The 115,343-nt window shown below is 56.2% G+C and carries 101 protein-coding genes and 1 pseudogene (1 of these 102 only partly in view); 69 read left to right on the top strand and 33 right to left on the bottom strand.

Features of this window, described 5'->3' with window-relative positions; translation table 11 throughout:
* Positions 1-8 precede the first annotated feature (8 nt).
* Positions 9-123: pseudogene (locus ACTJI7_RS05015) on the top strand (regulator); the annotation flags it as partial.
* A 165-nt stretch (positions 124-288) separates the two neighbouring features.
* On the opposite strand, the gene ACTJI7_RS05010 reads toward ACTJI7_RS05015, so the two are convergent.
* Positions 289-870, bottom strand: a complete 582-nt coding sequence (locus tag ACTJI7_RS05010) for a GIY-YIG nuclease family protein (protein ID WP_192978649.1) — start codon at positions 868-870, stop codon at positions 289-291.
* Between the two features lie 123 nt (positions 871-993).
* Between ACTJI7_RS05010 and ACTJI7_RS05005 the strand changes: the two genes are divergently transcribed.
* Positions 994-1,248: a hypothetical protein gene (locus tag ACTJI7_RS05005; RefSeq protein ID WP_131641656.1), complete on the top strand. Its 255-nt coding sequence runs from the start codon at positions 994-996 to the stop codon at positions 1,246-1,248.
* 204 nt (positions 1,249-1,452) lie between these two features.
* On the opposite strand, the gene ACTJI7_RS05000 is transcribed toward ACTJI7_RS05005, so the two are convergent.
* Entirely contained in the window at positions 1,453-3,138 is a 1,686-nt protein-coding gene (locus ACTJI7_RS05000) for an aspartate:alanine antiporter (protein ID WP_014169303.1), read from the bottom strand.
* Between the two features lie 279 nt (positions 3,139-3,417).
* On the opposite strand from ACTJI7_RS05000, the gene ACTJI7_RS04995 reads away from it, so the two are divergent.
* Positions 3,418-3,786 carry an inner membrane protein YbjM gene (locus ACTJI7_RS04995; RefSeq protein ID WP_080339193.1) on the top strand — a complete coding sequence of 123 codons (369 nt, stop codon included), beginning with the start codon at positions 3,418-3,420 and terminating at the stop codon, positions 3,784-3,786.
* Positions 3,787-3,816: 30 nt separating this feature from the next.
* On the opposite strand, the gene ACTJI7_RS04990 is transcribed toward ACTJI7_RS04995, so the two are convergent.
* Positions 3,817-4,086 (bottom strand): GrxA family glutaredoxin, encoded by a 270-nt coding sequence (locus ACTJI7_RS04990; RefSeq protein ID WP_028012502.1) that lies wholly within the window; start codon positions 4,084-4,086, stop codon positions 3,817-3,819.
* 185 nt (positions 4,087-4,271) lie between these two features.
* On the opposite strand from ACTJI7_RS04990, the gene nfsA reads away from it, so the two are divergent.
* The 11 genes from nfsA (at position 4,272) to ACTJI7_RS04935 (ending at position 14,991) form a co-directional block, all read left to right on the top strand.
* Complete coding sequence (nfsA, locus tag ACTJI7_RS04985; RefSeq protein ID WP_028012503.1) at positions 4,272-4,994, top strand: nitroreductase NfsA; 723 nt, start codon at positions 4,272-4,274, stop codon at positions 4,992-4,994.
* 69 nt (positions 4,995-5,063) lie between these two features.
* Positions 5,064-5,966, top strand: coding sequence for a 30S ribosomal protein S6--L-glutamate ligase (gene rimK / locus ACTJI7_RS04980; protein ID WP_028012504.1), 903 nt, complete (start codon positions 5,064-5,066; stop codon positions 5,964-5,966).
* Positions 5,967-6,029: 63 nt separating this feature from the next.
* The gene (locus ACTJI7_RS04975; RefSeq protein ID WP_003858385.1) at positions 6,030-6,506 is read left to right on the top strand and encodes a YbjN domain-containing protein; all 477 of its coding nucleotides are present in this window, start codon (positions 6,030-6,032) and stop codon (positions 6,504-6,506) included.
* Positions 6,507-6,856: 350 nt separating this feature from the next.
* Entirely contained in the window at positions 6,857-7,969 is a 1,113-nt protein-coding gene (gene potF, locus ACTJI7_RS04970) for a spermidine/putrescine ABC transporter substrate-binding protein PotF (protein ID WP_041910676.1), read from the top strand.
* A gap of 143 nt (positions 7,970-8,112) precedes the next feature.
* Positions 8,113-9,246 carry a putrescine ABC transporter ATP-binding subunit PotG gene (gene potG, locus ACTJI7_RS04965; RefSeq protein WP_045630953.1) on the top strand — a complete coding sequence of 378 codons (1,134 nt, stop codon included), beginning with the start codon at positions 8,113-8,115 and terminating at the stop codon, positions 9,244-9,246.
* A 9-nt stretch (positions 9,247-9,255) separates the two neighbouring features.
* On the top strand, positions 9,256-10,209 hold the full coding sequence (gene potH / locus ACTJI7_RS04960; protein ID WP_192978653.1) for a putrescine ABC transporter permease PotH: 954 nt from the start codon (positions 9,256-9,258) through the stop codon (positions 10,207-10,209).
* Positions 10,206-11,051 carry a putrescine ABC transporter permease PotI gene (gene potI, locus ACTJI7_RS04955; protein ID WP_192978654.1) on the top strand — a complete coding sequence of 282 codons (846 nt, stop codon included), beginning with the start codon at positions 10,206-10,208 and terminating at the stop codon, positions 11,049-11,051. Before potH ends, potI begins: the two co-directional genes overlap by 4 nt.
* A 65-nt stretch (positions 11,052-11,116) precedes the next feature.
* Positions 11,117-11,590 carry a YbjO family protein gene (locus tag ACTJI7_RS04950; protein WP_028012509.1) on the top strand — a complete coding sequence of 158 codons (474 nt, stop codon included), beginning with the start codon at positions 11,117-11,119 and terminating at the stop codon, positions 11,588-11,590.
* Positions 11,591-11,630: 40 nt separating this feature from the next.
* Positions 11,631-12,758, top strand: coding sequence for a 23S rRNA (uracil(747)-C(5))-methyltransferase RlmC (rlmC, locus tag ACTJI7_RS04945; RefSeq protein WP_192978656.1), 1,128 nt, complete (start codon positions 11,631-11,633; stop codon positions 12,756-12,758).
* A 72-nt stretch (positions 12,759-12,830) separates the two neighbouring features.
* Entirely contained in the window at positions 12,831-13,538 is a 708-nt protein-coding gene (locus ACTJI7_RS04940) for a response regulator transcription factor (protein ID WP_041912037.1), read from the top strand.
* Positions 13,522-14,991, top strand: a complete 1,470-nt coding sequence (locus tag ACTJI7_RS04935; RefSeq protein ID WP_192978658.1) for a sensor histidine kinase — start codon at positions 13,522-13,524, stop codon at positions 14,989-14,991. The genes ACTJI7_RS04940 and ACTJI7_RS04935 overlap by 17 nt, the downstream gene beginning before the upstream one ends.
* Before the next feature lie 75 nt (positions 14,992-15,066).
* On the opposite strand, the gene artJ is transcribed toward ACTJI7_RS04935, so the two are convergent.
* From artJ to ACTJI7_RS04905, 6 genes are all read right to left on the bottom strand, one after another.
* The gene (artJ, locus tag ACTJI7_RS04930) at positions 15,067-15,798 is read right to left on the bottom strand and encodes an arginine ABC transporter substrate-binding protein ArtJ (protein ID WP_015571008.1); all 732 of its coding nucleotides are present in this window, start codon (positions 15,796-15,798) and stop codon (positions 15,067-15,069) included.
* Positions 15,799-15,977: 179 nt separating this feature from the next.
* A complete protein-coding gene (gene artM, locus ACTJI7_RS04925) occupies positions 15,978-16,646 on the bottom strand; it encodes an arginine ABC transporter permease ArtM (RefSeq protein WP_028012513.1) in 669 nt (222 codons plus the stop codon).
* Positions 16,646-17,362 carry an arginine ABC transporter permease ArtQ gene (gene artQ, locus ACTJI7_RS04920; RefSeq protein WP_028012514.1) on the bottom strand — a complete coding sequence of 239 codons (717 nt, stop codon included), beginning with the start codon at positions 17,360-17,362 and terminating at the stop codon, positions 16,646-16,648. Before artQ ends, artM begins: the two co-directional genes overlap by 1 nt.
* A 6-nt stretch (positions 17,363-17,368) precedes the next feature.
* Positions 17,369-18,100 carry an arginine ABC transporter substrate-binding protein ArtI gene (gene artI, locus ACTJI7_RS04915; RefSeq protein WP_008500032.1) on the bottom strand — a complete coding sequence of 244 codons (732 nt, stop codon included), beginning with the start codon at positions 18,098-18,100 and terminating at the stop codon, positions 17,369-17,371.
* 19 nt (positions 18,101-18,119) lie between these two features.
* Positions 18,120-18,848, bottom strand: coding sequence for an arginine ABC transporter ATP-binding protein ArtP (artP, locus tag ACTJI7_RS04910; RefSeq protein ID WP_008500030.1), 729 nt, complete (start codon positions 18,846-18,848; stop codon positions 18,120-18,122).
* Positions 18,849-19,074: 226 nt separating this feature from the next.
* Positions 19,075-19,593 (bottom strand): lipoprotein, encoded by a 519-nt coding sequence (locus ACTJI7_RS04905; RefSeq protein WP_192978660.1) that lies wholly within the window; start codon positions 19,591-19,593, stop codon positions 19,075-19,077.
* 97 nt (positions 19,594-19,690) lie between these two features.
* Between ACTJI7_RS04905 and ACTJI7_RS04900 the strand changes: the two genes are divergently transcribed.
* From ACTJI7_RS04900 to ACTJI7_RS04890, 3 genes are all read left to right on the top strand, one after another.
* Entirely contained in the window at positions 19,691-20,014 is a 324-nt protein-coding gene (locus ACTJI7_RS04900) for a heavy metal-binding domain-containing protein (protein WP_028012516.1), read from the top strand.
* Positions 20,011-20,841: an N-acetylmuramoyl-L-alanine amidase gene (locus tag ACTJI7_RS04895; protein ID WP_192978662.1), complete on the top strand. Its 831-nt coding sequence runs from the start codon at positions 20,011-20,013 to the stop codon at positions 20,839-20,841. The genes ACTJI7_RS04900 and ACTJI7_RS04895 overlap by 4 nt, the downstream gene beginning before the upstream one ends.
* A 272-nt stretch (positions 20,842-21,113) precedes the next feature.
* Positions 21,114-21,737, top strand: coding sequence for a helix-turn-helix domain-containing protein (locus tag ACTJI7_RS04890; RefSeq protein WP_028012518.1), 624 nt, complete (start codon positions 21,114-21,116; stop codon positions 21,735-21,737).
* Here the strand turns inward: ACTJI7_RS04890 and ACTJI7_RS04885 are convergent, their stop codons facing one another.
* Both ACTJI7_RS04885 and ACTJI7_RS04880 read right to left on the bottom strand, forming a co-directional pair.
* The gene (locus ACTJI7_RS04885) at positions 21,738-22,376 is read right to left on the bottom strand and encodes a hypothetical protein (RefSeq protein ID WP_192978664.1); all 639 of its coding nucleotides are present in this window, start codon (positions 22,374-22,376) and stop codon (positions 21,738-21,740) included.
* Positions 22,376-23,941, bottom strand: coding sequence for an ExeA family protein (locus ACTJI7_RS04880; RefSeq protein ID WP_069732569.1), 1,566 nt, complete (start codon positions 23,939-23,941; stop codon positions 22,376-22,378). Before ACTJI7_RS04880 ends, ACTJI7_RS04885 begins: the two co-directional genes overlap by 1 nt.
* A gap of 301 nt (positions 23,942-24,242) precedes the next feature.
* Between ACTJI7_RS04880 and gspC the strand changes: the two genes are divergently transcribed.
* From gspC to ACTJI7_RS04805, 15 genes are all read left to right on the top strand, one after another.
* A complete protein-coding gene (gspC, locus tag ACTJI7_RS04875; RefSeq protein WP_041910664.1) occupies positions 24,243-24,974 on the top strand; it encodes a type II secretion system protein GspC in 732 nt (243 codons plus the stop codon).
* Positions 24,975-24,987: 13 nt separating this feature from the next.
* On the top strand, positions 24,988-26,922 hold the full coding sequence (gspD, locus tag ACTJI7_RS04870; protein ID WP_048959671.1) for a type II secretion system secretin GspD: 1,935 nt from the start codon (positions 24,988-24,990) through the stop codon (positions 26,920-26,922).
* Between the two features lie 14 nt (positions 26,923-26,936).
* Positions 26,937-28,415 (top strand): type II secretion system ATPase GspE, encoded by a 1,479-nt coding sequence (gene gspE / locus ACTJI7_RS04865; RefSeq protein WP_440669789.1) that lies wholly within the window; start codon positions 26,937-26,939, stop codon positions 28,413-28,415.
* Positions 28,415-29,623, top strand: coding sequence for a type II secretion system inner membrane protein GspF (gene gspF, locus ACTJI7_RS04860; protein WP_150143174.1), 1,209 nt, complete (start codon positions 28,415-28,417; stop codon positions 29,621-29,623). The genes gspE and gspF overlap by 1 nt, the downstream gene beginning before the upstream one ends.
* A 3-nt stretch (positions 29,624-29,626) precedes the next feature.
* Entirely contained in the window at positions 29,627-30,076 is a 450-nt protein-coding gene (gene gspG, locus ACTJI7_RS04855) for a type II secretion system major pseudopilin GspG (RefSeq protein ID WP_028012525.1), read from the top strand.
* Positions 30,076-30,561 carry a type II secretion system minor pseudopilin GspH gene (gspH, locus tag ACTJI7_RS04850; protein ID WP_136486261.1) on the top strand — a complete coding sequence of 162 codons (486 nt, stop codon included), beginning with the start codon at positions 30,076-30,078 and terminating at the stop codon, positions 30,559-30,561. The genes gspG and gspH overlap by 1 nt, the downstream gene beginning before the upstream one ends.
* Positions 30,554-30,931 carry a type II secretion system minor pseudopilin GspI gene (gene gspI, locus ACTJI7_RS04845; RefSeq protein WP_028012527.1) on the top strand — a complete coding sequence of 126 codons (378 nt, stop codon included), beginning with the start codon at positions 30,554-30,556 and terminating at the stop codon, positions 30,929-30,931. The genes gspH and gspI overlap by 8 nt, the downstream gene beginning before the upstream one ends.
* Positions 30,928-31,563, top strand: a complete 636-nt coding sequence (gene gspJ, locus ACTJI7_RS04840; protein ID WP_045630964.1) for a type II secretion system minor pseudopilin GspJ — start codon at positions 30,928-30,930, stop codon at positions 31,561-31,563. The genes gspI and gspJ overlap by 4 nt, the downstream gene beginning before the upstream one ends.
* Positions 31,560-32,570 carry a type II secretion system minor pseudopilin GspK gene (gspK, locus tag ACTJI7_RS04835; RefSeq protein ID WP_150143176.1) on the top strand — a complete coding sequence of 337 codons (1,011 nt, stop codon included), beginning with the start codon at positions 31,560-31,562 and terminating at the stop codon, positions 32,568-32,570. The genes gspJ and gspK overlap by 4 nt, the downstream gene beginning before the upstream one ends.
* 15 nt (positions 32,571-32,585) lie before the next feature.
* Positions 32,586-33,719, top strand: a complete 1,134-nt coding sequence (gene gspL, locus ACTJI7_RS04830; protein WP_063942887.1) for a type II secretion system protein GspL — start codon at positions 32,586-32,588, stop codon at positions 33,717-33,719.
* On the top strand, positions 33,716-34,201 hold the full coding sequence (gspM, locus tag ACTJI7_RS04825) for a type II secretion system protein GspM (RefSeq protein ID WP_045261799.1): 486 nt from the start codon (positions 33,716-33,718) through the stop codon (positions 34,199-34,201). The genes gspL and gspM overlap by 4 nt, the downstream gene beginning before the upstream one ends.
* Positions 34,198-34,995 carry a prepilin peptidase gene (locus tag ACTJI7_RS04820; protein ID WP_047362778.1) on the top strand — a complete coding sequence of 266 codons (798 nt, stop codon included), beginning with the start codon at positions 34,198-34,200 and terminating at the stop codon, positions 34,993-34,995. The genes gspM and ACTJI7_RS04820 overlap by 4 nt, the downstream gene beginning before the upstream one ends.
* 255 nt (positions 34,996-35,250) lie before the next feature.
* The gene (locus ACTJI7_RS04815; protein WP_048959678.1) at positions 35,251-37,977 is read left to right on the top strand and encodes a glycosyl hydrolase family 18 protein; all 2,727 of its coding nucleotides are present in this window, start codon (positions 35,251-35,253) and stop codon (positions 37,975-37,977) included.
* 102 nt (positions 37,978-38,079) lie between these two features.
* Positions 38,080-38,520 (top strand): type III secretion system invasion protein IagB, encoded by a 441-nt coding sequence (gene iagB / locus ACTJI7_RS04810; protein WP_045261797.1) that lies wholly within the window; start codon positions 38,080-38,082, stop codon positions 38,518-38,520.
* 133 nt (positions 38,521-38,653) lie between these two features.
* Positions 38,654-40,486, top strand: a complete 1,833-nt coding sequence (locus tag ACTJI7_RS04805; RefSeq protein WP_150143180.1) for a chitinase — start codon at positions 38,654-38,656, stop codon at positions 40,484-40,486.
* A gap of 123 nt (positions 40,487-40,609) precedes the next feature.
* Here the strand turns inward: ACTJI7_RS04805 and ACTJI7_RS04800 are convergent, their stop codons facing one another.
* The 4 genes from ACTJI7_RS04800 to poxB all read right to left on the bottom strand — a co-directional run bounded on the left by ACTJI7_RS04800 (position 40,610) and on the right by poxB (position 45,920).
* Positions 40,610-41,623, bottom strand: coding sequence for an NAD-dependent epimerase/dehydratase family protein (locus ACTJI7_RS04800; protein WP_028012536.1), 1,014 nt, complete (start codon positions 41,621-41,623; stop codon positions 40,610-40,612).
* A gap of 91 nt (positions 41,624-41,714) precedes the next feature.
* The gene (locus tag ACTJI7_RS04795) at positions 41,715-43,151 is read right to left on the bottom strand and encodes an SDR family oxidoreductase (protein ID WP_126345184.1); all 1,437 of its coding nucleotides are present in this window, start codon (positions 43,149-43,151) and stop codon (positions 41,715-41,717) included.
* A gap of 10 nt (positions 43,152-43,161) precedes the next feature.
* Entirely contained in the window at positions 43,162-44,163 is a 1,002-nt protein-coding gene (gene ltaE / locus ACTJI7_RS04790) for a low-specificity L-threonine aldolase (protein ID WP_049136617.1), read from the bottom strand.
* Positions 44,164-44,201: 38 nt separating this feature from the next.
* Complete coding sequence (gene poxB / locus ACTJI7_RS04785; RefSeq protein WP_041910648.1) at positions 44,202-45,920, bottom strand: ubiquinone-dependent pyruvate dehydrogenase; 1,719 nt, start codon at positions 45,918-45,920, stop codon at positions 44,202-44,204.
* A 151-nt stretch (positions 45,921-46,071) separates the two neighbouring features.
* Here poxB and ACTJI7_RS04780 point away from each other — a divergent pair, with 151 nt between their 5' ends.
* Positions 46,072-46,506 carry a DoxX family protein gene (locus tag ACTJI7_RS04780; RefSeq protein ID WP_126345185.1) on the top strand — a complete coding sequence of 145 codons (435 nt, stop codon included), beginning with the start codon at positions 46,072-46,074 and terminating at the stop codon, positions 46,504-46,506.
* Positions 46,507-46,780: 274 nt separating this feature from the next.
* Here the strand turns inward: ACTJI7_RS04780 and hcr are convergent, their stop codons facing one another.
* The 4 genes from hcr to aqpZ form a co-directional block, all read right to left on the bottom strand.
* Positions 46,781-47,749: an NADH oxidoreductase gene (hcr, locus tag ACTJI7_RS04775; protein WP_100170538.1), complete on the bottom strand. Its 969-nt coding sequence runs from the start codon at positions 47,747-47,749 to the stop codon at positions 46,781-46,783.
* Between the two features lie 10 nt (positions 47,750-47,759).
* Positions 47,760-49,412, bottom strand: coding sequence for a hydroxylamine reductase (gene hcp, locus ACTJI7_RS04770; RefSeq protein ID WP_088204926.1), 1,653 nt, complete (start codon positions 49,410-49,412; stop codon positions 47,760-47,762).
* 144 nt (positions 49,413-49,556) lie between these two features.
* Positions 49,557-50,456: a lysine exporter LysO family protein gene (locus tag ACTJI7_RS04765; RefSeq protein WP_028012543.1), complete on the bottom strand. Its 900-nt coding sequence runs from the start codon at positions 50,454-50,456 to the stop codon at positions 49,557-49,559.
* Positions 50,457-50,637: 181 nt separating this feature from the next.
* Entirely contained in the window at positions 50,638-51,333 is a 696-nt protein-coding gene (gene aqpZ / locus ACTJI7_RS04760) for an aquaporin Z (protein ID WP_252028249.1), read from the bottom strand.
* 291 nt (positions 51,334-51,624) lie between these two features.
* Between aqpZ and ACTJI7_RS04755 the strand changes: the two genes are divergently transcribed.
* Positions 51,625-53,283 (top strand): ATP-dependent endonuclease, encoded by a 1,659-nt coding sequence (locus ACTJI7_RS04755; RefSeq protein WP_440669782.1) that lies wholly within the window; start codon positions 51,625-51,627, stop codon positions 53,281-53,283.
* Here the strand turns inward: ACTJI7_RS04755 and ACTJI7_RS04750 are convergent.
* Positions 53,280-54,236 carry a VirK/YbjX family protein gene (locus ACTJI7_RS04750; protein ID WP_192979178.1) on the bottom strand — a complete coding sequence of 319 codons (957 nt, stop codon included), beginning with the start codon at positions 54,234-54,236 and terminating at the stop codon, positions 53,280-53,282. The genes ACTJI7_RS04755 and ACTJI7_RS04750 overlap by 4 nt on opposite strands.
* 159 nt (positions 54,237-54,395) lie before the next feature.
* On the opposite strand from ACTJI7_RS04750, the gene macA reads away from it, so the two are divergent.
* Together macA and macB are read left to right on the top strand one after the other, a co-directional pair.
* Positions 54,396-55,511, top strand: a complete 1,116-nt coding sequence (gene macA / locus ACTJI7_RS04745; RefSeq protein WP_041910641.1) for a macrolide transporter subunit MacA — start codon at positions 54,396-54,398, stop codon at positions 55,509-55,511.
* A complete protein-coding gene (gene macB / locus ACTJI7_RS04740; protein WP_049136608.1) occupies positions 55,508-57,448 on the top strand; it encodes a macrolide ABC transporter ATP-binding protein/permease MacB in 1,941 nt (646 codons plus the stop codon). The genes macA and macB overlap by 4 nt, the downstream gene beginning before the upstream one ends.
* Positions 57,449-57,518: 70 nt before the next feature.
* On the opposite strand, the gene cspD is transcribed toward macB, so the two are convergent.
* A complete protein-coding gene (gene cspD / locus ACTJI7_RS04735; protein WP_006809408.1) occupies positions 57,519-57,740 on the bottom strand; it encodes a cold shock-like protein CspD in 222 nt (73 codons plus the stop codon).
* 267 nt (positions 57,741-58,007) lie between these two features.
* On the opposite strand from cspD, the gene clpS reads away from it, so the two are divergent.
* The 3 genes from clpS to ACTJI7_RS04720 all read left to right on the top strand — a co-directional run bounded on the left by clpS (position 58,008) and on the right by ACTJI7_RS04720 (position 61,388).
* Positions 58,008-58,328, top strand: a complete 321-nt coding sequence (gene clpS, locus ACTJI7_RS04730; protein WP_006174393.1) for an ATP-dependent Clp protease adapter ClpS — start codon at positions 58,008-58,010, stop codon at positions 58,326-58,328.
* A 27-nt stretch (positions 58,329-58,355) separates the two neighbouring features.
* Positions 58,356-60,635, top strand: a complete 2,280-nt coding sequence (clpA, locus tag ACTJI7_RS04725; RefSeq protein ID WP_063154585.1) for an ATP-dependent Clp protease ATP-binding subunit ClpA — start codon at positions 58,356-58,358, stop codon at positions 60,633-60,635.
* A 303-nt stretch (positions 60,636-60,938) separates the two neighbouring features.
* Complete coding sequence (locus tag ACTJI7_RS04720) at positions 60,939-61,388, top strand: hypothetical protein (RefSeq protein WP_063154583.1); 450 nt, start codon at positions 60,939-60,941, stop codon at positions 61,386-61,388.
* Between the two features lie 70 nt (positions 61,389-61,458).
* On the opposite strand, the gene infA is transcribed toward ACTJI7_RS04720, so the two are convergent.
* The 5 genes from infA to trxB all read right to left on the bottom strand — a co-directional run bounded on the left by infA (position 61,459) and on the right by trxB (position 67,282).
* Positions 61,459-61,677: a translation initiation factor IF-1 gene (gene infA / locus ACTJI7_RS04715; protein WP_002211347.1), complete on the bottom strand. Its 219-nt coding sequence runs from the start codon at positions 61,675-61,677 to the stop codon at positions 61,459-61,461.
* A 284-nt stretch (positions 61,678-61,961) separates the two neighbouring features.
* Positions 61,962-62,666: a leucyl/phenylalanyl-tRNA--protein transferase gene (gene aat / locus ACTJI7_RS04710; RefSeq protein ID WP_041910636.1), complete on the bottom strand. Its 705-nt coding sequence runs from the start codon at positions 62,664-62,666 to the stop codon at positions 61,962-61,964.
* Positions 62,667-62,711: 45 nt separating this feature from the next.
* Entirely contained in the window at positions 62,712-64,433 is a 1,722-nt protein-coding gene (gene cydC / locus ACTJI7_RS04705; RefSeq protein ID WP_063154581.1) for a heme ABC transporter ATP-binding protein/permease CydC, read from the bottom strand.
* Positions 64,433-66,199: a heme ABC transporter permease/ATP-binding protein CydD gene (cydD, locus tag ACTJI7_RS04700; protein WP_049136502.1), complete on the bottom strand. Its 1,767-nt coding sequence runs from the start codon at positions 66,197-66,199 to the stop codon at positions 64,433-64,435. Before cydD ends, cydC begins: the two co-directional genes overlap by 1 nt.
* Positions 66,200-66,313: 114 nt before the next feature.
* A complete protein-coding gene (gene trxB, locus ACTJI7_RS04695) occupies positions 66,314-67,282 on the bottom strand; it encodes a thioredoxin-disulfide reductase (protein WP_063154579.1) in 969 nt (322 codons plus the stop codon).
* Between the two features lie 544 nt (positions 67,283-67,826).
* Here trxB and lrp point away from each other — a divergent pair.
* From lrp to ACTJI7_RS04650, 9 genes are all read left to right on the top strand, one after another.
* A complete protein-coding gene (gene lrp, locus ACTJI7_RS04690; protein WP_000228469.1) occupies positions 67,827-68,321 on the top strand; it encodes a leucine-responsive transcriptional regulator Lrp in 495 nt (164 codons plus the stop codon).
* A gap of 135 nt (positions 68,322-68,456) precedes the next feature.
* Positions 68,457-72,152 carry a DNA translocase FtsK 4TM domain-containing protein gene (locus tag ACTJI7_RS04685; RefSeq protein WP_063154577.1) on the top strand — a complete coding sequence of 1,232 codons (3,696 nt, stop codon included), beginning with the start codon at positions 68,457-68,459 and terminating at the stop codon, positions 72,150-72,152.
* A 127-nt stretch (positions 72,153-72,279) separates the two neighbouring features.
* Entirely contained in the window at positions 72,280-72,894 is a 615-nt protein-coding gene (gene lolA, locus ACTJI7_RS04680; RefSeq protein WP_028012557.1) for an outer membrane lipoprotein chaperone LolA, read from the top strand.
* A 9-nt stretch (positions 72,895-72,903) separates the two neighbouring features.
* On the top strand, positions 72,904-74,247 hold the full coding sequence (gene rarA, locus ACTJI7_RS04675; protein WP_028012558.1) for a replication-associated recombination protein RarA: 1,344 nt from the start codon (positions 72,904-72,906) through the stop codon (positions 74,245-74,247).
* A 92-nt stretch (positions 74,248-74,339) separates the two neighbouring features.
* The gene (gene serS, locus ACTJI7_RS04670) at positions 74,340-75,632 is read left to right on the top strand and encodes a serine--tRNA ligase (RefSeq protein WP_063154575.1); all 1,293 of its coding nucleotides are present in this window, start codon (positions 74,340-74,342) and stop codon (positions 75,630-75,632) included.
* Between the two features lie 211 nt (positions 75,633-75,843).
* A complete protein-coding gene (dmsA, locus tag ACTJI7_RS04665) occupies positions 75,844-78,288 on the top strand; it encodes a dimethylsulfoxide reductase subunit A (RefSeq protein WP_063154573.1) in 2,445 nt (814 codons plus the stop codon).
* A 10-nt stretch (positions 78,289-78,298) separates the two neighbouring features.
* Entirely contained in the window at positions 78,299-78,916 is a 618-nt protein-coding gene (locus ACTJI7_RS04660; RefSeq protein WP_014883208.1) for a DMSO/selenate family reductase complex B subunit, read from the top strand.
* 1 nt (position 78,917) lies between these two features.
* Positions 78,918-79,781: a dimethyl sulfoxide reductase anchor subunit family protein gene (locus ACTJI7_RS04655; protein ID WP_047368208.1), complete on the top strand. Its 864-nt coding sequence runs from the start codon at positions 78,918-78,920 to the stop codon at positions 79,779-79,781.
* Positions 79,782-80,056: 275 nt separating this feature from the next.
* Complete coding sequence (locus ACTJI7_RS04650) at positions 80,057-81,205, top strand: MFS transporter (protein ID WP_045261768.1); 1,149 nt, start codon at positions 80,057-80,059, stop codon at positions 81,203-81,205.
* A 55-nt stretch (positions 81,206-81,260) separates the two neighbouring features.
* Here the strand turns inward: ACTJI7_RS04650 and ACTJI7_RS04645 are convergent, their stop codons facing one another.
* Positions 81,261-81,401, bottom strand: coding sequence for a hypothetical protein (locus ACTJI7_RS04645; RefSeq protein WP_223824769.1), 141 nt, complete (start codon positions 81,399-81,401; stop codon positions 81,261-81,263).
* Between ACTJI7_RS04645 and ACTJI7_RS04640 the strand changes: the two genes are divergently transcribed.
* Positions 81,400-81,858: an anti-virulence regulator CigR family protein gene (locus tag ACTJI7_RS04640; protein ID WP_269837742.1), complete on the top strand. Its 459-nt coding sequence runs from the start codon at positions 81,400-81,402 to the stop codon at positions 81,856-81,858. The genes ACTJI7_RS04645 and ACTJI7_RS04640 overlap by 2 nt on opposite strands.
* Positions 81,859-81,894: 36 nt before the next feature.
* Here the strand turns inward: ACTJI7_RS04640 and pflA are convergent, their stop codons facing one another.
* The 4 genes from pflA to ycaO all read right to left on the bottom strand — a co-directional run bounded on the left by pflA (position 81,895) and on the right by ycaO (position 88,197).
* Positions 81,895-82,635 (bottom strand): pyruvate formate lyase 1-activating protein, encoded by a 741-nt coding sequence (pflA, locus tag ACTJI7_RS04635; RefSeq protein WP_028012563.1) that lies wholly within the window; start codon positions 82,633-82,635, stop codon positions 81,895-81,897.
* A 203-nt stretch (positions 82,636-82,838) separates the two neighbouring features.
* Positions 82,839-85,121: a formate C-acetyltransferase gene (pflB, locus tag ACTJI7_RS04630; protein ID WP_023338210.1), complete on the bottom strand. Its 2,283-nt coding sequence runs from the start codon at positions 85,119-85,121 to the stop codon at positions 82,839-82,841.
* A gap of 51 nt (positions 85,122-85,172) precedes the next feature.
* Entirely contained in the window at positions 85,173-86,030 is an 858-nt protein-coding gene (gene focA, locus ACTJI7_RS04625; protein WP_028012564.1) for a formate transporter FocA, read from the bottom strand.
* Between the two features lie 406 nt (positions 86,031-86,436).
* Entirely contained in the window at positions 86,437-88,197 is a 1,761-nt protein-coding gene (ycaO, locus tag ACTJI7_RS04620; protein ID WP_162269367.1) for a 30S ribosomal protein S12 methylthiotransferase accessory factor YcaO, read from the bottom strand.
* A gap of 127 nt (positions 88,198-88,324) precedes the next feature.
* Between ycaO and ACTJI7_RS04615 the strand changes: the two genes are divergently transcribed.
* The 13 genes from ACTJI7_RS04615 to ACTJI7_RS04555 all read left to right on the top strand — a co-directional run bounded on the left by ACTJI7_RS04615 (position 88,325) and on the right by ACTJI7_RS04555 (position 103,251).
* Complete coding sequence (locus tag ACTJI7_RS04615) at positions 88,325-89,017, top strand: DUF421 domain-containing protein (RefSeq protein WP_028012566.1); 693 nt, start codon at positions 88,325-88,327, stop codon at positions 89,015-89,017.
* A gap of 162 nt (positions 89,018-89,179) precedes the next feature.
* Positions 89,180-90,268 carry a 3-phosphoserine/phosphohydroxythreonine transaminase gene (gene serC / locus ACTJI7_RS04610; RefSeq protein ID WP_047368210.1) on the top strand — a complete coding sequence of 363 codons (1,089 nt, stop codon included), beginning with the start codon at positions 89,180-89,182 and terminating at the stop codon, positions 90,266-90,268.
* A 69-nt stretch (positions 90,269-90,337) separates the two neighbouring features.
* The gene (gene aroA, locus ACTJI7_RS04605) at positions 90,338-91,621 is read left to right on the top strand and encodes a 3-phosphoshikimate 1-carboxyvinyltransferase (RefSeq protein WP_063154566.1); all 1,284 of its coding nucleotides are present in this window, start codon (positions 90,338-90,340) and stop codon (positions 91,619-91,621) included.
* A gap of 185 nt (positions 91,622-91,806) precedes the next feature.
* Positions 91,807-92,490: a (d)CMP kinase gene (gene cmk, locus ACTJI7_RS04600; RefSeq protein ID WP_013097305.1), complete on the top strand. Its 684-nt coding sequence runs from the start codon at positions 91,807-91,809 to the stop codon at positions 92,488-92,490.
* 111 nt (positions 92,491-92,601) lie between these two features.
* Complete coding sequence (gene rpsA, locus ACTJI7_RS04595; RefSeq protein ID WP_008499966.1) at positions 92,602-94,275, top strand: 30S ribosomal protein S1; 1,674 nt, start codon at positions 92,602-92,604, stop codon at positions 94,273-94,275.
* A gap of 170 nt (positions 94,276-94,445) precedes the next feature.
* A complete protein-coding gene (gene ihfB, locus ACTJI7_RS04590) occupies positions 94,446-94,733 on the top strand; it encodes an integration host factor subunit beta (protein WP_008499965.1) in 288 nt (95 codons plus the stop codon).
* 214 nt (positions 94,734-94,947) lie between these two features.
* The gene (locus tag ACTJI7_RS04585; protein WP_192979176.1) at positions 94,948-97,212 is read left to right on the top strand and encodes a ComEC family protein; all 2,265 of its coding nucleotides are present in this window, start codon (positions 94,948-94,950) and stop codon (positions 97,210-97,212) included.
* A gap of 36 nt (positions 97,213-97,248) precedes the next feature.
* Positions 97,249-98,997, top strand: a complete 1,749-nt coding sequence (msbA, locus tag ACTJI7_RS04580) for a lipid A ABC transporter ATP-binding protein/permease MsbA (protein ID WP_028012570.1) — start codon at positions 97,249-97,251, stop codon at positions 98,995-98,997.
* Entirely contained in the window at positions 98,994-99,971 is a 978-nt protein-coding gene (gene lpxK, locus ACTJI7_RS04575) for a tetraacyldisaccharide 4'-kinase (protein WP_063437608.1), read from the top strand. The genes msbA and lpxK overlap by 4 nt, the downstream gene beginning before the upstream one ends.
* Before the next feature lie 44 nt (positions 99,972-100,015).
* Positions 100,016-101,245 carry a winged helix-turn-helix domain-containing protein gene (locus ACTJI7_RS04570; protein WP_126345197.1) on the top strand — a complete coding sequence of 410 codons (1,230 nt, stop codon included), beginning with the start codon at positions 100,016-100,018 and terminating at the stop codon, positions 101,243-101,245.
* A 45-nt stretch (positions 101,246-101,290) separates the two neighbouring features.
* Positions 101,291-101,473 (top strand): protein YcaR, encoded by a 183-nt coding sequence (gene ycaR, locus ACTJI7_RS04565; RefSeq protein WP_006174474.1) that lies wholly within the window; start codon positions 101,291-101,293, stop codon positions 101,471-101,473.
* Complete coding sequence (kdsB, locus tag ACTJI7_RS04560) at positions 101,470-102,216, top strand: 3-deoxy-manno-octulosonate cytidylyltransferase (RefSeq protein ID WP_126345198.1); 747 nt, start codon at positions 101,470-101,472, stop codon at positions 102,214-102,216. Before ycaR ends, kdsB begins: the two co-directional genes overlap by 4 nt.
* Positions 102,217-102,357: 141 nt before the next feature.
* On the top strand, positions 102,358-103,251 hold the full coding sequence (locus tag ACTJI7_RS04555) for a YcbJ family phosphotransferase (protein ID WP_126345199.1): 894 nt from the start codon (positions 102,358-102,360) through the stop codon (positions 103,249-103,251).
* Here the strand turns inward: ACTJI7_RS04555 and elyC are convergent.
* Positions 103,228-104,007, bottom strand: coding sequence for an envelope biogenesis factor ElyC (elyC, locus tag ACTJI7_RS04550; protein ID WP_028012575.1), 780 nt, complete (start codon positions 104,005-104,007; stop codon positions 103,228-103,230). The genes ACTJI7_RS04555 and elyC overlap by 24 nt on opposite strands.
* A gap of 124 nt (positions 104,008-104,131) precedes the next feature.
* Between elyC and cmoM the strand changes: the two genes are divergently transcribed.
* The 7 genes from cmoM to ACTJI7_RS04515 all read left to right on the top strand — a co-directional run bounded on the left by cmoM (position 104,132) and on the right by ACTJI7_RS04515 (position 114,769).
* The gene (cmoM, locus tag ACTJI7_RS04545) at positions 104,132-104,911 is read left to right on the top strand and encodes a tRNA uridine 5-oxyacetic acid(34) methyltransferase CmoM (RefSeq protein WP_047368216.1); all 780 of its coding nucleotides are present in this window, start codon (positions 104,132-104,134) and stop codon (positions 104,909-104,911) included.
* A gap of 3 nt (positions 104,912-104,914) precedes the next feature.
* Entirely contained in the window at positions 104,915-106,237 is a 1,323-nt protein-coding gene (gene mukF / locus ACTJI7_RS04540; RefSeq protein WP_126345200.1) for a chromosome partition protein MukF, read from the top strand.
* A complete protein-coding gene (gene mukE / locus ACTJI7_RS04535) occupies positions 106,218-106,922 on the top strand; it encodes a chromosome partition protein MukE (protein ID WP_008499954.1) in 705 nt (234 codons plus the stop codon). The genes mukF and mukE overlap by 20 nt, the downstream gene beginning before the upstream one ends.
* Positions 106,922-111,373 carry a chromosome partition protein MukB gene (mukB, locus tag ACTJI7_RS04530; protein ID WP_192979175.1) on the top strand — a complete coding sequence of 1,484 codons (4,452 nt, stop codon included), beginning with the start codon at positions 106,922-106,924 and terminating at the stop codon, positions 111,371-111,373. Before mukE ends, mukB begins: the two co-directional genes overlap by 1 nt.
* A 178-nt stretch (positions 111,374-111,551) precedes the next feature.
* The gene (gene ldtD, locus ACTJI7_RS04525) at positions 111,552-113,375 is read left to right on the top strand and encodes a L,D-transpeptidase (RefSeq protein ID WP_440669771.1); all 1,824 of its coding nucleotides are present in this window, start codon (positions 111,552-111,554) and stop codon (positions 113,373-113,375) included.
* 174 nt (positions 113,376-113,549) lie between these two features.
* Positions 113,550-114,101 carry a YcbK family protein gene (locus tag ACTJI7_RS04520; protein WP_048999377.1) on the top strand — a complete coding sequence of 184 codons (552 nt, stop codon included), beginning with the start codon at positions 113,550-113,552 and terminating at the stop codon, positions 114,099-114,101.
* A gap of 20 nt (positions 114,102-114,121) precedes the next feature.
* Positions 114,122-114,769, top strand: coding sequence for an MBL fold metallo-hydrolase (locus tag ACTJI7_RS04515; protein ID WP_049136519.1), 648 nt, complete (start codon positions 114,122-114,124; stop codon positions 114,767-114,769).
* 48 nt (positions 114,770-114,817) lie between these two features.
* On the opposite strand, the gene ACTJI7_RS04510 is transcribed toward ACTJI7_RS04515, so the two are convergent.
* A protein-coding gene (locus ACTJI7_RS04510) for an amino acid aminotransferase (RefSeq protein ID WP_126345203.1) crosses the window boundary here: on the bottom strand, positions 114,818-115,343 show its end. Its footprint extends 665 nt past the window's final position; only the last 526 of its 1,191 coding nucleotides appear in the window; its start codon lies beyond the right edge, outside the window; the stop codon is at positions 114,818-114,820.

The raw sequence follows: 115,343 nt of genomic DNA, 5'->3' as shown, positions 1-115,343 counted from the left end.
GTTGCATCATGAAGCCTAATTTTTCAATCACTCTGAATACACCGTACGTCACAAGTGAACGCTATAGCGAGCGACATCCTAAACGACATGCCAGCAGATGGTCGGTTGCCTCGTCATCGTTTGCATTAAGATAATGAGAGATGTTGCCTTTGGTAAATCTGTACGGCTTTGTGGTCATACCTTAATCCACATACTCGAAAGGGATGCCTGAACAGTTAACGTAAGGCTCCTAGTTCGCTGCTTGCGCTGTGCCTTTCATTTGCCTCAACTGCGTGCTTCATGAGCCGATTATTTTACCCTCACAGCTTGCTCAACAATCTCCACCACCTGGCGTCTGCTAAATCCTGTTTCGTTCGCGATCTCCATCAGTTTGGCTTCTGCCATAGCTTTGCTGCGCATTGCTGAGAGCGTTGGCTTAAAAGGATGAGTGTTACCTTGAATGTTTAATGGGAGCGGAATACTTCTTATCAGCGTTTCTTCCAGCACCCAAGGTTCTTCGTCTGCTACCCAGTATACTTTTGCATTCTGTTCCATCCAAAGATCGAGCCATTGTTCCCCAGCATGGGTAAATGTCGTTCTGTTTCCCCTTCCAACACGACGGAGGGGATAATTGCTTACTGCCGCAAGCAAAACACCTAGCGTTCGTCTCAGCGTAGAGCCTTCGGCATTTCCGCTGTAGTGAGTTTTGATGCGTGTTTTGAGATTGGCTCGACTATTAGGTTTCCCTTTTTTGTCGGGAGAAATACCCACATAAAGCAGAGTTAGCCCATCATGAGTTAGGCAACCTTCTGTTGGAACGCCCGGCGGGATTTCTTTGAACCACCAAAAATAGACTCCGTTGATGGCGGGAACGGGTGTTGGTCGACTCATAACTTCCGTTCTGTTAAATGTCTTGTCAGGATAAAAATTGAACACTGATATTCTCCGCGCTGATTTATCCGGGTATTTTATGGGATCATCAACTGGGATTGCTTGATTTACTAAGGGGAAGATATGAGTTTAAAAGTGACGACACAGCAGGTGGATACCTGGAAGAAACGTATTCAAAGAGATGGGTTGAAAGGTTCGACCTACTTTTGTCAGCAGAGCGGTGCTGTGTGGGTATCTGCATCCGTTGACCACCAGGCAATATGTCAGCGCGTTTTAGGGCAAGATTCGGGAACAAGCTCTCTGTCGAGTTACCTGCGCTGGGATGATGTGAGTGCGGTTGATCTGGTTGAACTGCTGTATGCGATTGAAACGGCGTAGAAAGGCTTTGCCTATGGCTATTTGCCACAAGGACACGAACTTCAGACAACAAAAAACCCATCAACCTTGAACCAAAACGGCGGGGTTGATGGGCTCCACAAATTGGGGACATCAAAGAAAAGCAGTGGCACTAGTTATGACTGCCCCCTGCTAAAAAAGTTCTGCGCGTTACAAAAATTTTTTCATTACGCGCAAACTTAGGAGTTATCCGAGTCCCGGCCAGATGATGATAATCAGCGTACCCGCCAGCGTCAGCAGTACGTTCGCGATAGCATAGGTGCCTGCATACCCCAGCGCCGGGATGTTGCTGCGCGCGGTATCGCTGATGATTTCCATCGCCGGCGCGCAGGTACGGGCCCCCATCATTGCCCCGAACAGCAGGGCGCGGTTCATACGCAGCACGTAGGCGCCGAACAGGAAGCAGATCACCACCGGCACCAGGCTGACGATAAGGCCGGAAACCAGCATCTGCCAGCCGACGGCGCCCAGGCTGTGGCCGATGCCGCTGCCCGCGCTCAGGCCGACGCCCGCCATAAACACCATCAGACCGAACTCTTTCACCATGTTCAGCGCGCCCTGCGGAATGTAGCCGAAGGTCGGATGGTTGGCTCGCAGGAAGCCCAGCATGATCCCGGCGAACAGCAGACCGGCAGCGTTACCGATGCCGAAGCTAAAGTTGCTGAACTGGAAGGTGATCATCCCGATCATCAGGCCAACAATGAAGAAGGCGCAGAAGGCCAGCAGGTCGGTGACCTGGCTGTGAATCGAGATAAAGCCGATGCGGTCGGCAACGGTTTTTACGCGTCGCGCGTCGCCGCTGACCTGCAGCACGTCGCCTTTGTTGAGCACAACGTTGTCGTCGATAGGCATCTCAATCTGGCTGCGGATCACGCGGTTGAGGAAGCAGCCGTGGTCGGTCAGCTTCAGCTGCGCCAGACGGCGGCCCACGGCGTTATGGTTTTTCACCACGATCTCTTCGGTGACGATGCGCATGTCGAGCAGGTCGCGGTCGAACACCTCTTTGCCGTTACGGAAGCTCGGGTCGAGACGGGCGTGGGCGTCCGGGTAACCCACCAGCGCGATGTCGTCGCCCATCTGCAGCACCGCGTCGCCGTCCGGGTTCGCCAGAATGCCGTTGCGGCGGATACGTTCGATGTAGCAGCCCGTCTGGCGGTAAATCCCCAGTTCGCGAAGATTTTTGCCGTCTGCCCATGCCACCAGCTCCGGCCCGACGCGGTAGGCGCGGATAACCGGGAGATAGACTTTACGTTTGGAATCGGTATCCAGGCCGCGCTCGCGGGCGATTTGCTGAGCGCTGGTCTGCAGATCCTGATGCTGCAGTTTTGGCAGGTAGCGCGCGCCAACGATCAGGCTCACCAGACCAATCAGATAGGTCAGGGCGTAGCCCAGGCTCAGATGGTCGAGGGCGGTAGAGAGCTGCGCACCCGCCATGCCGGAATGGCGCAGGGTATCACCGGCGCCCACGAGCACGGGGGTGGAGGTCATGGAGCCGGCCAGCATACCGGCCGTAAGCCCGATATCCCAGCCAAACAGTTTGCCCAGCCCTAACGCGATCAGCAGCGCGCTGCCGACCATCACCAGCGCCAGCATCAGATAATTTTTGCCGTCGCGGAAGAAAATTGAAAAAAAGTTAGGTCCCGCTTCTACGCCAACGCAAAAAATAAACAGCATAAAACCTAAGTTCAGCGCGTCCGTGTTAATGCTGAAGTGCTGCTGGCCTAATAATAAGGAGACGACTAAAACGCCAATGGAATTACCGAGTTGAACCGAACCCAGACGCAATTTACCCAGGCAAAGACCCAGCGCCAGTACCACAAATAATAACAGGATGTAATTCCCATTTAACAAGTCTGCGACGTTTATATTCACGGAGGCTAACTTCTTGTTTACCAGTAAGTTGTTGAATGAAAGGACTTTTTGGGCTACTGTTTTCTGGATCAGGGAAAAGCGCTAACGCTCCCTGTTTCCTGCTTTATTCCCTAAAACATTAGCTGGCGTGTAGTTTAATCGCATTAGCTACTGACAGCTACTGATTATCGCATCACCCTGTGCGTACTTTGGCATGGATTGCCGCACTGCTTTATCTGACTGGGCGTCTATCCGACGAATGTGTATTTGATAGAGATAAGTCAGGAGGATAGTTTGAATATGAAACGAAACTGGGCGGGGGTGATCAGCTGTTTTTTGCTGTTCACGGTCGTGTGCATGTCGCTCGCATTTAATGTAAAGGGCGCGTTCAGGGCGTCCGGGCATCCTGAGCTAGGGTTGCTCTTCTTCACGTTGCCGGGGGCTGCCGCCAGTTTTCTCTCCCGTCAAGGGGAGGTGGTGAAACCGCTGCTCGGCGCCATGCTCGCTGCACCGCTGTGTCTGCTGATGATGCGCTTGATGTATATTTCAACGCGGAGTTTCTGGCAGGAGCTGGCGTGGTTGCTGAGCGGCGTATTCTGGTGCGCGCTTGGCGCGCTGTGCTATCTGTTTGTGCGCAGCCTGGTTCAGCACCGACGGCACCGCAAATAAAAACGCCCTCAGGGTGAGGGCGTCTCTTCATTACTGCTCGGCAAACAGGCCCAGATGCTCTTTAGCGTAGGCCTCAAAGTCGGTGCAACCGCCGATGTGTTTCTGATCGAGGAAGATCTGCGGCACGGTTTCAACCGGCTTACCGACGGTTTTTTCCAGGTCGGCTTTGGTGATGCCTTCCGCGTGGATGTCCACATAGCGGAAGTTGAAGTCATCGCGCTCTTCGGTCAGTTTCTCAGCCAGCTCTTTCGCGCGCACACAGTAAGGGCACCCTGGACGACCAAAAATTACTGCAAACATTTCTCTCTCCTCAAAAAACAAGCCTGACGGCGAATGACACGTATAGTGCCCCATAACCCGCCGTCATTAAAGAAGGTTTCGCCTGTCGTTATAATATCTATGAGCTATGTTTCGCCAATTACACCGCGCACATCATTGCCTATACTGGCTGCCATACGTATTAAGCAAGACTAAAGAGAGACAAGATGACGCCAACCATAGACCTGCTCCAGTCCCACCGCTCCATTCGCCACTTTACCGATGAGCCGATTACCGAGGCACAGCGTAATGCGATTATCGACAGCGCAAGAGCCACCTCCAGCTCCAGCTTTTTGCAGTGCAGCTCGATTATCCGTATTACTGATAAGGCCATGCGTGAACAGCTGGTGACGCTCACCGGCGGGCAGAAGCATGTGGCTCAGGCAGCCGAGTTCTGGGTGTTCTGCGCCGACTTTAACCGCCACCTGCAGATCTGCCCTGAGGCGGAACTTGGGCTGGCCGAACAGCTGCTGCTGGGCGTGGTGGATACCGCGCTGATGGCGCAAAACGCCTTTACGGCCGCGGAATCGCTGGGGTTAGGCGGTGTCTATATCGGCGGGCTGCGTAACAACATTCAAAGCGTGACCGACCTGCTGAAGCTGCCAAAACACGTGCTGCCGCTGTTTGGCCTCTGCCTCGGCTGGCCGGCGGACAACCCGGATCTCAAGCCGCGCATTCCTGCCGCGATGCTGGTGCATGAAAACCATTACCAGCCGGTCGATCAGGATGTCCTGAATCAATACGACGAAGAGCTGGCGAACTACTACATGACGCGCGGCAGCAATAACCGTCGCGACACCTGGACGGACCATATTCGCCGCACCATCATCAAAGAAAACCGCCCGTTTATTCTTGAGTATCTGCACAAGCAGGGCTGGGCAACGCGATAGTCCATTCCTCCTGCGCCTGCCTGCGTATATGATATGCAGGCTTTTTCCATGTCTTCAGAGAGGTGCAGGGTGAAAATTGCCATATTGTCCCGGGACGGAACGCTCTATTCATGTAAGCGCCTGCGAGAAGCGGCGGCGAAACGCGGGCATCAGGTTGAGATCCTCGACCCGATGTCCTGCTATATGAACATCGACCCCGCCGCCTCGTCGATTCACTACAAAGGCCGCAAGCTGCCGCACTTCGATGCGGTGATCCCCCGCATCGGCTCCCAGATTACCTACTACGGCACCGCCGCGCTGCGCCAGTTCGAGATGCTGGGCAGCTATCCGCTCAACGAATCCGTCGCCATTTCCCGCGCCCGCGACAAGCTGCGCTCTCTACAGCTGCTCGCACGACAGGGGATCGATCTTCCGGTCACGGGCATTGCTCATTCACCGGACGACACCAGCGATCTGATCGATATGGTGGGCGGCGCGCCTTTAGTGATCAAGCTGGTGGAAGGCACGCAGGGTATTGGCGTGGTGTTAGCGGAAACGCGTCAGGCGGCGGAGAGCGTGATCGACGCCTTTCGCGGGCTGAATGCGCACATTCTGGTGCAGGAGTACATTGAAGAGGCGAAAGGGCGCGACATTCGCTGTTTCGTGGTGGGGAACGAGGTCGTGGCGGCCATCGAGCGCCAGGCCAAAGAGGGCGACTTCCGCTCTAACCTTCACCGCGGCGGCGTAGCGCGGGTAGCCGATATTAGCGAACGCGAACGGGAAATAGCCGTGAAAGCGGCGCAAACCCTGGGGCTGGACGTAGCGGGCGTGGACCTTCTTCGGGCGACGCGCGGGCCGCTGGTGATGGAGGTGAACGCCTCCCCGGGGCTGGAAGGTGTGGAAAAAACCACAGGGGTCGATATTGCAGGTAAAATGATCTCATGGATCGAGCGTCATGCCACGCCGGGTTACTGTCTGAAAACGGGCGGTTAAATGGATTACCGGGCGCTTTTTGAGTACCCTATGCGAAGTTTTTACTAAAGAGGCTGCACAGCGATGGATTTACAGGTCGTACCTACACTGGATACGTTACGTCAATGGCTTGATGATGCCGGGATCACGTTCTTCGAATGTGATTCCTGCCAGGCGCTGCATCTGCCTCATATGCAGAATTTCGACGGCATTTTCGATGCCAAAATCGATCTGATTAACGACGTGATCCTTTTTTCCGCGCTGGCCGAAGTGAAGCCTTCTGCGCTGCTGGCGCTGGCCTCCGATCTCTCGGCTATCAACGCCAGTTCTTTGACGGTGAAAGCATTTCTCGATATACAGGACGATAATCTGCCAAAACTGGTCGTTTGCCAGTCTTTATTCTCCGGGGCAGGGCTGTCGTTCAAGCAGTTCGCCTGGTTTATGCGCCTGAGCGAAGAGCAAATTTCCATGGTTATGATGGAAGCCAATGCACATCATCTGCTGTATAGCGCGGAAGACGATGCTGAGAATAATGATGCATCTCCCAATTTTCTTCACTAAGCCTGTCTGACTTTTGCGCAGTCGCTGCCATAGCGGCTGCAGAAGGCCATTTTTTCTGCTGCCTTTAACCTTTCTTTAAAGAATTTTTCACCTCCCTCAAGGCCATTTCGGCTTATCACGTAGACTTAACCTGCATAAAAAATTGATAAAAGGCGTTTTTTCGTCTGGGCTATAGCCGGAGACACGGGCTACAGTTATTCTTGCGATGCTTAAAAAAGCGAGCGGATCCTGCCGGGTAAAGAGGTTTCTTTTTATTTTGAGCAGAGCGACAAACTATGCATGATTTTTGCATATATCCAGATTGCACAGTTTAGTTCGTTTGTTAACGAGCTTTCAGAAGGAATAACACTATGATCGCCTTGAATAAAAAATGGTTATCGGGTCTGGTTGCGGGTGCTCTGATGGCCGTCTCTGCCGGCACGCTCGCTGCGGAACAAAAAACGCTGCACGTATACAACTGGTCTGACTATATTGCGCCGGACACGGTCGCTAATTTTGAAAAAGAGACCGGCATTAAAGTGGTCTATGACGTTTTCGATTCCAACGAAGTGCTGGAAGGAAAGCTGATGGCAGGCAGCACCGGTTTTGACCTGGTCGTACCTTCCGCAAGCTTCCTGGAGCGTCAGCTGACGGCGGGCGTCTTCCAGCCGCTGGACAAGAGCAAGTTATCGAACTGGAAAAACCTCGATCCGGAAGTGCTGAAGCTGGTGGCGAAGCACGACCCGGACAACAAATACGCCATGCCTTACCTGTGGGCGACCACCGGTATCGGCTATAACGTGGATAAAGTCAAAGCCGCGCTGGGCCCGGACGTTAAGCTGGACAGCTGGGACGTGGTGCTGAAGCCGGAAAATCTTGAGAAGCTGAAAAGCTGCGGCGTCTCCTTCCTCGATGCGCCGGAAGAGATTTTCGCCACCGTGCTGAACTACCTGGGCAAAGACCCGAACAGCAATAAAGCCGATGATTACACCGGCCCGGCGACCGATCTGCTGCTGAAGCTGCGTCCAAACATTCGCTACTTCCACTCGTCCCAGTACATCAACGACCTGGCGAACGGCGACATCTGCGTGGCAATCGGCTGGGCTGGGGACGTGTGGCAGGCGGCGAACCGCGCGAAAGAGGCGAAAAACGGCGTGAATGTGTCCTACTTTATTCCGAAAGAGGGGGCGCTGGCCTTCTTTGACGTCTTCGCCATGCCGGCTGACGCGAAAAACAAAGACGAAGCCTACCAGTTCCTTAACTACCTGATGCGTCCTGAGGTGATTGCCCACATCAGCGATCACGTTTACTACGCCAACGGTAACAAGGCCTCCGTGCCGCTGGTGAGCGAAGCGATCCGCAGTAATCCGGCAATCTATCCGCCAGCGGACGTGTTCGCCAAGCTGTTCACCCTGAAGGTTCAGGATCCAAAAATTGACCGCGTGCGTACCCGCGCGTGGACCAAGGTGAAAAGCGGTAAATAACGGCGTTAGGTAACGTTGCCCGGTGGCGCTATCGCTTACCGGGCCTACACAACCCGTAGGCCGGGCAAGCGTTCGCGCCGCCCGGCGATGCGCACCCAGACGGTGCGTTTGCACCAGTATTGATCTATGCCGGAGAGCACCCCGTGAATGACGCGATCCCCCGCCCGCAGGCGAAAGTCCGTAAAGCGCTGACCCCGCTTCTTGAAATTCGTAACCTCACCAAATCTTTCGATGGCCAGCATGCCGTGGACGACGTCAGCCTGACTATCTATAAAGGCGAAATATTCGCGCTACTGGGCGCATCGGGCTGCGGTAAATCGACCCTGCTGCGTATGCTGGCCGGTTTTGAACAGCCTACCGCCGGGCAAATTATGCTCGATGGCGTGGATCTCTCCAGCGTGCCGCCGTATCAGCGCCCGATTAACATGATGTTCCAGTCCTACGCGCTGTTTCCGCACATGACGGTGGAGCAAAACATCGCCTTTGGCCTGAAGCAGGACAAGCTGCCTAAAGCCGAAATCACCGCGCGCGTGGCCGAAATGCTGAGCCTGGTGCATATGCAGGAGTTCGCGAAGCGTAAGCCGCACCAGCTTTCCGGCGGTCAGCGTCAGCGCGTGGCGCTGGCGAGAAGCCTGGCGAAACGCCCGAAACTGCTGCTGCTCGACGAGCCGATGGGCGCGCTGGATAAAAAGCTGCGCGACCGTATGCAGCTCGAAGTGGTCGATATCCTCGAGCGCGTGGGGGTGACCTGCGTGATGGTCACCCATGACCAGGAAGAGGCCATGACCATGGCCGGGCGTATCGCGATCATGAACCGCGGGAAGTTCGTGCAGATTGGCGAGCCGGAAGAGATTTACGAGCATCCGACCACCCGCTACAGCGCGGAGTTCATCGGATCGGTTAACGTCTTCGAAGGGCTGCTGAAGGATCGTCAGGAGGATGGTCTGGTCATCGAATCACCGGGGCTGCAGCATCCGCTTAAGGTCGATCCTGACAGCTCGGTGGTGGATAACGTGCCGGTCTACGTGGCGCTGCGCCCGGAGAAGATCATGCTCTGTGACGATCCGCCTGCCGATGGCTATAACTTTGCCGTCGGGGAAGTGGTGCACATTGCCTATCTGGGCGATCTCTCCATTTACCACGTGCGTCTGAAAAGCGGACAGATGCTCAGCGCGCAGCTACAGAACGAACATCGCTACCGCAAGGGGCAGCCGACCTGGGGCGACGAAGTGCGCCTGTGCTGGGACGCGGACAGCTGCGTCGTGCTGACGGTATAAGGAGCGATCATGAGCACACTTGAACCTCCAGCCCGCGTCAAAAAACCGGGCGGCTTTGCCTACTGGCTGACGCGCCTTAAGATGAACCACGGGCGCAAGCTGGTAATCGCCATGCCTTACGTGTGGCTGATCCTGCTGTTCCTGCTGCCGTTCCTGATCGTCTTTAAGATCAGCCTGGCGGAGATGGCGCGGGCGATCCCGCCGTATACCGATCTGTGGGAGTGGGCCGACGGGCAGCTGACGCTGACGCTGAATCTGGGCAACTTCCTCCAGCTCACCGAGGATCCGCTCTATTTCGAAGCCTATCTGCAGTCTCTGCAGGTGGCGGCGATCTCGACGCTCTGCTGTCTGGTGATGGGCTACCCGCTGGCGTGGGCCGTGGCGCACAGTAAGCCGTCAACGCGCAACATCCTGCTGCTGCTGGTGATCCTGCCATCGTGGACCTCGTTTCTGATACGCGTTTACGCGTGGATGGGGATCCTGAAAAACAACGGGGTGCTGAATAATTTTCTGATGTGGCTTGGGGTTATCGATCAGCCGCTGACCATCCTGCACACCAACCTTGCGGTCTATATAGGCATTGTGTATGCCTATCTGCCGTTTATGGTGCTGCCGATTTACACCGCCCTGACGCGGATTGACTACTCGCTGGTGGAAGCCTCGCTCGATCTCGGCGCGCGTCCGCTGAAGACCTTCTTCAGCGTGATTGTCCCGCTGACCAAAGGCGGAATCATTGCCGGGTCGATGCTGGTGTTTATTCCGGCGGTCGGGGAGTTTGTGATCCCGGAACTGCTCGGCGGGCCGGACAGCATCATGATTGGCCGCGTGCTGTGGCAGGAGTTCTTCAATAACCGCGACTGGCCGGTGGCGTCGGCGGTGGCGATTATCATGCTCCTTCTGCTGATCGTCCCGATCATGTGGTTCCATAAGCATCAGCAGAAACAGATGGGAGATCGCGGATGAACAACTTACCGGTAGTACGCTCCCCGTGGCGCATTCTGATCCTCGTTCTCGGCTTCACCTTCCTGTATGCGCCGATGCTGATGCTGGTGATCTACTCGTTCAACAGCTCTAAGCTGGTGACGGTCTGGGCGGGCTGGTCGACGCGCTGGTACAGCGAGCTGTTCCACGACGACGCGATGATGAGCGCGGTGGGGCTGAGCCTGACCATTGCCGCGCTGGCGGCCACGATGGCCTGCGTTCTGGGCACCATCGCCGCGCTGGTGATGGTGCGCTTCGGGCGTTTTCGCGGCTCAAACGGTTTCGCCTTTATGATCACTGCCCCGCTGGTGATGCCGGACGTCATTACCGGCCTGTCGCTGCTGCTGCTGTTCGTGGCCCTGGCGCACGCCATCGGCTGGCCGGCGGATCGCGGCATGCTCACCATCTGGCTGGCGCACGTCACCTTCTGTACCGCGTATGTGGCGGTGGTGATCTCCTCGCGCCTGCGCGAGCTGGACCGCTCCATTGAAGAGGCGGCGATGGATCTCGGCGCCACGCCGCTAAAGGTCTTTTTCATCATTACCCTGCCAATGATTATGCCGGCGGTGATCTCCGGCTGGCTGCTGGCGTTCACGCTCTCCCTCGACGATCTGGTTATCGCCAGCTTTGTCTCAGGGCCGGGCGCGACGACGCTGCCGATGCTGGTCTTCTCCAGCGTGCGCATGGGGGTGAACCCGGAGATCAATGCTCTGGCCTCTATCATCCTCGGCGTGGTCGGAATTGTCGGATTTATCGCCTGGTATTTGATGGCGCGCGCGGAAAAACAGCGCGTGCGCGATATCCAGCGTGCAAGACGCGGCTGAAGGATTTAAAATTTCCGGTGATGTGCCGCGCATGACGCGGCACTGTTTTTCAGGGAAGTAAAACATTGGGATTAGTAAAAAAATCACGTATTACGCACGCCCGTCCTAACGTTCCTGCGCTGGTTCAGGTGGCGGCGCTCGCCATTATTATGATCCGCTGCCTGGACGTGCTGATGATTTTGAATACGCTGGGCGTGCGCGGCATCGGGGAATTCATTCACCGCAGCGTGCAGACGTGGAATCTGACGCTGGTCTTTTTAAGCAGCCTGGTGCTGGTGTTTATCGAGATCTACTGCGCGTTTTCGCTGGTCAAAGGGCGAAACTGGGCGCGCTGGGTCTATCTGCTCACGCAGGTGACCGCCGCCAGCTATCTGTGGGCCGCCTCGCTGGGCTATGGCTATCCTGAGCTGTTCAGCATTCCGGGCGAGTCGCGACGTGAGATTTTCCATGCGCTGGTCATGCAAAAACTGCCGGATATGCTGGTGCTCTGCCTGCTTTTCGTTCCGGCGTCCAGTCGGCGGTTCTTCCGCCTGCAATAATGTGTATAATCGCAGCCCTCGTTTTCCTTAAGGTTTTCATATGCAGTGCGCACTCTATGACGCCGGACGCTGCCGCTCCTGTCAGTGGATAGAACAGCCGGTTTCTCAACAGCTCACCGCCAAAATGGCCGACCTGCAACAGCTGCTGACAGCGCGCGCGGTGGGCGAGTGGTGCGCACCCGTCAGCGGCCCGGAGCAGGGCTTTCGTAACAAAGCCAAAATGGTGGTCAGCGGCAGCGTTGAAAAACCGCTGCTGGGGATGCTGCACCGCGACGGCACGCCGGAAGACTTAACCGACTGCCCGCTCTATCCCGCCTCGTTTGAGCCGGTCTTTGCCGCACTGAAACCGTTTATCGCTCGCGCGGGGTTAACGCCTTACAACGTTGCCCGCAGGCGCGGCGAGCTGAAGTACCTTCTCCTGACGGAAAGCCAGATCGACGGCGGCATGATGCTGCGCTTCGTGCTGCGCTCGGAAGCCAAGCTGGCGCAGCTGCGCGCGGCGCTGCCGTGGCTGCAGGAACAGCTTCCTCAGTTAAAGGTGATTACCGCAAACATTCAGCCGGTGCATATGGCGATCATGGAAGGGGAGAAAGAGGTTTTCTTCACCGACCAGCACGCGCTGGCAGAGAGCTTCAACGGCGTGCCGCTGTGGATCCGCCCGCAAAGCTTCTTCCAGACCAACCCGACCGTGGCAAGCAGCCTGTACGCCACCGCCCGCGACTGGGTGCGCGCGTTAAACATCCATCATATGTGGGACCTGTTCTGCGGCGTGGGCGGTTTTGGCCTGCACTGCGCCACGCCTGAGATGCAGCTCACCGGTATTGAGATCTCCGCTGAAGCGATTGCCTGCGCAAAGCAGTCCGCCGCTGAGCTGGGGTTAACCAATCTGCACTTCCAGGCGCTGGATTCCACGCAGTTCGCGACCGGTCAGGGCAACGTGCCGGAGCTGGTGCTGGTTAATCCGCCGCGTCGTGGGATTGGCAAATCCCTGTGCGACTACCTGAGCCAGATGGCGCCGGAATACATCGTCTATTCAAGCTGTAACGCACAGACCATGGCGAAAGATATCGCTAATCTGCCGGGCTACCGCATTGAACGCGTGCAGCTTTTCGATATGTTCCCGCATACCGCGCATTATGAAGTCCTGACGTTGCTCGTGAAATCTTAAACAAAATGTGAACTCTGCCCGCCCATAAAATCAGGTAAGCTTACGTCATAAGAGATGAATAAAGGCTTACCCATGAAGCAGATCCTGCTGGTGGAAGACGACCACGATATCGCGGCGCTTCTGCGGCTCAACTTAGAAGACGAAGGCTACGCCATCACCCACGAGCCCGACGGGGGCAACGCCCTGCAGCGCCTTGAAAAACAGCCGTGGGATGCGGTGATCCTCGACCTGATGCTGCCCAACGTTGACGGCCTGGAGATCTGCCGCCGCATCCGCCAGATGACCCGCTACCTGCCGGTGATCATCATCAGCGCCCGCAGCAGCGAAACCGACCGCATCACCGGGCTGGAAACCGGCGCCGATGATTATCTGGCAAAACCCTTTTCAGTGCAGGAACTGATTGCCCGCATCAAAGCGCTGTTCCGCCGCCAGCAGGCGATGGGGCAGGCGCAGGCTGACGGGCAAATTCAGGCCCACGGCCTGACGATCGATCCCCTGGCGCGCAGCGTGCTGCTTCACGGCCAGGTGGTGGATCTCACCCCGCGCGAATTCGAACTGCTGTACTTCTTCGCCCGCCATCCTGGCGAGGTGTTTTCCCGTCTGGCACTGCTGGAGCAGGTGTGGGGCTATCAGCACGAGGGCTATGAGCACACCGTCAACACCCATATCAACCGCCTGCGCATCAAGATTGAGAAGGACGCCGCCGAGCCGGAGATAATTCGCACCGTCTGGGGCAAGGGTTATAAATTTGCGGAGCCAAACCATGATGCGCCGCTTTAGCCTGAGCCAGCGCCTGACGCTGCTGTTTGTCCTGCTGATGATGCTCTGTGCTACCGTCGCCTGCGCGGTACAGCTCTACAGCAGTATGCAGTACGGCAACGCGATGGTGCAGCGGTTGTCGGGCGGCCTGGCGCAGCAGATCGTCCAGCGGGAACCGATTCTGGACGCGCAGGGCAGGGTTGACCGCACAGCGCTGAAGCCGCTGTTCGACCGGCTGATGACCTTCAACCCGAGCGTTGAACTGTACGTTATCTCGCCGGACGGCGGAATCCTGGCCGATGCCGCACCGCCGGGCCATATTCAGCGGCAAAAAATCGACCTGGCACCGGTTCAGACCTTCCTGAGCGGTACCGCCATACCGGTACTGGGCGACGATCCGCGCAGTCAAAATAAAAAAGTGTTCAGCGCCACGCCGCTGCGGCAGGACGGCGAGCTTAAGGGCTACCTGTACATCATTTTGCAGGGCGAGGAGTCGAACGCGCTGGCGGAAATGGCCTGGCATAAGGCGCTCTGGAGCACGGTGCTCTGGTCATTGCTGTGGGTCGCTCTGTTTGGCCTGCTGGCGGGACTGCTGGTCTGGTACTGGGTGACGCGTCCGGTTAAGCGCCTGACGGAAGAGGTCACCGGCCTGGAGCAGGACAGCATTAGCGCAATCAGTCTGCTCGCAGCACAGCCGCCGGATGCCGCAGCCAATGACGAAGTGGCGCTCCTGCGCAACAGTTTCATCGAGCTGGCGCGGAAAATTACCCGCCAGTGGGACCAGCTGGCCGACAGCGATCGCCAGCGCCGGGAGTTTATCGCCAACATTTCGCACGATCTTCGCACGCCGCTGACCTCGCTGCTGGGCTATCTTGAAACCCTGTCGCTCAAATCCGCCACCCTGACGCCGCAGGAGCACCAGCAGTATCTCGCCACCGCGCTGCGTCAGGGACAAAAGGTACGACATCTTTCCCAGCAGCTTTTCGAGCTGGCGCGCCTTGAGCATGGCGGCATTAAGCCGCAGCGCGAGCGTTTCGCGATGGGAGAGCTGATTTCCGACGTGGCGCAGAAGTTTGAGCTTACCGCCCGCACGCGCGAGGTGAATCTGCATATTGACGTGCCGGGCCCCTTGCCGCTGGTCAATGCCGATGTGTCGATGATCGAGCGCGTGGTGACCAACCTGCTCGATAACGCGATGCGTCATACGCCCACTGGCGGGGAAATTCGTCTGGCGGTCTGGCAGGAGAATGAACGGCTTCAGGTCGAAGTGGCAGACTCCGGAACGGGTGTGGATGCCTCGCTGCGCGACGATCTGTTCCAGCGGCCTTCGGCGCTGAATACCCAGGCATCGCGGGAGAACCGCGGCGGGTTAGGGCTGTTAATCGTTAAGCGAATGCTGGAGCTGCACGGCGGCGGGATCAGGCTGATGGAGTCCGTGAGCGGGGCGCGGTTCAGGTTCTTTGTGCCGCTGTGAGAAACTGCCGGGTGGCGCTGCGCTTACCCGGCCTACAGACCACCCCCGTAGGCCAGACCACCCGGCAAAAAGAGATTACTGCGGGAACCACTGCTCGCTGATTTTCTGGTACGTGCCGTCTGCTTTAATCGCCTTCAGCGCGCCGTTCAGTTTTTCCAGCAGGGCTTTGTTATCCGGGCGTACCGCGATGCCGAGGCCCGTGCCGAAGTACTGCGGATCGGTCACTTTTTCCGTTGCGGTGCCCAGCTGCGGGTTGGTTTTCAGCCATTCGTTTACCACGGCGGTGTCGCCGAATACGCCGTCGATACGGCCGTTTTTCAGGTCGATAATCGCGTTCTGGTAGCTGTCATAGGCCACGGTTTTCACTTCAGGATGTTTGTCCTGCAGGTATTTCTGGTGCGTGGTGCCATTTTCCATCCCGATGCGTTTGCCTTTCAGCTCGTCAAAGGATTTATAAGCCCCTTTCTTCGCAATTACCACCGCCGAGTTGGCGTAGTACGGGTCGGTGAACGCGACCTGCTTGCTACGCTCCGGCGTGATGTCCATCCCGGAGATCACCGCATCGTATTTCTTGAATTTCAGCGACGGGATCAGACTGTCGAAGGCATGGTTGGTAAAGGTGCAGTCGGCCTGCATCTGCTTGCACAGGGCTTTCGCCAGGTCGATATCGAAACCGACGATCTGATTGCTGGCGTCCAGCGATTCAAACGGCGGATAGGTGGCCGAAACGCCAAAATTGATTTTATCAGCAGCGGATGCGCCAGCGGCGAAGGTGGCGAGTAGTGCGGCCAGAACTAACTTTTTCATTGTAATGCTCCCGTCTGTCTATCTTGTCATTATGCGCCGTGTCTGCGGCATGGATGTACAATGCCAGCTAATGAATTTATATGCAATAAATATGATTAAATATTATGTGGAGTATAAAAAAAAGCGGATAAGCCATTGGGTTATCCGCTCTGGTAATTACGTTTTATGCACCCGCGTGATTAATTTCTGCGCTCAAACGCTAACGCTTTACGCTCAATCAGTCGCATCATCAATGTCAGCAGACCGTTCACCACCAGATAGACCACGCCAGCCGCACCGAACACCATCACGTCATAGGTGCGCCCGTACAGCAACTGCCCGTGACCCATCACTTCCATCAGGGTGATGGTGTAGGCCAGAGAAGTACTCTTAAACACCAGCACCACTTCGTTGGAGTAAGAGGAGAGCGCGCGCTTGAAGGCGTACGGCAGCAGGATCGCCAGCGTGTCTTTTTTGCTCATGCCCAGCGCACCGCAGGACTGCCATTGTCCTTCCGGGATGGCACGGATCGCCCCGTAAAACAGCTGGGTGGTATAGGCCGCGCTGTTCAGCGAAAGGGCAATCAGAGCGCAGAGCCACGGCTCAGAGAGCAGGTGCCAGATAACCGGATACGCCTGCAGCGACGGGAACTGGCCCGGACCGTAGTAAATCAGGAAGATCTGCACCAGCAGCGGCGTACCGGTAAACAGGGTGATGTAGCCGCGCACGATCCACACCAGCACCGGCGTTTTCAGCGTCAGGATGATGGTGAAGATGAGCGCCAGGATCAGCGCCACAATGATGGACGCCACGGTCAGCGTCAGGCTGGTGTGCAGCCCTTTCATCAGCTCCGGGAAATATTCAAGCATCAGCCTGGTCTCCGTTCAAAGCGCGTCGCACGCAGGTCAATACGCTTGAGGATGTACTGACTGAGCAGCGTGATTACCAGGTAGATAGCCGCCGCCACGATGTACCAGGTAAATGGCTCCTGAGTACGGGTGGCGATGCTTTTGGTTTGCAGCATCAAATCGTTCACGCTGATCAGACTCACCAGCGCGGTATCTTTCAGCAATACCAGCCACTGGTTGCCCAGGCCCGGCAGGGCGTGGCGCCACATCTGCGGCATCACCAGACGGAAGAAGATCGCTGCTTTCGACATGCCCAGCGCCTGACCGGATTCCCACTGCCCCTGCGGTACCGCTTTCAGCGCACCGCGCAGGGTTTGCGACGCGTACGCGGAGTAGAGCAGGGAGAGGGCAATCACGCCGCAGAGGAACGGGCTGACGTCAAAGTTGTCAATCTGCATCTGCACCGGTATCTGCGCAAAGCCGAGATTGATCGTGAAGCCGTCCGACAGCGTGAGCAGCAGCTGTGAGGAGCCGAAATAGATGAACAGGACCACCAGAATTTCCGGTAGCCCACGCAGTACGGTGACCAGCGCGGAGCCCGCCCAGGCGACGGGGAACCATTTTGCTGATTCCCACACCGCAAAGAACATCGCCAGCACCAGGCCGATAATCAGTGCGCAAACGGCAAGGCCGACGGTCATCCCGGCGGCGCTTGCTAAAGGAAAAATTTCATTCATCAGGAATTACTTCTGGAACCATTTTTTGTAGATGGTTTCGTAGGTGCCGTCTTTCTTCACTTTTTCCAGCGCAGCGTTGAATTTCTGCTGCAGCTCGGTGTTGCCCTGACGAACGGCAATCCCCAGACCGGTACCGAAGTAATCTTTATCGGTCACTTTGTCGCCCACTGGCGCCAGTTTGTCGTTGGCTTTCAGCCACTCGGTCACGACAGCGGTATCACCAAATACCCCGTCGATACGGCCATTCTGCAGATCCAGCTTCGCGTTCTGGTAGCTGTCGTACGGAACGGTGGTGATTTCCGGATGTTTATCCATGATGAACTTCTGGTGCGTGGTGCCGTTCTGCACGCCGACTTTCTTGCCTTTCAGCTGATCGACAGAGGTGAATTTACCTTTCTGACCAATAAACAGGGCGGAGTTGTCGTAGTAAGGGGTGGTGAACAGCACCTGCTTTTCGCGCTCAGGAGTGATGTCCATACCGGCCATGACGGCGTCAATACGGCGGAACTTCAGGCTTGGGATCAGGCTGTCGAACGCCTGATTGCTGAAGGTACAGGTTGCGTCGATCTCTTTACACAGGGCGTTTGCCAGGTCTACGTCGAAGCCAACAATTTTGTTGTTCGCATCAATGGACTCAAACGGAGGGTAGGAGGCTTCCGTGGCGAAACGAATGGTCTGGGCTGCGGTAGCGGAAAGGGTAACGCCAGCAAGCAGCACGGCAAGTAATACTTTTTTCATTATATTTCCCCTGACACAATCAATGAGATAAATAGTTTTTGAAGGCATCGGTTTGCGGGTTCGCGAAGCAGCTCGCGTCACCTTGCTCAACGATATACCCGTTTTCCATGTAGACCACACGGCTGGCGGTTTTACGCGCCACTTCCACTTCGTGGGTAACAATGACCTGCGTAATATTGGTTTCCGCCAGCTCGCGAATGATGCTGACGATCTGGGCGGTGATTTCCGGGTCCAGCGCCGCGGTAGGCTCATCAAACAGCAGTACCGCGGGTTCCATCATCAGCGCGCGGGCAATCGCCACGCGCTGCTGCTGACCCCCTGAGAGGTGCAGCGGATAGCGGTCGCTGTAGGGCTTAAGGCGCAGACGCTCCAGCAGCTTTTCAGCACGCGCGATGGCCTGATCTTTGCTTAACCCCAGCACGCGGCACGGGGCTTCAATCAGGTTTTGCAGCACCGTCAGGTGCGGCCAGAGATTGTATTGCTGGAAGACCATGCCGACGTTTTGACGCAGTTCGCGTATAGCTTTATCTGACGGGGTTTTCGCGAAATCAAAATGGTTACCGGCGATAGCCAGCGTACCGGAACGGGGCATTTCAAGCAGATTAAGGACGCGCAGAAGGGAGCTTTTGCCTGCACCGCTTGGGCCAAGTAAAACCAGCGTTTCGCCTTCCGGGCAGTTCAGCGTGATGTCAAACAGCGCCTGGTGTGCGCCGTAGAAGCAGTTAATGCCGTTTAGTTTAATACTCATCGGGGCAGTCTTTACTCATCCAGGCAATCTATAGCAATTGAGGCCGCAGATAGTACCGTTGACAGAATAGTTATGCAATATTTCTGCGTTAAAAGTTAAATATAACCCGCATTTCCTCTTAAACATAGCACAAAATAGCGAACGGCAAGGTCGGCGAGTATAAATGTCGGCATTCCGCGTGAAATGCCGGACATTTTACGGGGGTAACATTTTTATCACTAATGATCTAGCGGTTCTCAATCGACTGGCGCAGCGTGCCGGCCGGGGCATGAACGCTGCCGCCGATATAGCGCACATCGTCCACCGCCCAGCACTGGCCTTCACGGATCATCAGCACTTCGTCCTGCCAGGTTTGGGTTCCCTGGGTCAGCTTCACGCGCAGCGGAATGTTCCGCGCATCGGTGTTCGGGATGGTTGACGCGCTGGCCACCTCGGCGCTGTCCGGCAGCGTGGTGCGGCTGGAGAACGGATCGGATTTCAGCAGGGCGTTATGCTGCGGATCGCGAGTGGCATCGTTGAGCAGTTTTGCAAGATTATCGCTCAGGTACGGTCGCAGGGCGGTGAGATCATTTCCGCGATGCTGAATGCGGTAATCATAGAACTGTTGCGCCACGGTATCCGGGCCGCCGTCTATGCAGGGGCCGCTGCGGGTACCGATATCCTTAAAGGCTGGCGTGACCATGGTAGTACAGGCGCTGAGCACCAGCGCGCAGGGCACTAAAAGTGTTAAAGCAGAGTAGCGCATGTTGATTTCCTTATTTATTAACTATCCTTTCAATCATAGCGTAACGAACCGATAATGCTGTTGCTAACGCATTGAACGCTAAAGAAGGAGAGAAAGTATGCAGTTTTCAACAACGCCAACCCTGGAAGGACAGACCATTACCGAGTATTGCGGCGTGGTCACCGGCGAAGCGATTCTGGGCGCGAACATTTTCCGGGATTTCTTTGCCGGGATTCGTGACATCGTCGGTGGACGCTCCGGCGCGTACGAAAAAGAGCTGCGTAAAGCGCGCGAAATTGCGTTTAAGGAGCTGGGCGAGCAGGCCAAAGCGCTGGGCGCAGATGCCGTTGTAGGAATCGATATTGATTATGAAACCGTCGGCAAAGATTCGAGCATGCTGATGGTGAGCGTAAGCGGCACGGCGGTGAAAACCCGTCGATGAAGCGCTCGCTTTCAACGCTCCTGCTGGCGATGTTGCTGGCAGGATGCGCCCAGGAAAAAGGCATTGTTGATAAAGGTGCCTACGAGCTGGATACCCACCATCAGGCGCAGGCGGCCTACCCGCGCATAAAGGTGCTGGTGATCCACTACACCGCCGACGACTTCGACACCTCGCTGGCCACGCTGACGGACAAAAACGTCAGCTCCCACTATCTCATCCCTGCGAAGCCGCCTGCACCCGACGGCAAACCGCGCATCTGGCAGCTGGTGCCGGAGAGTGAGCTGGCCTGGCATGCGGGCATCAGCTTCTGGCGCGGCACCAACCGGATCAATGACACGTCTGTCGGCATTGAGCTGGAGAACCGCGGCTGGCAGAAGCGCGACGGTGTGAAAGTTTTCGCCCCGTTTGAGCCCGCGCAAATCGCGGCGCTTATCCCGCTCGCGAAAGACATTATCGCCCGGTACGACATCAAACCGCAGAACGTGGTGGCGCATGCTGATATCGCGCCCCAGCGTAAGGACGATCCCGGCCCGCTGTTTCCCTGGCAGGCGCTGGCGAAGCAGGGGATTGGGGCCTGGCCCGATGCCGGGCGCGTGAACTTCTATATCAATGGTCGTCCGCGCTATCAGGAGGTAGATCGTGCTGCCCTGCTCGATCTGCTGATGCGCTATGGCTATGAGGTGCCGGACAACGCCACGGATCAGCAGCAGCAACGCGTTATCACCGCCTTCCAGATGCACTATCGCCCGCAGTTATGGAACGGCGTCGCGGATGTGGAAACGATGGCCATTGCAGAAGCCCTTTTAGAGAAATACGGGCAGGGGTAAACCTTCGGTTTGCGCCCGAATGCGCGTTTTCCCCTTATTTGTGCTTGAGATTAATCTTAAGTACAAACTCAATTCATTTTTAGTAAATTGACTTAAAATTATCCGGATTTAAGATAGACACATAGCTTGCTAAGTAAATCAAAAAAATATTGCTGGCGGCAGGCGTTCTTATTTTCTCCTTGAGCCTTTCATCAGGAAAAGATTGTTGGTTTTCGGTTTTAATGCCGCGGCCATGCTATGTCTAATAAATCTAATCTTAAATGGGTATAACAATGTTAAGCATTTACGGTAAAAAATTACGTCCACAACCTGAAATGGAAGCCATTATTTCTGCCACGGAAGGTTTTGAAGAGAAAACCTTAAAGAAATGGCAGAAAATTTCCACGGCTGACTCTCAGTATATTCATATTATCGTCAGCGGCGAAGTCGAATTCCGTCGTGAATCAGACGAACTCTGCATGTTTACCGTCACCGGACAGTGCGTGTTTGGCCTGTCCGCTATTTTCTATCAGTCAGCCCATATGTACGGTCTGGTCCGCGCAAATACCGTGGTACGCAGCATCAAAAAAGAGGCCTTCGCGCAGCTTATGACCGAGAAAAATCTGTGGCCTGAATTGACCAAAGTGCTCTCCTGGTACATCTGCCTGCTGAGCAAACGCGATGATGTTCTGGTCGCCCGTAGCGCCTATTCTGTGGTCCGCGAATTCCTCTACGAAATTAATGAGCTGATTGTTCACCAACAGCGCGATATTAATATCTATGACTATATTCAGGAATATACCAACCTGGCCCGCAGTACCATTATTAAAATCCTCTCTGACCTGAAAAAAGGTCAATATATTGTGGTGGAGAAAGGTCGTCTGCTTAACCTCACCACGCTGCCTGAAAAATATTAACTACTCCAGCCGGTCTCCTTTTTTACTCAAAGGAGACTGGACGTTATCGTTATGCAACAAACTGCTTTGCGATTGATCCTGCGTTTCGTCAACCGGCGGCGCGGGAATTTTGCCTTGAGAATAATCCTGCTCTTGTTCTTTTAACGCCTGCTTAAACAATTCGGCTAACGAAGCATCTTCACTTCCCGACGACGCGGTGGCGTTTTCGTGCGCCTCGGTTCCCGGCAGGGTATCACGCGAGGTATCGTGCCCGGCATCCTGCGGCACGGTGCTGTCAGGGGCCTGCTGCCAGTCAGCATCATCGGTGCTTATCGGCAGATCCTGCATGGGCGGCATCTCTTCCCGTACCGGCGCCGGTTTAGGATGCGGATGCGGGAACGGTTTACTCACGTACACATAATGCATATCGGAAAGCTGCGTTTCCGGTTTAGCGACGCTCGCTTTTACCGGTTCAGGGGCCGGGTGGCGCAAATTCCAGTAAATATGCGCGTACAGCCCTGCCATGACCAGGGCGCACAAACCTAATACCCATAAAAAGGTATGACCCCAAATTTTTCTCAGGCTGGGGAGGCGGTACGAAAACCAGACCGCCTCTCCGGTGGTGTAGCTGCGCTGAGCCGCAAGACAGATGGTAGACATTAGGAATGCTTCTCCTGCGTGTTGGCGTCCGGTGTGGCATGCGTGGCCTGAATCAACACGCTCGGCGTGGTATGGGTTTCACGCATTAACTGCATCAGCGTATCTTCCCCTGGAATACCATCCACATGCAGATGCATTTTTTGCTGGAACTCGCGGGTGCGTTTCATCATCTCAGCCGTCCAGGTCTGAGCATGGGTTTCAGGCTGGCCAAGAGCCAGACTCAGCGCCTGATCCAGCCAGCCCATGTCTTTCGCATCGCTGGCGGCGCTGATGGCATCTTTGCCTTCCGGCGTCAGGCGATGCAGCTGGGTAAAGTTACCGGTGGCATGCTGGTTAAACCAGCTGCGGCTCACCTGCCAGGTGCGGTTATTCATCAGCAGATCCATCGAGTCATCGCCTACGCGGGCGACAACAGCGTAGTTAAGATGGTTACCGGTTTTGAGTTCACTGACCCACGGATAACCCTCCTGTGCCAGCGTATCCGGTGACGCGTTGCCCTGTTTACACATCAGATTGACCTTCCCGGCGTTCTGACACAGCGCATCATCCGCGGAAGCGTCATACCCCCACATCAGGTACAGCTGGTGCATCGCATCCGGCTGATTAACCACTTCATTGTCGATAACCGGCACGACAGGCGCGTCGGCTTTTGGCTTCTGCTGTTTCCAGCTCGCCGGTACGGGAAGCTGAATCGGCAGTTTTGCATTGATTGAGGCGGTTAAATACCATCCGCAGGCGGCGAACAGAACCGAGGCGAACAATCCCACGGTCGCCAGGCGCTTACCGTGTTTTTTTGCCGGGAGGATCTCGCCTGCCGCCAGGCGTAAATGACGCGGGCTGACCTGCGCTGCACGTTCGGTCCAGGCCGCGAGCATTGACAGGTGCGCCAGTTCATTCAGTTTGCTGATGTTGCCTTTGGTCAGCGCGTGCATCTTGCGCACGCGCGCCGGGGTTAGCGGCGAATTCTCGCACCCGTGCTCTTCACACTGCGCCTGCACATAGCTGAGAAATTCCCGGCAGGTCAGGGGACGCAATGTATGACGGGTATGGGCATATTCGCGAAGTTCAGATGGGTGTAAGAGGGCGGCTTCCTGATCCGCGCTGCCCATCAGCACGATGGACAGACGGAACTCCAGCTCCTGAGCACGCGTAAGCAACATCCCCAGCACCTCACGGCAGGTCTCCTTCATCGCTTCCGCGTGACGGATGACCAGGGTTTTGCTGCGGTTTTTTCCGCCCTGCCACTGATGCAGCACGGCATCCACCGCCTGAATGCGACTCTTGCTCTCTTTCGTTCCCGGGTTGAGCTTGTACAGCAGGCTACTGGCACTCAGCTTAGGAAACGCGTTGATGGCAATGGCGCCAGGAAGGCTGGCCTTCAGCGCATCGCTGAAGTGGCCCAGCAGCGGTGCGTCGTTGCAAAAGAGCCCGATAATTCCCGCCACCTGGCTTTTCTCTTTCAGCAGGTTGAATACGTCCTGATGATAAGGCACCAGAAAATCGCCGGAGAAACCCGTGATTGTTCTGAATGGCGGTTGTTTAAATTTAAAGTGGCTCTGATACATAACGACTTACCGTCTCTGATTAGGAATAGCAACAGGACGAGAAAGTAAAGCAACGCCACAGGGTGGTCAATTTGCGCACAGGGTAAAAATATCCAGTTGCAATGACCTAACATCCCGATTTTATTTGGTCAATAGTTTTTTTTATTAAAGTTAATGGCGAAGTCGATGGTCGTATTTACGGCAGTTAATTACTATTTTTCACACATATTGGCGCAGCCCGACGCTGCTTATTTCCGCTTTGTTAAAGGCCAGATGAAAAATGAGGTTCTCATTTCTGTCACGGTGGATAACGCCTTGTATTATGTTTGTGCTGTTAATTTTTTGCGGCCAGCAAGGCTATCTGACGTTTAAAGATTATAAAAAAGTTACGAATAAGTTGGCTAAATCTGATGAACAGCCGCTGAAAAATCGTCGTGAAGAAAAGACATTTACTCTGTTCACGGCTGCGGTGCGTCAGGATAACTTACCGGCTGCCGCGAAAGCCCCGCTGGCAGCGGAAATTGAAGGAATTGTCAGCAGTGACGATGCCTGGCTCTCCTTTGCGGTGATTAAAACCCCGGCAGGCCAGCGCAGCTATCGCGAAGGCGAGCCGCTGACCGGTTTTAACGATGCCTTTATTCAGGAAATTAACAAAGACAATGTGGTGGTTAATTATGAAGGTGCTACGCAGGTACTGGCGTTAAATAAGCCTGACTATTTTAAGGGCGGCGTTGACAGCGGCCCGGTAACCAAATCGACGAAAGATGCAGGCGCGGAAAGCGTGCATCTGGATGATTATCTGGTGTTAAAACCAGTAATCGAAAAAGGCCAACTGGAAGGCTACAACATCAATCCAAGGAATGCCTCAGCGTTCTTCAGCCATTCCGGGCTGGAAAAGGGCGACGTGGCTGTGAAAGTCAACTCTGTCGATATGACCGATGAAGCAAAGGCAAAAAGTATTATTGCCAACTGGTCGAAAATGAAAGAAGCGGAGGTCGTCGTCAGACGTCACGCTCACCTTGAAAATATTCGGGTTAATGTTCTAAACAATTAACAAGTGTACAGACATGAAGAAATTTCCTTGGGCGTGCGTGGCGCTGACCGCATTGTCGTTATATTCCAGTTCGCTGCTTGCAGCTAACTTTAGCGCGAGCTTTAAAAATACCGATATCCGCGAGTTTATCGATACGGTAGGCCGCAATCTTAACAAAACCATTCTCGTCGACCCGTCCGTTCAGGGCACGGTGTCGGTCAGAACCTATAACGTGCTGACGGAAGATGAGTATTACCAGTTCTTCCTGAGCGTGCTGGACCTGTACGGTCTGTCGGTGATCCCGATGGACAACGGCATGGTCAAAGTGGTGCGCTCAAGCGTAGCCCGCACCGCCGGGGCCCCGCTGGCAGACAGCAAAAATCCGGGCAAAGGCGATGAGATCATCACCCGCGTCGTGCGCATGGAAAACGTGCCGGTGCGTGAGCTGGCGCCGCTGCTGCGCCAACTGAACGATGCCACCGGTATCGGTAACGTGGTGCATTTTGAGCCGTCGAACGTCCTGCTGTTAACCGGGAAAGCCTCGGTGGTGAACCGCCTGGTGGATCTGGTGCAGCGCGTCGACAGAGACGGCATTCAGCGTCGCGAAATCGTGCCGCTGCGCTTTGCGTCCGCCAAAGAGCTCTCCGACATGTTGAACAACCTCAACAACGAAGAGCAGAAGGGGCAGAACGCGCCGCAGCTCGCCACCAAGGTGGTAGCGGATGACGAGACCAACAGCCTGGTGATCAGCGGTTCGGAAGATGCGCGCATGCGCACCCGTTCCCTGATCCATCAGCTGGATCGCGAGCAGAACAACGAGGGGAATACCCGCGTCTTCTACCTCAAATACGCCAGCGCCACCAAAGTGGTTCCGGTGCTGACCGGTATTGGCGAGCAGCTGAAAGACAAGGCGGGTGCGCCGAAGTCGAAAACCGCCACGGCGGCCAGCGATCTGAATATTAGCGCCGACGAGTCAACGAACTCGCTGGTGATCACCGCGCAGCCTAACGTGATGAACTCCCTGGAGAAGGTGATCGACAAGCTCGACATTCGCCGTCCACAGGTGCTGGTGGAAGCGATCATTGCTGAAGTGCAGGACGGTAACGGCCTGGATCTCGGCGTGCAGTGGACCAGCAAGCACGGCGGCGTGCAGTTCGGCTCAACCGGCCTGCCTATCAGCCAGATTAAAAACGGCACCATGAAGGGGGCAAGCTTCACCGGCCTGGCGACCGGTTTCTTCAACGGCGACTTCGGCGCCCTGATGACCGCGCTCTCCACCGACGGTAAAAACGACATTCTCTCCACGCCGAGCGTGGTCACGCTGGATAACAAAGAAGCGTCGTTTAACGTGGGCCAGGACGTGCCGGTCCTTGCCGGTTCGCAGACCACCAGCGGCGACAACGTCTTTAACTCCGTTGAGCGTAAGACCGTCGGTACCAAGCTGAAAATTGTGCCGCAGATTAACGACGGTGACATGATCCACCTGAAGATTGAGCAGGAAGTTTCCAGCGTTGACAACAGCGCGACGGAAGACGCCAGCCTCGGCCCAACCTTCAACACTCGCACCATTAATAACGAAGTGATGGTCCACAGTGGCCAGACGGTGGTGCTCGGCGGCCTGATGGAAAACGTCACCAAGCAGTCGGTTTCCAAAGTGCCGCTGCTCGGCGATATCCCGCTGGTGGGCCAGCTGTTCCGCTACACCTCGCAGGACACATCGAAACGCAACCTGATGGTGTTTATCCATACCACCGTCCTGCGTGACGACGACAACTACAGCGCCGCGTCGAAAGAGAAATATGACCAGATCCGCGTTCGCCAGATGCAGCGCGTGGAGGAGAAAAAGCTCGGCATTATTGAGCCAGCGGATAACGCCATTCTGCCCGCGTTTCCGTCTGCCGACACTAAGACTGCCACCCATGCCGCACCGGTGAAAACCAGCGCGACACGCAATCCGTTTAAAGAGTAAGGCGGAGGGGCAACGTGGACGAACTGAGTAAAACACTGTGTAGCAGCAGCTACGCAAAAGATAACGGCGTTTTATTTTATAACAATGACGTCTATATCCGTGATGACACCCCGGCATTTGCACTGCTGGAAGTGCGCCGGGTGCTGGGACGCGCGTTCGTCCCGGTCACCCTCACGCCGGAAGCGTTTGACGAGATGCTGGCCAAAATCTGGCAGCAGAGCAGCGGCGTCTCGCAGCAGCTGGTGGACGATATGGACGCGGATATCGACCTGATGGCGTTAACCGAGGAGATCCCGGATAACGAAGATCTGCTCGATAACGACGAAAACTCGCCGGTAATCCGCCTGATCAACGCCATTCTCGGCGAGGCGGTGAAGGACGGCGCGTCGGATATTCATATCGAAACCTTCGAGCGCACGCTGAGCATTCGCTTCCGCGTTGACGGCGTGCTGCGCCCGGTGCTGCAGCCTGCGCGCAAGCTCGCGCCGCTGCTGGTATCGCGCATCAAGGTCATGTCAAAACTCGACATCGCCGAGAAGCGCCTGCCGCAGGATGGCCGTATCTCCCTGCGCATTGGTCGCAAGGCGATCGACGTGCGCGTCTCGACCATTCCGTCCCAGTACGGCGAGCGCGTGGTGATGCGTCTGCTCGATAAAAGCAATCTTAAGCCTGACATCAACAAGCTGGGCCTGATTGATGAAGAGCTGGAGAAGCTGAAAGGGCTGATTGACCGCCCGCACGGCATTATCCTGGTCACCGGGCCGACAGGCTCCGGTAAAAGTACCACCCTGTACGCCATTCTTTCGGCGCTGAACGGTCACGAACGCAACATTCTGACCGTTGAAGACCCGATTGAATACAAGCTGGAAGGGGTGGGGCAGACGCAGGTTAACCCGCGCGTGGACATGACCTTTGCCCGCGGGCTGCGCGCCATTCTGCGTCAGGACCCGGACGTGGTGATGATCGGGGAAATTCGTGACGGTGAGACCGCGCAAATTGCGGTGCAGGCGTCGCTTACCGGTCACCTGGTCATGTCTACGCTGCACACCAACAGCGCCGCAGGGGCGATAACCCGCCTGCGGGATATGGGGCTGGAATCCTTTTTAATCGGTTCATCGTTGCTCGGTGTCATTGCCCAGCGTCTGGTGCGTCGGCTGTGTACGCACTGCCGGACCACCAGTCCGCTGGATGCCAATGAAAAAGCGCTGTTCAGCTTTATGGACGCGCCGCCAAAAGCAATCTACCGCGCGGTGGGCTGTGAACACTGCCGCCAGAGCGGCTATCAGGGCCGGGCCGGTATTCATGAGTTCCTGGTGGTGGACAGCACCATGCGCCGCGCCATTCATGAAGATAAGGACGAAATGTCCATCGAGACGCAGCTCTTTAAGCAGGCTTACAGCCTGCGTGAAAACGGGCTGCTGAAGGTGATTAGCGGCGTGACCTCGCTGGAAGAGGTGATGCGCGTCACCGCCGAGCGTGGGGGGGATGCGTAATGGCCTTCTACGCCTGGACCGCAACGGACGGCGCGGGGAAAACCCAGCGCGGCACGCTGCAGGCCGAGGGGCAAAAGCAGGTTCGCCAGTGGCTTCGCGAGCAAAAGCTGATGCCCGTCAGCATCAACGAAACCCGCGAGGCGGCGGCGCCCGGTAAAGCGAAAACCGGCGCAAAGCTCTCCACGCCGGTGCTGTCGATGTTTACCCGCCAGCTTTCGACGCTGGTCAACGCCGCGCTGCCGCTGGAAAGCGCCCTGAAGGCTATCTCGAAGCAGACGGAGGACAAAAAGCTGGCGGCGATGGTGGTGGAGATCCGCGAGAAAGTAGTGGAAGGCCACACGCTGTTCGACGCCTTCAGCCAGTTTCCGCGCACCTTCGACAAGCTCTACTGCACCCTGGTGATGGCCGGCGAAAAAACCGGCCACCTGGGCGACGTGCTGGAGAAGCTGGCGGAGTACAACGAGCAGCGCCAGAAGATGAAAAGCAAGCTGACGCAGGCGATGGTCTACCCGATTACCCTGACCGTGGTCGCCATCGCGGTCATCAGTATTCTGCTGGTGGCGGTGGTGCCGCAGGTGATCGAGCAGTTCACCCACATGAAGCAGCAGCTGCCGATCACTACCCGCACGCTGATTGCGGTGAGTGATTTTCTGCAGGCGTACGGGATCTACATCGTGGGGATCCTCGGCGGCGGGTTTGTCGGCTTTAAGACCTGGCTGAGAAACGCCAAAAACCGTTTTCGCTGGCACAGCTGGCTGGTGAACGGCTCGCCGATCAAAAAGCTGGTATGCGCCATCAACAGCGCCCGCTATATCCGCACCCTGAGCATTTTGCAGGCCAGCAGCGTGCCGCTGCTGGAGGGGATGTATATCGCGATGGACGGTATCGAAAACCTCTATGCCCGGCAGGTGCTGGAGCAGGCGGCGGATACCGTTCGCCAGGGGGCATCGCTCTATGCCGCGCTGGAACAGGCGAAATTATTCCCGCCAACCATGCTGTATATGATTGCCTCCGGCGAAGAGAGCGGGGAATTAGGCAATTTAATGGACCGCGCGGCGGAAAACCAGGAATCGGCATTGCAGCATCGAATTACATTAACGCTGTCGGTATTTGAACCGGCGCTGGTGGTATCCATGGCGACGATTGTTTTATTCATCGTGCTGTCAATATTACAACCGCTTCTGCAACTTAATAATATGGTAGGTTAAATCATGGCTTTAAAACGTAAAAACCTGGCGCGTCAGGCGGGTTTCACCTTGCTCGAATTAATGGTGGTCATTGTTATTCTCGGCGTACTGGCGAGCATGGTGGTGCCAAACTTAATGGGCAATAAAGAAAAAGCAGATACGCAAAAAGCAACCAGCGATATTGTCGCGCTCGAAGGTTCGCTGGATATGTATAAGCTGGATAACCACCGCTACCCGACAACCGAGCAGGGTTTACAGGCGCTGGTAACCAAGCCTGAAATCGCGCCAATCCCGAACGGCTACCGTGCTGATGGCTATATCCGTCGCCTGCCGCAGGACCCTTGGGGCGGAGATTATATTCTGGTTAGCCCGGGCGAACACGGCGCGGTCGACGTCTTCTCCGCCGGTCCGGACGGTGAAGCCAATACCGCCGATGATATTACGAACTGGTCTCTGGATAAGAAAGAGAAATAATGAATAAACAACGCGGCTTTACGTTGCTGGAAATTATTCTGGCGCTGGTGATATTTGCCAGCTGCGCCATGATGGTGGTGTCAACAATACCTTCACGCAGCGGTGCGGATATATTTGGCCAGCAATTAAAAGCCCTCGTTGATTATGGTTCAGACCGTGCGGTGATGGACGGAAATATCGTCGGGCTGGTCATCACGACGGATAATTATCAGCTGGTAACGCTCGAGGATAAAAACGGCGAACGTCACTGGGTGCCGTTATCCGCCGGGCGTATTACCACAAAAGGCAATTTCCCGGAAGAGATGCACGTTTCGCTTTCGCCCCAGCGCCTTGCCGCCACGGTAAGCGCCGATCCGCAGGTGCTCTTTTTACCGGACGGCGAAATCAGCCGCTTCACGCTGACGCTGCAAAGCTATGACAAACAGCACCATTTCCGCGTGGTGTCGCAAGGCGCTGCGCCTGTATCGGTAGAGAACGATGGCTAACGGCAAAAAGCAAAAGGGGATGACGCTGCTGGAGGTGATGGTCGCGCTGGTGATCTTCTCCACCGCCGCGCTGGCGCTGATGAACTCCGTCTCCCTGAACGTGCGTTTCACTCACGGCCTGGCCGACACGCTGCAGGCCAGCTGGGTGGCGGAAAATCAGCTGGCGGAAGCGCAGCTCACGAAAACCGACTTCCCGGACGCCGAAGCGCAGGGGACGGAAATCATGGGCGGGCGCAGCTGGAACTGGCGCAAGCAGCGGGTGAAAACCGCCGACAACGGCTGGGCGAACGCCATTCGCGTCTACGCGGAAGGGGACGACAGCCAGCCGGTTATCGCTTTGCAGATCGTTCCGCCGGGAGAGAGCAAGTGAAAAAAACGCGACGCCAGCGCGGGTTTACCCTGCTGGAGATCATGATTGCCCTGACCATTTTCGCGGTGATCAGCACCCTGGCCTGGCAAATTTTGGACGGCGCAATGCGCACCAGTTCGGCAACCGACGCCAGCGCCGCGAAGCTCAATCAGCTGCAACGGGCCTGGAATCTGATGGAGCGCGATTTCTACCAGCTGCAGGCGCGCGCCCCGCGTAACGAGCCGGATCTGTTTCGTCAGGTGGATGATGCGCTTGAGCTGACCACGCTGAATGGCGTGAGCGGAACGATCCAGCTGGAGCGTGTGCGCTGGCGCCTGGAAGAGGGGCGTCTGTATCGCGACGTCTGGCCGGTGATTGATGGCCCGGTGGACGCGAAGCCCGATGAAGTGCCGATTGTCAGCGAGGTGAAATCCCTGCAGTGGCGTTTTTATCGTCAGGGCTGGCAGAAAAGCTGGAGCGACCCGGCGCATCTGCCGGACGGCGTGGAGCTGATGCTGACCATGGAAAACGGCGATACCTGGCGCTGGGTCTTTACGACCCCGGGCGATATGCCTGAAGCGGCGGCGCCAGCGCCCGCCGCTGCGCCAGAGACCGCGCCTGCGCCGTTGCCGGCACCGGAAGCAAAATCATGAGTGCATTACGTAAACAGAAAGGGGTAGCGCTGCTGGTTGTGCTGATCCTGCTGGTCATGATGTCGGCGCTGGCCGCCAAAATTAGCCAGCAGTTCTGTCGCAATCTGCAGAAAACCCATTATCAGGTCAGCCAGCAGCAGTTGCGCTGGGCGATGCAGGCGCAGGAGAAGGTGGTGAAGGACCGCCTGCAGACCGACGCCACCGGTGAAAACAAGGCTCTGAACCTTGACGGCGACTGGCACCAGCCGCTGGAGACGCGGGGCGAAGATTACACGGTGGTCAGCCAGGTGGAAGACGCGCAGGACTGCTTTAACGTCAATAACCTGCTGGCCGCAGAGAAAATACCACAGGGGCAAAACGCGCCCGCCGTGCCGGAAAAACCGCGCAACGAGCAGATTGTTGAACAGATCCTGACGGAAAGCGGCATCAGCCACACTACGGCAGAAGAGGTGTATCAACAGCTGGTGGACTATCTCGATGGCGACGCGACGACGGCCAAAGACGGTGCAGAGAGCGATGCCTGGGCGGGCGTCTTGCCCGCCCGACAGCCCGCGAACCAGATGATGCGCACCATTGCCGAGATCAAGCTGCTGCCCGCGTTTCCGGCGGCGGCATACCCGAAGGTGAGCAAACTGCTGTGCGCGCTGCCAGACACCGCCAGCAAGGTGGATGTGAACACCCTGAAGCCGGAACAGGCCGCCTTACTGGCCGCCCTGTTCCCGGGAAAACTGACGGAAGATGACGCGGTTCGCCTGATTGATTCGCGTCCTGAAACGGGCTGGGAAAATATGGAAACCTTCAGCAAAGCGCTGGAGCAGACCTTCCCGCAGTTGAAAGACGACCTCCCGCAGGTGGCTGAGTTTCTCTCCATCAGCAGCCGGTATTTCCGCGTGAATTATACCGGCAATACCGATGAATTAACGCTTCGCGTGGTTAGCCAGCTTCAGGTGAATAACGAAGCCGGTGAGATCGTGACGTGGCAACGTCGTTACCGAATGATTGAATAAGAAAAGTAGATCGCTATGAAACAGGTACTTTTTGTTCGTCCCGATAACCGCGAGGGCGGGAAAATAATGGGGTGTGTCTCCGGCAGCCAGCAGGTTGAGACGCTGGAGAGCCTGGACGCGCTGGCGGACCACCCACTGGCGGCCCGTGTTTGTCTGCTGCTGCCCGCCAGCAGCATGATCTTCCGCCATTTTACGCTGCCGAAGAAAGTCGCCTCTCAGGCGACGGCATTCTCCTGGATGGCGGAAGAGACGCTGATTGGCGAGGTGGATAATCTCCACTGGACGGTGCTGAACAAAAAAGGCGCTGAGGTTGATGCGGTGGCGATAGACGCCGATCTGCTGCGCGGGTGGTTAAGCCGCTGTCAGGAGGCGGGGTTAAAAGTGATCCAGGTGCTGCCGGATGCCTGGCTGCTGCCCGTGACGGCTGGCGGAAGTACTCTTGTCGCTCAGGACGACGGCTACTGGCTACGTTTATCACCGCATGTTGCCAGCGAAATGGAAGCGAGCCTGCTGCCGCTTCTGATGCAGAAGGCCGGAGAGGGGGAGGTGTGCTGTTACGGCGAAGCGCCTGCTGGTGTGGACGTCGACATCGCCCAGCCCTGGCAGCATCCGCTGGTGCTGATCCAGCCGCAGTGGCAGGCCTGTCGCGTGAATCTGCTTCACGGTGAATTCAGCCTTAAGGCCGGTAACGGGCGTGTCGTGAAAAGCATGAAAGCCGCAGTGGCGATTGCGGGCCTGCTGTCCGTTGGCCTGCTGCTGGGGCCGCGCATTGCGATGGCCTGGATGTTGGTGCAGCAGGAAAACCAGATACAGGAGGAGATCCTCCAGGTGTATAAGCACCATTTCCCCAGCATGCGTCACCAGACCAATATCAAATATCACTTTGGTCAGAACGTCAAAAAACAGAGTAAGGGGATCTTCCTTCAGCTGGACGAGCTGGCGGCCGCCCGGCAGTCAGTGCCTGCGATGGAAATCGATCTGCTGGAATACGATGCGCAGCAAAACACGCTGACGCTGAGCGTCAGCGCGCAAAACCAGCCCGCGTTGCAGGCGTTTGTTAATCAGACCCGTGAGAATTTCGATTTTACCTTACAGCCTGTTTCAACCACCAAACCCTATACCGCCATGATCGCAGGGAAACATAAATGAAAGAGCGAATCGCGCAACTGAAATCACGCTACCAGAACTACAGCGCCCGGGAGAAAGTTATTTTAAAACTCTGCATCGTTGCCCTGCTTGGGGCTGCGGTGTATTACGCAGGAGTCATCCCTTTGGATAATATGATTCAAAATAGTAAATCGACGCTTAAAAGACAAAAAGAGACGCTTAACTGGATGCGCAATGAAATTGATAAAAATCATCTTCAGGTTCAGTTAGTCAAAACGGATAATCCACGCACGGTGGTCGAGAAAAGCGCCAATGAAATTAACCTGTCGCTGACGGACGTGCGCCAGGAGGGACAAACTTTATCGTTCGTGGTTAATCGGGTAAATGTTTATGAATTAAAAAACTGGCTGCGCGAAATTAATCAGACCTCCGGCGTCAGATTGCAAAAAATAAACCTCACGCCGGTTGACCATCTCAGCGATGTAAAAGCGCAGGTGCAGCTCACCTGGGCAAAAAACGCATGAATACCTTCTCGCTGATCCGGGAGGCCTGCCCGGTTAGTTTTCCGATAATGAGTGCGATCCTGGGCGGGATTATGGGCAGTTTTCTTGGCGTTGTTGCCGAGCGCCTGCCGGGAATTGTGATGGATGAAGAGGGAAGCGGCAATCTGCTCTTTCCTGCCTCGCACTGTCCGGTGTGCCAGCACACGCTTGCTGCATGGGAAAATATTCCCCTGGTCAGCTGGCTGTTATTACGGGGACGCTGCCACCAGTGCGGCACGACCATCCCGCTGCGGTTATTTTTGATCGAATTTTTCTCGGCGCTGTTTTTTGGCGTTACGGCCTGGTGCATGCCGGACGTTCAGGGGTTGTTTTCGCTGTGGTTACTCGCGCTGTTTTTACTGCCACTGGCGATGATCGACTGGCAGCATCAGCTTCTCCCGGACTGCCTGACCCAGCCGCTGTTGTGGGCAGGTCTCTTACTCCATGCATTTGACCACAGATTGCCGTTGCAGGACGCGCTGTTCGGTGCGGTAGCAGGCTATCTGTCGCTCTGGCTGCTCTACTGGGCCTTTCGCCTGCTGACCGGGCGGGAAGGACTGGGCTACGGCGATTTTAAGCTGCTGGCGGCCTTAGGCGCCTGGTGCGGTTGGCAGGCGCTGCCTTCAATTGAACTTGCCGCAGCGTTGAGCGGTATCGCGGGCTATTTCGCGTTAAATAATTTAAATAAAAATAACCTCACTATTTCTTTCGGACCCTATCTGTCATTTGCTGGAATAGTCGTGTTTATTGGACAGCAGTTTGCTTTCATATTTTAAATATACAGGTCAAGTTTTTTTATAAGTTTTTTTGACGGTGGAAGAGAAGGATGTCTCTTTGCGCTCAGTGTATCGTAAAAGATATAAGCTACACGGAATTTGGACTTGTATCTTTTTATGGAGGAATACAACGCAGCAAGACGTTTTTTGTCACGGTTTTCAGGTTGGTTAAATACGCATTACGCAAATAGACTCCATGCTCTCAAGGAAGACATGGATTATTACGTTACGAATAAATTTATCAGGAAATAAAAAATGAAATTTATGAAGCCTAAATATCTGGCGCTTTTTGTTGCAGCCGCAACAAGCTCAGTATTTGCAGCGGCGCCGGGTACACCGTCAATTACATCAGGCAATGATAAGTTTGCGCTGGTAGAGGTGGATCAGGCGGCACAGGACTACAACAACCTCATCAAAGTGCATAAAGATGGCGTTGACGTGAAGGTGGAGTGGAACGTCTGGAGCGGCGATGCCCCAACGTCTGCAAAAGTTTTGCTGGACGGCAAGACCGTCTGGACCGGTGCGGGTAGTGCCGCAGGCTCTGCGACCTTTAAAGTGAAGAAAGGCGGACGCTATCAGGAGCAGGTCGAGCTGTGTAACGACAGCGGCTGCACCAAGAGCGCCAGCAAGCTGATCATCGTGGCGGACACCGACGGTAGCCACCTGCTTCCTCTGAACACCCCGCTGCTGGAAAACAACAAAGCGTTCGCGCAGCACACCGATAAAGTGGTTGGCGCTTACTTCCCTGAGTGGGGCGTGTACGACCGTAACTTCTCGGCAGACAAAATTCCTGTCGCGAACATTAACCACCTGCTGTACGGCTTCATTCCAATCTGTGGCGGCGACGGCATTAACGACAGCGCCAAATCCTCCGGCGCGCTGGAGTCTCTGAAACGCGCCTGTCAGGGCCGCCAGGACTACACCGTGGCGATCCACGATCCGTGGGCTGCGCTGCAAAAACCTCAGCAGGGCGTAAGCAACTGGGACGACCCGTACAAAGGCAACTACGGCCAGCTGATGGCGATGAAAAAAGCCCATCCTGATCTGAAAATCCTGCCATCCGTAGGCGGCTGGACTCTGTCTGACCCGTTCTATCAGATGGATAACAAAGTGCTGCGTGACCGCTTCGTTGCGTCCGTTAAAGACTTCCTGACCACCTGGAAAGTGTTCGACGGTGTGGATATCGACTGGGAATTCCCGGGCGGCGGCGGTGAGAACGCCAAGCTGGGTAACCCGCAGACCGACAAAGCGACTTACACCGCGCTGATGCATGACCTGCGTCAGATGCTGAACGAGCTGTCTGCGGAAACTGGCCGTACCTACGAGCTGACCACGGCAATCGGTGCAGGTAAAGATAAGATCGAAGACGTGGACTACAACACCGCGCAGCAGTACATCGACCATATCTTCCTGATGAGCTACGACTTCTACGGTGCGTGGAGTAATACCGATTTGGGTCACCAGACCGCGCTGTACGGTGCGTCCTGGAAACCAGATACCAACTACACCACCGATAACGCAGTGAAAGAGATGCTGGCGCAGGGCGTTCAGCCTGGCAAGATCGTCGTCGGTGCGGGCATGTATGGCCGCGGCTGGACCGGCGTTCACGGTTACACGGGTGACAATCCATTCACCGGTACCGCGACGGGTCCAATCAAAGGGACATGGGAAAACGGTATTGTTGACTACCGTCAGATTGTAAACCAGATGCTGGGCAAACCAGGCTGGGAATACAAATACGACGAAGCAGCAGAAGCGCCGTACGTGTTCAACAAATCCACCGGTGAGCTGGTGACATACGATAACGCCCGTTCCGTCAATGCGAAAGGCAAATACGTGCTGAACAAAAACCTGGGTGGTTTGTTCGCATGGTCTATCGAATCCGATAACGGCGATATCCTGAATGCCATGAATGAAAGCCTGCTGGGCGGCAGCTCTACGCCTGTTGAGCCGGTTGTAACCAACCATGCGCCGGTCGCTTCTGCAACCGACATGACGGTAACGGGCCCGGCGACTGTCACGCTCGACGGCTCAGCCTCCAGCGACCAGGACGGCGATGCGCTGACCTATAAATGGACGCAGGTTTCCGGCGCCACCGTGACCCTGGCGAACAGCACCAAAGCGAAAGCCAGCTTCAGCGTACCGGCCGTGACCAGCGATCAGAACCTGGTGTTCCGCCTGACCGTGACCGACGCGAAAGGGTTGAGCAACGCTATTGACGTACAGGTAGTGAACAAAGCGCCTAAGGCCAACCAGGCTCCGGTGATCAATGCCATGGAATCCGTTACCGTTGAATCCGGTGAAGCGATTTCTCTGCATGCACAAGCCTCCGATCCTGATGGCGATGCGCTGACCTACAGCTGGAGCGTACCGGCTGATATGAACGCAACGGGTACCGATACTGCTAACGTTCGCATCACTGCGCCAGAGGTGAACAATACCTCTTCTTACACGCTGAGCGTTGTTGTGACGGATGGTAAAACCAGCGTGCAGTCTAACGTGCAGGTGACTGTGAATCCAAAACCGGCTGACGTAACGCCACCGGCTGATGAGGTGACCCCTCCGGCTGACGATGTGACCCCACCAGCTGACGATGTGACCCCTCCGGCTGATGATGTGACTCCGCCATCTGACGAAGGTTCTGCAACCGGTAGCTGCGACGCGCCTGTCGATGCTAACGCCAGCAAATATGCTGCCTGGGATGCCAGCAAAATCTACAACAATGGCGATACCGTAAGCTTCGACCATCTGGTGTGGAAAGCGAAGTACTGGACGCAGGGCAACCAGCCTGGCTTCGGTGTGGATGCATGGGAACTGGTGAGCAACGTGAAGATGAACTGGCGTTCTGACCTGGTCTACAACGGCGGCGATACCACCACTTACCAGGGCAGCGTTTACCGTGCCAAATGGTGGACCCGTGGTGATAACCCGGCTAACAGCGATGTATGGGTAAAAGAAGGCGCAGCAACAGACTGCAAATAATCTAGCCCAATAAATGCTCCCCCCTTATTGGGGGGAGCAATTCAAACTTCATTTTACAGGATGTTGGCCAGGAGAAATAACCGAAAATGTCAGCAGGTAAAAATGAAAAAGTTAATATTGTTGTTATTGATAATAAGCCAAAGCGCACTGGCAAATTGTTGGGACAGAGCTGCGCATTATTATCATGTCGATCCTTATTTGCTGTATGCCATTGCTAACGTTGAATCCGGGATGAACCCGTATGCGGTTGGGCAAAACCACGATGGCACTCGCGATGTGGGATTAATGCAAATAAACAGCTCGCACTTTACGGAGCTTGAGAGCAAAGGCATTGATGAATATCAGTTGATGGCCGAACCCTGTACCTCAATTATGGTGGGAGCGTCAATTCTCTCAAACATGATTAAGGTCTACGGCTATAACTGGGAAGCGGTGGGAGCTTATAACGCCGGGTTGAAAAAAGAGAATTATCCGCAGCGTATGATGTATGCCCACAAAGTCTGGAAAAAATATCAGGAATTGAAATTAGCAGCGCGTTATTAACGTTTTTTATTTTTGAAGAATTCCTTTTGGTGTTCTTCGAAAAGTGAAAACAGCTGTCTGTGGTTTATTTATTAATGGATTAATACATAAACCGGGATTCTTTTTTTAATCTTAACGAAACAGGAATATTGAAATGAACAAAAGGACGTTACTGAGTGTACTTGTTGCTGGTGCTTGCGTTGCACCTTTTATGGCGCAGGCTGCCTCTTTGCAGGCGACCACCGGCGAGCCGTACACCATGAAAGCCAGCGATCTGGCGAAGAAAGAGCAGGAGCTCACTAACTTCCCGCTGATGACCTCCGTTAAAGAGACGATTCAGACCCTTGATAACGCGCAGGTCGAAATGATTGAGCCAGGCCGTGCGGCGAACCCGGACAACGTTAAGCGCGTGGAAGGGATCGTGAAGGCCAGCGACTGGGATTATCTCTTCCCGCTGCGCGCTCAGGCCTATACCTACAGCAACTTCCTGAAAGCCGTAGGTAAATTCCCGGCGCTGTGTAAGACCTATAACGACGGTCGCGACAGCGATGCGATCTGCCGCAAAGAGCTGGCCACCATGTTTGCCCACTTTGCCCAGGAAACCGGCGGCCACGAAAGCTGGCGTCCGGAAGCCGAGTGGCGTCAGGCGCTGGTCCACGTGCGTGAAATGGGCTGGAGCGAAGGGCAGAAGGGCGGCTATAACGGCGAATGTGACCCGAAAGTATGGCAGGGCCAGACCTGGCCGTGCGGTAAGGATAAAGACGGCGACTTCCTGAGCTACTTCGGTCGCGGCGCGAAGCAGCTGTCCTACAACTACAACTACGGTCCGTTCTCCGAAGCAATGTACGGCGACGTGCGTACCCTGCTGGATAAACCTGAGCTGGTGGCGGATACCTGGCTGAACCTGGCGAGCGCGATCTTCTTCTTCGCCTACCCACAGCCGCCAAAACCAAGCATGCTGCAGGTTATCGACGGCACGTGGCAGCCGAACGATCATGATAAAGCCAACGGTCTGGTCCCTGGCTTCGGTGTGACCACCCAGATCATCAACGGCGGCGTAGAGTGCGGCGGCCCGACTGAAATTGCTCAGTCTCAGAACCGTATCAAGTACTACAAAGAGTTCGCGAACTACCTGAAAGTGCCTGTTCCGGCCAATGAAGTGCTGGGCTGCGCCAACATGAAGCAGTTCGACGAATACGGTGCAGGCGCCCTGAAGATCTACTGGGAGCAGGACTGGGGATGGAGCGCGGATACGCCAGACGGTAAGACCTACTCGTGCCAGCTGGTGGGCTACCAGACGCCGTTCAGTGCGTTCAAAGACGGCGACTATACCAAGTGCGTGCAGAAGTTCTATAACGTCAATATCGTGAACGATGACGGCTCTGCCGTAACGCCGGACGAAACCCCGGTAACGCCAGCGCCAACGCCAACGCCTTCAGAAGATGAAACGCCGGCACCAGCTCCAGCGCCAACGCCGGATGAAACCCCGGCTGAACCTGTTGCGGTGAACCACGCGCCGGTTGCGCAGATTGCGGGTCCAATCGGTGCCGTTGAAGCGGGCGCGCAGGTGTCTCTGAGCGCGGAAGGCTCTACCGACGCGGACGGCAACAAGCTGACCTACACCTGGCATTCTCAGGATGGCCAGACTGTGACCGGCGAAGATAAAGCGGTGGTGACCTTCAAGGCGCCTGAGTCCGCAACGGCGCAGCAGATTGAAATCAGCCTGACCGTCAGCGATGGCGAGCTGAGCAATACCACCACTTACCTGCTGAACGTGAAAGCGAAAGCGGCAACGCCATCAGGTGACGAAGGTGCTTACCAGGCGTGGAGCGCGAACAGCAAGTACAACGCAGGTGATATCGTGAACAACCACGGTAAACTGTTCCAGTGCAAACCGTTCCCGTACAGCGGCTGGTGTAACAACTCCCCGGCATACTATGAACCAGGCGCAGGTCTGGCATGGGCTGATGCCTGGACGGCTCTGTAAAAGCAAACGGCAACCGAAAGGTTGCCGTTTTAGTATTTGCACTTTCCCCTCTCCCTAACCCTCTCCCCGGAGGGGCGAGGGGATGTAGGCCCGGTAAGGCGAAGCCGCCACCGGGCAAAAAGGCTAGCGGTGCAACTTCCCGTGATCCCGTAACCACGCCGCCGTGCGCACAATGCCTTCATCCAGCGTCACAATCGGCTTATACCCCAGCTCAGTCTCCGCGCGCGTGATATCCAGCGTAAAATCAAAGTTAAGCTTCGATACGCCGTAGTGCGTCAGCGCGGGCTCTTTGGCGGATTTACTGCCAAAACGCTCCATGCTGCGGGCGATCATGTCCAGCATCGGGTAGGGCACGGAACGGATACGGCAGTCGATCTGCAGTTCATCAATCAGCCGCTGCACAATGCTGCGCAACGTGCACGGTTCACCGTTGGTGATATTATAGGCGCGACCGGAGATAAGCTTATCGCAGTCCGGCTGGCTTGCCAGCCACATGGCGTGGACGGCATTTTCGTAATAGGTCATGTCCACCAGCGCATCGCCGCCGCGCGGCAGCAGCACGCTGCCGTAGTGGTGCATCATCTGCGCCAGACGCGGAATAAACACTTTGTCGTGCGGTCCGAAGAGGCTTTGCGGGCGCAGGACGGTAAAACGGGTATGCGGGTTTGACTGCGCCAGTAGGTCGATCACCTCTTCGCTGGCCGCCTTGCTGCGGGCAAACTCGCAGGCAAAGCGAGCAGGGCGGAAGTCTTCCTGCACGTCGCGATGGTGGTGATAATCAAAATAGAGCGACGGGGAGGAGATATGGATAAAGTTACGCACGCCCCAGGCGACGGCCCATTCGCCCAGACGACGCGTGGCGCGCACGTTGGCGAGATCGAAGGCTTCCTGGGTTCCCCACGGGGAGGTAAAACTGGAGCAGTGCCACAGCGTGTCGATACCGGCGAGCATCACCTTCGCCTGCGAGGAGACCAGCTCCGTCAGGTCGGCATGGACGAACTCCGCGCCCATTTTTTGCAGCAGTTTCCCCATCGCTTCGTTGCGACCGGTGGCCCTGACGCTGATGCCCTTGTTGCGCAGAAATTCGACCGCATTTCGGCCTAAGCCGCTGGTCGCCCCGGTAACCAGTACCTTCATATCAATCCACTGTGTTGAAAAGAATTTCGTGCGCATTCTTTCGTGAATTACGATGTGTTGCAATGGGAAAGGTGAAAGAAAGAGGGTTTTATTAACTTATTTTCGTCTTTTGTTCTGCCAGTTGCGCAATGCGTTTTGCCATTCCCCGGAAGATAAACAGATGGGCGGGGATCATAAACAGCCAGTAGAACAGACCCGGCATCCCGTGTGGGTGCCACCAGGCGCGAACGTCCAGTTCCCGATGGTCGCCTTTGTCCTTGAGCGTAAAGCAGAGCCGCCCCAGCCCCGGCGCCTTCATGCCGAACAGTAGCGCCAGCTGTTTTTCCGGCTCGACGACGATCACCTTCCAGCTGTCGACCGCATCGCCTGGCTTAAGATACGGATGCGCCGGGCGGCCTTTCGCCAGCCGGTGACCGACCAGCAGATCCATCGCACCGCGCGTCTGCCAGAGGATATTGCCGAAGAAATAGCGCTCTTTGCCGCCGATCTGGTTCACCACCTCCCACAGCGCGTGAAGGCTGGCAGAGGTTTTTACCGTGCAGCCCGCCTGCTTCGGGTAATAGCCGTACTCGGGGCGCCACCGGGCAAAGGCCTGCGCGTCGTAGCCCCAGTCGCTGAAGTTCACCAGCTTCTCTTCTTCTTTCAGCGTATGGCGCACCGCGTCGTCAAAGCGGATCAGGTTCTGGGGGATCAAGGCGCGCAGCGCGCGATCGTCCGCCAGCAGATCGTGCTTTAGCCCCTGGATCAGTGCTTTGGCAGTCGTTGGGGGAACCGAGGTGATGACATTCAAAAACCACACCGAAATCCAGCGGGTCGGGAAGGGGATGGGGATCAGCCAGCGGCGGCGTCCGCTGACGCGCATGAAATGTTCGAACTGCTCCTGATAGCTCAGCACTTCCGGGCCTGCCGCCTCCAGCACGCGGTGTTGCTCTGCCGGGTGATCCAGCAGGGCCACCAGATAGTGGAGCAAATTTTCCAGCGCAATCGGCGTGGTGCGCGAGCGCACCCAGCGCGGCGGGGTCAGCACCGGCAGGTTGTAGACCATATCGCGCATTACTTCGAAGGCGGCGGAACCCGCGCCGACGATGATCCCGGCGCGCAGTTCGGTGACGGGAATATTCGCCCCGCGCAGCGTGTCTGCCGTCAGCTGGCGGGCGCGCAGATGGTCGGACTGCTCGTGTTCGGGTGCCTGGAGCGAGCTTAAAAAAATCACCTGCTTAACCGGGGTTTGCAGCAGGGCATCGCGGACGTTCATCGCCACCTGACGCTCGTGGGCGATAAAATCCCCGCCTTCGCCCATGCTGTGGACCAGGTAGTAAAGCGTGTCGACCCCTTCCAGCAGCGCGGGGAGTTCCTTCGGCCAGTTGAGATCGACGTTGTGACAGGTCACGCCAGGCAAACCAAGCTTTTGCAGACGCTCGGTATTGCGTGCCGCTGCCCGCACCTGATGCCCCTGCTGGCTTAATGCAGTAGTGAGGTGCTGACCGATATATCCGCTGGCGCCGAGCACCAGAATACGTTGCGGCACGTGATGCTCCTTAACGCTGTAAAAACGCCTGCCAGTGTTTCACCACGTCCGCCAGCTGTTCGCGGCTCACGTCGAGATGCATCACCAGGCGCACGACCGGGGAGGCATTGATCAGCACGCCACGCGCTTTCATAAACTCACCCAGCGCAGCGGCGTGCTCGTCGCCCACGCGCACAAACAGCATGTTGGTGTCGTGACGCATCACGTCCGCGCCGATCTCGCGCAGCTGCGTTGCCATCCACGCGGCGTTGTCATGATCGTCCTTGAGGCGCGCCACGTTATTTTTTAACGCGTACAGTCCCGCAGCCGCCAGAATGCCCGCCTGACGCATGCCGCCGCCGGTCATTTTACGCCAGCGGTTGGCGCGCTTGATGTAGTCTGCGCTGCCGACCAGCAGCGAACCCACCGGCGTACCCAGCCCTTTTGAGAGGCAAATGGTGAACGAGTCGCAATATTGCGTTATCTCTTTCAGCTCGCAGCCGTACTCCACCACGGCATTGAAAATGCGTGCGCCATCGACGTGCAGGCCGAGCCTGCGCTCGCGAGTGAATTCCCACGCCGCTTTCAGGTATTCGCGCGGCAGCACTTTACCGTTGTGGGTGTTTTCGAGGCTGAGCAGCCTGGTGCGGGCGAAGTGAATATCGTCAGCTTTGATTTTTGCCGCGACTTTATCCAGCGGCAGGGAGCCGTCCGGCGCGGCGTCAATCGGCTGCGGCTGGATGCTACCGAGCACCGCCGCGCCGCCAGCTTCGTACAGGTAGTTATGCGCACCCTGGCCGACGATATACTCTTCACCGCGCTCGCAGTGGCTGAGCAGCGCCACCAGGTTAGCCTGCGTGCCGGTCGGCAGGAACAGCGCGGCCTCCTTGCCGCTCAGCTCTGCCGCATAGCGCTGCAGTTCGTTGACCGTCGGGTCATCGCCGTAGACGTCGTCCCCGACCGGGGCGGCCATCATCTCTTCGAGCATGGCGCGGCTCGGGCGGGTAACGGTATCACTACGCAAATCAATCATTTCACATCCCTTTATTTTAAGAGGTCATGCGAAACGTTTTACCTGAGCCAGTTGGTTTTTGCCAGTTCGATCACTTCGTCACCGCGCCCGCTAATGATGGCGCGCAGCATGTAGAGGCTAAAACCTTTGGCCTGTTCCAGCTTGATCTGCGGCGGGATCGCCAGCTCTTCTTTGGCGACGACGACGTCAACCAGTACCGGACCGTCGATGGAGAAGGCGCGCTGCAGGGCTTCATCCACCTCTGAGGCTTTCTCCACGCGAATGCCGGTGATGCCGCACGCTTCGGCGATGCGGGCAAAGTTGGTGTCGTGCAGCTCGGTGCCGTCCGTCAGATAGCCTCCGGCCTTCATCTCCATCGCCACGAAGCCCAGCACGCTGTTGTTAAAGACCACGATTTTCAGCGGAAGCTTCATCTGCACCACCGACAGGAAATCCCCCATCAGCATGCTGAACCCGCCATCGCCGCACATCGCCACGACCTGACGCTCCGGTGCCGTCGCTTTTGCCCCCAGCGCCTGCGGCATGGCGTTGGCCATCGAGCCGTGGTTGAACGAGCCGAGCAGGCGACGTTTGCCGTTCATCTTCAGGTAGCGCGCCGCCCAGACGGTTGGCGTGCCGACATCGCAGGTAAAAATAGCGTCGTCGTCCGCAAAATGGCTGATCTGCTGCGCCAGATACTGCGGATGAATGGCTTTGTCGCTCGGTTTGGCGAGGTCGTCCAGCCCCTTGCGCGCGTCGCGATAATCGCTCAATGCCTTGTCCAGGAATTTGCGGTCGGTTTTCTCTTCCAGCAGCGGCAGCAGGGCGGCAAGGGTGGATTTAATATCGCCCACCAGCGCCATATCGACCTTGCTGTGCGCACCGATGCTGGCCGGGTTGATATCAATCTGAATGATTTTGGCGTCCGTCGGGTAGAACGCGCGGTACGGGAACTGGGTGCCGAGCAGGATCAACGTGTCGGCGTTCATCATGGTGTGGAAGCCGGAAGAAAAACCGATCAGCCCGGTCATGCCCACATCGTACGGGTTATCGTATTCGACGTGCTCTTTGCCGCGCAGGGCGTGGACGATCGGCGCTTTAAGCTTTCCGGCAAATTCCAGCAGCTCTTTATGCGCGCCCGCACAGCCGCTGCCGCACATCAGGGCGATATTGCTGGAGTAACGCAGCAGCTGCGCCAGCTTTTTCAGCTCCTCTTCGGCTGGCGTTACCACCGGCTGCGGAGCGTGATACCAGTGGGTGCTGGCCCCTTCAGGTGCAGCCTTGAGCGCCACGTCTCCCGGGATAACGACCACGGAAACGCCACGGTTTAGCACGGCTTTGCGCATGGCGATCGCCAGCACCTGCGGGATCTGCTCCGGGGATGAAACCAGCTCACAGTAGTGGCTGCATTCACGGAACAGCTCCTGCGGATGCGTCTCCTGAAAATAGCCGCTGCCGATTTCGGAAGAGGGGATATGGGCGGCAATCGCCAGCACCGGCACGTGATTACGGTGACAGTCGAACAGGCCGTTGATCAGATGCAGGTTGCCAGGCCCGCACGAGCCTGCACACACGGCCAGTTCTCCTGTGAGCTGCGCTTCGGCACCGGCGGCGAAGGCAGCGACCTCCTCATGACGGGTCGGCATCCATTCGATGGTTTTCATCTTGTTCAGGCTGTCGCTGAGCCCGTTCAGGGAATCGCCGGTCACGCCCCAGATACGTTTTACGCCAGCCTGTTCGAGCGTTTTCGCTATATATGCAGCCACGGTTTGTTTCATGGTTGTCCGTCTCCTTTTTGTGATATCGCTTACAAGCTTAGAAGAAAGTCACTGTATTGCCCGTCAAATCCCCCCATTTAAAAGGTGCTTTTCACGCGCCACGCTTCGGCATAATCTGGTGATGCCTCAGTGAAAACAGGAATCATTTCAAATGGTTAAATCATTGTTAATTGCTGTTAATGAAAAGCTATCGTGCGACGATATCGGCAAACTCTTGTTACGACTTGCCGTCGGTGGGCTGATGCTTTTTCACGGTTTGCATAAGCTGTTTGGTGGCGTGGGCTTTATCAGCGGCATGCTGGTAGAGATAGGGCTGCCAGGATTTATTGCCTACGGCGTGTTGATTGGCGAAGTGGTGGCACCGATCCTGATTATTGTCGGGCTCTTTACGCGCCCGGCCGCGCTGGTGCTGGCGTTTACGATGATCGTGGCATGGCTGATGGTGGGAGTGGGTGAAACGTTCGCGCTCGATAAGGTTGGGGCATGGGCGATTGAAAGTCTGGTGTACTTCTTTGTTGGCTCGCTGGCGGTGGCGTGTTTAGGGGCAGGGCGGTTTGCGTTAGGGAAAGCGCCTGCTTGGCAATAAAGCTGGGTGCTAAAAATATAAGGGTCTCTGGACCCTTTTTTTGGAGGTTTTTAAGTCTTTGATTTTATTAAGCGGAATTATTTGTGATGAAAAAAGGGTTTAAGGGGTATTTTTTAGGGGAATTCTTTATCTGACAAGGTGATAGGTGTACATTGTTCCAGTTCACTGCCGTACAGGCAGCATGCACAACGTAGGCCGGGTAAACGCAGTGCCACCCGGCAAAAAAGCCCGGTGGCGCTGACGCTTACCGGGCCTACGATCGAACGTTTATCGCTTATGCGAGGACCAAATCCCCCTGCGGGTGGCACGAGCACGCCAGCACGTAACCCTCGGCAATTTCCGCGTCGGAAAGCGTCATGGTGCTGGTGACGGTATATTCCCCGGAAACCACTTTCGTTTTACAGCAGCCGCACACGCCCGCACGGCAGGCCGCGACTACCGGCACCTTGTTGCTTTCCAGCGCTTCCAGCAGCGTGGTGCCCACGCGGCCAAAGAAGGTCTGTGCGGGCTGCAGTTTGGTGAACTGAATCCCGCTGGTTGCCGCTTCCGCCACCGGCGTGAAGAACTGCTCTTTGAAGAAGCGGGTCACGCCAAGCGCTCTAACTTCTTTCTCCACGATATCCATGTACGGCGCCGGGCCGCAGGTCATCACGGTACGGTTCGCAATGTCCGGCACGCTTTGCAGCAGCTCGCGGCTCAGGCGACCGGGCACAAAACCGTGGGTCGCGTTGTGTTCCGCCACCAGCGTCACCGGATAATTACGCCACTCATCGGCAAAAATCACATCTTCCGGAGAGCGCACGCTGAAGATTGTCTGCACGTCGGCCTGCGGGCGGTTCTTCGCCAGCCAGCGGCGCATCGACATGATCGGCGTTACGCCACAGCCCGCCGCCAGCAGCAGGAATTTATTGTCTGCCTTATCGTCACAGGTGAAATCCCCCTGCGCGTCAGACAGCCAGATGTAATCTCCGCGCTTCACGTCACGGGTCAGCCACTGAGAGCCTGCACCGTCATCAATGCGGCGGATAGTGAGCGTAATGTACTCGCTCACGCCCGGCGTGGAGGAGATCGTATAGGCGCGAAGCGTGTCCGCCGAGTTGCGAACGCTGACCAGCGCATACTGGCCCGCACGGTACGGATAGTAGTCGTGGCAGAGCAGCGACAGCGTCCACACATCCGGCGTCTCCTGATGGATGTGATGAACCTGCATCCGCCACGGACATTGTGAGGTTGGCATGGTCATGAATCGCTCCTTACGCGCTCAGCAGTTGCTTCATATCATCTTCAACGTTGGTCACGGAACGCAGACCGAATTTCTCGTTCAGCACCGCCAGCAGGTCCGGCGTCAGGAAGCCTGGCGCGGTCGGGCCGGTTACGATGTTGGTCACGCCGAGAGAGAGCAGGGTAAGCAGAATGACAATCGCTTTCTGCTCGAACCAGGAGAGCACCAGCGACAGCGGCAGATCGTTGACGCCGCAGCCGAGTTTTTCCGCCAGCGTGACCGCCAGAATGATGGCCGAGTAAGCATCGTTGCACTGGCCTGCATCAATCAGGCGCGGCAGGCCTTCGATGTTGCCGAAGTCCAGCTTGTTGAAACGGTATTTACCGCACGCCAGGGTCAGGATCAGGCAATCATCCGGCACGCTGGTGGCGAAATCGGTGAAGTAGTTACGCTCGCCGCGCGCGCCGTCGCATCCCCCAACGAGGAAGATGTGGCGCAGCTTTTCACGGCTGACGAGGTCAATCAGAGAATCTGCCGCACCCAGCAGCGTTTCGCGACCGAAGCCAACGGTGATCAGATGTTCGATTTCGCTGTACGGGAAGCCCGCCATCTGCTGCGCCTGCTCGATAACCGGACCGAAATCGTCGCCTTCAAGGTGGCTCACGCCCGGCCAGCCGACGATGCTGCGGGTCCAGATGCGGTCGTCATACGCGCCCACGGTAGGGTCGATGATGCAGTTGGAGGTCATCACGATAGGGCCAGGGAAGCGGGCGAACTCTACCTGCTGATTCTGCCAGCCGCTGCCGTAGTTACCCGCCAGATGCTTGAACTTGCGCAGTTCCGGGTAGCCGTGGGCGGGCAGCATTTCGCCGTGGGTATAGACGTTAACGCCGGTGCCTTCGGTCTGCTTCAGCAGGTTGTAGAGATCTTTCAGGTCGTGCCCGGAAATCAGGATGCATTTGCCTTCGGTCGCTTTGACGTTGACCTGCGTCGGGGTCGGATGACCGTAGGTGCTGGTTTCACCGGCATCCAGAATGCTCATGACCTTGAAGTTCATCTGGCCGATTTCCATTGCGCACTCGAGCAGGGCGTTCATGTCGGAAGGCCAGGTGCCGAGCCACGCCATAATTTTATGGTACTGGGCGTAAATGTCGTTATCTGACTTCCCGAGAACGTGCGCGTGTTCCATATAAGCCGCTGCACCTTTCAGGCCGTACAGGCACAGCAGACGCAGGCCGAGGATATTCTCGCCAATCGCCGCTTTGTCCTTATTAGGGGTAAATTCTGCGGCCTGGCGCTGTAGCTCGCCCAGGTCGTCGCTCACCAGCTGAAGCTCCGCCATTGGGTTGTCCACGCGGGCACTGGTATCGGCATTCAGGCACTGCGCTTTCAAAGCTTCGCGCAGGGCAATCGCTTCGCGGGCATAGCCGACGATGCGCGGAGAATCGAAGTTGACGTTAGTCAGCGTGGAGAAAAACGCGCGCGGCGCGAAGCTGTCGACGTAATGGTCGACGATGCCGTATTCACGGGCTTTGAAGGCCCAGGCGGAAAGACCATGCAGGGCGGCTATCAGCAGATCCTGCAGGTCTGATGTTTCTGCGGTTTTACCGCACATACCCTGCGCGTAAGAGCAGCCATTGCCTGCCGGGGTACGGATGGTTTGTTCACATTGCACACAAAACATAATCACACCTGTAAAAGTTATATTTAATATACATGTTTAAGGGTATGCCTGTGCCAGAACGGTGAAAAGAGCTTTCTGCGACAAAATAGAGGGAGATTGATTTAGCGCAATTTTGGCGGCAGGAGCCCTACCGCCACAGAGGTATCAGGCAGAGAAAAACGCCATCAGGACGGGAACCAGCAGGCTCAAAATAAAGCCGTGAACGATGGCTGCGGGCACCATCTCCAGCCCGCCCGACCGCTGGAGGACCGGCAGGGTAAAGTCCATCGACGTGGCGCCGCACAGGCCCAGTGCCGTCGAGCGGCTGCGGCGAACCAGACCCGGGATCAGCATGATGGCAATCAGCTCTCGAGCCAGATCGTTAAAAAAGGCAGCGCTGCCGATCACCGGGCCGAAGGATTCGGTCAGCAGAATACCGGAGAGGGAGTACCAGCCAAACCCGGAGGCCATCGCCAGGCCGGTTTTTAGCGGCAGATCGAGAATAAAGGCATTAATCACGCCCGCGACCATGGAGCTGACGACAACCATAACGGCAACGATCATTCCCCGACGGTTCAGGACAATCTGTTTCAGCGTCATACCGTTATTTCGCAGCTGAATACCAATCAGGAACAGCAGGAAGATCAGGGTATATTCGCTGGCGTCCGTCGCGTGCTGCAAAAATGTCCATCCGGTAAGGCCCAGAAGAAATCCAAGCACCACGACGCCGCAGAGCTTTAATGATTCCAGCGCCATTGCAATTCGGGAGGGAAGCTTTTCCTGGTGGTGATTATTTTTCCACGGAATAGTGCGTTCCAGCCACAGCAGGGCGGCAATATTGCACAGCAAAATAACCACCACGGTGACCGCAGAATAATGCAGGATGGAAAGTAAATTTGTCGCCAGATTATCCAGGAAGGCCAGGCTGATCCCCATAAAGAACAGAATGACGTAAACAATCCAGCTGAGAAAACGGTTAATAAGCTTTAAGGCCGATTCATGACGCAGCGGAATAAGATAGCCCACAATCAGGGGCAGCAGAATAATGAGGAGTCCTGAAAACATGAACAGCCGGTCCTTTTGAGTTTCTGTTAAGCGCCAGAGACACTACCCAATAAAGGCTGTCAGGTAAAGGAGCAATAAAAAAGCCGGGTGGCGGCTGCGCCTTACCCGGCTTGTGTCTATGTGGGGGTGCGGCCTGTTGCCCTCACCCCGGCCCTCTCCCACGGGGAGAGGGAGGGAAAGATTAATCGCGTTTTTCCAGCAGAGTGCGGTACAGCACGCCGCCCAGAATACCGCCGACGATCGGCATCACCCAGAACAGCCACAGCTGTTCAAGCGCCCAGCCGCCCTGGAAAATGGCGACGGCGGTGCTGCGCGCCGGGTTAACGGAGGTGTTGGTCACCGGAATGGAGATCAGGTGGATCAGCGTCAGCGCCAGACCAATGGCGATGGGAGCGAAGCCTGCAGGCGCGTGTTTGTCGGTTGCACCGTGGATCACCAGCAGGAGCCCTGCGGTCAGTACAATTTCAATTACAATGGCAGAAAGCATGGAATAACCGCCCGGAGAGTGTTCGCCGAAGCCGTTAGAGGCGAAGCCGCTGGCCGCCGCGTCAAAGCCTGCTTTACCGCTGGCAATGACGTACAGCACGCCCGCCGCAATAATACCGCCAACCACCTGCGCCACGATGTAGCCAATAACCTCTTTCGCCGGGAAACGCCCGCCCGCCCATAAGCCTAATGTCACCGCCGGGTTAAAATGACCGCCGGAAATATGCCCCACGGCGAAAGCCATGGTTAATACGGTTAAGCCAAAGGCCAGCGCGACGCCGACAAAACCAATACCTAATTCCGGGAATGCTGCTGCCAGAACGGCGCTACCGCAGCCACCAAATACCAGCCAGAATGTACCAAAGCATTCTGCTGCCAATTTTCTAAACATAACCACCTCAAAATAATTTTCCACGCGTTTTCCCGCGCGCGGGATATATCGCCATAAAGGGATGACGACTCAAAGAGCCCGTATTTTAAAAACCAACAACATCCCTTCGCCACTTAAATAAATTCGGTTAATTTGATTTAAGGCAATGTGATGTCAATCCTTGTTCAAATCAGCGGTAAATAGAGCATAGTTCAAATCCCGCAAGGTTGAATGTTCTGCTGTCGTGCCAGGGTTCCTGCCGCTATACTGCTGATAACTTAAAGGAAAAAGTGATCATTTCGCGGGGGATTTATGCTTCTCGAACGTGTGGAAATTGTCGGGTTTCGCGGTATTAACCGCCTGTCGCTGCAGCTGGAGCAGAACAACGTCCTGATCGGCGAGAACGCGTGGGGTAAGTCCAGCCTGCTGGATGCGCTGACGCTGCTGCTTTCACCCGAAGATAAGCTGTATCACTTCGTCCACGATGATTTCTGGTTCCCGCCCGGCGATATCGCGGGCCGCGAGAAGCACCTGCATATCATCCTGACGTTCCGTGAATCCGAACCCGGCCGTCACCGCGTGCGTCGCTTCCGCCCGCTGTCGCCCTGCTGGGTGCCCTGCGACGACGGTTTCCACCGGATTTTCTATCGGCTGGAAGGTGAGATGGCGGATAACGAGGGGGTACTGACCCTGCGTGAATTCCTCGATGAGAAAGCCAACCCGATTCCGCTGGAGAATATCGACGATCTGGCGCGTCATCTTATCCGCCTGACGCCGGTGTTACGCCTGCGCGATGCGCGCTTTATGCGCCGTATTCGTAACGGCACCGTACCGAATATGCCGGAGGTGGAAGTCACCGCCCGCGAGCTGGATTTCCTGGCGCGAGAGCTGGTGTCGCGTCCGCAAAACCTCACCGATGGTCAAATTCGTCAGGGGCTGTCGGCGATGGTGCAACTGCTGGAGCACTATTTTTCCGAGCAGGGCACCTCGGAGTCGCGCCATCGTTTGATGCGCCGCCGTTCTCATGATGAACAGCGCAGCTGGCGCTATCTCGACATCATCAACCGGATGATCGACCGGCCCGGCGGGCGTACCCATCGGGTGATTTTGCTGGGGCTGTTTTCAACGCTTCTGCAGGCGAAGGGCACCGTACGTCTTGACCGGGATGCCCGCCCGCTGCTGCTGGTGGAAGATCCGGAAACGCGCTTGCACCCCATCATGCTCTCCGTGGCGTGGCACCTGCTGAATCTGCTGCCGCTCCAACGGATTACCACCACCAACTCCGGTGAGCTGCTATCGCTGACGCCGGTGGAGCACATCTGCCGTCTGGTGCGCGAGTCCTCCCGCGTATCCGCATACCGCCTCGGACCCGGCGGGATGAACGCCGAAGACGGGCGGCGAATCGCGTTTCATATACGCTTTAATCGCGCCTCGTCGCTCTTCGCCCGCTGCTGGCTGCTGGTGGAGGGGGAAACGGAGACCTGGGTCATCAACGAACTGGCGCGCCAGTGCGGCCACCATTTTGATGCCGAAGGTATTAAGGTGATCGAATTTGCCCAGTCGGGATTAAAACCTCTGATAAAATTTGCCCGCCGAATGGGAATTGAATGGCATGTGCTGGTGGACGGCGACGAGGCGGGGAAAAAATATGCCTCAACCGTGCGCAGCCTGCTGAACAACGAGCGGGAAGAAGAACGGGATCATTTAACGATGCTGCCCGCGATGGACATGGAGCATTTTATGTACCGTCAGGGCTTTGACGACGTATTCCACCGCATTGCGATGGTGCCGGTCGACGTCCCGATGAACATGCGGCGCGTGATCGCCAAAGCTATTCACCGTTCGTCGAAACCGGACTTAGCCATTGAAGTGGCGACGGAAGCGGGAAGGCGGGGCGTAGAGGCGGTTCCGACCCTGCTGCGGAAAATGTTCTCCCGCGTGCTGTGGCTGGCACGCGGAAGGGCGGATTAACGTTCGGTCGCCTGTTTCACCTGCTGAATCAGGCTATCCAGCAGCGCGTAGCGGCGACGGTATTCGGCGCGTTTTTTGCTCGCGATCTCTTCTACGGGTTTACGCGGCATGGCAAGCGGCAGCATAAAGTGGCCGCTCTCCTGTTTTTCCCCACCGAGGGAACTCCAGAAGCCGTCGTAATCGGCCAGCAGTTTTCCCTCTTTTTTCTTGCGGTAGCGCCAGCTGCGATAAATATGGGTGGCATTACTGACGGCAACAATCTGCGCGACCGGGAATGCGGCGCCGAACGTCATGGCGGCTTCAACCAGCAGGCGTTTCGGGAACAGACCGTGGCAGGCCTTCGTCGCTTTCTGGATCAGCTCATGGGGAACATGCGCTTTCGCGCCCTGCAAACCGCCGATGAACAGCGTCGATTTTCCTTCAAACTGGCAGAGCGTAAAGGTTAGCTCCGCCAGCACCGTATTCTGAACGTCGCAGAAGGTGAGGGTGGCCTCTCCCTCTTTATCCAGGAACGCATCGGCACACAGGCGGACGGTAAATTGCTGTTCATCTTTCCCGGTTAAGGTCAGCAGTGTAGTCCCCTGCGTCGAAAGATAGCCCTTCAGGAGCGCGGTCGGGAGCTGGCGGCTCATGGCCTGATAGTGCCAGTTCAGGGATTCCAGCGCGTGCTGGCGATCCATCTTCACCGTCAGCCAGGGACGATGAAGCCGACACGGCAGACCGGGCTGCACCTGCAGCATCTGCATCAGACGCGGCTGCTTAGCGAGGTTTGTTAACAGGCGAGACGTGCTCACGGGCGTCGCCAGAGAACGCAGCATGAACTTACGGCGATAGGCGGGGTTCTGCCATGCAAGGCCGGGCGCGATCTTGCCGAACGCCAGATTTTTGAAGAGCTGCCAGCCGGATGTCGGCTGCGTCAGGTTTGGAAGAGGTGTATCGACGATAGAAGACATGATAAATCCTGAGTCTTTTGGAATACCGCTATTTCAGCAGGGGAAATATCAACGTCTTGTAAACAAATTAGGGTGATTTCGGAGAACAGGGGTTTCGTTAAGGAGTCGTTTAGATAGAATCAACGTTTATTATTGCCAGAACATTTATTTGGAATATTTATGAACCTCAAGGGAAAACGCAGAACGCTGTTTCTGCTGCTGGCGCTGGTGATTGTAGCCGGTGGATTCTGGTTATGGCAGGTGCTTAACGCGCCTGTGCCGCAGTACCAGACGCTGATCGTTCGTCCGGGTGAACTGCAGCAAAATGTCCTTGCGACGGGCAAACTTGATGCGCTGCGCAAAGTTGACGTCGGCGCTCAGGTCAGCGGCCAGCTGAAAACGCTGTCGGTAGAGATTGGCGACAAGGTGAAAAAAGGCCAGCTGCTTGGCGTTATCGATCCCGAGCAGGCTGAGAACCAGATCCGCGAAGTGGAAGCGACGCTGATGGAGCTGCGCGCGCAGCGTGCGCAGGCGCAGGCAGAGCGTAACCTGGCGCAGGTAACGCTGACCCGCCAGCAGGCGCTGGCGAAAACCCAGGCTATCTCCAAACAGGATTTAGACACCGCCGCGACTGAACTGGCGGTGAAACAGGCGCAGATTGGCACGATCGACGCGCAAATCAAGCGTAATCAGGCCTCGCTGGATACGGCGAAAACCAATCTTGATTACACAAAAATCGTCGCGCCGATGGCCGGGGAAGTGACGCAAATTACCACGCTGCAGGGCCAGACGGTGATTGCCGCCCAGCAGGCGCCAAACATTCTGACGCTGGCGGACATGAGCACCATGCTGGTGAAGGCCCAGGTCTCCGAGGCGGACGTGATCCATCTTAAGCCGGGGCAGAATGCCTGGTTTACCGTACTCGGCGATCCTCAGACCCGCTACGAAGGCGTGCTGAAAGACATTCTGCCGACGCCGGAAAAGGTTAACGACGCCATTTTCTACTACGCGCGTTTTGAAGTGCCAAACCCGAAGGGCGTGCTGCGCCTGGACATGACCGCGCAGGTGCACATCCAGCTGACCGGCGTGAAGAACGTGCTGACCGTTCCGCTCTCCGCGCTGGGTGAATCCGCCGGGGACAATCGCTACAAGGTGAAAGTGCTGCGCAACGGTGAAACGCGCGAGCGCGAGGTGGTGATTGGCGCGCGCAACGACACCGACGTGGTGGTGGAGAAAGGGCTGGAAGAGGGCGAGGAGGTTGTTGTCAGCGAAAGCCTGCCCGGAGCCGCTAAATGACCGCGCTGCTTGAGCTGAAGGACATTCGCCGCAGCTATCCGTCCGGCGACGGCCCGGTGGAGGTGCTGAAAGGCATCTCCCTGAGCGTGGAGGCGGGCGAGATGGTGGCGATTGTCGGGGCGTCGGGCTCCGGTAAATCGACGTTGATGAACATTCTCGGCTGTCTGGATAAACCCACCAGCGGTACCTATCGCGTGGCCGGAACCGATATCTCCACGCTGGACGGCGACGCGCTGGCGAAGCTGCGCCGGGAACACTTTGGCTTTATCTTCCAGCGTTACCACTTGCTCTCTCACCTGAGCGCGGCGCAGAACGTGGAGGTTCCCGCGGTGTATGCGGGCGTTGAGCGGAAGAAACGCCTTGAGCGCGCGAAGGCGCTGTTAACGCGCCTGGGGCTGGCGGAGCGGGTGGAGTACCAGCCGTCGCAGCTGTCCGGCGGCCAGCAGCAGCGCGTGAGTATTGCCCGCGCCCTGATGAACGGCGGGCAGGTGATCCTCGCGGATGAACCGACCGGGGCGCTCGACAGCCACTCCGGCGAAGAGGTGATGGCGATCCTGCACCAGCTGCGCGATCAGGGCCACACGGTGATTATCGTGACCCACGATCCGCAGGTGGCAAAGCAGGCCGAACGCATTATAGAGATCCACGACGGCGAGCTGGTGAGCAACCCGCCGCCGCGTGAGTCCCGCGCGGCGGCACCGAAGGAAGCGCTGCCTGCGTCAACCGGCTGGGCGCAGTTCTCCAGCGGCTTTCGTGAAGCGCTGACCATGGCCTGGCTGGCGATGGCGGCCAACAAAATGCGCACCCTGCTGACCATGCTCGGCATCATTATCGGTATTGCCTCGGTGGTGTCGATTGTGGTGGTGGGCGACGCGGCCAAGCAACTGGTGCTGGCGGATATCCGCGCCATCGGGACCAACACCATTGACGTTTATCCCGGCAAAGACTTCGGCGACGACGAGCCGCAGTATCAGCAGGCGCTCAAGTATGACGATCTGGCGGCGATTCAGAAGCAACCGTGGGTGAACTCCGCCACGCCTGCGGTCTCGCAAAACCTCCGTCTGCGCTACGGCAACATCGACGTGGCGGCCAGCGCCAACGGCGTGAGCGGCGACTACTTCAACGTCTACGGCATGACCTTCAGCGAAGGCGCCACCTTCAACGCCGAACAACTGGCGGGGAGGGCGCAGGTGGTGGTGCTGGACGCCAACTCGCGCAGGCAGCTTTTCCCCAATAAAGCGAACGTGGTGGGCGAAGTGATCCTCGTCGGCAACATGCCTGCCACGGTCATTGGCGTGGCGGAAGAGAAGCAGTCGATGTTCGGCAGCAGCAAGATCCTGCGCGTCTGGCTGCCGTATACCACCATCTCCGGGCGGATTATGGGCCAGTCGTGGCTTAACTCCATCACCGTGCGCGTGAAGGAGGGCTATGACAGCGCGCTGGCGGAACAGCAGCTGGAACGGCTGTTAACGTTGCGCCACGGGAAGAAGGATTTCTTCACCTGGAATATGGACGGCCTCTTGAAAACGGCGGAAAAGACCACACGTACTCTTCAGCTGTTCCTGACGCTGGTGGCGGTGATCTCGCTGGTCGTTGGCGGTATCGGGGTGATGAATATCATGCTGGTGTCGGTAACTGAACGCACCCGGGAGATTGGCATCCGCATGGCGGTTGGGGCCAGGGCCAGCGACGTGCTTCAGCAGTTTTTAATTGAAGCGGTGCTGGTATGCCTGGTGGGCGGCGCGATGGGCATTGCGCTCTCGATGATGATTGCCTTTGCGCTCCAGCTCTTTTTACCCGGCTGGGAGATTGGCTTCTCGCCGATGGCGATACTCACCGCGTTTTTGTGTTCCACCTTTACCGGGATTTTGTTTGGCTGGCTGCCTGCGCGCAACGCGGCGCGGCTGGATCCGGTGGACGCGCTGGCTCGGGAATAACCCGAAAATAAAAATGCCAGCCGATCGGGCTGGCATTTTGACTGCGTGATGTACACAATAAAACAGAGAGCTATGCAACCGTTTCTGCTTCAACGGGTACGATTAGGCTTGCATGATTGCCTTTTGGTCCCTGGTGTACATCGAACCGGACGGACTGCCCGGCTTTGAGCGTCCTGTAACCATCCATCTGAATGGTGGAATAGTGAGCGAAGATATCTTCGCCGCCGCCTTCGGGGCAGATGAAGCCAAACCCCTTGGCGTTGTTGAACCACTTAACAGTACCCATTTCCATGCTTCGACATCCTTCGTAAATCTTATAAATTAAGATGGAATGAACCGGTGGTGGAGTGGGGGCTGTTCAAAACCTCGCCATCTCACGCTTGTACAATTTAGATAAACGAAAGACGTCGTCAAGCGTTTGGCGCTGGAGTTGGGACAATAATCAACCAAAGTTTGAAGCAGTTAACGCTATTGCAACAGTTTGTGACAGACATCGCGGATGACAGTAATAGATGATTGTTATCTAACATCTGAGGTAGATTCAAAGTGGTTATGCAAAATGGGTAAGACCAACGACTGGCTGGATTTTGACCAGCTGGCGGAAGATAAAGTGCGCGACGCGCTAAAACCGCCATCTATGTATAAAGTTATGTTAATGAACGATGATTACACGCCGATGGAATTTGTTATTGACGTGCTACAAAAGTTCTTTTCTTATGATGTAGAACGTGCAACGCAACTGATGCTTACCGTTCATTATCGTGGCAAAGCTATCTGCGGCATTTTTACCGCCGAGGTGGCGGAAACCAAAGTGGCGATGGTGAACGACTATGCGAGGGAGAACGAGCATCCGTTGCTGTGTACGCTGGAAAAGGCCTGATAAGGCATAAAATTGGGGGAGGTGCCTATGCTCAATCAAGAACTGGAACTCAGTTTAAACATGGCTTTCGCCAGAGCGCGTGAGCACCGACATGAGTTTATGACCGTCGAGCATTTACTGCTCGCACTGCTTAGCAACCCATCTGCCCGCGAAGCGCTGGAAGCCTGCTCCGTGGATCTGGTGGCGCTACGTCAGGAACTCGAAGCCTTCATCGAACAAACCACACCGGTGCTGCCAGCCAGTGAAGAAGAGCGCGACACGCAGCCGACGCTCAGCTTCCAGCGCGTGTTGCAGCGCGCGGTTTTCCACGTCCAGTCTTCCGGACGTAGTGAAGTGACTGGCGCAAACGTCTTAGTCGCCATCTTCAGCGAGCAGGAGTCACAGGCTGCCTACCTGCTGCGCAAACACGAAGTCAGCCGCCTTGACGTGGTTAACTTTATTTCTCACGGAACGCGCAAAGACGAGCCTAACCAGGCATCGGATTCCAGCAATCAGGTCAATAACAATGAAGAGCAAGCAGGCGGGGAGGATCGTATGGAAAACTTCACCACCAACCTTAATCAGCTTGCTCGCGTTGGCGGCATCGACCCGCTGATTGGCCGCGATAAAGAGCTGGAGCGTGCGATCCAGGTGCTGTGCCGTCGCCGCAAGAACAACCCGCTGCTGGTGGGCGAGTCAGGCGTGGGTAAAACGGCGATTGCCGAAGGGCTTGCCTGGCGCATTGTGCAGGGCGACGTGCCGGAAGTGATTGCCGACTGCACCATCTACTCGCTGGATATTGGCTCGCTGCTGGCGGGCACTAAATACCGCGGTGATTTTGAAAAACGCTTCAAGGCGCTGTTAAAACAGCTGGAGCAGGACACCAACAGCATCCTGTTTATCGATGAGATCCACACCATCATCGGCGCAGGTGCGGCTTCCGGTGGCCAGGTGGATGCGGCAAACCTGATCAAACCGCTGCTTTCAAGCGGCAAGATCCGCGTGATGGGCTCCACGACGTACCAGGAGTTCAGCAACATTTTTGAGAAAGATCGCGCGCTGGCGCGTCGTTTCCAGAAAATCGACGTCACCGAGCCGTCGGTTGACGAAACGGTGCAGATCATCAACGGCCTGAAAACCAAGTACGAAGCGCACCACGACGTGCGTTACACCGCGAAAGCGGTGCGTGCGGCGGTGGAGCTGGCGGTGAAATACATCAACGACCGTCACCTGCCGGATAAGGCGATTGACGTGATTGATGAGGCCGGGGCGCGTGCGCGCCTGATGCCGGCCAGCAAGCGTAAGAAAACCGTTAACGTGGCGGATATCGAGTCCGTGGTCGCCCGCATCGCGCGTATTCCTGAGAAGAGCGTTTCTCAGAGCGATCGCGATACGCTGCGCACCCTCGGCAATCGCCTGAAAATGCTGGTCTTTGGTCAGGATAAAGCCATTGAGGCCTTAACCGAAGCGATCAAGATGGCCCGTGCCGGACTGGGGCATGACCACAAGCCCGTTGGTTCCTTCCTGTTTGCCGGCCCGACCGGCGTGGGGAAAACCGAGGTGACGGTTCAGCTCTCCAAAGCGTTGGGCATTGAGCTGCTGCGCTTTGATATGTCCGAGTATATGGAGCGTCACACCGTCAGCCGTTTGATTGGTGCACCTCCGGGCTACGTGGGCTTTGACCAGGGCGGCCTGCTCACTGACGCGGTGATCAAGCATCCGCACGCGGTCCTGCTGCTCGATGAAATTGAGAAAGCGCACCCGGACGTGTTCAACATCCTGTTGCAGGTGATGGACAACGGGACGCTGACCGATAACAACGGGCGCAAGGCGGACTTCCGCAACGTGGTGCTGGTGATGACCACTAACGCCGGGGTACGTGAAACCGAGCGCAAATCCATCGGCCTGATCCACCAGGATAACAGCACCGATGCGATGGAGGAGATCAAGAAGATCTTCACGCCGGAGTTCCGTAACCGTCTGGACAACATTATCTGGTTCGATCACCTGTCTACCGAGGTGATCCATCAGGTGGTGGATAAGTTCATCGTCGAGCTGCAGGTTCAGCTGGATCAGAAAGGCGTCTCGCTGGAAGTGAGCCAGGAGGCCCGCAACTGGCTGGCTCAGAAAGGCTACGACCGCGCGATGGGGGCCCGTCCGATGGCGCGCGTGATTCAGGACAACCTGAAGAAACCGCTGGCGAACGAGCTGCTGTTTGGCTCGCTGGTGGACGGCGGCCAGGTGACCGTGGCGCTGGACCAGGCGAAGAATGAACTGACGTACGATTTCCAGAGTGCGGCGAAGCACAAGCCGGAAGCGGCTCACTGAGTTGTAAGGTAGGTCTTAAAAACCGGGCAATAGCCCGGTTTTTTTATGCCTGCCTTTTTCCTTTCGCTGTGGCTGAGGGTTTCACACAAAATAGTGTATGCACTGAACAGTTCCCTCGCCCCTTTAGGGAGAGGGGAACAGGCCGCAGCGAAATTTTGCGAGGCGCTTTCCAGTTTTGTTCGACGTTGGTTGCTGGATAAATCCACAGTCATAAAATGGCGGCGCACCTGCAAAAATTAGGTGCCGGGATTGGCGTCCTGAAAGTGTGTGCACAGATAATCTTGCGTGCATAAAGGATCACATATGACTAATATTAATAGCTTCGCCCAACTCTACACCGAACTCTCCCTCAACCCCGATCTCCCAACCCTTGCAGAGCGCTGCCAACTGCTCACCGAAATCCTGCTGGATTGCAAATCACTTCCGCAAACGCAGCCCGTTTGCCGTTGTCTCGGAGCCTACCTGGAAGAGGTGAAATCCGGCCTCACAGAATCAATGCGTGATTTTCAGGTGGTGGAATTTGAGGAAGAAGCGGAACAACCGCGACAAAAAGAGTGGTTGCTTGAAGATACAGAAACGAAATGTGACTACTGCCGGGCGTTGAATCATGTGCTGCTGGTGTCGCATTTGGACCGTGATATGCTGCCGCACCTGACGGGATTACTCCATGACATGGCTCATTCTATGGCGGGGGATTTAATCGCTCCTGTACAACCATGGATGACAATACATCTTCCGACGCAGCAACACTAACGCCATAAATAAAAAAGGCCGGGATTAACCCGACCTTTTATATATTCATCTGCCATTACAGGCGAAAAAATTAGCGACTACGGAAGACAATGCGGCCTTTGCTCAGGTCGTACGGGGTCAGTTCAACAGTCACTTTGTCGCCCGTCAAAATGCGGATGTAGTTTTTGCGCATTTTACCGGAGATGTGCGCAGTTACCACGTGACCGTTTTCCAGCTCTACGCGAAACATGGTATTAGGCAACGTATCAAGTACGGTACCCTGCATTTCAATATTGTCTTCTTTGGCCATCTAATCCTCTGGGGTATCACTACCAAGTTTTGAACCGGCAAGATAATGCCGAAATTCATCAATTAAGTAAAGAATTGCGCGATTAAAACGCAGCAAAACAGTTTCGGCGCATTGCCCAAGCGTCACGGTACAACCGAACAGGAAGCGCATTCGTAAAGGGGAGACAACAGGATAAACGTCAGGACGTTATCTGAAGCGAGGGTCCCAAACGGCGGCGGGGCAACAGGCAGAAGCTACTCTGCGGCATAATTATAACACCCTCACAAAAAATATGCGGAAAACATTTAAGCATTGGGCATAAAGAGCGTTCTGGGGATCCAGAAGTCGCGCGGGAGCTTCTCCTGACGGCAGGCGTCAAGATGCTCAATATACTGTCGTCGCGGGATGTCAACTGCACCGAGAGAGGCCGTGTGCTCGTTGAGCACCTGACAATCGATCAGGCGTCCGCCGCGCTGGGCAAAGGCCTCGCAGAAGACCAGCAGCGCGGTTTTCGAGGCGTTAACCGCACGGGAGAACATCGATTCGCCGCAAAACAGCGTCCCTTGCGCCACGCCGTACATGCCGCCAACCAGTTCCCCCTTTTCCCAAACCTCAATGGAGTGGGCGTAGCCAAGCTCATGGAGCTGGTGGTAGGCGTTGACGATATCGCGGGTGATCCACGTCCCTTCATGGCGATCTTCGGCACAGCCTTCTATCACCTGCCCAAAGGCGTGATTCAGCGTGACGCGATACGGGGATTTTGCATGGAAACGCTTCATGCTGCGGCTCAGATGGAACTGCGCTGGCCACAGCACGGCGCGCGGGTCGGGAGACCACCATAAAATCGGGTCGCCGGGAGAAAACCACGGGAAGATGCCGCGCTGGTAGGCCATTAATAGCCGCGCAGGGCTAAGGTCACCGCCAAGGGCCAGCAGCCCGTTGGGCTCACGCAGCGCTCCCTCCGGCGAAGGAAACGCGATGTTATGACGAGAAAGCTGGACCAGGCGCATGACAGCAAAACTCCAGTACGCGAGTGAGGACGCTACAAATATAGTCTACAGACGCTGTTTGAACTGGTAGTAGCGACCCTGTTTCGCCAACAGCTCTGCGTGACTACCTTGCTCAATAATGTGTCCGTTGTCCATCACAATTATCCGATCAAAACTTGCCAGCCCGCGCAGGCGGTGCGTCACCATCAGGACGGTTTTTCCTGCCATAACGTTTGCCAGTAAATCAAGGATTTGACTCTCGGTTGTCGCATCAAGCCCTTCTGTAGGTTCGTCGAGCAGCATCAGAGGTGCATCATGCAGCAGCGCACGCGCAATGGCCAGACGGCGCAGCTCTCCGCCGGAAAGCTGACGACCGCCTTCTCCCAGCCAGCTGTTCAGTCCTTCGTCCTCAAGCAGCTTTTGCAGTCCGACCTGCTCCAGTACGGCGCGAAGATCATCGTCCGAAGCCTCTGGCGCGGCCAGCAGCAGGTTATCGCGCAGGGTGGCGCTAAACAGATGCACGCGCTGTGGAACAACGCTCACGGTCTTGCGCAGGGCCTGCTCGCTGAAATCAGTCAGCAACGTGTTATTAAAACGAATCTGACCGTGCTGTGGATCCCACGCGCGCGTCAGCAGCTGTAGCAACGTCGACTTACCGCAGCCGGTTCGGCCGAGGAGCGCAATCCGCTGTCCTGCATTAACGGAAAGGTTGATACCCTCCAGCGCGTTCTGCGCCTGTTTGTCATAGGCGAAGGTCACGTTATCAAGCGTCAGTGCCACCTGCTCAGGCACGGTGGTTTGCCCGGCACTGAACGTGACTTCAGGCTCCTGTTCGGCAATCTGGGTGATGCGCAGGGCAGAGGCGATCACCTGTCCAAGATGCTGGAAAGCGCCCGTCACAGGGGCCAGTGCCTCAAATGCGGCCAGCGCGCAGAAAACAAAGAGGGCAATAAGAGGGCCTGGCTGGGTATTACCGCCAATCCCGCCGGATGCCAGCCACAGCATGGCGATCACCGCCACGCCGCCGATTAACACCATCAGCGCCTGCGAGAAGGCCGTCAGTTCCGACTGGCGGCGCTGGGCTTCATGCCAGTTCAGCTCCGTACTTTCCATTCGGGCACGGTAGCGCTTGCTGGCACCAAAAATGGTCAGCTCCGCCTGGCCCTGAAGCCAGGAGGTCAGCTGCTGGCGGTAATCCCCGCGCAGCCGCGTCAGGTTTTCCCCGGTGGATTTCCCGGCGCGATAAAACAGCGGCGGCAGAATGATAAGCGTCAGCAGCATGATCCCGCCCAGCGTCAGCGCAACGGGAACATCCAGAACGGACAGCCCCAGCGTAACTACCACAATCACCACAAACGCGCCCACTATCGGGGAGATCACCCGCAGGTAAAGGTGGTCCAGCGTGTCGACATCCGCAACGACACGGTTCAGTAATTCGCCCTGGCGAAAACGCGCCAGCCCGGCAGGGGAGAGGGGAAGCAGTTTGCTGAAGGTGTAAATGCGCAGGTGCTGCAGGACGCGGAACGTCGCGTCGTGGCTGACCAGCCGCTCGAAATAGCGTCCGGCAGTACGGGTAATGGCGGTACCCCGCACGCCTGCCGCCGGCAGCATATAGTTGAAGCTGTATAATCCGGCGAACCCGGCTACGGCGGAGGCCGACAGGAACCAGCCGGAAAGCGTGAGCAGGCCGATGCTGGCGAGCAGCGTTACAATCGCCAGCACGATCCCCAGCGTCAGCATCCACTTGTGGCGTTTATAGAGCGCAAGATAAGGCAGCAGAGCACGCATCAGATGTCCTCCTGACGGTTCGCCAGCAGGGCGGCGAACGGCCCCTGCGCGGCAACAAGAGCGGCGTAATTGCCTTGCTCAACAATATGACCGTTTTCCATCACCCAGATCTCATCCCAGTCAGCAATGCCTTCCAGCTGATGGGTAACCATCAGGGTGGTTTGCTGCAGGGAAGCGGCGCTCAGGGCCGCCATGACGCGCTGTTCACTGTGTGAATCCAGGCTGGCAGCAGGCTCATCCAGCAGCATCAGCTGGCACGGGTTCAGCAGCGCACGGGCGACGGCCACGCGCTGTGCCTGGCCGACAGACAGCCCGGCAGACTGATCGCCTACCACGGTATCGACACCCTGCGGGAGCAGCGGCAGAAATTCACTGACCCACGCGCGATCGAGAACGGACTGCAGTTCATCTTCACGAGCATCCGGGCGTGCCAGGAGCACGTTTTCGCGCAGCGTGGAAGCAGGTAGCTGAGGGTTTTGTCCGACCCAACTGAGCTGCTTACGCCAGGCGTCGGGATCGAGATTACGCAGTTCAGTTTTGTTTATCCGCAGCGAACCGGTGTAGGCCATAAAACCGGATAACGCATTCAGCAGAGAACTCTTCCCTGAACCGCTGGTGCCGACCAGCACCACGCGTTTTCCGGCGGGCAGGCTAAAGTTCAGCGGGCCAGCCAGCACTTTTCCTTCCGGTGAGAGAATGCAGAAATCGCTCGCTTCGACGGTTACCGGCTCTTTAGCGTTCAGCGCCACGTCACCGCGCTCCGGGTGCGCCAGCGGCGTCTCCAGGAAGGTTTTCAGGCTGTCGGCCGCGCCAACGGCCTGCGCTTTGGCATGATAGAAGGTCCCCAGGTCGCGAAGCGGCTGGAAAAACTCCGGAGCCAGGATGAGCGCGAGGAAACCGGCAGAGAGGGTCACCGCCGTGCCGTAGTGGCCGAAATCCAGCGCGCCGAGATAGGAGAAACCGAAATAAACCGCCACGAGGGCAATCGACAGCGAGGTAAAGAATTCCAGCACGCCGGACGAGAGGAACGCCAGGCGTAACACTTCCATCGTGCGCTGGCGGAAGTCCTGTGATGCCAGGCGAATGTTCTCGGTTTCCGCTTCACCGCGACCAAAAATACGCAGGGTTTCCATCCCGCGCAGACGATCGAGGAAATGTCCGCTCAGCCGGCCCAGCGCCAGGAAGTTGCGGCGGTTGGCATCAGCCGCACCCATGCCGACCATCGCCATAAACAGCGGGATCAGCGGGGCGGTCCCCAGCAGGATCAGCGCCGCCACCCAGTTAACCGGGAAGATGGCAATAACAATCAACAGCGGCACAAAAACCGCCAGCGCCATCTGCGGAAGATAGCGCGCGTAGTAATCGTGCATATCGTCGATCTGCTCAAGGATCAGCGTCGCCCAGCTTCCGGCCGGTTTACCCTGGATCCACGCGGGCCCGGCTTCCTGCAGGCGGTCGAGCACCTGACGACGGATCTCGTAGCGGATATGCTGTCCGGCGTGGAAACCGACACGTTCACGCAGCCACACCACCCAGGCGCGCAGGACAAAAACCAGGATCAGAACAATAAAGGGCAGCAGGAGCGCTTCGCGGGGAATGTTCTCCATGATCATGTGATTAAGAATGCGGGCCAGCAGCCATGCCTGGGCAACAATCAACAGACCGCTAACGAACCCCAGAAGACGGGAGATCGTAAGCCAGCGGCGGGAAATAACGCTTTGCTGTTTCAGCCAGCGTGTTAACTCTTGTTGACGGGTTTTTTCCATTGCGTATTTTGCAGGTGACGTTATAAGAAATTAGACATCTGCATGTTACACGCGAGCAAAAATAAAGGCGACCTGTGGCCGCCTTTATTTACGTTTGTTACTGACTTGTAAAGATTATTTACCTTGTTCAGCCAGTCCGTCGAGGTAGCGTTCAGCGTCCAGCGCGGCCATACAGCCGGTGCCCGCAGAGGTGATCGCCTGACGATAAATATGGTCCATCACGTCACCGGCAGCGAACACGCCCGGGATGCTGGTCTGGGTCGCGTTACCGTGAATGCCGGACTGCACTTTGATATAGCCGTTTTCCAGCTCCAGCTGGCCTTCGAAGATCGCGGTGTTCGGGCTGTGGCCGATTGCCACAAACAGGCCCGCTACTTCCAGCGTTTCGACGTTATCGGTGTTCTGGGTATCACGAATGCGCAGACCCGCAACGCCCATCTGATCGCCCGTGACTTCTTCCAGGGTACGGTTGGTGTGCAGCACGATGTTGCCACTCGCCACTTTATCCATCAGGCGCTTAATGAGGATCTTCTCGGCGCGGAAGGTGTCACGACGGTGGATCAGATGCACTTCAGAGGCGATGTTCGCCAGGTACAGCGCTTCTTCCACCGCGGTATTACCGCCGCCGATAACCGCGACTTTCTGGTTACGGTAAAAGAAACCGTCGCAGGTCGCACAGGCAGAGACGCCGCGGCCTTTGAACGCTTCTTCAGACGGCAGGCCGAGATAACGGGCAGAGGCGCCGGTGGCAATGATTAGCGCATCGCAGGTGTATTCACCGCTGTCACCCGTCAGGCGGAACGGACGGTTCTGCAAATCCACTTTATTAATGTGGTCGAAAAGGATTTCGGTTTCGAATTTGGCGGCATGCTCGTGCATGCGTTCCATCAGCAGCGGCCCGGTCAGATCGTCCGGGTCGCCCGGCCAGTTTTCCACTTCCGTGGTGGTGGTCAACTGACCGCCTTTTTCCATGCCGGTGATCAGTACCGGCTGCAGGTTTGCGCGTGCAGCATAGACCGCCGCGGTATATCCCGCAGGTCCAGAACCAAGGATTAACAACTTACTGTGTTTGGTCGTGCCCATGAGATCCCCATTGTTGTTGGCAGGCAATGGGCTGGATTGTAGGGAATTTGTTGCCGTAAAAAAAGAGCACTGGGATTTTGCTTTCGATATATGTAATAGCTGCGCCCGATGAATCCAGTGCCGTTACGTCACGTTTTCTACTGAAAACCGCTCGTTTATAAAGCAGTAAAATGAGGATTAATACCCCCCCGTAATGAATATCCGGCATCTTGTACTAAAAAACGATGTTTTGCTTTGACAATCCCCTGCGCATTTGCGAAAACATTCAAGGAAGAAAAAAAAACGCGTTAACCGTATGCCGCATAGGCATGCACGTAAATGCCATTTTTACCGTGTCAGTGAAATCTACGCATGGCGTGGACAGACGCCATACGTGATGTCGGTGACAGCCTTCGGGCAGCGGTCTTCTTACCAACAGAACCCGAATCCGCATCGCGTCTAATACATAACCAGGCGATGTGATGACTAACGGGTACAGGCTCTGAACAGTGATGTGCACAGGGTCCAGGCAGGAGTAGGGAAGGAATACAGAGAGACAATAATAATGGTAGATAGCAAGAAGCGCCCTGGCAAAGATCTCGACCGTATCGATCGTAACATTCTTAATGAATTGCAAAAGGATGGGCGTATTTCCAACGTCGAGCTTTCAAAACGTGTGGGACTTTCCCCGACGCCGTGCCTTGAGCGTGTGCGCCGACTGGAAAGACAGGGTTTTATTCAGGGCTATACGGCTCTGCTGAACCCGCATTATCTGGATGCCTCACTTCTGGTATTTGTTGAGATTACTCTGAATCGTGGTGCGCCGGATGTGTTTGAGCAATTTAACGCCGCTGTACAAAAACTTGAAGAAATTCAAGAGTGTCATCTGGTGTCCGGTGATTTCGACTACCTGTTGAAAACCCGTGTGCCTGATATGTCCGCCTACCGTAAGCTGCTGGGGGAAACCCTGCTGCGTCTGCCAGGCGTGAACGACACCCGTACCTATGTGGTGATGGAAGAGGTCAAACAGAGCAATCGTCTGGTTATTAAGACGCGCTAACACGGAACAGGTGCAAAATCAGCGTAGTTTGATTACACTCCTGTTAATCCATACAGCAACAGTGCCGGGGAGCCCCGGCGCTGTTGTCCGTTTTAGCAAACAGGCAGGATATGCCTGATACCTGGAGAGCCTTTCTTGAGCCAGGAATACACTGAAGACAAAGAAGTCACACTATCGAAGCTAAGCAGCGGACGTCGTCTCCTCGAGGCTTTGCTGATCGTTATTGCCCTTTTTGCCGTCTGGCTGATGGCAGCCTTACTCAGTTTCAATCCCTCCGATCCCAGCTGGTCGCAAACCGCGTGGCATGAGCCTATCCATAATTTAGGCGGCGTACCCGGAGCCTGGCTTGCGGACACGCTCTTTTTCATTTTCGGTGTGATGGCCTACACCATTCCCGTCATAATCATTGGCGGATGCTGGTTTGCATGGCGTCATCGTCAGAACGATGATTACATCGACTATTTTGCAGTTTCCCTGCGCCTGATTGGCGCCCTGGCGCTGATCCTCACCTCCTGCGGGCTGGCGGCGATTAATGCCGATGATATCTGGTACTTCGCCTCCGGTGGGGTGATTGGCAGCCTGCTGAGCTCTGCGCTACAGCCGATGCTGCACAGCAGCGGCGGCACGCTGGCGCTGCTCTGCATCTGGGCGGCCGGGCTGACGCTGTTTACCGGCTGGTCATGGGTGAGCATTGCCGAGAAGATCGGCAGCTTTATTCTGACGATCCTGACCTTTGCGAGCAACCGTACCCGCCGCGACGACACGTGGGTCGATGAAGAAGAATATGAAGATGAGTACGAAGAGGAAGACGATGCGCCGGTGCAACGTCGTGAATCTCGTCGTGCTCGTATTCTGCGCGGTGCCCTGGCGCGTCGCCAGCGCGTTGCTGAAAAATTTGCCAACCCGCTTGGACGTAAAACCGACGCGGCGCTCTTCTCCGGTAAGCGTATGGATGAAGACGAGCAGGTGGAGTACCGCGCAGCGGGTAGTACAGTCGATCCTGATGATGTGCTTTTCTCCGGCAACCGGGCGATGCCGGGTGATTTCGATGAATACGATCCGCTGCTTAACGGCCATACCGTTACCGCGCCGGTTGCCGCGGCCGCAGCCGCAACGACAGCATCACAGGCGTATGCCGCGCCTGTCGAAGCCGTGATGCCATCCGCGCCGGTTCCGCCTCCGGAATCCGCTATTCAGCAGCCTCAGGTTGCCTGGCAGACCGCGCCGGGTGTCCACACGCCGGAGCCTGTTATCGCGCCGGAACCAGAGAGCTATATCCCCGTGCAGCAGGAGCAGTGGCAGCAGCCTTATCAGCCGCCGCAACCTGAGTATGAACAGCCGCACTATGAGCAGCCTGTGGCCCAGCCTTATCAGGAGTACGTGCCTGAACCGGTTGAACCTGTGCAGCCTTATGTCGAGCCTCAGCCTGAACCTGAGGTGGTGGAAGAGGTGAAACCGTCTCGTCCGCCAATGTACTATTTTGAAGAAGTTGAAGAACGCCGTGCTCGTGAGCGCGAACAGCTGGCGGCATGGTATCAGCCTGTGCCTGAACCGGTGCAGGAACCTGCGCCAAAAGCCCCGTCGGTTTCGGTTCAACCGGTCGACCCGACGCCTGCTGTTGCCCCCGTAGCGGAAAGCGTGAAGCAGGCTACCGCAGCCGCAGCGGCGGCGGCACCTGTTTTTAGCCTGGCAACGGGCGGTGCGCCGCGTCCGCAGGTGAAAGAGGGAATTGGTCCGCAACTGCCTCGCCCTAACCGCGTCCGCGTTCCAACCCGTCGTGAGCTTGCCTCCTATGGGATCAAGCTGCCTTCCCAGCGGATGGCCGAAGAGAAAGCGCGTGGGACGGACTACGAAGATGATGCTGATGAAATGCAGCAGGACGAGCTGGCGCGCCAGTTCGCCGCGCAGCAGAATCAGCGCTACGGTGAAGACTATCAGCATGATGAACCGATGCTGGAAGACGAAGATGACGCGGCTGAAGCCGAATTAGCGCGTCAGTTTGCGGCAACCCAGCAGCAGCGTTACTCAGGTGAACAGCCAGCTGGTGCGAACCCGTTCTCATTATCGGATTTCGAGTTTTCGCCGATGAAAGATCTGGTGGATGATGGCCCGAGCGAGCCTCTGTTCACCCCAAGCGTGATGCCTGAAGCTGAGCCTGTGCGTCAGCCGCCAGCGCCGCAGGCACAGACTTACGTGCAGCCGCAGCAACCTGTTCAGCAGCCGTATGCGCAACCGCAGCAGCCACAACAGCAGCCGCCGCAGTACCAGCAGCCAGCACCGCAGCCGCAGGAGAGCCTGATTCACCCACTGCTGATGCGTAACGGTGATAGCCGTCCGCTGCAGCGTCCGAGCACGCCGCTGCCTTCGCTGGATTTGTTGACGCCGCCACCGGCTGAAGTCGAGCCGGTTGATACGTTTGCCCTGGAGCAGATGGCCCGTCTGGTGGAAGCCCGTCTGGCAGACTTCCGCATCAAGGCGGATGTGGTGAACTACTCACCCGGTCCTGTGATCACCCGCTTCGAACTGAACCTGGCGCCGGGCGTCAAAGCCGCGCGTATTTCTAACCTCTCCCGCGACCTGGCGCGTTCTCTGTCGACCGTGGCGGTACGTGTGGTGGAAGTGATTCCGGGTAAACCGTACGTTGGCCTTGAGCTGCCGAACAAGAAACGTCAGACCGTTTACCTGCGTGAAGTGCTGGATAACACCAAGTTCCGCGATAACCCATCTCCGCTGACCGTGGTGTTGGGTAAAGATATCGCCGGCGACCCGGTGGTGGCAGACCTCGCGAAAATGCCTCACCTGCTGGTAGCGGGTACCACCGGTTCCGGTAAATCAGTCGGCGTGAACGCCATGATCCTGAGCATGCTCTACAAAGCGCAGCCTGAAGACGTGCGTTTCATCATGATCGACCCGAAAATGCTCGAACTGTCGGTCTACGAAGGCATTCCGCACCTGCTGACGGAAGTGGTCACCGACATGAAGGACGCCGCCAACGCCCTGCGCTGGAGCGTCAATGAAATGGAGCGTCGCTACAAGCTGATGTCTGCGCTGGGCGTGCGTAACCTGGCCGGTTATAACGAGAAGATCGCCGAGGCGGCGCGCATGGGTCGTCCGATTCCGGACCCATACTGGAAGCCGGGTGACAGCATGGATGCCCAGCATCCTGTGCTGGAGAAACTGCCTTATATCGTCGTGCTGGTGGATGAATTCGCCGACCTGATGATGACCGTCGGGAAGAAAGTGGAAGAGCTGATCGCGCGTCTGGCACAGAAAGCGCGTGCGGCAGGTATTCACCTGGTGCTGGCGACCCAGCGTCCGTCCGTGGACGTTATCACCGGTCTGATTAAGGCGAACATTCCGACCCGTATTGCGTTTACCGTTTCGAGCAAAATCGACTCCCGTACCATTCTTGACCAGGGCGGCGCTGAGTCGCTGCTGGGAATGGGTGACATGCTGTACTCCGGCCCGAACTCCACCTCTCCGGTGCGCGTACACGGCGCGTTTGTTCGCGACCAGGAAGTACACGCCGTGGTGCAGGACTGGAAGGCGCGCGGACGTCCGCAGTACGTTGACGGCATTACCTCCGACAGCGAAAGCGAAGGCGGCGGTGGTGGCTTTGACGGCGGCGAAGAGCTGGATCCGTTATTCGACCAGGCGGTTAATTTCGTTACTGAAAAACGCAAAGCGTCCATCTCTGGCGTGCAGCGTCAGTTCCGCATCGGCTATAACCGCGCGGCGCGCATCATCGAGCAGATGGAAGCGCAGGGCATTGTGAGCGAGCAGGGGCACAACGGTAACCGTGAGGTGCTGGCTCCGCCGCCGTTTGATTAACCTTCAGCGATTGCAAAGAAGGGTAAATCAGCAAAAATTAAGCATATTCTTCTGTCGCCTGCCTTCGGGCAGGTCCAGAATAGAAACGGAAACCCCATTTCGGGAAGACGTATTTTAAGGAATAACAATGAAAAAAATCGCCATCGCCTGTGCATTACTCACCAGTTTTGTAGCCAGCAGCGTCTGGGCTGATGCAGCCAGCGACCTTAAAAGCCGACTGGATAAAGTAAGCAGCTTCCACGCCAGCTTCACGCAAAAAGTGACGGACGGCAGCGGCAACGCGGTGCAGGAAGGACAGGGTGATTTGTGGGTGAAACGCCCCAATCTGTTTAACTGGCATATGACCCAGCCGGATGAGAGCATCCTGGTTTCTGACGGTAAAACCCTGTGGTTCTTCAACCCGTTTGTTGAGCAGGCCACTGCGACCTGGCTGAAAGACGCGACCAGCAATACGCCGTTTATGCTGATCGCCCGCAACCAGACCAGCGACTGGCAGCAGTACAACATTAAACAGAACGGTGATGAGTTTGTCCTGACGCCGAAAGGCAGCAACGGCAATCTGAAGCAGTTCACCATCAACGTAAGCACCAACGGTACCATTAATCAGTTCGGCGCGGTTGAGCAGGACGATCAGCGCAGCAGCTACCAGCTTAAGTCTCAGCAAAACGGCGCCGTTGACGCATCGAAATTCACCTTTACCCCGCCGCAGGGCGTAACGGTGGACGACCAACGCAATAAGTAAGAGGCGTGAGTGAGCAACCTGTCGCTCGATTTTTCAGATAATGCGTTTCAACCTCTGGCCGCCCGTATGCGGCCAGAAAATTTAGCGCAGTACATCGGTCAGCAGCATCTGCTGGCTGCGGGGAAACCCTTGCCGCGCGCTATTGAGGCGGGGCATCTGCACTCCATGATCCTCTGGGGGCCGCCCGGCACCGGAAAAACCACGCTCGCTGAAGTGATCGCCCGCTATGCCAACGCGGACGTTGAGCGTATCTCGGCGGTAACGTCTGGCGTGAAGGAGATCCGCGAGGCGATCGAGCGCGCGCGTCAGAACCGCAATGCCGGACGCCGCACCATTCTCTTTGTCGATGAAGTCCACCGCTTCAACAAGAGCCAGCAGGATGCTTTCCTGCCGCATATTGAGGACGGGACGATCTTCTTCATTGGTGCGACCACCGAAAACCCGTCGTTTGAACTCAACTCGGCGCTGCTGTCCCGCGCCCGCGTCTACCTGCTTAAATCCCTGACCACGGAAGATATCGAAAAGGTTCTGACCCAGGCAATGGACGACAAAGCGCGGGGTTACGGTGGGCAGGATATCGTTCTGCCTGACGACACGCGACGTGCGATTGCGGAGCTGGTCAACGGCGATGCGCGCCGCGCGCTGAACACGCTCGAAATGATGGCCGATATGGCCGAAGTGGACGATGCGGGCAAGCGCGTATTGAAGCCTGAACTGCTCACGGAAATTGCCGGCGAGCGCAGCGCGCGTTTCGATAATAAAGGCGACCGTTTCTACGACCTGATCTCGGCGCTGCATAAGTCGGTGCGCGGCAGCGCGCCGGATGCGGCGCTCTACTGGTACGCACGTATCATTACCGCAGGTGGCGATCCGCTATACGTTGCGCGCCGCTGTCTGGCGATTGCGTCAGAAGATGTTGGCAATGCTGACCCGCGCGCCATGCAGGTTGCGCTTTCAGCCTGGGACTGCTTCACCCGCGTAGGCCCGGCGGAAGGCGAACGCGCCATTGCGCAGGCAATTGTCTATCTGGCCTGCGCGCCGAAAAGCAATGCGGTCTATACCGCGTTCAAAGCGGCGATGTCGGATGCGCGCGAGCGCCCGGACTACGATGTGCCGGTTCATCTGCGCAATGCGCCAACCAAACTGATGAAAGAGATGGGTTACGGGCAGGAGTATCGCTACGCCCATGATGAGCCTAACGCCTACGCCGCCGGGGAGGAATATTTCCCGCAGGAGATGGCACAAACGCGCTATTATCATCCCACAAACAGAGGTCTTGAAGGCAAGATTGGTGAAAAGCTCACCTGGCTCGCCGGACAGGATCAAAATAGCCCTATAAAACGCTACCGTTAGTTCAATCGTTGCGGTAATGTTGGCAATTGTATCCTTGTGACCGCAGGCTGTGGTCACATTTCCTATTTTAATTCGATAAGCACAGGATAAGCATGCTCGATCCCAATCTGCTGCGTAATGAGCCAGACGCAGTCGCTGAAAAACTGGCACGCCGGGGCTTTAAGCTGGATGTAGATAAGCTGCGCGCTCTTGAAGAGCGTCGTAAAGTACTGCAGGTACAAACTGAAAATCTGCAGGCAGAGCGTAACTCTCGATCGAAATCCATTGGCCAGGCGAAAGCGCGCGGGGAAGATATTGAGCCATTACGCCTGGAAGTGAACAAGCTGGGTGAAGAGCTGGATCAGGCGAAAGCGGAGCTGGACGTTCTTCAGGCCGAAATTCGTGACATCGCTCTGGCTATCCCGAACATTCCTGACGAGAGCGTGCCTGTCGGCAAAGACGAGAACGACAACGTTGAAGTGAAGCGCTGGGGTACGCCTCGCGAGTTTGACTTCGAAGTGCGCGATCACGTGACGCTGGGCGAAATGCACGCGGGCCTGGACTTTGCCGCTGCGGTTAAGCTGACCGGCTCTCGCTTCGTAGTAATGAAAGGTCAGATTGCCCATCTGCACCGCGCCCTGGCGCAATTCATGCTGGATCTGCACACCGAGCAGCACGGCTACAGCGAAACCTATGTTCCGTATCTGGTTAACCACGATACGCTGTACGGTACGGGCCAGCTGCCGAAATTTGCCGGCGATCTGTTCCATACCCGTCCGCTGGATGAAGAAGCAGACAGCAGCAACTATGCGCTGATCCCAACCGCGGAAGTGCCGCTGACCAACCTCGTGCGTGATGAGATCATTGACGAAGACGATCTGCCAATCAAGCTGACGGCACACTCTCCGTGCTTCCGTTCAGAAGCCGGTTCTTACGGTCGCGACACCCGTGGTCTGATCCGTATGCACCAGTTCGACAAAGTCGAGATGGTGCAGATCGTCCGTCCGGAAGAATCCATGGACGCGCTGGAAGAGATGACTGGCCATGCGGAAAAAGTGCTGGAGCTGCTGGGCCTGCCGTATCGCCGCATGGCGCTGTGCACCGGTGACATGGGCTTTGGTGCCTGCAAAACCTTCGACCTGGAAGTCTGGGTGCCTGCACAGAACACCTACCGTGAAATCTCCTCCTGCTCTAACGTCTGGGATTTCCAGGCACGCCGCATGCAGGCACGCTGCCGCAGCAAATCTGACAAGAAAACCCGTCTGGTGCATACCCTGAACGGTTCTGGTCTGGCTGTTGGCCGTACGCTGGTTGCCGTGCTGGAAAACTACCAGCAGGCAGATGGCCGCATCGAGATCCCTGAAGTGCTGCGTCCATACATGAAAGGCCAGCAGTACATCGGCTAATTCTTTGCCTCACAACAAAAAAGCGCCTTCGGGCGCTTTTTTTATGCCTCTGAATTGACACGACGCAATACCCCCTCCCTCTAAAGTAGTAATACTCCTCCGAATGAAAGTCAGCATAAGACGCTGATAACGAAGAAATTCGTTATTTACAAAACTATATAGCGGTTCGAGCCGCCTCTCTTTTCTTTGTGAGCAACCAAAGTGAGTCTCTATGAAAATCAAAGCGCCTGAAGCGTTAATGGCTGCCGAGGTCACTCGCCGTGGGTTGATGAAAACCACGGCAATAGGCGGCCTGGCTGTAGCCAGCAGCGCCTTCACGCTCCCTTTTACCCGGCTGGCGTCGGCGGCGGACGCACTATCCGCAGCCGCAGCTCCGGAAAAAGTGGTGTGGAGTGCGTGTACCGTAAACTGCGGTAGCCGTTGTCCGCTGCGTATGCATGTGGTGGATGGCGAAATTAAGTATGTCGAAACCGATAACACCGGGGACGATAACTACGAAGGGTTGCACCAGGTTCGCGCCTGCCTGCGCGGTCGCTCCATGCGTCGCCGCGTCTACAACCCGGATCGTCTGAAATACCCAATGAAGCGTGTCGGTAAGCGTGGGGAAGGGAAGTTTGAGCGCATTAGCTGGGACGAAGCCTACGACATTATCGCCACCAACCTGCAGCGCCTGATTAAAGAGTACGGCAACGAGTCCATCTACCTGAACTATGGCACCGGGACGCTGGGCGGCACGCTGACCCGCTCCTGGCCACCGGGTAAAACGCTGGTCGCGCGTCTGATGAACTGCTGCGGCGGTTATCTCAACCACTACGGCGATTACTCTTCCGCGCAGATTGCCGCAGGTCTGAACTACACCTACGGCGGCTGGGCCGACGGCAACAGCCCGTCCGATATCGAAAACAGTAAGCTGGTCGTCCTGTTCGGTAACAACCCGGGCGAAACCCGCATGAGCGGCGGCGGGGTGACGTACTACCTCGAACAGGCCCGCGCCAAATCTAATGCCCGCATGATCATTATCGATCCGCGCTATACCGACACCGGTGCCGGGCGCGAAGATGAGTGGATCCCCATTCGTCCCGGTACCGATGCGGCACTGGTTTCCGCGCTGGCGTGGGTGATGATTACTGAAAACCTCGTCGATCAGCCGTTCCTTGATAAATACTGCGTCGGTTATGACGAGAAAACGCTGCCAGCCAGTGCCCCTGCCAATGGTCACTACAAGGCATATATTCTCGGCCAGGGCAGCGACGGCGTAGCGAAAACGCCGGAGTGGGCCTCCACCATCACCGGTATTCCGGTCGAGCGCATTGTTCAGCTGGCGCGTGAGATAGGTTCAGCTAAACCGGCCTACATCAGCCAGGGCTGGGGACCGCAGCGTCATGCGAATGGTGAAATCGCCACCCGCGCTATCTCCATGCTTTCAATTCTGACCGGCAACGTCGGCGTTCATGGCGGTAACACCGGCGCGCGCGAAGGTTCTTATGAAGTGCCGTTTGAGCGGATGCCGACGCTGGATAACCCGGTACAGACCAGCATCTCCATGTTCATGTGGACTGACGCGATCGAGCGCGGCCCGGAAATGACCGCGCTGCGCGACGGCGTTCGGGGCAAAGACAAGCTGGATGTGCCGATCAAGATGATCTGGAACTACGCCGGCAACTGCCTTATCAACCAGCACTCGGAAATCAACCGCACCCATGAAATTCTGCAGGACGACAAGAAGTGCGAGATGATTGTGGTGATCGACTGCCACATGACCTCCTCGGCAAAATATGCCGATATTCTGCTGCCGGACTGCACCGCGTCTGAGCAGATGGATTTCGCGCTGGACGCTTCCTGCGGCAACATGTCCTACGTGATCTTTACCGACCAGGCCATCAAGCCGCGCTTCGAGTGCAAAACCATCTATGAGATGACCTCCGAACTGGCGAAGCGATTGGGCGTCGAACAGCAGTTTACCGAAGGGCGTACTCAGGAAGGGTGGATGCGCCATCTGCACGAGCTCTCTCGTAAAGCAATTCCCGATCTGCCGGACTTCGACACCTTCCGCAAGCAGGGCATGTACAAGCAGCGTGACCCGGAAGGGCATCACGTGGCGTATAAAGCGTTCCGTGAAGATCCGCAGGCGAATCCGCTGACCACGCCGTCGGGCAAAATCGAAATCTACTCCGAAGCGCTGGCAAAAATCGCGTCTACCTGGGAGCTGCCGGAAGGAGATGTTATCGATCCGCTGCCGATCTACACGCCGGGGTTCGAAAACTATAACGATCCGCTGACGGCGAAATTCCCGCTGCAGCTGACCGGTTTCCACTACAAGGCGCGCGTGCACTCCACCTACGGCAACGTTGACGTACTGAAGGCCGCCTGCCGCCAGGAGATGTGGATCAACCCGATGGATGCCAAAGCACGTGGTATCCGTAACGGGGATCGCGTGCGTATCTTTAACGGTCGCGGCGAGGTACACATTGAAGCCAAAGTGACACCGCGCATGATGCCTGGCGTAGTGGCACTGGGGGAAGGGGCCTGGTACAGCCCGGATGCCAACCGCATCGACCAGGCAGGCAGTATTAACGTCCTGACCACGCAGCGTCCGTCGCCGCTGGCGAAAGGCAACCCGTCTCACACAAACCTTGTCCAGGTTGAAAAGGTTTAAGGAGTAACCGATGACAACCCAGTATGGATTTTTCATTGATTCCAGCCGTTGCACCGGGTGCAAAACCTGCGAGCTGGCCTGTAAAGATTATAAAGATCTCACCCCGGACGTGAGTTTCCGCCGCATTTACGAATACGCCGGGGGCGACTGGCAGGAAGATAACGGCGTCTGGCATCAGAACGTCTTTGCCTATTACCTGTCGATTGCCTGTAACCACTGTGAAGATCCGGCCTGCACCAAGGTGTGCCCGAGCGGGGCGATGCACAAGCGGGAGGACGGTTTTGTGGTGGTGGATGAAGATGTCTGCATCGGCTGTCGCTACTGCCATATGGCGTGCCCGTACGGCGCGCCGCAGTACAACGCCGCCAAAGGACATATGACCAAGTGCGACGGCTGCCACAGCCGCGTAGCGGACGGCAAAAAGCCAATCTGCGTCGAGTCCTGCCCGCTGCGCGCGCTGGATTTTGGTCCGATAGAAGAGCTGCGTCAGAAACACGGTCAGCTTGCCGCTGTGGCACCGCTGCCGTCAGCACACTTCACCAAGCCGAGTATTGTCATTAAACCTAACGCCAACAGCCGTCCGACGGGTGACACCACCGGCTACCTGGCAAATCCGAAGGAGGTGTGAGATGGGAAGTGGATGGCATGAATGGCCGCTGATGATCTTCACGGTCTTTGGGCAGTGCGTAGTGGGCGGCTTCATTGTTCTGGCGCTGGCGCTGTTAAAAGGGAACCTCAATGCCGAACAGCAGCAGCGTTTAGTGTTGAGCATGTTTGGCCTGTGGGTGCTGATGGGGATTGGATTTATCGCCTCTACGCTGCACCTGGGCTCACCGATGCGCGCGTTCAACTCCCTGAACCGCGTGGGGGCGTCGTCGCTCAGTAACGAAATTGCCAGCGGGGCAATCTTCTTTACCGTCGGCGGGCTGGGGTGGCTGCTGGCTGCGTTGAAAAAATTGCCTGCGGGCCTGCGCAGCCTGTGGCTGATCGTCACCATGGTACTGGGCGTGGTGTTCGTGTGGATGATGGTGCGCGTCTATAACACCATCGATACCGTTCCAACCTGGTACAGCTTCTGGACGCCGATGAGCTTCTTCCTGACGATGTTTATCGGTGGGCCGCTGCTGGGCTACCTGCTGCTGCGCGTGGCGGGGGTAAACGGTTGGGCAATGCGTCTGCTGCCAGCCGTTTCGCTGCTGGCGCTGGTGGTGAGCGCGATGGTCGCCCTGATGCAGGGGGCCGAGCTGGCAACCATTCACAGCTCTATCCAGCAGGCTTCTGCGCTGGTGCCGGACTACGGTTCGCTGATGGCCTGGCGCGTGGTGTTGCTGGCAGCTGCGCTGGTGTGCTGGATCGGCCCTCAGCTTAAAGGTTATCAGCCTGCACTGCCGCTCCTGTCACTGGCTTTTGTGCTGGTGCTGGCAGGGGAGTTAATTGGTCGCGGTGTGTTTTACGGCCTGCATATGACGGTCGGTATGGCTATCGCCAGCTAATTTCATTTTTCGTTATAAAAAGCCGGGACATAGCGCCCGGCTTTTCTTTTTTTCATTCATGAAATTTTTCGACTGTCGTTTTGTTTTAATTTCGGTCATTAATAAATAAAAACAGATACATAATTAATATCTATAGCAGGCGCTGCATTAGCAGGATAAGTTTTTTAAATCGACAGGGAACATATTGTGCGAGCCGGTTAAATCTGTGGATTGACTTTGTTTTTGCCAGTGGCATGATGCGCACGAAATCTGAACTTCCTCACGGTTTTTAATCCATGACCACCTATACCCGGCCAGTGCTCCTGTTGCTCTGTGGCCTGCTTCTGTTGACCCTGGCGATCGCCGTGTTAAACACGCTCGTCCCGCTATGGCTCGCCCATGAAAACTTACCGACCTGGCAGGTGGGTATGGTCAGCTCGTCCTTTTTCACCGGGAACCTGTTGGGCACATTATTAACCGGTAGCCTGATTAAGCGTTTTGGCTTTAATCGCAGCTATTATCTGGCCTCGCTGATTTTCGCTGCCGGGTGCGCCGGGCTGGGTCTGATGGTGGGCTTCTGGAGCTGGATGGCATGGCGCTTTATCGCCGGCGTCGGCTGCGCGATGATTTGGGTGGTGGTTGAAAGCGCGCTGATGTGTAGCGGTACCTCCCGCAACCGCGGACGTCTTCTGGCGGCCTATATGATGGTTTACTACGTCGGTACCGTTCTGGGTCAACTGATGGTCAGCAAACTGCCAACCGACCTGATGAGCGTGCTGCCGTGGGTAACCGGCATGGTGCTGGCCGCGATCCTGCCGCTGCTCTTTACGCGCATTGTGAACCAGAACAGCGAACATCAGGAAGCGACCCACGTCTGGCCGATGTTGAGACTCCGTCAGGCGCGTCTGGGCGTAAACGGATGCATTATTTCGGGAATTGTACTGGGCTCGCTCTATGGCCTGATGCCGCTCTACCTGAATCATCAGGGCGTCAGCGATTCCGGAATTGGTTTCTGGATGGCGGTGATGGTCAGTGCGGGTATTGTGGGGCAATGGCCGATTGGCCGCCTGGCAGACCGTTTTGGTCGTCTGCTGGTGCTGCGCGTTCAGGTTTTCGTGGTGATCATGGGATGCCTTGCGATGCTCAGCAACGCCGCGATGGCGCCTGCACTGTTTATTCTCGGGGCCGCAGGATTCACGCTTTACCCGGTCGCGATGGCGTGGGCCTGTGAGAAAGTAGAACATCACCAGCTCGTGGCAATGAACCAGGCGCTATTATTAAGCTATACCATCGGTAGCCTGCTGGGACCGACATTTACCGCGATGCTGATGCAGAATTATTCCGACAATTTGCTGTTTATCATGATTGCCAGCGTGTCGTTTATTTATCTCCTGATGCTGCTGCGCAAAGCGGGCGAGCATCCAACCCCTGTGGCGCACGCCTGATTAAATAAAAGCCTGTCGATGACAGGCTTTTTTGTCCCCGTCACATATAAGACTTTTACGCATTGTTTGTTTTCCCCGCCTGGCGATAATTCAAATGAGTTCTACCACAAAAGGCAACAATCATGTCTATACGTCGTTTTTCCACTACCGCACTTGCCGTAGTGTTGTCTTTAACGTTTGCAACGGCTCCGGTCATGGCTAATCCTGGAAACGGGAATGGCGGTGGTCATGGAAACAGTGGCGGACAAGGTAATGGCGGCAATCATGGTAACGGGAATTCTGGTAATTCCGGTAACCATGGTAATAAGCAAAATAGCGGAAAGGAAAACCCTGGAAAATCGGATAAGAGCTTCAAAAACAGCAAAGATGTCGGTAATGACGTCGACGCTCGCGTGAGCTTCGATCATGCCCGCCACCTGGCACTGAATTATGGCTTAACGGGCTATGAGTCTCTGCCTCCGGGGATTGCGAAAAACCTCGCACGCGGTAAACCGCTTCCTCCGGGCATTGCGAAGAAGACCGTACCAGCCTCTATGCTCGGCCAGCTTCCTTCCTACCCGGGCTATGAATGGCGCGTGGTCGGGGACGACCTGGTCTTAATTGCGCTGAGTACGGCGATTGTGACCTCCGTAATTAACGGCGTCTTTAAATAGAATATAAAAAGGCCCGGTTCTTACCGGGCCTTCTCTTTAATACATGACCTTGTGGCCGTACTGCTCAAGAATACCTTTCACGCGTTCCATCGTCTCTTTTTTCGGCGGCTTCACGCCATCAAGCTTGTACTCTTCGCCCATCGCCACCCATTTATGTTTACCCAGTTCGTGATAGGGCAGAAGCTCAATTTTCTCGACGTTGCCCATGTCGCGGGTAAATTCACCCAGGCGATGCGCGGAGTCATCGTCATCTGACCAGCCGGGAACAACAACGTAGCGGATCCAGGTTTTGATTCCTTTATCGGCGATGTATTTGGCAAACTCCAGCGTACGGTGGTTAGAAACGCCAACCAGATTCTGGTGGATCTCATCGTTCATCTGTTTGAGATCGAGCATCACCAGATCGGTCACGTCGAGCAGTTCATCAATGACCGGATCGTAGCGGCGCACAAAGCCGTTGGTGTCGAGGCAGGTATGAATGCCTTCTTTATGGCAGGCGCGGAACCAGTCGCGGACAAACTCAGCCTGAAGAATAGCTTCACCGCCGGACGCAGTCACGCCACCGCCGGATGCGTTCATAAAGTGGCGGTAGGTCACCACCTCTTTCATCAGATCTTCCACGGTGACTTCTTTACCGCCGTGCGTGTCCCAGGTGTCGCGGTTATGGCAGTACAGGCAGCGCATCAGGCAGCCCTGGAAAAAGGTAATAAAGCGGATCCCCGGGCCATCGACGGTGCCACAGGATTCAAAGGAGTGAATGCGACCAATAGTTGACATTGCGGTGATATCTCCGAATTTGGCCCATCCGGGGGCCTGTGTAGTTGCACAGCTCAAAGGCTATGTCGAGTCTGTTTTGGCTGTTATCCATAAAGTATAGATAGCGGACAAAAGAGACTGGTGAAGCGAGGGTGTTAAAAAGGCCCCACTTGCGTGGAGCCTTTATTGTACGCTTTTTAACGCGTGATTTCAGTCAATTCCACTTACATGGACTGAGTGAAAGTACGGGTGATAACGTCCTGCTGCTGTTCTTTCGTCAGGGAGTTAAAACGTACTGCGTAGCCAGATACGCGGATGGTCAGCTGAGGATATTTCTCAGGATGTTCCATCGCGTCGAGCAGCATTTCACGGTTCATTACGTTCACGTTCAGGTGCTGACCACCTTCGATGGACGCTTCGTGGTGGAAGTAACCATCCATCAGACCCGCGAGGTTAGTTTTACGCACTTCGTCGTCTTTACCCAGCGCGTTTGGCACGATAGAGAAGGTGTAAGAGATACCATCTTTCGCGTAAGCAAACGGCAGTTTAGCAACGGAGGTCAGAGAAGCTACAGCACCTTTCTGGTCACGACCGTGCATTGGGTTAGCACCTGGGCCAAATGGCGCGCCAGCACGACGACCGTCTGGGGTGTTACCGGTTTTCTTACCATACACAACGTTAGAGGTGATGGTCAGAACAGACTGAGTCGGGATAGCGTTACGGTAGGTAGTGAGTTTCTGAATTTTCTTCATGAAACGTTCTACCAGGTCAACCGCCATGTCATCAACACGAGCGTCGTTGTTACCAAACTGCGGGTATTCGCCTTCGATTTCGAAGTCTACGGCCAGGCCGTCTTCGTCACGAATTGGTTTAACTTTCGCGTATTTGATTGCAGACAGGGAGTCAGCCGCAACGGACAGACCTGCGATACCACACGCCATGGTGCGGATAACGTCACGGTCGTGCAGCGCCATCAGAGAGGCTTCGTAGCTGTACTTGTCGTGCATGTAGTGGATAACGTTCAGCGCGGTCACGTACTGCTTAGCCAGCCAGTCCATGAAGTGGTCCATGCGCTCCATGACTTCGTCATAGTTCAGCACATCGCCTTTGATCGGCTCAGACTTAGGACCAACCTGCATTTTCAGTTTTTCATCAACGCCGCCGTTGATTGCGTACAGCATGGTTTTCGCCAGGTTTGCACGCGCACCGAAGAACTGCATTTGCTTACCCACAACCATTGGGCTTACGCAGCAAGCGATAGCGTAATCGTCGTTGTTGAAGTCCGGACGCATCAGGTCATCGTTCTCATACTGCAGGGAAGAGGTATCGATGGACACTTTAGCGGCGAATTTCTTGAAGTTCAGAGGCAGTTTTTCAGACCACAGAACGGTGATGTTCGGCTCCGGAGAAGGACCCATGGTGTACAGGGTGTTCAGGAAGCGGAAGCTGTTTTTGGTAACCAGCGTACGACCGTCAACGCCCATACCGCCGATAGATTCGGTTGCCCAGATTGGGTCACCAGAGAACAGCTCATCATATTCTGGGGTACGCAGGAAGCGAACCATACGCAGTTTCATGACCAGGTGGTCAATCATTTCCTGAGCGTCTTGCTCGGTGATTTTACCTGCTTTCAGGTCACGTTCGATGTACGCATCCAGGAAGGTGGATACGCGGCCGAAGGACATTGCTGCACCGTTCTGAGACTTAACAGCGGCCAGGTAGCCGAAGTAGGTCCACTGAATAGCTTCCTGAGCGTTGGTCGCAGGACCAGAGATATCACAGCCATATTTAGCCGCCATCTCTTTGATCTGACCCAGCGCGCGGTGCTGTTCAGCAATTTCTTCACGCAGACGGATAGTCGCTTCCAGGTTTACGCCGTTTTCCAGGTCAGACTGCAGGGAAACGAACTGCGCGTATTTGTCTTTCATCAGGAAGTCGATACCGTACAGCGCAACGCGACGGTAGTCACCGATGATACGGCCACGGCCATAGGCATCTGGCAGACCGGTCAGAACGCCAGATTTACGGCAGTTCAGAATGTCTTTGGTATAAACATCGAATACGCCCTGGTTATGGGTTTTGCGGTATTCGGTGAAGATTTTTTTCAGCATTGGGTCCAGCTCGCGGTTATACGCTTTGCAGGAACCTTCAACCATTTTGATACCACCGAACGGGATGATGGCGCGTTTCAGTGGTGCTTCAGTCTGCAGACCAACAATTTTCTCAAGGGCTTTGTTGATGTAGCCAGCATCGTGAGAAGTGATGGTGGATGCAACGGAGGTGTCAAAATCAACTGGCGCGTGAGTGCGGTTTTCCAGTTTAACGCCTTCCATTACGCTGTCCCACAGCTTGGTGGTCGCGTCAGTTGCGCCAGCCAGGAAGGATTCGTCACCTTCATACGGGGTATAGTTTTTCTGAATGAAGTCACGCACGTTGACTTCATTCTGCCAGTCACCTTTCGCAAAACCTTCCCAGGCTGTGGCTAACTTTTCATTAAGCTCGGACATGTAACACCTACCTTCTTAAGTGGATTTTTTATTTACTGCCTGAGACAACCATTAATGATGGTCGCCGCCACGCAGGTAAATGACCCAGTATGTCAACCCAACTAACAGACCCCCACCGATAATGTTCCCGATAGTGACGGGGATCAGGTTATCAGTAATGAAATTCATAATAGTCAGGTGAGAGAAACTTTCCGGGGATGAACCAACTGCGGTCCAGAACTCCGGGCTTGCAAAGTTGCGGATAACAATCCCCATCGGGATCATGAACATATTCGCAATACTGTGCTCGAAGCCGCTGGCAACAAACATCGCAACCGGCAGAACCATAATCATGGCTTTATCCATCAGGCTACGGCCAGAGTAGCTCATCCAGACCGCCAGGCAGACCATCAGGTTTGCGAGGATGCCGAGAGCAACGGCTTCGATAAATGTGTGATGCATTTTGTGGTCAGCGGTTTGCAGGACATTAAGCCCCCAGCCACCGTTGGCGGTCATATACTCGCCAGAGAGCCACATCAACAGAACAAAGAGCAGACAGCCAATCAGGTTACCAACGTAGACGTTAAGCCAGTTGCGCGCCAGTTGACCCCAGGTAATTCTTCCGCTGGCTTTCGCCACAACAATCAGCACCGTTGAGGTGAAGAGGTCGGCGCCGCAAATGACGCAGAGAATCAGACCCAGTGAGAAGCAAATGCCGCCAATCAGTTTGGCCATGCCGAAAGGCATTCCGGCAGTACCGGTGGTGGCGGTGATGTAGAAGACGAAAGCGATAGAGATGAACACACCAGCGGTGATCGCCAGATAGAACGTCTTCATCGGGTGTTTCGTTGCTTTATAGACACCCGCTTCTTCGGCAACTTTTGCCATCGCGGCGGGGAGTAAAAGATCAAAAGGGTTGTCAGCTTTCACACTAACTCTCTCTTTATTAAGTCGGCGACGAGATACTAACAAAGCATTATAGAAGAGAAATTGATATAGATCATATCTCGCCTGGCTTATAGGCCCGCAGTATGTATGGTTTTACAACAAATGCGGAGTAAGTATTTGATTATCCGTATAAAAATAAATTTTAAAAGTTATGAAAAGAGTTGAATTTTTTCGTTCGGCCCCCTTCGAAACAGTTAATTAATATGGAGTATTTACCATAAAAAGTAACAATAAAGCCCAGGCAAATATTATTATATTTACCCGTGTTTAACTTTATTATTACAATCAACAATCATTGCCGAAGAGAATAAAAAAAGGGGCAATGAAATTGCCCCGTAATATAGCCCAGACGATTGAATACGCCTACTGCCGTTAATGTTATATGCGCTTATTTTGACCAGTAAGCGGCTTTTGCTTTCTGCAGCTTTTCATAGGCCTTCAGCAGAGACTGATGCGCCGGGAAGGCTTTCAGATCGCTGTCAACCGCCTGCAGACCGTAGAAAGGCTCTTCACCGCTCAGCGCCGCGCTGGCGGCTTCAACCGCTTCAGCACCGTACATACGTACGAAAGCGTTCAGGTACTGCAGTGGCTCGCGATCGTCTTCCTGCGCAAGCAGCAGCAGGGTTTGCAGACAGCGGTAATAGTTGGTGCGCTCGGCGGAGAAGACCGACTGGTTAAACTCCATGGTCCATTCTGTCCAGGCCAGAGCCTGATCCAGATCGCCGCCCGCGAGGGCCAGCATCGCTTTCAGTTCACCGATGCGCAGCGTGTACCAGCCGTTGTCTTTCCCGGTCGCCAGACCCAGCAGCTCGCGCACGCGGGTAAAGTCATCGTGGCCTTCATCGTCCAGCTGGGCTATCAAGTTGAGATAATCTTCTTTTTCCCAATCGCTGCCCGGCAGGGAGAGTAGGGTTTCACGCAGGTGCGCGCCCATGCTGTTGTTTGCGAGCCACAGATCTTCCGCCGGGTAGATATCGGACATGCCAGGTACGATGATGCGGCACGCGTAAACGCCCAGGTGTTCGTAGTCGGCAATGTAGACTTCCTGATCTTCGGCGTCGAAGATTGCCATCAATGTAGCGAACTCTTCTTCGGTGGTACCGGCAAAGCTCCAGTCCACGAACGGATAGTCCGCGTCCTGCTTGAACATATCCCAGGAGATCAAACCGCTGGAGTCGATGAAGTGGGTTTCGAGGTTGGTGTGCTCGGCCACTTCTTCATCGTCAAACGTTGGCGGGGTGAATACGTCGAGATCTTTCAGGCTACGGCCCTGCAGCAGCTCGGTCACGGTACGCTCCAGCGCCACGCCGAAGTCAGGGTGCGCGCCGAAGGAGGCGAAGCAGGTTCCGTTAGTCGGGTTAAACAGCACGACGCAGATAACCGGATATTTACCGCCCAGCGAGCCGTCATAGGCAAAGATTGGGAAACCTTCCGCTTCCAGTTTGGCGATGGATTCCACCACGCCCGGGTAGCGCGCCAGCACGTCTGCCGGAATTTCAGGCAGGCTGATGGATTCGGCAATAATGCGGTTTTTGATATGACGCTCGAACACTTCAGACAGGCCCTGCACGCGCGCTTCATTGCGGGTGTTACCGGCGGACATACCGTTGGACACATACAGGTTGCCGACGATGTTCATCGGGATGTAGACGGTCTGCTCGTCAGACTGACGGGTGAACGGCAGGGCGCAGATCCCACGTTCTTCATTCCCAGACTGCAGATCGATCAGCATGCTGGCGGTCAGTTCGTTTTCCGGATCGTAGAAGGCACGCAGACGGCCATCCAGAATGCCTTCCGGCAGTTCATCGTCTTCGGTCAGCGGGAACCATTTTTCGTTCGGATAGTGAACGAACGGGCCGTTGGCGATGGTTTCACCCAGCCAGAAGTCAGCGAAGAAATAGTTGGTGGACAGACGCTCAAAATACTCACCCAGCGCAGAGGCCAGTGCCGCTTTTTTCGTCGCACCTTTACCGTTGGTAAAGCAGAGCGCGCAGTCTTTGTCGCGAATGTGCACGGACCAGACGTGAGGCACCGGGTTCAGCCAGGAGGCTTCTTCGATGTTAAAGCCCAGGTCGGTCAGTTTCTGCTGGAAGCGAGCGATGGAATCTTCCAGAGCGGCGTCTTTGCCGGGGATAAACGTTTGAGTCATGGCGTTCACTTTTATCGTACGTAAAGCGCGCAATGATACGGGTTTTGCGTGACGGGTGCTATCTCCGGCGAAAATAAATGGCTGGGCTATGCTTAGTAGCAGTAACTGACTGTTAAGGCATAGAAAAATGAAAGCATTTGATCTCCAGCGGATGGCGTTTGATAAAGTTCCACCTGAATTTCTGGGCGAAGTGGCGCTGCGCAGCCTGTATACCTTCGTACTCGTCTTCCTGTTTCTCAAAATTACCGGCCGTCGTGGCGTTCGTCAGATGTCGCTGTTTGAAGTGCTGATCATCCTGACGCTGGGCTCGGCGGCGGGGGACGTCGCGTTTTATGACGACGTGCCGATGGTGCCGGTGTTTATCGTTTTTGTTTCCCTCGCCTTGCTTTACCGGCTGGTGATGTGGCTGATGTCAAAAAGTGAAAAGCTGGAAGATCTGCTTGAAGGGAAACCGGTCGTTATTGTCGAGGACGGTCAGCTGGCTTGGGAAAATGTGCAAAGCGCCAATATGACCGAGTTTGAGTTCTTCATGGAGCTGCGCCTGAATAGCGTTGAACAGCTCGGACAGGTGCGGCTTGCGATCATGGAAACCAATGGGCAAATCAGCGTCTATTACTATGCTGATGACGACGTCAAGCCCGGCCTGTGTATCCTGCCGGATATGTTAGTAGAACGGTTCAGGGTGATACCTGAAACCGGGGAGTATGCATGTATAAAATGTAGTCATGTTGTGGGGATGCATGCGGGCGATCATCAATTATGCCCTCGTTGTGCAAATCCGGAATGGACAAAGGTTAGCCGGGCTAAACGCCTCGTCTGACAGCGATTTTGTCGGTTTTGTGACGACGAGGCGGCAGATTGTTTTGTGTGACGAAGGGCACATTTCCCCGGTCATAAGTTTTAGACATTGCGGCGCGTGTCACTGAATGATAAAACCGATATCCACAGTTATAACTTATGGCTTTTAGCGTGGTGAGGGGAAATGGCTCAAGTCTTTAATTTCAGTTCAGGTCCGGCAATGTTACCGGCAGACGTACTCAAACAGGCTCAACAGGAGCTGTGTGACTGGAACGGTCTGGGTACGTCGGTGATGGAAATCAGCCACCGGGGTAAAGCGTTTATTCAGGTGGCGGAAGAGGCAGAAAAGGATTTTCGCGATCTGCTGAACATTCCCTCGAACTACAAAGTATTGTTCTGCCATGGCGGTGGACGCGGTCAGTTTGCGGGCATCCCGCTCAATCTGCTGGGCGACAAAACCACCGCTGATTACGTCGATGCCGGCTACTGGGCAGCCAGTGCGTTAAAAGAAGCGCACAAATACTGCACGCCGAACGTTATCGACGCCAAAGTGACCGTTGACGGTCTGCGCGCCGTGAAGCCGATGAGCGAGTGGCAGCTGTCTGACAATGCCGCGTATCTCCACTACTGCCCGAACGAAACCATCGACGGCATCGCCATTCACGAAGAGCCAGACTTTGGCGACAATGTCATTGTGACGGCGGACTTCTCTTCAACCATTCTGTCCACTCCGCTGGACGTCAGCCGCTACGGCGTCATTTACGCAGGTGCTCAGAAAAACATCGGTCCTGCTGGGCTGACTATTGTCATCGTCCGTGAAGACCTGCTGGGGAAAGCCCATAAGTCCTGCCCGTCAATCCTGGATTACACCGTCCTGAATGACAACGACTCCATGTTCAACACCCCACCTACGTTTGCCTGGTATCTCTCCGGCCTGGTCTTCAAATGGCTGAAGCAAAACGGCGGCGTGGCGCAGATGGACAAGATCAATCAGCAGAAAGCCGAACTGCTGTACGGCACGATCGACAAGAGCGATTTCTACCGTAACGATGTGGCGAAAGCGAACCGTTCCCGCATGAACGTACCGTTCCAGCTGGCAGACAGCAGCCTGGACAGCGTGTTCCTGGAAGAGTCGTTCGCGGCGGGTCTGCACGCGCTGAAAGGCCATCGTGTGGTTGGCGGGATGCGTGCTTCCATTTATAACGCCATGCCGCTGGAAGGCGTTAAAGCCCTGACCGATTTCATGATCGACTTCGAACGTCGTCACGGTTAATTTGCTGTTTTTCACCCCCGCAGCGTCCCTGCGGGGTTTTTATTATGTTGAGTTGAGAGTTTAGTTTTCATGGAATCCCTGACGTTACAACCTATCGCGCGGGTAGATGGCACCATCAATCTGCCTGGTTCAAAAAGTGTCTCGAACCGCGCTCTGCTGCTGGCAGCTCTGGCAAACGGCACCACCGTCCTCACCAACCTGCTGGACAGCGATGACGTGCGCCATATGCTCAATGCGCTGAAAGCGTTGGGCGTTCATTACACACTCTCTGACGATCGCACCCGCTGCGAAGTGACCGGCAACGGCGGCGCGCTGCAGGCGAGTGAGGAGCTTGAGCTGTTTCTGGGTAACGCGGGTACCGCGATGCGTCCGCTGGCGGCGGCCCTGTGCCTCGGGAGCAATAACATCGTGCTGACCGGCGAGCCGCGCATGAAGGAGCGTCCGATCGGCCATCTGGTAGATGCCCTGCGTCAGGGCGGCGCGCAGATTGAGTATCTGGAGCAGGAAAATTACCCGCCACTGCGTCTGCGCGGGGGCTTTACCGGCGGTACCGTCGAGGTTGACGGCAGCGTCTCCAGCCAGTTCCTGACGGCACTGCTGATGACCGCGCCGCTGGCCCCGCAGGATACGGTTATCACGATTAAAGGTGAGCTGGTCTCCAAACCGTATATTGATATTACGCTGCATCTGATGAAAACCTTCGGCGTTGAGGTTGAAAACCAGTCTTATCAGCGCTTTGTCGTGCGTGGGGCGCAGCAGTACCAGTCGCCGGGCAACTACCTGGTTGAAGGCGATGCTTCATCCGCATCCTATTTCCTTGCCGCTGGCGCGATTAAAGGCGGTACGGTAAAAGTGACCGGCATTGGCCGCAACAGCGTGCAGGGCGATATTCGTTTTGCTGACGTGCTGGAAAAAATGGGCGCGGTTGTCACCTGGGGGGATGATTTCATCTCCTGTACCCACGGTGAGCTGAACGCCATCGACATGGACATGAACCATATCCCGGATGCGGCGATGACCATTGCCACGGCGGCGCTGTTTGCCAAAGGCACCACCACGCTGCGCAACATCTATAACTGGCGCGTAAAAGAGACGGACCGCCTGTTCGCGATGGCAACCGAGCTGCGTAAAGTCGGCGCTGAGGTAGAAGAGGGCGAAGATTACATTCGCGTTACCCCTCCGGTAAAACTGAACTTTGCTGAAATCGGGACCTATAACGATCACCGTATGGCGATGTGTTTCTCGCTGGTGGCGCTGTCCGATACCCCTGTGACCATTCTCGATCCGAAATGTACGGCGAAAACCTTCCCGGACTATTTCGAACAGCTGGCGCGCATTAGCACCCTGGCATGATGAAGTCTTGCCGCATCATCTGATGCGGCATTTCCTTACGCTTCCTGACGATCTTTCCCGCTCATTTCTTCTACACTCTGCTTCTATCATTCCGTAATTTGCACGCAAAGGTAACAGTTGCGCACGTTGGCGCGTATAATGCGCGGCGTTCATGTTAACGGTATGCCTTATTTAAGGAGAAAAAGATGACGGCAGTTGCCCCGGTAATCACCATTGATGGGCCGAGTGGCGCAGGGAAAGGTACTCTGTGCAAAGCGATGGCGGAAGCATTGCAATGGCATCTTTTAGATTCGGGAGCAATCTATCGCGTGCTGGCGCTGGCTGCGCTGCATCATCACGTGGATGTCGCCTCTGAAGAAGCGCTGGTACCGCTGGCTGCGCATCTGGATGTGCGTTTTGTTTCTACCGATGGCAACCTGGAAGTGATCCTGGAAGGGGAAGACGTGAGCGGCGAAATCCGTACGCAGGAAGTCGCTAATGCGGCCTCCCAGGTGGCGGCTTTCCCACGCGTTCGCGAGGCACTGCTGCGTCGCCAGCGAGCGTTTCGTGAAGCCCCGGGTCTGATCGCTGATGGACGCGACATGGGAACCGTGGTCTTCCCTGATGCGCCAGTAAAAATCTTCCTTGACGCCTCTTCGGAAGAACGTGCTCAACGCCGTATGCTTCAGTTGCAGGAAAAGGGGTTTAGTGTTAACTTTGATCGCCTTTTATCCGAGATAAAAGAGCGCGATGACCGCGATCGTAACCGCGCCGTCGCACCGCTTGTTCCTGCAGAAGATGCATTAGTTCTGGATTCAACCAGTTTAACTATTGAGCAAGTGATTGAAAAAGCGCTACAATATGCGCGCCAAAAACTGGCACTCGCGTAATCGCGACCGATTTAGCAGTACCCCCGCTGCAATGGATTGACGGCGGGTATGTGAAACAACCCCATCCGGCACGGAGCCAGGTGGACGTTAATATTAACCTGAAGATTAAACATGACTGAATCTTTTGCTCAACTGTTTGAAGAATCCTTAAAAGAAATCGAAACCCGTCCGGGTTCCATCGTTCGCGGTGTTGTTGTTGCTATCGACAAAGACGTAGTACTGGTTGACGCCGGTCTGAAATCTGAGTCCGCCATTCCGGCTGAGCAGTTCAAAAACGCCCAGGGCGAGCTGGAAATCCAGGTTGGTGACGAAGTTGACGTTGCTCTGGACGCAGTAGAAGACGGCTTCGGCGAAACCCTGCTGTCTCGTGAGAAAGCTAAACGTCACGAAGCATGGATCACGCTGGAGAAAGCTTACGAAGAAGCTGAAACTGTGGTCGGTGTTATCAACGGCAAAGTTAAAGGTGGCTTCACTGTTGAGCTGAATGGTATTCGTGCGTTCCTGCCAGGTTCACTGGTAGACGTTCGTCCAGTCCGTGACACCCTGCACCTCGAAGGCAAAGAGCTTGAGTTCAAAGTAATCAAGCTGGACCAGAAGCGTAACAACGTTGTTGTTTCCCGTCGTGCCGTTATCGAATCCGAAAACAGCGCAGAACGCGATCAGCTGCTGGAAAACCTGCAGGAAGGCATGGAAGTCAAAGGTATCGTTAAGAACCTCACTGACTACGGCGCATTCGTTGACCTGGGCGGCGTTGATGGCCTGCTGCACATCACCGACATGGCGTGGAAACGCGTTAAGCACCCAAGCGAAATCGTGAACGTGGGCGACGAAATCACTGTTAAAGTGCTGAAGTTCGACCGCGAGCGTACTCGTGTATCCCTCGGCCTGAAACAGCTGGGCGAAGATCCATGGGTAGCTATCGCTAAGCGTTACCCAGAAGGTACTAAACTGACTGGTCGCGTAACCAACCTGACCGACTACGGCTGCTTCGTTGAAATCGAAGAAGGCGTTGAAGGCCTGGTGCACGTTTCCGAAATGGACTGGACCAACAAAAACATCCACCCATCCAAAGTTGTTAACGTTGGTGATGTAGTGGAAGTGATGGTTCTGGATATCGACGAAGAACGTCGTCGTATCTCCCTGGGCCTGAAGCAGTGCAAAAACAACCCATGGCAGCAGTTCGCGGAAACCCACAACAAGGGCGACCGTGTTGAAGGTAAAATCAAGTCTATCACTGACTTCGGTATCTTCATCGGCCTGGACGGCGGCATCGATGGCCTGGTTCACCTGTCTGACATCTCCTGGAACGTTGCAGGCGAAGAAGCAGTTCGTGAATACAAAAAAGGCGACGAAATCGCTGCAGTTGTTCTGCAGGTTGACGCAGAGCGTGAGCGTATCTCCCTGGGCGTTAAACAGCTCGCAGAAGATCCGTTCAACAACTGGGTTGCACTGAACAAGAAAGGCGCAATCGTAAACGGTAAAGTGACTGCAGTTGACGCTAAAGGCGCAACCGTAGAACTGGCTGACGGCGTTGAAGGTTACCTGCGCGCTTCTGAAGCTTCACGTGACCGCGTTGAAGATGCCACTCTGGTTCTGAACGTAGGCGACGACGTTGAAGCTAAGTTCACCGGTGTTGACCGTAAGAACCGTGCAATCAGCCTGTCTGTACGTGCTAAAGACGAAGCTGATGAGAAAGATGCAATCGCAACTGTTAACAAACAGGAAGATGCAAACTTCTCTAACAACGCAATGGCTGAAGCTTTCAAAGCAGCTAAAGGCGAGTAATATCAGGTTCTCAGCATCATTTGAGCTGTAACGCATTTACAGCGCGAAGGATGATGAGCAGACTTGACAGATTGCAGGATTCGTCCTGTAATCAATAACAAAGGGCGGCTACGGCCGCCCTTGTTTAATGAGCTGTTCAGCTAATTGGTTTGAAAGGAACCGGAGGAATCATGACCAAGTCAGAATTGATTGAAAGACTTGCCAGTCAGCAACCGCATATCCCTGCCAAGGCAGTGGAAGATGCCGTAAAAGAGATGCTGGAGCATATGGCCTCCACTCTTGCCCAGGGCGAGCGCATTGAAATCCGCGGTTTCGGTAGTTTTTCTCTGCACTATCGTGCTCCACGTACCGGGCGTAACCCGAAAACTGGTGATAAAGTCGAGCTGGAAGGGAAGTACGTTCCACACTTTAAGCCGGGTAAAGAACTGCGCGATCGCGCCAATATTTACGGCAACTGAGTTTAGCCAGCCGGTTAAACTGGGTTCGAAAGAAAGCACCTGCGGGTGCTTTTTTTGTCTCCGTCACTTTCATTCTGAAGGTGTCTCGCATTTTAAGTTGCGTTTTCTGCAATGCGCTAAAAACCTTGCAGCGCTTGCTGTAGATTGCATTTTTCACACCTGACACTCCGCTCGATCTGCCCGCATACTGCCACCCAGAAACAGGGAGGTAGCAATGGGAATTCCCGCTTTAGGTATCTGCGCCATTCTGGCGATAGCCCCGTTACTCTGGTTACCTGAACTGCCATCGCGTTATACCATCTGGATAATGATGGCTGGCGGGGTTGCACTAGCCGCACGCCAAAACGTACGGCTGAAGTATGTGGGGATGACGCTGTTATTTTGCGTGTGGGGCATTCTGGCCGCGCAAGAGAGCGTCTGGCCGATGCAGCATTTAACCGCAGGTGCCGTGCAGGCCGAGGTGGAGATCGCCGCGACTGATGGTGCCACTGTGCATCAGGGAAAAATACTCACCGTTGATGGCCAGCGCTGGTGGGCGTCAACAGGCGTAACGCTTTATGGTCATTATCTGCCGCAGAAAGCGTGTGCCGGTCAGCGCTGGGCGATGACGCTCCGGCTCAGGCCTGTACACGGCGAACTGAACGACGGAGGGTATGACCCCCAGCGCAGCGCTATTGCCCGCCATCAAACGCTAAGTGGGCGTTTTACCCATGCAGAACTCATCGATGGACGCTGCAGCCTGCGAGCGCAATACCTGACATCGCTGCAAAACCGACTTTCAGTTTATCGCTGGGGCGCGGTTATCCTCGGGCTGGGCATGGGAGAACGTCTGGATGTCCCCAGGGAAATAAAAGACCTGATGCGTGAAACCGGCACGCTGCATCTGATGGCGATTTCGGGTCTGCATATCGCGCTGGCGGCCTCCATCGTCTGGTTTCTTGTGCGCGGGCTTCAGTTTTTATTATCTTGCCATCGGGTCAACTGGCAGATGCCTCTGCTGGCGGGGTTATTCTTTGCTGCTTTCTACGCCTGGCTGACCGGTCTGCAACCGCCCGCGCTACGCACGGTCATCGCACTTGCTGTACTGGCGGCGCTGCGGATCGGTTCCCGGCAATGGTCTCCATGGCAGGTGTGGATCTGCTGTGTCGCGGCGATCCTGATAAGCGATCCCTTAGCCATACTTTCGCAGAGTCTGCTTTTGTCTGCATTTGCCGTCGCCGCGCTGATTTTCTGGTTTCAGTGGTTGCCGCTTCCTCACTGGCAGTGGGCTCGCCGGATACGTCCGCTGCTGAACCTGGTCTATCTGCAGGTCGGCATGCTGTTACTTCTCATGCCGCTACAGGTTCTGATTTTCCATGGCTTTAGCATTTCATCGTTGATCGCCAATTTCTTTGCCGTGCCGTTGGTGACGTTTGTCTGCGTACCGCTGATTTTACTCGGCATGCTGCTCCATCTGCTGCCGCTGGCGGGGCTGGAAAGCGGCATCTGGTATGCAGCCGATAAGACGCTTGCCGGGTTGTTCTGGTTGCTGATGCGCCTGCCAGACGGCTGGCAGAGTGTGGACCAGCGCTGGCAGTACATGACGTTACTGCCGTGGCTTATCCTCATCGGCTGGCGTTTCCGTGCCTGGAAAACCGTTCCTGCCGTTTGTCTGGCGGGAAGTGTCTTGCTGGCTTCTCCCCTCTGGCGGACGGCGAAAAGCGACGCCTGGACGCTCCATATGCTGGACGTGGGGCAGGGACTGGCAATGGTTATTGAACGACAGGGAAAAGCCATTCTTTACGATACCGGGCTTGCCTGGCCGGGCGGGGATAGTGCACAGCGGTTAATTATTCCATGGCTGCGCTGGCATCATCTGCAGCCGGAAGGCGTTATTCTCAGCCATGAGCATCTCGACCATGCGGGAGGCCTTGTATCGCTGCAAAAAACATGGCCCGAAATGTGGGTAAGAAGTCCGTTGCACCAGACCGGGCATCGTCCCTGCTTTCGCGGGCAAAGATGGCAATGGCAGGGGTTAACGTTCACCATCCACTGGCCCACTGAAAATTATCCGGCTCAGGGTAACAATCACTCCTGCGTGGTAAAAATTGACGACGGCGAGCAGAGCGTTCTGCTGACGGGAGACATTGAAGCACAGGCAGAACAGGCTATGCTTAGCCATTACTGGCAGCATCTGACGTCCACCCTCATACAGGTACCTCATCACGGCAGCAATACCTCGTCGTCATTGCCGCTGGTACAGCGGGTTGAGGGGCTGATAGCTCTGGATTCAGCGGCCCGCTATAACGCATGGCGATTCCCGTCGGCTAAAGTAGTCCGGCGCTATCGAAAAGAGGGATATATCTGGCACGATACCCCCCATTCCGGGCAAATATCGGTGACATTTTCGCACCATCGCTGGCAAATCCGGCGCGTGCGGGATCAATTTTTACCCCCCTGGTATCATCAGTGGTTTGGCGCGCCCGTAGATAACGGGTAGAATATGCGGCTATTTCAACAAATGCTGGTTTTTTGAATGCATAACGACAAAGATCTCTCCACGTGGCAAACCTTCCGCCGACTCTGGCCGATGATTGCTCCCTTTAAAGCAGGCCTGATCGTGGCGGGTGTAGCGTTAATCCTCAACGCAGCCAGCGATACTTTTATGTTATCGCTCCTCAAACCGTTACTGGACGACGGTTTTGGTAAAACGGATCGCTCAGTGTTGCTATGGATGCCTCTGGTGGTTATCGGGCTGATGATCTTACGTGGTATCACCAGCTATATCTCCAGCTACTGCATCTCCTGGGTTTCCGGGAAAGTGGTTATGACCATGCGCCGTCGTCTGTTCAGCCACATGATGGGCATGCCGGTCTCATTCTTTGACAAGCAATCCACCGGGACGCTGCTGTCTCGTATTACCTACGATTCAGAGCAGGTTGCCTCCTCCTCTTCAAGCGCGCTGATTACCGTCGTGCGCGAAGGAGCGTCGATCATCGGTCTGTTTGCAATGATGTTCTATTACAGCTGGCAGCTGTCGCTGATCCTTATCGTGCTGGCACCGGTCGTGTCCATTGCTATCCGCGTCGTCTCAAAGCGCTTCCGCAATATCAGTAAGAATATGCAGAACACCATGGGGCAGGTGACGACCAGCGCAGAACAGATGCTGAAAGGGCACAAAGAAGTGTTGATCTTCGGCGGTCAGGAAGTTGAAACCAAACGCTTTGACAAAGTCAGCAACAAAATGCGTCTGCAGGGGATGAAGATGGTCTCGGCCTCTTCCATCTCTGACCCGATCATTCAGCTGATTGCCTCACTGGCGCTGGCGTTCGTTCTTTATGCGGCAAGCTTCCCGAGCGTAATGGAGACGCTGACGGCGGGTACTATCACCGTAGTCTTCTCCTCGATGATTGCCCTGATGCGCCCGCTGAAATCCCTGACCAACGTGAACGCCCAGTTCCAGCGCGGGATGGCCGCCTGCCAGACGCTGTTCAGCATTCTGGATTCTGAACAGGAAAAAGACGAAGGTACACGCGAGGTAGAGCGCGCCCGTGGCGACGTGGAGTTCCGCAACGTGACCTTCACCTATCCAGGCCGCGAAACGCCGGCTCTGCGCAATATCAACCTGACGATTCCGGCAGGTAAAACCGTTGCGCTGGTAGGCCGCTCCGGCTCCGGTAAATCCACCATTGCGAGCCTCATCACTCGTTTCTACGATATTAACGAAGGTGAGATCCTGCTGGATGGTCACGATCTGCGGGAGTACACCCTGCAGTCGCTGCGTAACCAGGTTGCGCTGGTTTCTCAGAACGTGCATCTCTTCAACGATACGGTTGCCAACAACATTGCTTATGCACGCACTGACGAGTACAGCCGCGAGCAGATTGAGAACGCCGCGCGTATGGCGTATGCAATGGACTTTATCAACAAGATGGATAACGGTCTGGACACGATAATCGGTGAAAACGGGGTACTGCTCTCCGGCGGTCAGCGCCAGCGTATCGCCATTGCGCGCGCGCTGCTGCGCGATAGCCCGATACTGATCCTGGACGAAGCAACATCTGCACTGGATACGGAATCTGAACGCGCGATTCAGTCGGCGCTGGATGAACTGCAAAAGAACCGTACGTCGCTGGTGATTGCGCACCGTCTGTCCACTATTGAGCAGGCAGATGAGATCGTCGTGGTTGAGGACGGCATCATTGTTGAACGCGGAAGCCATGCCGACCTGCTGGAACATCGTGGCGTTTACGCCCAGCTTCATAAGATGCAGTTCGGCGAATGATTGCACGCATCTGGTCCGGTGAATCCCCGCTGTGGCTGCTGCTTTTGCCGCTCTCCTGGCTGTACGGCCTGGTAAGCGGCATTATTCGCCTGTTTTACCGTCTGGGGATCAAGCGTGCCTGGCGCGCGCCGGTTCCGGTTGTCGTAGTGGGTAACCTCACGGCGGGCGGCAACGGCAAAACGCCAGTGGTGATCTGGCTGGTGGAGCAGTTGCAAAAACGCGGCATCCGCCCCGGCGTGGTGTCGCGTGGGTATGGTGGTAAAGCGGCGCACTACCCATTGCTGCTGTCGGCGGAAACCACGACCGCAGAAGCGGGTGATGAGCCAGTATTGATTTTCCAGCGTACCGGTGCGCCGGTTGCGGTCTCCCCGGTGCGCAGCGACGCCGTGCAGGCCCTGCTTGCTGAACACGCGGCACAAATCATCATCACTGACGACGGCCTGCAGCATTACGCTCTGGCGCGTGATAAAGAGATTGTAGTTATCGACGGCGTGCGCCGTTTCGGCAACGGCTGGTGGCTGCCCGCTGGCCCCATGCGTGAACGGGCTTCGCGTCTGAAGTCCGTTGATGCGGTGATTGTTAACGGCGGTGAAGCAAAGTCGGGTGAAATTCCTATGCGTCTGTTACCGGGAATGGCGGTCAACCTGGTGACGGGTGAACGCCGGGCGGTTGCAGAACTGCCTTCGCTGGTGGCTATGGCGGGTATTGGTCATCCGCCGCGCTTCTTCGCGACGCTGGAACAGTGTGGCGCCCGGCTGGAAAAACGCGTTCCGCTGGCTGACCATCAGGCGCTGGTGGCAGAGCAGGTTGAGGCGCTTACCGCGCCTGGCCAGACGCTCATTATGACCGAAAAAGATGCGGTGAAATGCCGTGCCTTTGCGAAAGATAACTGGTGGTATCTGCCCGTTGACGCTGAACTCAGCGGCGAACAGCCGGAACAATTGCTTAAGGAACTGATTGCGTTGGTGCAGTAGAGGCTTACGCGGTTCTGGTGGCGCTTTGACTGACAGGAAAACGCATGTCTTTACCGCAACTCTCGCTTTCAGCCGCACGTCATTTACACCTTGCCGCGCAGGGGCTGCTCAAAAAGCCCCGTCGCCGCGCGCAGCCTGCCGATATCCTCTCTACCGTCCAGCGCATGTCGCTGCTCCAAATCGACACCATTAACATTGTCGCCCGTAGCCCTTACCTGGTGCTGTTTAGCCGCCTGGGGAGTTATCCTCCGCAGTGGCTGGATGAGGCGCTCTCCAAAGGGGAGCTGATGGAGTACTGGGCTCACGAAGCCTGCTTCCTGCCCCGTAGCGATTTCGCCCTGGTACGTCACCATATGCTTGCTCCGGAAAAGATGGGATGGAAATACCGGCAGGCGTGGATGGAGGAACATGAGGCCGAAATAGAGCAGCTTATCAGCCATATTCAGGAAAACGGCCCCGTTCGATCCGCCGATTTTGAACATCCGCGCAAAGGTGCAGGCGGATGGTGGGAGTGGAAGCCGCACAAGCGTCATCTTGAAGGGTTGTTCACGTCAGGCAAAGTCATGGTCATTGAACGGCGTAATTTTCAGCGCGTTTATGATCTGACACATCGCGTGATGCCTCACTGGGACGACGAGCGGGATCTGCTTACCCAGGAGGTGGCCGAGGCCATCATGCTGGAGAACAGCGCCCGCAGCCTGGGCATTTTCCGTCCGCAATGGCTGGCAGACTATTACCGCCTCCGTCAGCCTGCGCTGAAGCCTCTGCTGGAGATGTGGCAGCGTGAACAGCGAGTTATTCCCGTTATGGTGGAAACGCTGGGCGAAATGTGGCTGCACGCGGAACTCCTCCCGTTATTGCCTCAGGCCCTGGAGGGCAAACTTCAGGCGACCCACAGCGCGGTATTGTCGCCGTTCGACCCGGTTGTCTGGGACAGAAAACGCGCCGAGCAGCTGTTTAACTTCAGCTACCGGCTGGAATGCTATACCCCGGCGCCAAAGCGGCAATACGGCTACTTTGTTTTACCGCTGCTGCACAAGGGACAACTGGTCGGGCGCATGGATGCCAAAATGCACCGCAAGACCGGCACGCTTGAAGTCATTGCCCTTTATCTGCAAGAGGGCATCAGGGTCACGGCGAGCCTGGAAAAAGGGTTAACGTCCGCCATTAGCGAGTTCGCGCGCTGGCAGGAGGCTCGCGACGTAACGCTTGGCCGGGTACCTGACGGGTTATTCACATCCTGTCGAAGTGGCTGGGAAACAGGCACGCCCTGAAAAGGGAATGTGTTAAGCTTTAGCGATTACCCATACGGAGGAACTATGGATCACCGTTTACTTGAAATTATTGCCTGCCCGGTATGCAACGGCAAACTCTACTACAGCCAGGACAAACAGGAGCTGATCTGCAAGCTGGACAGTCTGGCCTTCCCGCTGCGTGACGGCATTCCGGTACTGCTGGAAAATGAAGCCCGTTCCCTGGTGGCAGAAGAGAGCAAACCATGAGTTTTGTTGTCATTATTCCTGCACGTTATGCCTCAACGCGTCTGCCGGGTAAACCGCTGGTAGATATCAACGGCAAGCCGATGATTGTGCATGTCCTTGAGCGGGCGCGTGAGTCCGGTGCCGACCGCATTATCGTTGCAACCGATCATCCTGATGTCGCCCGTGCGGTTGAGGCCGCAGGCGGTGAAGTGTGCATGACCCGCGCCGATCACCAGTCCGGCACCGAGCGTCTGGCTGAAGTGGTTGAGAAATGTGGTTTCAGTGACGATACGGTCATCGTCAACGTGCAGGGCGACGAGCCGATGATCCCGGCCATTATTATCCGTCAGGTGGCGGAAAACCTGGCGCAGCGTCAGGTCGGTATGGCGACGCTCGCGGTGCCTATTCATCACGCTGAAGAGGCATTCAATCCGAATGCGGTGAAGGTGGTGATGGATGCCGAAGGCTATGCGCTCTATTTCTCCCGCGCTACGATTCCGTGGGATCGCGATCGCTTTGCGCTCTCTAAAGAGACCATCGGTGATTCTTTCCTGCGTCATATTGGGATCTACGGCTATCGCGCCGGCTTTATTCGCCGCTATGTAGCCTGGGCGCCGAGCCCGCTGGAGCATATCGAAATGCTGGAGCAGCTTCGCGTGCTCTGGTATGGCGAAAAAATCCACGTTGCCGTTGCCCGCGAAGTACCGGGAACAGGCGTTGATACGCCGGAAGATCTTGAGCGCGTCCGCGCCGAGTTGCGCTAATCCCGCCTGCATCCCTCCTTTCGGAGGGATGTCCTCTCCCCGCAAATTCCCCTTTCTTTACCCTAATTGATCTCTTCCGGGTGACATCTTCACGCTGTGCGCTCATTATAAAAGCAGTAGTCTTAATGGGGGTAATCTCATATGGAACAGCTGCGTGCCGAACTTAGCCATCTGCTGGGTGAGAAGTTAAGCCGGGTCGAATGCGTGAGTGAAAAGGTCGATACCGCGCTCTGGTCGTTGTATGACGGCCAGGGCAACCCGATGCCGCTGATGGCACGAAGCTTCTCGTCGCCGGGCGTCGCCAGACAGCTTGCCTGGAAAATGTCGATGCTGGCACGGGAGGGAACCGTCCGTATGCCGACCGTGTACGGCGTGATGACCCACGAGGAACATCCCGGCCCGGACGTACTGCTGATTGAGCGTTTACGCGGTGTGCCGGTTGAAGCGCCCGCGCGTACGCCGGAACGCTGGGAACAGCTGAAAGACCAGATTGTTGAGGCGCTGCTGGCCTGGCACCGACAGGATAGCCGCGGGCTTGTTGGTCCGGTTGACAGCACCCAGGAAAACCTGTGGCCGCTGTGGTATCGCCAGCGGGTGGAAGTGCTGTGGGGGACGCTTAACCAGTTCAACAATACCGGTTTGACCATGCAGGACAAACGTATTCTGTTTCGCACCCGCGAGTGCTTACCGGCGCTGTTCGACGGCTTTAACGACAACTGCGTGCTGATCCACGGCAATTTTACTCTGCGCAGTATGCTCAAAGACTCCCGCAGCGATCAGCTCCTGGCGATGCTAGGGCCGGGGATCATGCTCTGGGCACCGCGGGAATATGAGCTGTTCAGGCTCAGCGACAGCGGGGCGGCGGAAGGTTTACTGTGGCACTACCTTCAACGCGCGCCCGTTGCAGAGGCGTTTCTCTGGCGCCGCTGGCTTTATCTGCTCTGGGATGAAGTGGCGCAGCTGGTCAACACCGGACGTTTCAATCGCGTCAACTTCGATCTGGCGGCTAAATCACTCTTGCCCTGGCTCGCCTGACGAGCCTTTCAGCCACTGCCAGAGACGTCCGAGTGTCTCGTAGCCGACACGATCGCTATGCATCAACCACATCGGTGAGGGGATCACCCGTTCCCATGGGTTGAGCGGCGCGCTGATGGCCATCTGGTTTGCCGGTGCGGGAAGCGGGTGCAAACCTTGCTTCTCGAAGAAAATCATCGCTCTTGGCAGGTGCGAGGCGGAGGTCACCAGTAAGAACGGAACATCCCCAATCGCCTGCTTCACCGCGGCAGCCTCTTCCTCGGTATCCTTTGGGCTGTCCAGCGTGATGATAGAGGAACGCGGTACGCCGAGCGATTCCGCGATTCTGGCCCCCGCTTCAGCCGTACTCACCGGGTTGGTTTTGGCCGCTGCGCCGGTGAAGATCATTTTTGATCCCGGATTCGCCAGCCACAGGCGAATACCTTCGTTTAGCCGTGGCAGGCTGTTGTTGATCAGGTTCGAACTGGGGGCCCAGTCAGGGTCCCAGGTATACCCGCCGCCCAGCACAACGATGTAATCAACTTTCTGGTTTCCCTGCCACGTAGGGTACCTGTTTTCGATGGGGCGCAGCAGTCCATCCGCCACTGGCTGCAGGCTCAGCAGCAGCAGGACCAGCCAGCCGAACGTAATAAGCGTTTTGCCACTCTTCTGAAAGCGACTAAACCACACCAGCGCCAGCCCCAGCGCGATGATGATAAGCAGCAGCGGAAGGGGAAGCATCATCCCTCCAACATATTTCTTAAGGGTAAAAAGCATCCTTTTTGGTTCCTTTTTTGACCATACAGCAGATGATTACCGGTGATATTACACCAGAGAGGTTCATTCTCCGCGCGGGTGTGACAAAATAGCGGTTTTGCAGTTAGCGAGTGGAACTCTCCCAATGCGGGATCGCAATTTTGATGACATCGCGGAAAAGTTTTCGCGCAACATTTATGGCACCACGAAAGGGCAGCTCCGTCAGACGATCCTCTGGCAGGATCTGGATACCATTCTGGCGGGCTTTGGCGGCCAAACGTTGCGCGTGCTGGACGCCGGAGGTGGTGAAGGGCAGACGGCCATAAAAATGGCTGAACGTGGTCATCACGTCACGCTTTGCGATCTTTCTGCTGAAATGGTCGCCCGCGCGACGCGTGCCGCAGAAGAGAAAGGTGTGAGCGACAACATGCATTTTATACAATGCGCCGCTCAGGACATCGCGCAGCATTTGGAAACCCAGGTTGATCTGATATTGTTTCATGCGGTGCTGGAGTGGGTTGCCGATCCGCAAAGCGTGTTACAAACCCTGTGGTCAATGTTACGTCCGGGCGGTACGCTGTCGCTGATGTTCTACAATGCTAACGGCTTCCTGATGCACAACATGGTGGCAGGGAACTTCGACTATGTTCAGGTCGGGATGCCGAAAAAGAAAAAACGCACGCTTTCCCCGGACTATCCGCGCGATCCGCAGCAGGTTTACGGCTGGCTGGAAGAGATTGGCTGGCAGATCGTCGGGAAGACGGGCGTCAGGGTGTTTCATGATTATCTGCGTGAAAAACACAAACAGCGTGACTGTTTTGACACCTTAACAGAATTAGAAACGCGGTATTGCCGCCAGGAGCCGTTCGTCAGCCTTGGCCGCTATATTCACGTCACCGCGCACAAGCCGCAGATGCAAGGATAACCTATGAGTGAATTTTCCCAGACAGTCCCCGAACTGGTTGCCTGGGCCAGGAAAAACGATTTCTCCATCTCGCTGCCGGTAGACAGACTCTCTTTCCTGCTGGCGGTTGCCACGCTGAACGGCGAACGGTTGGATGGTGAAATGAGCGAGGGTGAACTGGTGGATGCGTTCCGCCACGTCAGTGATGCGTTTGAGCAAACCAGCGAAACCATTAGCGTGCGTGCCAATAACGCAATCAACGATATGGTGCGTCAACGTCTGCTGAACCGCTTTACCAGCGAGCAGGTGGAAGGAAACGCCATCTATCGCCTGACGCCGCTGGGCATCGGCATCACCGATTACTACATTCGCCAGCGCGAATTTTCCACGCTGCGTCTCTCCATGCAGCTGTCGATCGTGGCGGGTGAGCTTAAACGTGCCGCCGACGCAGCCGATGAAAACGGTGACGAATTCCACTGGCATCGCAACGTTTACGCGCCGCTGAAATACTCGGTGGCCGAGATTTTCGACAGTATCGATCTCACTCAGCGTCTGATGGACGAGCAGCAGCAGCAGGTGAAAGACGATATCGCGCAGCTGCTGAACAAGGACTGGCGTGCGGCCATTTCCAGCTGTGAACTTTTGTTGTCAGAAACCTCCGGTACGCTGCGTGAGCTGCAGGATACGCTGGAGGCCGCAGGGGACAAGCTGCAGGCCAACCTGCTGCGCATCCAGGACGCGACCCTGGCGCACGACGATCTGCATTTTATCGACCGTCTGGTGTTTGATCTGCAGAGCAAACTTGACCGCATTATCAGCTGGGGCCAGCAGTCGATCGATCTGTGGATCGGCTATGACCGCCACGTGCATAAATTTATCCGTACCGCGATTGATATGGATAAAAACCGCGTCTTTGCTCAGCGTCTTCGTCAGTCGGTACAGACCTACTTTGATGCACCGTGGGCGCTGACCTATGCCAATGCCGATCGTCTGTTGGATATGCGCGACGAAGAGATGGCGCTGCGCGATGAAGAGGTCACCGGTGAACTGCCGCCGGATCTGGAGTACGAAGAATTCAACGAAATTCGTGAGCAACTTGCGGCGATGATCGAAGAACAGCTCGCCGTCTACAAAACCAGACAAGCGCCGCTGGATCTTGGGCTCGTGGTGCGCGACTATCTGGCGCAATATCCGCGCGCGCGCCACTTCGACGTTGCCCGCATTGTGGTAGACCAGGCGGTGCGCCTGGGTATCGCGCAAGCAGACTTTACCGGACTGCCGCCGAAGTGGCAGCCAATTAACGATTACGGAGCCAAGGTACAGGCGCATGTCATTGACAAATATTGAACAAGTGATGCCAGTTAAGCTGGCACAGGCGCTGGCGAATCCGTTATTTCCGGCGCTGGACAGCCAGCTGCGTGCCGGTCGTCACATTGGCCTGGACGAGCTGGATAATCACGCCTTTTTGATGGACTTCCAGGAGTACCTGGAAGAGTTTTACGCCCGCTATAACGTGGAGCTTATCCGCGCGCCAGAAGGCTTTTTCTATCTGCGCCCGCGTTCCACGACCCTGATCCCGCGCTCCGTGCTCTCCGAGCTGGACATGATGGTTGGCAAAATTCTTTGCTATCTCTACCTCAGCCCGGAACGCCTGGCAAATGAAGGCATCTTCACCCAGCAGGAGCTGTACGATGAACTGCTGACGCTGGCGGATGAGAGCAAGCTGCTTAAGCTGGTGAATAACCGTTCGACGGGGTCGGATCTTGACCGTCAGAAATTACAGGAAAAGGTTCGCTCTTCCCTGAACCGTCTGCGCCGTCTGGGGATGGTCTGGTTTATGGGCCACGACAGCAGCAAATTCCGCATCACGGAATCGGTCTTCCGCTTCGGCGCCGACGTTCGTGCGGGCGATGATGCGCGTGAAGCGCAGCTTCGCATGATCCGCGACGGTGAAGCGATGCCGGTGGAAAACCATTTGCAGCTCAATGATGAGCATGAAGAGAATCTGCCGGATAGCGGGGAGGAAGAGTAATGATTGAACGCGGTAAATTTCGCTCACTGACGCTGATTAACTGGAACGGCTTCTTTGCCCGAACCTTCGATCTGGATGAGCTGGTCACGACTCTCTCCGGTGGTAACGGGGCAGGTAAATCCACCACCATGGCGGCGTTTGTAACGGCGCTGATCCCCGACCTGACGCTGCTTCACTTCCGTAACACCACCGAAGCGGGCGCGACAAGCGGCTCCCGCGATAAAGGCCTGCACGGTAAGCTGAAAGCGGGCGTCTGTTATTCCGTGCTGGACGTCATCAACTCTCGTCACCAGCGCGTGGTGGTGGGCGTACGTCTGCAACAGGTTGCCGGCCGCGACCGTAAAGTGGATATCAAACCGTTCGCCATTCAGGGGCTGCCAACCTCCGTACAGCCGACCGCGCTGCTGACGGAAACGCTGAATGAACGCCAGGCGCGCGTCCTGACGCTGCAGGAGCTGAAGGACAAGCTTGAAGCCATCGAAGGGGTGCAGTTTAAGCAGTTCAACTCCATTACCGACTACCACTCCCTGATGTTCGATCTGGGCGTGGTAGCGCGCCGTCTGCGCACCGCTTCAGACCGTAGTAAATACTACCGTCTGATCGAAGCGTCCCTGTACGGCGGTATCTCCAGCGCCATTACCCGTTCCCTGCGTGACTATCTGCTGCCGGAAAACAGCGGCGTGCGTAAGGCCTTCCAGGACATGGAGGCGGCACTGCGTGAAAACCGCATGACGCTGGAAGCGATTCGCGTTACCCAGTCTGACCGCGACCTGTTTAAACACCTGATCAGTGAAGCGACCAACTACGTGGCGGCGGACTACATGCGCCACGCCAACGAGCGCCGCGTCCATCTCGCTCAGGCATTAGAATATCGCCGCGAGCTGTTTACCTCCCGTAAACAGCTGGTGGCCGAGCAGTACAAGCACGTCGAAATGGCGCGCGAGCTGGGTGAGCACAACGGTGCCGAAGGCGATCTGGAAGCCGACTACCAGGCCGCCAGCGATCACCTGAACCTGGTGCAGACCGCGCTGCGTCAGCAGGAAAAGATCGAACGCTACGAAGCGGACCTCGATGAGTTGCAAATTCGTCTCGAAGAGCAGAATGAAGTGGTGGCCGAAGCCGCCGAGATGCAGGAAGAGAACGAAGCCCGCGCCGAAGCCGCCGAGCTGGAAGTGGACGAGCTGAAAAGCCAGCTTGCGGACTACCAGCAGGCGCTGGACGTGCAGCAGACGCGTGCGATTCAGTACAACCAGGCGCTGCAGGCGCTACAGCGTGCGAAAGAGCTGTGTCATCTGCCGGATCTGACGCCGGACAGTGCCGACGAGTGGCTGGACACCTTCCAGGCCAAAGAGCAGGAAGCCACCGAGAAACTGCTCTCGCTTGAACAGAAAATGAGCGTCGCGCAAACGGCGCACAGCCAGTTTGAACAGGCTTATCAGCTGGTAGTTGCGATTAACGGCCCGCTGGCGCGTAGCGAAGCCTGGGACGTTGCCCGTGAATTGCTGCGCGACGGCGTCAACCAGCGCCATCTGGCCGAGCAGGTGCAGCCGCTGCGTATGCGCCTGAACGAGCTGGAACAGCGTCTGCGCGAGCAGCAGGAAGCCGAGCGTCTGCTGGCCGAGTTCTGCAAGCGTCAGGGTAAACATTACGATTTCGACGAGCTTGAGGCCCTGCATCAGGAGCTGGAAGCGCGTATTGCGGCCCTGTCCGATACCGTATCAAATGCCAGCGAACAGCGTATGACGCTGCGTCAGGAGCTGGAGCAGCTTCAGTCCCGTTCGAAGGCGCTCCTGCAGCGTGCGCCGGTCTGGCTGGCAGCGCAAAGCAGCCTGAACCAGCTCAGCGAACAGTGCGGCGAGCAGTTCGAATCCAGCCAGCAGGTGACCGAATACCTGCAACAGCTGCTGGAGCGCGAGCGCGAAGCCATTGTTGAACGTGACGAAGTGGGTGCCCGCAAGCGTGACGTCGATGAAGAAATCGAGCGCTTAAGCCAGCCGGGCGGGTCAGAAGATCCGCGTCTGAACACGTTAGCCGAGCGTTTTGGCGGCGTACTGCTGTCTGAGATTTACGATGACGTTGGCCTGGACGATGCGCCGTACTTCTCCGCGCTGTACGGTCCGTCCCGCAACGCAATTGTGGTGCCGGATCTGTCGTTGATTTCTGAGCAGCTCGCAGGGCTGGAAGATTGCCCGGAAGATCTCTACCTGATCGAAGGGGATCCGCAGTCGTTCGATGACAGCGTTTTCAGCGTTGACGAGCTGGAAAAAGCGGTGGTGGTGAAAATCGCCGATCGCCAGTGGCGTTACTCCCGCTTCCCGGAGCTGCCGCTGTTTGGCCGCGCCGCGCGCGAAAGCCGCATCGAAAGCCTGCACGCCGAGCGTGAAACGCTGTCTGAACGCTTTGCCACTCTGTCGTTTGACGTACAGAAAACCCAGCGTCTGCACCAGGCGTTCAGCCGCTTTATCGGCAGCCATCTGGGCGTGGCGTTTGAAGCCGACCCGGAAGCGGAAATCCGCAAGCTCAACACCCGCCGTGGCGAGCTGGAGCGCGCGATTGCCAGTCATGAAAGTGACAACCAGCAGAGCCGCGTCCAGTTCGAACAGGCGAAAGAGGGCGTCGCTGCCCTTAACCGCATTCTGCCGCGCCTGAACCTGCTGGCTGATGACACGCTGGCCGACCGCGTGGATGAGATCCAGGAACGTCTGGATGAAGCCCAGGAAGCCGCGCGCTTCGTGCAGCAGCACGGCAACCAGCTGGCGAAGCTGGAGCCCGTCGTGTCTGTACTGCAGAGCGACCCGGAACAGTTCGAGCAGTTAAAAGAAGATTATGCCTGGTCGCAGCAGGTGCAGCGCGAAGCGCGTCAGCAGGCGTTTGCCCTGACGGAAGTGGTGCAGCGTCGTGCGCACTTCGGCTACTCCGATTCGGCTGAAATGCTGAGCGGTAACAGCGACCTGAATGAAAAACTGCGCCAGCGCCTTGAGCAGGCGGAAGCGGAACGTACCCGCGCTCGCGAAGCGATGCGCAGCCACTCCGCTCAGCTGAACCAGTACAACCAGGTGCTGGCCTCGCTGAAAAGCTCCTTCGACACCAAGAAAGAGCTGTTAAACGACCTGCAGAAAGAGCTGCAGGACATTGGCGTTCGTGCCGACAGCGGGGCGGAAGAGCGCGCGCGCATTCGTCGTGATGAGCTGCATAGCCAGCTCAGCAATAACCGCGCGCGTCGTAATCAGCTGGAAAAAGCGCTCACCTTCTGCGAAGCGGAAATGGATAACCTGACCCGCCGCCTGCGCAAGCTGGAGCGCGACTATCATGAAATGCGCGAGCAGGTCGTGACGGCGAAAGCGGGCTGGTGCGCTGTGATGCGGATGGTGAAAGACAACAACGTTGAACGTCGCCTGCACCGTCGCGAGCTGGCATACCTTTCTGCCGATGAGCTGCGTTCGATGTCGGATAAGGCGCTGGGTGCGCTGCGTCTGGCGGTGGCGGATAACGAACACCTGCGCGATGTGCTGCGCATGTCAGAGGATCCGAAACGTCCTGAACGTAAAATTCAGTTCTTCGTTGCGGTTTATCAGCACCTGCGCGAGCGTATTCGTCAGGACATTATCCGTACCGACGATCCGGTCGAAGCCATCGAACAGATGGAAATTGAGCTGGGCCGCCTGACGGAAGAGCTGACCTCCCGCGAGCAGAAGCTGGCGATCAGCTCCCGCAGCGTGGCGAATATCATTCGCAAAACCATTCAGCGCGAGCAGAACCGTATCCGCCAGCTGAACCAGGGGCTGCAGAGCGTCTCGTTTGGTCAGGTCAACAGCGTGCGTCTTAACGTCAACGTGCGTGAAGCCCACGCGACGCTGCTGGAAGTGCTCTCTGAGCAGCACGAGCAGCATCAGGATCTGTTCAACAGCAACCGTCTGACCTTCTCCGAAGCGCTGGCGAAGCTGTATCAGCGCCTGAATCCGCAGATTGATATGGGCCAGCGTACGCCGCAAACCATCGGTGAAGAGCTGCTGGACTATCGTAACTACCTAGAAATGGAAGTTGAGGTAAACCGTGGTTCAGACGGCTGGCTGCGTGCGGAATCCGGAGCGCTGTCGACCGGTGAAGCGATTGGTACCGGGATGTCGATTCTGGTGATGGTGGTGCAGAGCTGGGAAGATGAAGCGCGCCGCCTGCGCGGGAAAGACATCTCCCCATGCCGACTGCTGTTCCTCGATGAAGCGGCGCGTCTTGATGCCCGCTCGATTGCCACGCTGTTTGAGCTTTGCGAACGTCTCGATATGCAGCTCATCATTGCGGCACCGGAAAACATCAGCCCTGAAAAAGGCACCACCTATAAGCTGGTGCGTAAAGTGTTCCAGAACAGCGAACACGTGCACGTTGTCGGGCTGCGTGGCTTTGCGCCGCAGCCGCCGGAATCATTGCCGGAAACCACGGCGGACGCTTCCTGAGGCGTTTTGTTACAAAGAGCGGCGCAGAAGCGCCGCTTTTTTTATTCTCTTAACTTGTGTTCAGGGCTGCGTTATCTTTAAACTTCTTTACATAAGGTAAGGCAACAGAGTTGTCGTCTACCTATAATAAAAGAAAGCCCCACCGTGATGGGCATGTCGTGAAAACAGGGGGCAAGGGATGTTGCTAAAGAAAGAATGTGGTCGTCAGCTGTCAGCGCTGAGTTTATGTCTGGCAGTGATGTTTGCTCCACTGTTAACCGCCCAGGCCGACGAGCCTGAAATTGTGCCGACTGACAGCACCGCAACGACAGGCGCGCAGCCGACGTCATTGTCTCAGCCGCTGGAACAGTCTACGGCTACGGCCATCATGGCCGGGATTAAGCCGCTGCCGGAAGGCATCGACGTTGAATCGCTCAGCCAGCAGCTCCAGACAGGCCTGCCTGCAGGCTACACGCCTGCCTATATCAATCAGCTCACGCTGCTTTATGCTGCCCGCGATATGAAACCCATGTGGGAAAATCGTGATGCCGTGCGCGCCTTCCAGCAACAGCTGGCGGAAGTGGCGATTGCGGGATTCCAGCCGCAGTTTACGAAGTGGGTTGAGCTGTTAACCGATCCTGCCGTCACCGGTCAGGCGCGGGACGTGGTCCTTTCCGATGCCATGATGGGTTACCTGCAGTTTGTGGCGGGTATTCCGGTCAATGGCAACCGCTGGCTGTACAGCGATAGGCCTTATAAGCTGGCGACGCCAGCCCTGTCGGTGATTAACCAGTGGCAATTAGCGCTTGATAACGGCGACCTGCCTCGCTTCATTGCCAGCCTCGCGCCGGCGCATCCACAGTATGCCACGATGCACCAGTCGCTCCTCGCGCTGGTGGGGGACTCGCGTCCATGGCCGCAAATGCGGGGGACCGCAACGCTGCGTCCGGGTCAGTGGAGCAGCGATGTGCCAGCCCTGCGCGAGATCCTTAAACGCTCCGGTATTCTTGATGGCGGGTCGAACATTGCCCTGCCGGGCGACGATCCGCAAAGCGCGGTGGTCAGCCCGTCAGCGCCCGTAAAAGAGAACAAGGCCACTACCCTGAGCAATAAGCCCGAGGCTTACGATCGCGAGCTGGTTGCCGCGGTTAAACAGTTCCAGGCCGCTCAGGGGCTGGGAGCCGATGGCGTCATTGGACCCTCAACGCGTGACTGGCTTAACGTATCGCCTGCGCAGCGGGCCGGGGTGCTGGCGCTTAATATTCAGCGTTTGCGTTTGCTGCCGGGCACGCTGTCTACCGGCATTATGGTCAATATCCCGGCCTATTCACTGGTTTATTATCAGGATGGTAGCGAGAAGCTGGCCTCGCGCGTGATTGTCGGGCGTCCGGATCGCAAAACGCCGATGATGAGCAGCGCGTTAAATAACGTGGTGGTTAACCCGCCGTGGAACGTGCCGCCGACGCTGGCGCGTAAGGACATTCTGCCTAAGGTCTGGAACGATCCGGGTTATCTGGAACGTCACGGCTATACGGTCATGCGTGGCTGGAACAGTAAAGAGGCGATCGATCCTTACATGGTCGACTGGTCGACGATCACGGCCTCCAACCTACCGTTCCGCTTCCAGCAGGCTCCCGGAGCGCATAACTCGCTGGGGCGCTACAAATTCAACATGCCAAGTTCAGATGCTATCTATCTGCACGATACGCCGAACCACAATCTGTTCCAGAAAGATACCCGGGCACTGAGTTCAGGCTGCGTGCGCGTAAATAAAGCCTCGGAGTTGGCCAACATGCTGCTGCAGGATGCGGGCTGGAACGATACGCGTATTTCTGACGCCCTGAAGCAGGGTGATACGCGCTACGTGAATATTCGCTACAACATTCCGGTTAATCTTTATTATCTGACAGCGTTTGTGGGTGAAGACGGTCGCACTCAGTACCGTACAGATATTTACAATTATGATCTCACCGCGCGATCCGGCGCACAAATTTTGCCAAAAGCGGAACAATTAATCAGGTAAATGAAGTAGTTCGGGAAAAATGATTGTCGTAAGTTATGGTGAATCGGGGCCAATATCGCTGTAAGCCGCGTATTCACTGGGGTTGGGCGCCTTGACGTACCCTGTTTTGCCAGTTAAGGTGCCCTTCGTGCGCTAAGCATATTACGATTTCCTTGACCTGTAGACCTGATTATCATGGACAAATTTGACGCTAATCGCCGCAAGCTGCTGGCGTTAGGTGGTGTTGCGCTTGGCGCAGCGGCCATCTTACCGACGCCAGCATTTGCCACCCTCTCGACACCTCGTCCGCGCGTTTTAACGCTCAGCAATCTTCACACCGGTGAGTCGCTAAAAGCGGAGTTTTTCGATGGCAGAGGCTATATTCAGGATGAATTAGCAAGACTCAACCATTTTTTCCGTGATTTCCGCGCGAATAAAGTAAAAGCCATCGACCCAGGACTGTTTGATCAGCTTTTCCGCCTTCAGGGCCTGCTGGGCACCAGCAAGCCGGTGCAGCTTATTTCTGGTTATCGCTCAATTGATACCAACAATGAACTGCGCGCCCATAGCCGTGGGGTAGCGAAAAAAAGCTACCACACGAAGGGACAGGCAATGGATTTCCACATTGAAGGCGTTTCGTTAGCCAATATTCGCAAAGCCGCGTTATCTATGCGCGCGGGTGGTGTAGGATATTACCCCAGCAGCAACTTTGTGCATATTGATACCGGGCCGGTTCGGCACTGGTAATAACGAAACACAGGAGCAGTATGAACTATCGTATTATTCCGGTTACCGCGTTCTCCCAGAACTGTTCATTAATCTGGTGCGAGCAAACCAAACTGGCCGCGCTTGTCGATCCCGGCGGTGACGCTGAGAAAATCAAGCAGGACGTTGCCGACAGCGGCGTGACGCTGATGCAGATTTTACTGACGCATGGTCACCTCGACCACGTAGGCGCAGCGGCTGAACTGGCTAAACACTACGGTGTGCCGATTATTGGCCCGGAAAAAGAAGATGAGTTCTGGCTGCAGGGGTTACCCGCCCAAAGCCGCATGTTTGGCCTTGATGAGTGTCTGCCATTGACGCCCGATCGCTGGCTGAATGAAGGAGAGCGCGTTAACGTAGGGAATGTGACTTTACAGGTGTTGCATTGTCCTGGGCATACGCCAGGCCATATCGTCTTCTTTGACGACCAGTCCCGTCTGCTGATTTCCGGCGATGTGATTTTCAAAGGGGGCGTAGGACGCAGCGATTTTCCGCGCGGCGATCACGGGCAGCTGATTCAGTCGATCAAACAGAAGTTATTGCCGCTGGGTGATGACGTAACGTTTATCCCTGGACACGGTCCGATATCGACGCTGGGCTATGAACGGCTCCATAACCCGTTCCTTCAGGATGAAATGCCTGTCTGGTAACCAGCATAAAAAAAGCCTGCTTAACGCAGGCTTTTTTGTGGGCGCAAATTACAGGACGGCGACAATCGCTTCGCACAGTGGCGCCATGTTGTCAGGGGTCATGCCTGCAACGTTTACGCGGCCAGAGGCTACGGCGTATACGCCAAACTCTTCGCGCAGACGCAGAACCTGCTCTTTGGTCAGGCCGCTGAACGAGAACATACCGTTCTGTTTGATGATGAAGCTGAAGTCGCGGTCAGCGCCTTTCTCAGCCAGGGTGTTCACAAACAGCAGGCGCATGCGCTGGATACGCTGACGCATATCGTTCAGCTCTTGTTCCCAAATCGCGCGCAGCGCATCGTTGCTCAGAATGGTCGCAACAACAGACGCACCGTGTGCCGGCGGGTTAGAGTAGTTAGCGCGGATAACGGACTTCATCTGGCTAAACGCGCGATCGACGGTCTCATCGTTAGCCGCAACCAGCGTACAGGCGCCTACGCGCTCATTGTACAGACCAAAGTTTTTGGAGTAGGAACTGGCAACGATCAGCTCCTGATGCACGGCGGCGAACGCGCGCAGGCCTTCGGCATCTTCT

Origin of the sequence: Enterobacter sp. 22499 (genome assembly GCF_052044815.1) — a bacterium.
GTDB lineage: Bacteria > Pseudomonadota > Gammaproteobacteria > Enterobacterales > Enterobacteriaceae > Enterobacter > Enterobacter bugandensis.
The sequence above is the reverse complement of the archived record's forward strand: the minus strand, read 5'-3'. Positions and strand labels throughout refer to the sequence as shown.

Excerpts from the sequence above, each read along its gene's own strand:
- ACTJI7_RS05010 (WP_192978649.1), bottom strand. The coding sequence starts at position 870 with ATGAGTCGACCAACACCCGTTCCCGCCATCAACGGAGTCTATTTTTGG.
- ACTJI7_RS05005 (WP_131641656.1), top strand. The coding sequence starts at position 994 with ATGAGTTTAAAAGTGACGACACAGCAGGTGGATACCTGGAAGAAACGT.
- ACTJI7_RS04995 (WP_080339193.1), top strand. The coding sequence starts at position 3,418 with ATGAAACGAAACTGGGCGGGGGTGATCAGCTGTTTTTTGCTGTTCACG.
- ACTJI7_RS04990 (WP_028012502.1), bottom strand. The coding sequence starts at position 4,086 with ATGTTTGCAGTAATTTTTGGTCGTCCAGGGTGCCCTTACTGTGTGCGC.
- nfsA (WP_028012503.1), top strand. The coding sequence starts at position 4,272 with ATGACGCCAACCATAGACCTGCTCCAGTCCCACCGCTCCATTCGCCAC.
- ACTJI7_RS04975 (WP_003858385.1), top strand. The coding sequence starts at position 6,030 with ATGGATTTACAGGTCGTACCTACACTGGATACGTTACGTCAATGGCTT.
- potF (WP_041910676.1), top strand. The coding sequence starts at position 6,857 with ATGATCGCCTTGAATAAAAAATGGTTATCGGGTCTGGTTGCGGGTGCT.
- potH (WP_192978653.1), top strand. The coding sequence starts at position 9,256 with ATGAGCACACTTGAACCTCCAGCCCGCGTCAAAAAACCGGGCGGCTTT.
- potI (WP_192978654.1), top strand. The coding sequence starts at position 10,206 with ATGAACAACTTACCGGTAGTACGCTCCCCGTGGCGCATTCTGATCCTC.
- rlmC (WP_192978656.1), top strand. The coding sequence starts at position 11,631 with ATGCAGTGCGCACTCTATGACGCCGGACGCTGCCGCTCCTGTCAGTGG.
- ACTJI7_RS04940 (WP_041912037.1), top strand. The coding sequence starts at position 12,831 with ATGAAGCAGATCCTGCTGGTGGAAGACGACCACGATATCGCGGCGCTT.
- ACTJI7_RS04935 (WP_192978658.1), top strand. The coding sequence starts at position 13,522 with ATGATGCGCCGCTTTAGCCTGAGCCAGCGCCTGACGCTGCTGTTTGTC.
- artJ (WP_015571008.1), bottom strand. The coding sequence starts at position 15,798 with ATGAAAAAGTTAGTTCTGGCCGCACTACTCGCCACCTTCGCCGCTGGC.
- artM (WP_028012513.1), bottom strand. The coding sequence starts at position 16,646 with ATGCTTGAATATTTCCCGGAGCTGATGAAAGGGCTGCACACCAGCCTG.
- artQ (WP_028012514.1), bottom strand. The coding sequence starts at position 17,362 with ATGAATGAAATTTTTCCTTTAGCAAGCGCCGCCGGGATGACCGTCGGC.
- artI (WP_008500032.1), bottom strand. The coding sequence starts at position 18,100 with ATGAAAAAAGTATTACTTGCCGTGCTGCTTGCTGGCGTTACCCTTTCC.
- artP (WP_008500030.1), bottom strand. The coding sequence starts at position 18,848 with ATGAGTATTAAACTAAACGGCATTAACTGCTTCTACGGCGCACACCAG.
- ACTJI7_RS04905 (WP_192978660.1), bottom strand. The coding sequence starts at position 19,593 with ATGCGCTACTCTGCTTTAACACTTTTAGTGCCCTGCGCGCTGGTGCTC.
- ACTJI7_RS04900 (WP_028012516.1), top strand. The coding sequence starts at position 19,691 with ATGCAGTTTTCAACAACGCCAACCCTGGAAGGACAGACCATTACCGAG.
- ACTJI7_RS04895 (WP_192978662.1), top strand. The coding sequence starts at position 20,011 with ATGAAGCGCTCGCTTTCAACGCTCCTGCTGGCGATGTTGCTGGCAGGA.
- ACTJI7_RS04890 (WP_028012518.1), top strand. The coding sequence starts at position 21,114 with ATGTTAAGCATTTACGGTAAAAAATTACGTCCACAACCTGAAATGGAA.
- ACTJI7_RS04885 (WP_192978664.1), bottom strand. The coding sequence starts at position 22,376 with ATGTCTACCATCTGTCTTGCGGCTCAGCGCAGCTACACCACCGGAGAG.
- ACTJI7_RS04880 (WP_069732569.1), bottom strand. The coding sequence starts at position 23,941 with ATGTATCAGAGCCACTTTAAATTTAAACAACCGCCATTCAGAACAATC.
- gspC (WP_041910664.1), top strand. The coding sequence starts at position 24,243 with ATGTTTGTGCTGTTAATTTTTTGCGGCCAGCAAGGCTATCTGACGTTT.
- gspD (WP_048959671.1), top strand. The coding sequence starts at position 24,988 with ATGAAGAAATTTCCTTGGGCGTGCGTGGCGCTGACCGCATTGTCGTTA.
- gspF (WP_150143174.1), top strand. The coding sequence starts at position 28,415 with ATGGCCTTCTACGCCTGGACCGCAACGGACGGCGCGGGGAAAACCCAG.
- gspG (WP_028012525.1), top strand. The coding sequence starts at position 29,627 with ATGGCTTTAAAACGTAAAAACCTGGCGCGTCAGGCGGGTTTCACCTTG.
- gspH (WP_136486261.1), top strand. The coding sequence starts at position 30,076 with ATGAATAAACAACGCGGCTTTACGTTGCTGGAAATTATTCTGGCGCTG.
- gspI (WP_028012527.1), top strand. The coding sequence starts at position 30,554 with ATGGCTAACGGCAAAAAGCAAAAGGGGATGACGCTGCTGGAGGTGATG.
- gspK (WP_150143176.1), top strand. The coding sequence starts at position 31,560 with ATGAGTGCATTACGTAAACAGAAAGGGGTAGCGCTGCTGGTTGTGCTG.
- gspL (WP_063942887.1), top strand. The coding sequence starts at position 32,586 with ATGAAACAGGTACTTTTTGTTCGTCCCGATAACCGCGAGGGCGGGAAA.
- gspM (WP_045261799.1), top strand. The coding sequence starts at position 33,716 with ATGAAAGAGCGAATCGCGCAACTGAAATCACGCTACCAGAACTACAGC.
- ACTJI7_RS04820 (WP_047362778.1), top strand. The coding sequence starts at position 34,198 with ATGAATACCTTCTCGCTGATCCGGGAGGCCTGCCCGGTTAGTTTTCCG.
- ACTJI7_RS04815 (WP_048959678.1), top strand. The coding sequence starts at position 35,251 with ATGAAATTTATGAAGCCTAAATATCTGGCGCTTTTTGTTGCAGCCGCA.
- iagB (WP_045261797.1), top strand. The coding sequence starts at position 38,080 with ATGAAAAAGTTAATATTGTTGTTATTGATAATAAGCCAAAGCGCACTG.
- ACTJI7_RS04805 (WP_150143180.1), top strand. The coding sequence starts at position 38,654 with ATGAACAAAAGGACGTTACTGAGTGTACTTGTTGCTGGTGCTTGCGTT.
- ACTJI7_RS04800 (WP_028012536.1), bottom strand. The coding sequence starts at position 41,623 with ATGAAGGTACTGGTTACCGGGGCGACCAGCGGCTTAGGCCGAAATGCG.
- ltaE (WP_049136617.1), bottom strand. The coding sequence starts at position 44,163 with ATGATTGATTTGCGTAGTGATACCGTTACCCGCCCGAGCCGCGCCATG.
- poxB (WP_041910648.1), bottom strand. The coding sequence starts at position 45,920 with ATGAAACAAACCGTGGCTGCATATATAGCGAAAACGCTCGAACAGGCT.
- ACTJI7_RS04780 (WP_126345185.1), top strand. The coding sequence starts at position 46,072 with ATGGTTAAATCATTGTTAATTGCTGTTAATGAAAAGCTATCGTGCGAC.
- hcr (WP_100170538.1), bottom strand. The coding sequence starts at position 47,749 with ATGACCATGCCAACCTCACAATGTCCGTGGCGGATGCAGGTTCATCAC.
- hcp (WP_088204926.1), bottom strand. The coding sequence starts at position 49,412 with ATGTTTTGTGTGCAATGTGAACAAACCATCCGTACCCCGGCAGGCAAT.
- ACTJI7_RS04765 (WP_028012543.1), bottom strand. The coding sequence starts at position 50,456 with ATGTTTTCAGGACTCCTCATTATTCTGCTGCCCCTGATTGTGGGCTAT.
- aqpZ (WP_252028249.1), bottom strand. The coding sequence starts at position 51,333 with ATGTTTAGAAAATTGGCAGCAGAATGCTTTGGTACATTCTGGCTGGTA.
- ACTJI7_RS04755 (WP_440669782.1), top strand. The coding sequence starts at position 51,625 with ATGCTTCTCGAACGTGTGGAAATTGTCGGGTTTCGCGGTATTAACCGC.
- ACTJI7_RS04750 (WP_192979178.1), bottom strand. The coding sequence starts at position 54,236 with ATGTCTTCTATCGTCGATACACCTCTTCCAAACCTGACGCAGCCGACA.
- macA (WP_041910641.1), top strand. The coding sequence starts at position 54,396 with ATGAACCTCAAGGGAAAACGCAGAACGCTGTTTCTGCTGCTGGCGCTG.
- macB (WP_049136608.1), top strand. The coding sequence starts at position 55,508 with ATGACCGCGCTGCTTGAGCTGAAGGACATTCGCCGCAGCTATCCGTCC.
- cspD (WP_006809408.1), bottom strand. The coding sequence starts at position 57,740 with ATGGAAATGGGTACTGTTAAGTGGTTCAACAACGCCAAGGGGTTTGGC.
- clpS (WP_006174393.1), top strand. The coding sequence starts at position 58,008 with ATGGGTAAGACCAACGACTGGCTGGATTTTGACCAGCTGGCGGAAGAT.
- clpA (WP_063154585.1), top strand. The coding sequence starts at position 58,356 with ATGCTCAATCAAGAACTGGAACTCAGTTTAAACATGGCTTTCGCCAGA.
- ACTJI7_RS04720 (WP_063154583.1), top strand. The coding sequence starts at position 60,939 with ATGACTAATATTAATAGCTTCGCCCAACTCTACACCGAACTCTCCCTC.
- infA (WP_002211347.1), bottom strand. The coding sequence starts at position 61,677 with ATGGCCAAAGAAGACAATATTGAAATGCAGGGTACCGTACTTGATACG.
- aat (WP_041910636.1), bottom strand. The coding sequence starts at position 62,666 with ATGCGCCTGGTCCAGCTTTCTCGTCATAACATCGCGTTTCCTTCGCCG.
- cydC (WP_063154581.1), bottom strand. The coding sequence starts at position 64,433 with ATGCGTGCTCTGCTGCCTTATCTTGCGCTCTATAAACGCCACAAGTGG.
- cydD (WP_049136502.1), bottom strand. The coding sequence starts at position 66,199 with ATGGAAAAAACCCGTCAACAAGAGTTAACACGCTGGCTGAAACAGCAA.
- trxB (WP_063154579.1), bottom strand. The coding sequence starts at position 67,282 with ATGGGCACGACCAAACACAGTAAGTTGTTAATCCTTGGTTCTGGACCT.
- lrp (WP_000228469.1), top strand. The coding sequence starts at position 67,827 with ATGGTAGATAGCAAGAAGCGCCCTGGCAAAGATCTCGACCGTATCGAT.
- lolA (WP_028012557.1), top strand. The coding sequence starts at position 72,280 with ATGAAAAAAATCGCCATCGCCTGTGCATTACTCACCAGTTTTGTAGCC.
- serS (WP_063154575.1), top strand. The coding sequence starts at position 74,340 with ATGCTCGATCCCAATCTGCTGCGTAATGAGCCAGACGCAGTCGCTGAA.
- dmsA (WP_063154573.1), top strand. The coding sequence starts at position 75,844 with ATGAAAATCAAAGCGCCTGAAGCGTTAATGGCTGCCGAGGTCACTCGC.
- ACTJI7_RS04660 (WP_014883208.1), top strand. The coding sequence starts at position 78,299 with ATGACAACCCAGTATGGATTTTTCATTGATTCCAGCCGTTGCACCGGG.
- ACTJI7_RS04655 (WP_047368208.1), top strand. The coding sequence starts at position 78,918 with ATGGGAAGTGGATGGCATGAATGGCCGCTGATGATCTTCACGGTCTTT.
- ACTJI7_RS04650 (WP_045261768.1), top strand. The coding sequence starts at position 80,057 with ATGACCACCTATACCCGGCCAGTGCTCCTGTTGCTCTGTGGCCTGCTT.
- ACTJI7_RS04640 (WP_269837742.1), top strand. The coding sequence starts at position 81,400 with ATGGCTAATCCTGGAAACGGGAATGGCGGTGGTCATGGAAACAGTGGC.
- ACTJI7_RS04645 (WP_223824769.1), bottom strand. The coding sequence starts at position 81,401 with ATGACCGGAGCCGTTGCAAACGTTAAAGACAACACTACGGCAAGTGCG.
- pflA (WP_028012563.1), bottom strand. The coding sequence starts at position 82,635 with ATGTCAACTATTGGTCGCATTCACTCCTTTGAATCCTGTGGCACCGTC.
- pflB (WP_023338210.1), bottom strand. The coding sequence starts at position 85,121 with ATGTCCGAGCTTAATGAAAAGTTAGCCACAGCCTGGGAAGGTTTTGCG.
- ycaO (WP_162269367.1), bottom strand. The coding sequence starts at position 88,197 with ATGACTCAAACGTTTATCCCCGGCAAAGACGCCGCTCTGGAAGATTCC.
- ACTJI7_RS04615 (WP_028012566.1), top strand. The coding sequence starts at position 88,325 with ATGAAAGCATTTGATCTCCAGCGGATGGCGTTTGATAAAGTTCCACCT.
- serC (WP_047368210.1), top strand. The coding sequence starts at position 89,180 with ATGGCTCAAGTCTTTAATTTCAGTTCAGGTCCGGCAATGTTACCGGCA.
- aroA (WP_063154566.1), top strand. The coding sequence starts at position 90,338 with ATGGAATCCCTGACGTTACAACCTATCGCGCGGGTAGATGGCACCATC.
- cmk (WP_013097305.1), top strand. The coding sequence starts at position 91,807 with ATGACGGCAGTTGCCCCGGTAATCACCATTGATGGGCCGAGTGGCGCA.
- rpsA (WP_008499966.1), top strand. The coding sequence starts at position 92,602 with ATGACTGAATCTTTTGCTCAACTGTTTGAAGAATCCTTAAAAGAAATC.
- ihfB (WP_008499965.1), top strand. The coding sequence starts at position 94,446 with ATGACCAAGTCAGAATTGATTGAAAGACTTGCCAGTCAGCAACCGCAT.
- ACTJI7_RS04585 (WP_192979176.1), top strand. The coding sequence starts at position 94,948 with ATGGGAATTCCCGCTTTAGGTATCTGCGCCATTCTGGCGATAGCCCCG.
- msbA (WP_028012570.1), top strand. The coding sequence starts at position 97,249 with ATGCATAACGACAAAGATCTCTCCACGTGGCAAACCTTCCGCCGACTC.
- lpxK (WP_063437608.1), top strand. The coding sequence starts at position 98,994 with ATGATTGCACGCATCTGGTCCGGTGAATCCCCGCTGTGGCTGCTGCTT.
- ACTJI7_RS04570 (WP_126345197.1), top strand. The coding sequence starts at position 100,016 with ATGTCTTTACCGCAACTCTCGCTTTCAGCCGCACGTCATTTACACCTT.
- ycaR (WP_006174474.1), top strand. The coding sequence starts at position 101,291 with ATGGATCACCGTTTACTTGAAATTATTGCCTGCCCGGTATGCAACGGC.
- kdsB (WP_126345198.1), top strand. The coding sequence starts at position 101,470 with ATGAGTTTTGTTGTCATTATTCCTGCACGTTATGCCTCAACGCGTCTG.
- ACTJI7_RS04555 (WP_126345199.1), top strand. The coding sequence starts at position 102,358 with ATGGAACAGCTGCGTGCCGAACTTAGCCATCTGCTGGGTGAGAAGTTA.
- elyC (WP_028012575.1), bottom strand. The coding sequence starts at position 104,007 with ATGCTTTTTACCCTTAAGAAATATGTTGGAGGGATGATGCTTCCCCTT.
- cmoM (WP_047368216.1), top strand. The coding sequence starts at position 104,132 with ATGCGGGATCGCAATTTTGATGACATCGCGGAAAAGTTTTCGCGCAAC.
- mukF (WP_126345200.1), top strand. The coding sequence starts at position 104,915 with ATGAGTGAATTTTCCCAGACAGTCCCCGAACTGGTTGCCTGGGCCAGG.
- mukE (WP_008499954.1), top strand. The coding sequence starts at position 106,218 with ATGTCATTGACAAATATTGAACAAGTGATGCCAGTTAAGCTGGCACAG.
- mukB (WP_192979175.1), top strand. The coding sequence starts at position 106,922 with ATGATTGAACGCGGTAAATTTCGCTCACTGACGCTGATTAACTGGAAC.
- ldtD (WP_440669771.1), top strand. The coding sequence starts at position 111,552 with ATGTTGCTAAAGAAAGAATGTGGTCGTCAGCTGTCAGCGCTGAGTTTA.
- ACTJI7_RS04520 (WP_048999377.1), top strand. The coding sequence starts at position 113,550 with ATGGACAAATTTGACGCTAATCGCCGCAAGCTGCTGGCGTTAGGTGGT.
- ACTJI7_RS04515 (WP_049136519.1), top strand. The coding sequence starts at position 114,122 with ATGAACTATCGTATTATTCCGGTTACCGCGTTCTCCCAGAACTGTTCA.